At 60.1% G+C, this 115,343-nt stretch carries 97 protein-coding genes and 3 pseudogenes (1 of these 100 only partly in view); 58 read left to right on the forward strand and 42 right to left on the reverse strand.

All coding sequences use genetic code 11. The annotated features are described in order from the left end of the window. Positions 1-44 precede the first annotated feature (44 nt). The 4 genes from ntrC to glnA form a co-directional block, all read right to left on the reverse strand. Positions 45-1,481, reverse strand: coding sequence for a nitrogen regulation protein NR(I) (ntrC, locus tag NL64_RS13450; RefSeq protein ID WP_034148556.1), 1,437 nt, complete (start codon positions 1,479-1,481; stop codon positions 45-47). Further along, on the reverse strand, positions 1,478-2,563 hold the full coding sequence (gene glnL, locus NL64_RS13455; RefSeq protein ID WP_034148557.1) for a nitrogen regulation protein NR(II): 1,086 nt from the start codon (positions 2,561-2,563) through the stop codon (positions 1,478-1,480). The genes ntrC and glnL overlap by 4 nt, the downstream gene beginning before the upstream one ends. A 323-nt stretch (positions 2,564-2,886) precedes the next feature. Beyond that, the gene (locus tag NL64_RS13460) at positions 2,887-3,411 is read right to left on the reverse strand and encodes a DUF4124 domain-containing protein (protein WP_034148659.1); all 525 of its coding nucleotides are present in this window, start codon (positions 3,409-3,411) and stop codon (positions 2,887-2,889) included. Between the two features lie 230 nt (positions 3,412-3,641). Then, positions 3,642-5,048: a glutamate--ammonia ligase gene (gene glnA, locus NL64_RS13465; protein ID WP_034148558.1), complete on the reverse strand. Its 1,407-nt coding sequence runs from the start codon at positions 5,046-5,048 to the stop codon at positions 3,642-3,644. Between the two features lie 328 nt (positions 5,049-5,376). Between glnA and thiI the strand changes: the two genes are divergently transcribed. Together thiI and typA are read left to right on the forward strand one after the other, a co-directional pair. Beyond that, positions 5,377-6,831 (forward strand): tRNA uracil 4-sulfurtransferase ThiI, encoded by a 1,455-nt coding sequence (thiI, locus tag NL64_RS13470; RefSeq protein ID WP_034148559.1) that lies wholly within the window; start codon positions 5,377-5,379, stop codon positions 6,829-6,831. 139 nt (positions 6,832-6,970) lie between these two features. Then, on the forward strand, positions 6,971-8,791 hold the full coding sequence (gene typA / locus NL64_RS13475; protein ID WP_034148560.1) for a translational GTPase TypA: 1,821 nt from the start codon (positions 6,971-6,973) through the stop codon (positions 8,789-8,791). A gap of 186 nt (positions 8,792-8,977) precedes the next feature. Here typA and NL64_RS13480 read toward each other — a convergent pair whose 3' ends face one another. Next, on the reverse strand, positions 8,978-9,415 hold the full coding sequence (locus tag NL64_RS13480) for a YkgJ family cysteine cluster protein (RefSeq protein WP_034148561.1): 438 nt from the start codon (positions 9,413-9,415) through the stop codon (positions 8,978-8,980). A gap of 257 nt (positions 9,416-9,672) precedes the next feature. On the opposite strand from NL64_RS13480, the gene NL64_RS13485 reads away from it, so the two are divergent. The 5 genes from NL64_RS13485 to NL64_RS13505 all read left to right on the forward strand — a co-directional run bounded on the left by NL64_RS13485 (position 9,673) and on the right by NL64_RS13505 (position 18,742). Continuing rightward, on the forward strand, positions 9,673-12,123 hold the full coding sequence (locus NL64_RS13485) for a glycogen/starch/alpha-glucan phosphorylase (RefSeq protein WP_034148562.1): 2,451 nt from the start codon (positions 9,673-9,675) through the stop codon (positions 12,121-12,123). A 149-nt stretch (positions 12,124-12,272) separates the two neighbouring features. Beyond that, positions 12,273-15,482 (forward strand): DUF2339 domain-containing protein, encoded by a 3,210-nt coding sequence (locus tag NL64_RS13490; protein ID WP_034148563.1) that lies wholly within the window; start codon positions 12,273-12,275, stop codon positions 15,480-15,482. Further along, positions 15,479-16,849, forward strand: coding sequence for a DUF3999 domain-containing protein (locus tag NL64_RS13495; protein ID WP_034148564.1), 1,371 nt, complete (start codon positions 15,479-15,481; stop codon positions 16,847-16,849). The genes NL64_RS13490 and NL64_RS13495 overlap by 4 nt, the downstream gene beginning before the upstream one ends. Positions 16,850-17,125: 276 nt before the next feature. Continuing rightward, the gene (locus NL64_RS13500; protein WP_034148565.1) at positions 17,126-18,136 is read left to right on the forward strand and encodes a class 1 fructose-bisphosphatase; all 1,011 of its coding nucleotides are present in this window, start codon (positions 17,126-17,128) and stop codon (positions 18,134-18,136) included. Positions 18,137-18,139: 3 nt separating this feature from the next. Continuing rightward, positions 18,140-18,742, forward strand: a complete 603-nt coding sequence (locus NL64_RS13505; RefSeq protein WP_034148566.1) for a DUF924 family protein — start codon at positions 18,140-18,142, stop codon at positions 18,740-18,742. Positions 18,743-18,750: 8 nt separating this feature from the next. Here NL64_RS13505 and NL64_RS13510 read toward each other — a convergent pair whose 3' ends face one another. The 4 genes and pseudogenes from NL64_RS13510 to NL64_RS31090 all read right to left on the reverse strand — a co-directional run. Next, entirely contained in the window at positions 18,751-19,083 is a 333-nt protein-coding gene (locus tag NL64_RS13510) for a type II toxin-antitoxin system RelE/ParE family toxin (RefSeq protein ID WP_034148567.1), read from the reverse strand. Further along, on the reverse strand, positions 19,080-19,352 hold the full coding sequence (locus tag NL64_RS13515) for a type II toxin-antitoxin system Phd/YefM family antitoxin (RefSeq protein WP_034148568.1): 273 nt from the start codon (positions 19,350-19,352) through the stop codon (positions 19,080-19,082). Before NL64_RS13515 ends, NL64_RS13510 begins: the two co-directional genes overlap by 4 nt. Positions 19,353-19,547: 195 nt before the next feature. Further along, the gene (locus NL64_RS31085; RefSeq protein WP_411741311.1) at positions 19,548-20,312 is read right to left on the reverse strand and encodes a methyl-accepting chemotaxis protein; all 765 of its coding nucleotides are present in this window, start codon (positions 20,310-20,312) and stop codon (positions 19,548-19,550) included. A gap of 93 nt (positions 20,313-20,405) precedes the next feature. Beyond that, positions 20,406-21,473: pseudogene (locus NL64_RS31090) on the reverse strand (HAMP domain-containing protein); the annotation flags it as partial. 248 nt (positions 21,474-21,721) lie between these two features. Between NL64_RS31090 and NL64_RS13525 the strand changes: the two are divergent. Next, entirely contained in the window at positions 21,722-21,976 is a 255-nt protein-coding gene (locus tag NL64_RS13525) for a lipoprotein (RefSeq protein ID WP_034148570.1), read from the forward strand. A gap of 30 nt (positions 21,977-22,006) precedes the next feature. Beyond that, positions 22,007-22,576 carry a lipocalin family protein gene (locus NL64_RS13530; protein ID WP_034148571.1) on the forward strand — a complete coding sequence of 190 codons (570 nt, stop codon included), beginning with the start codon at positions 22,007-22,009 and terminating at the stop codon, positions 22,574-22,576. A 106-nt stretch (positions 22,577-22,682) separates the two neighbouring features. Here the strand turns inward: NL64_RS13530 and NL64_RS13535 are convergent, their stop codons facing one another. After that, on the reverse strand, positions 22,683-24,047 hold the full coding sequence (locus NL64_RS13535) for a formimidoylglutamate deiminase (protein WP_034148572.1): 1,365 nt from the start codon (positions 24,045-24,047) through the stop codon (positions 22,683-22,685). Positions 24,048-24,235: 188 nt separating this feature from the next. Here NL64_RS13535 and hutC point away from each other — a divergent pair, with 188 nt between their 5' ends. The 18 genes from hutC to NL64_RS13625 all read left to right on the forward strand — a co-directional run bounded on the left by hutC (position 24,236) and on the right by NL64_RS13625 (position 46,716). Then, positions 24,236-24,904: a histidine utilization repressor gene (gene hutC / locus NL64_RS13540; protein ID WP_253277088.1), complete on the forward strand. Its 669-nt coding sequence runs from the start codon at positions 24,236-24,238 to the stop codon at positions 24,902-24,904. After that, the gene (locus NL64_RS13545; protein WP_034148574.1) at positions 24,901-25,470 is read left to right on the forward strand and encodes a HutD/Ves family protein; all 570 of its coding nucleotides are present in this window, start codon (positions 24,901-24,903) and stop codon (positions 25,468-25,470) included. The genes hutC and NL64_RS13545 overlap by 4 nt, the downstream gene beginning before the upstream one ends. Positions 25,471-25,941: 471 nt before the next feature. Then, positions 25,942-27,624, forward strand: coding sequence for a urocanate hydratase (gene hutU, locus NL64_RS13550; RefSeq protein ID WP_034148575.1), 1,683 nt, complete (start codon positions 25,942-25,944; stop codon positions 27,622-27,624). A gap of 140 nt (positions 27,625-27,764) precedes the next feature. Then, positions 27,765-29,237: a purine-cytosine permease family protein gene (locus NL64_RS13555; protein ID WP_034148576.1), complete on the forward strand. Its 1,473-nt coding sequence runs from the start codon at positions 27,765-27,767 to the stop codon at positions 29,235-29,237. A gap of 69 nt (positions 29,238-29,306) precedes the next feature. Next, the gene (locus tag NL64_RS13560) at positions 29,307-30,275 is read left to right on the forward strand and encodes an ABC transporter substrate-binding protein (protein ID WP_034148577.1); all 969 of its coding nucleotides are present in this window, start codon (positions 29,307-29,309) and stop codon (positions 30,273-30,275) included. Positions 30,276-30,345: 70 nt separating this feature from the next. Then, the gene (locus NL64_RS13565) at positions 30,346-31,197 is read left to right on the forward strand and encodes an ABC transporter permease (protein WP_034148578.1); all 852 of its coding nucleotides are present in this window, start codon (positions 30,346-30,348) and stop codon (positions 31,195-31,197) included. Continuing rightward, positions 31,194-32,024 (forward strand): quaternary amine ABC transporter ATP-binding protein, encoded by an 831-nt coding sequence (locus NL64_RS13570; protein ID WP_052321246.1) that lies wholly within the window; start codon positions 31,194-31,196, stop codon positions 32,022-32,024. Before NL64_RS13565 ends, NL64_RS13570 begins: the two co-directional genes overlap by 4 nt. Before the next feature lie 153 nt (positions 32,025-32,177). Next, positions 32,178-33,701 carry a histidine ammonia-lyase gene (hutH, locus tag NL64_RS13575; protein WP_034148660.1) on the forward strand — a complete coding sequence of 508 codons (1,524 nt, stop codon included), beginning with the start codon at positions 32,178-32,180 and terminating at the stop codon, positions 33,699-33,701. 111 nt (positions 33,702-33,812) lie between these two features. Next, positions 33,813-35,351 (forward strand): histidine ammonia-lyase, encoded by a 1,539-nt coding sequence (hutH, locus tag NL64_RS13580; protein ID WP_155292755.1) that lies wholly within the window; start codon positions 33,813-33,815, stop codon positions 35,349-35,351. 126 nt (positions 35,352-35,477) lie between these two features. Then, the gene (gene hutI, locus NL64_RS13585; protein ID WP_034148579.1) at positions 35,478-36,683 is read left to right on the forward strand and encodes an imidazolonepropionase; all 1,206 of its coding nucleotides are present in this window, start codon (positions 35,478-35,480) and stop codon (positions 36,681-36,683) included. A gap of 10 nt (positions 36,684-36,693) precedes the next feature. Continuing rightward, a complete protein-coding gene (hutG, locus tag NL64_RS13590; RefSeq protein WP_034148580.1) occupies positions 36,694-37,497 on the forward strand; it encodes an N-formylglutamate deformylase in 804 nt (267 codons plus the stop codon). Between the two features lie 195 nt (positions 37,498-37,692). Continuing rightward, on the forward strand, positions 37,693-38,664 hold the full coding sequence (gene pip, locus NL64_RS13595; protein ID WP_034148581.1) for a prolyl aminopeptidase: 972 nt from the start codon (positions 37,693-37,695) through the stop codon (positions 38,662-38,664). Further along, positions 38,661-39,098 (forward strand): D-aminoacyl-tRNA deacylase, encoded by a 438-nt coding sequence (gene dtd, locus NL64_RS13600; RefSeq protein WP_034148582.1) that lies wholly within the window; start codon positions 38,661-38,663, stop codon positions 39,096-39,098. Before pip ends, dtd begins: the two co-directional genes overlap by 4 nt. A gap of 350 nt (positions 39,099-39,448) precedes the next feature. Further along, positions 39,449-41,233: a glucan biosynthesis protein G gene (locus NL64_RS13605; RefSeq protein ID WP_172668671.1), complete on the forward strand. Its 1,785-nt coding sequence runs from the start codon at positions 39,449-39,451 to the stop codon at positions 41,231-41,233. Next, positions 41,226-43,796, forward strand: a complete 2,571-nt coding sequence (gene mdoH / locus NL64_RS13610) for a glucans biosynthesis glucosyltransferase MdoH (RefSeq protein ID WP_034148584.1) — start codon at positions 41,226-41,228, stop codon at positions 43,794-43,796. Before NL64_RS13605 ends, mdoH begins: the two co-directional genes overlap by 8 nt. 279 nt (positions 43,797-44,075) lie before the next feature. After that, positions 44,076-44,873, forward strand: a complete 798-nt coding sequence (locus NL64_RS13615; protein ID WP_034148585.1) for a transporter substrate-binding domain-containing protein — start codon at positions 44,076-44,078, stop codon at positions 44,871-44,873. A 156-nt stretch (positions 44,874-45,029) separates the two neighbouring features. Beyond that, a complete protein-coding gene (locus tag NL64_RS13620) occupies positions 45,030-45,989 on the forward strand; it encodes an amino acid ABC transporter permease (protein ID WP_034148586.1) in 960 nt (319 codons plus the stop codon). After that, a complete protein-coding gene (locus tag NL64_RS13625; RefSeq protein WP_034148587.1) occupies positions 45,982-46,716 on the forward strand; it encodes an amino acid ABC transporter ATP-binding protein in 735 nt (244 codons plus the stop codon). The genes NL64_RS13620 and NL64_RS13625 overlap by 8 nt, the downstream gene beginning before the upstream one ends. A 155-nt stretch (positions 46,717-46,871) precedes the next feature. Here the strand turns inward: NL64_RS13625 and NL64_RS31095 are convergent, their stop codons facing one another. From NL64_RS31095 to ubiE, 11 genes and pseudogenes are all read right to left on the reverse strand, one after another. Next, positions 46,872-47,735 (reverse strand): methyl-accepting chemotaxis protein, encoded by an 864-nt coding sequence (locus NL64_RS31095; protein ID WP_437176916.1) that lies wholly within the window; start codon positions 47,733-47,735, stop codon positions 46,872-46,874. Beyond that, positions 47,727-48,788, reverse strand: a pseudogene (locus tag NL64_RS31100) (methyl-accepting chemotaxis protein); the annotation flags it as partial. The gene NL64_RS31095 and the pseudogene NL64_RS31100, both read right to left, overlap by 9 nt. Positions 48,789-49,039: 251 nt before the next feature. Further along, entirely contained in the window at positions 49,040-49,747 is a 708-nt protein-coding gene (locus NL64_RS13635) for a 16S rRNA (uracil(1498)-N(3))-methyltransferase (RefSeq protein WP_034148589.1), read from the reverse strand. Beyond that, positions 49,744-50,538, reverse strand: coding sequence for a twin-arginine translocase subunit TatC (gene tatC / locus NL64_RS13640; RefSeq protein ID WP_034148590.1), 795 nt, complete (start codon positions 50,536-50,538; stop codon positions 49,744-49,746). The genes NL64_RS13635 and tatC overlap by 4 nt, the downstream gene beginning before the upstream one ends. After that, positions 50,535-50,978 carry a Sec-independent protein translocase protein TatB gene (gene tatB, locus NL64_RS13645; RefSeq protein WP_034148591.1) on the reverse strand — a complete coding sequence of 148 codons (444 nt, stop codon included), beginning with the start codon at positions 50,976-50,978 and terminating at the stop codon, positions 50,535-50,537. Before tatB ends, tatC begins: the two co-directional genes overlap by 4 nt. Positions 50,979-50,988: 10 nt before the next feature. After that, a complete protein-coding gene (locus tag NL64_RS13650; RefSeq protein ID WP_034148592.1) occupies positions 50,989-51,267 on the reverse strand; it encodes a twin-arginine translocase TatA/TatE family subunit in 279 nt (92 codons plus the stop codon). 25 nt (positions 51,268-51,292) lie between these two features. Continuing rightward, positions 51,293-51,625, reverse strand: a complete 333-nt coding sequence (locus tag NL64_RS13655; protein ID WP_034148593.1) for a phosphoribosyl-ATP diphosphatase — start codon at positions 51,623-51,625, stop codon at positions 51,293-51,295. Next, the gene (gene hisI / locus NL64_RS13660) at positions 51,618-52,019 is read right to left on the reverse strand and encodes a phosphoribosyl-AMP cyclohydrolase (protein WP_007989281.1); all 402 of its coding nucleotides are present in this window, start codon (positions 52,017-52,019) and stop codon (positions 51,618-51,620) included. The genes NL64_RS13655 and hisI overlap by 8 nt, the downstream gene beginning before the upstream one ends. Before the next feature lie 168 nt (positions 52,020-52,187). Continuing rightward, a complete protein-coding gene (ubiB, locus tag NL64_RS13665; RefSeq protein ID WP_034148594.1) occupies positions 52,188-53,792 on the reverse strand; it encodes a ubiquinone biosynthesis regulatory protein kinase UbiB in 1,605 nt (534 codons plus the stop codon). Continuing rightward, positions 53,789-54,412 (reverse strand): ubiquinone biosynthesis accessory factor UbiJ, encoded by a 624-nt coding sequence (locus NL64_RS13670; RefSeq protein ID WP_034148595.1) that lies wholly within the window; start codon positions 54,410-54,412, stop codon positions 53,789-53,791. Before NL64_RS13670 ends, ubiB begins: the two co-directional genes overlap by 4 nt. After that, positions 54,412-55,182: a bifunctional demethylmenaquinone methyltransferase/2-methoxy-6-polyprenyl-1,4-benzoquinol methylase UbiE gene (gene ubiE, locus NL64_RS13675; RefSeq protein WP_033045331.1), complete on the reverse strand. Its 771-nt coding sequence runs from the start codon at positions 55,180-55,182 to the stop codon at positions 54,412-54,414. The genes NL64_RS13670 and ubiE overlap by 1 nt, the downstream gene beginning before the upstream one ends. Positions 55,183-55,335: 153 nt before the next feature. On the opposite strand from ubiE, the gene NL64_RS13680 reads away from it, so the two are divergent. From NL64_RS13680 to NL64_RS13690, 3 genes are all read left to right on the forward strand, one after another. Next, a complete protein-coding gene (locus NL64_RS13680; RefSeq protein ID WP_034148596.1) occupies positions 55,336-55,611 on the forward strand; it encodes a polyhydroxyalkanoic acid system family protein in 276 nt (91 codons plus the stop codon). A 229-nt stretch (positions 55,612-55,840) separates the two neighbouring features. Beyond that, a complete protein-coding gene (locus NL64_RS13685) occupies positions 55,841-56,263 on the forward strand; it encodes a phasin family protein (protein WP_034148597.1) in 423 nt (140 codons plus the stop codon). Positions 56,264-56,273: 10 nt separating this feature from the next. Then, a complete protein-coding gene (locus NL64_RS13690; RefSeq protein WP_034148598.1) occupies positions 56,274-57,149 on the forward strand; it encodes a phasin family protein in 876 nt (291 codons plus the stop codon). A gap of 171 nt (positions 57,150-57,320) precedes the next feature. Here NL64_RS13690 and NL64_RS13695 read toward each other — a convergent pair whose 3' ends face one another. The 10 genes from NL64_RS13695 to NL64_RS13740 form a co-directional block, all read right to left on the reverse strand. Next, on the reverse strand, positions 57,321-57,941 hold the full coding sequence (locus NL64_RS13695; protein ID WP_034148599.1) for a TetR/AcrR family transcriptional regulator: 621 nt from the start codon (positions 57,939-57,941) through the stop codon (positions 57,321-57,323). Positions 57,942-58,000: 59 nt separating this feature from the next. Next, positions 58,001-59,683, reverse strand: a complete 1,683-nt coding sequence (gene phaC / locus NL64_RS13700) for a class II poly(R)-hydroxyalkanoic acid synthase (protein WP_034148600.1) — start codon at positions 59,681-59,683, stop codon at positions 58,001-58,003. A 113-nt stretch (positions 59,684-59,796) separates the two neighbouring features. Next, complete coding sequence (gene phaZ, locus NL64_RS13705; RefSeq protein WP_034148601.1) at positions 59,797-60,651, reverse strand: poly(3-hydroxyalkanoate) depolymerase; 855 nt, start codon at positions 60,649-60,651, stop codon at positions 59,797-59,799. A gap of 140 nt (positions 60,652-60,791) precedes the next feature. Continuing rightward, complete coding sequence (gene phaC / locus NL64_RS13710) at positions 60,792-62,471, reverse strand: class II poly(R)-hydroxyalkanoic acid synthase (RefSeq protein WP_034148602.1); 1,680 nt, start codon at positions 62,469-62,471, stop codon at positions 60,792-60,794. A 260-nt stretch (positions 62,472-62,731) separates the two neighbouring features. Further along, entirely contained in the window at positions 62,732-63,112 is a 381-nt protein-coding gene (locus tag NL64_RS13715; RefSeq protein ID WP_034148603.1) for a gamma-butyrobetaine hydroxylase-like domain-containing protein, read from the reverse strand. A 205-nt stretch (positions 63,113-63,317) separates the two neighbouring features. Further along, complete coding sequence (gene hslU / locus NL64_RS13720) at positions 63,318-64,655, reverse strand: HslU--HslV peptidase ATPase subunit (protein ID WP_034148604.1); 1,338 nt, start codon at positions 64,653-64,655, stop codon at positions 63,318-63,320. A gap of 54 nt (positions 64,656-64,709) precedes the next feature. Beyond that, positions 64,710-65,240, reverse strand: a complete 531-nt coding sequence (gene hslV / locus NL64_RS13725; RefSeq protein WP_007975582.1) for an ATP-dependent protease subunit HslV — start codon at positions 65,238-65,240, stop codon at positions 64,710-64,712. 271 nt (positions 65,241-65,511) lie between these two features. Then, positions 65,512-66,222 carry an SPOR domain-containing protein gene (locus NL64_RS13730; RefSeq protein WP_034148605.1) on the reverse strand — a complete coding sequence of 237 codons (711 nt, stop codon included), beginning with the start codon at positions 66,220-66,222 and terminating at the stop codon, positions 65,512-65,514. Between the two features lies 1 nt (position 66,223). Continuing rightward, a complete protein-coding gene (argS, locus tag NL64_RS13735) occupies positions 66,224-67,960 on the reverse strand; it encodes an arginine--tRNA ligase (protein WP_034148606.1) in 1,737 nt (578 codons plus the stop codon). A gap of 235 nt (positions 67,961-68,195) precedes the next feature. Continuing rightward, positions 68,196-70,415: a primosomal protein N' gene (locus tag NL64_RS13740; protein ID WP_034148607.1), complete on the reverse strand. Its 2,220-nt coding sequence runs from the start codon at positions 70,413-70,415 to the stop codon at positions 68,196-68,198. Between the two features lie 302 nt (positions 70,416-70,717). Here NL64_RS13740 and rpmE point away from each other — a divergent pair, with 302 nt between their 5' ends. The 3 genes from rpmE (at position 70,718) to NL64_RS13755 (ending at position 73,211) form a co-directional block, all read left to right on the forward strand. Beyond that, positions 70,718-70,936, forward strand: a complete 219-nt coding sequence (rpmE, locus tag NL64_RS13745) for a 50S ribosomal protein L31 (protein WP_008047849.1) — start codon at positions 70,718-70,720, stop codon at positions 70,934-70,936. Between the two features lie 35 nt (positions 70,937-70,971). Continuing rightward, positions 70,972-71,760 (forward strand): thermonuclease family protein, encoded by a 789-nt coding sequence (locus NL64_RS13750; RefSeq protein ID WP_034148608.1) that lies wholly within the window; start codon positions 70,972-70,974, stop codon positions 71,758-71,760. Positions 71,761-71,942: 182 nt separating this feature from the next. Then, on the forward strand, positions 71,943-73,211 hold the full coding sequence (locus tag NL64_RS13755) for a malic enzyme-like NAD(P)-binding protein (protein WP_034148609.1): 1,269 nt from the start codon (positions 71,943-71,945) through the stop codon (positions 73,209-73,211). A gap of 203 nt (positions 73,212-73,414) precedes the next feature. Here the strand turns inward: NL64_RS13755 and NL64_RS13760 are convergent, their stop codons facing one another. After that, the gene (locus NL64_RS13760; protein ID WP_437176917.1) at positions 73,415-75,853 is read right to left on the reverse strand and encodes a penicillin-binding protein 1A; all 2,439 of its coding nucleotides are present in this window, start codon (positions 75,851-75,853) and stop codon (positions 73,415-73,417) included. 215 nt (positions 75,854-76,068) lie between these two features. Between NL64_RS13760 and NL64_RS13765 the strand changes: the two genes are divergently transcribed. The 24 genes and pseudogenes from NL64_RS13765 to gspM all read left to right on the forward strand — a co-directional run bounded on the left by NL64_RS13765 (position 76,069) and on the right by gspM (position 103,754). Continuing rightward, on the forward strand, positions 76,069-77,130 hold the full coding sequence (locus NL64_RS13765; protein WP_034148611.1) for a pilus assembly protein PilM: 1,062 nt from the start codon (positions 76,069-76,071) through the stop codon (positions 77,128-77,130). Next, the gene (locus tag NL64_RS13770) at positions 77,130-77,696 is read left to right on the forward strand and encodes a PilN domain-containing protein (RefSeq protein ID WP_034148612.1); all 567 of its coding nucleotides are present in this window, start codon (positions 77,130-77,132) and stop codon (positions 77,694-77,696) included. Before NL64_RS13765 ends, NL64_RS13770 begins: the two co-directional genes overlap by 1 nt. Beyond that, positions 77,693-78,316, forward strand: coding sequence for a type 4a pilus biogenesis protein PilO (pilO, locus tag NL64_RS13775; RefSeq protein WP_034148613.1), 624 nt, complete (start codon positions 77,693-77,695; stop codon positions 78,314-78,316). The genes NL64_RS13770 and pilO overlap by 4 nt, the downstream gene beginning before the upstream one ends. Beyond that, positions 78,313-78,837: a pilus assembly protein PilP gene (locus NL64_RS13780; protein WP_034148614.1), complete on the forward strand. Its 525-nt coding sequence runs from the start codon at positions 78,313-78,315 to the stop codon at positions 78,835-78,837. Before pilO ends, NL64_RS13780 begins: the two co-directional genes overlap by 4 nt. 13 nt (positions 78,838-78,850) lie before the next feature. Continuing rightward, positions 78,851-80,920, forward strand: coding sequence for a type IV pilus secretin PilQ (gene pilQ, locus NL64_RS13785; protein WP_034148615.1), 2,070 nt, complete (start codon positions 78,851-78,853; stop codon positions 80,918-80,920). Between the two features lie 4 nt (positions 80,921-80,924). Continuing rightward, positions 80,925-81,443 (forward strand): shikimate kinase AroK, encoded by a 519-nt coding sequence (aroK, locus tag NL64_RS13790; protein WP_034148616.1) that lies wholly within the window; start codon positions 80,925-80,927, stop codon positions 81,441-81,443. Positions 81,444-81,594: 151 nt separating this feature from the next. Continuing rightward, positions 81,595-82,695, forward strand: coding sequence for a 3-dehydroquinate synthase (aroB, locus tag NL64_RS13795; protein ID WP_034148617.1), 1,101 nt, complete (start codon positions 81,595-81,597; stop codon positions 82,693-82,695). A 10-nt stretch (positions 82,696-82,705) separates the two neighbouring features. Next, the gene (locus tag NL64_RS13800; protein ID WP_034148618.1) at positions 82,706-84,295 is read left to right on the forward strand and encodes an AAA family ATPase; all 1,590 of its coding nucleotides are present in this window, start codon (positions 82,706-82,708) and stop codon (positions 84,293-84,295) included. 350 nt (positions 84,296-84,645) lie between these two features. Continuing rightward, positions 84,646-89,091 carry a glutamate synthase large subunit gene (gltB, locus tag NL64_RS13805; RefSeq protein ID WP_034148619.1) on the forward strand — a complete coding sequence of 1,482 codons (4,446 nt, stop codon included), beginning with the start codon at positions 84,646-84,648 and terminating at the stop codon, positions 89,089-89,091. A gap of 33 nt (positions 89,092-89,124) precedes the next feature. Then, on the forward strand, positions 89,125-90,543 hold the full coding sequence (locus NL64_RS13810) for an FAD-dependent oxidoreductase (protein ID WP_034148620.1): 1,419 nt from the start codon (positions 89,125-89,127) through the stop codon (positions 90,541-90,543). Between the two features lie 248 nt (positions 90,544-90,791). Continuing rightward, positions 90,792-91,859, forward strand: a complete 1,068-nt coding sequence (gene hemE, locus NL64_RS13815; protein ID WP_034148621.1) for a uroporphyrinogen decarboxylase — start codon at positions 90,792-90,794, stop codon at positions 91,857-91,859. Between the two features lie 296 nt (positions 91,860-92,155). Beyond that, positions 92,156-93,622: an N-acetylglucosamine-binding protein GbpA gene (gbpA, locus tag NL64_RS13820; protein WP_034148622.1), complete on the forward strand. Its 1,467-nt coding sequence runs from the start codon at positions 92,156-92,158 to the stop codon at positions 93,620-93,622. 54 nt (positions 93,623-93,676) lie between these two features. Beyond that, a complete protein-coding gene (locus NL64_RS13825; protein ID WP_367379620.1) occupies positions 93,677-94,243 on the forward strand; it encodes a cytochrome b in 567 nt (188 codons plus the stop codon). A 7-nt stretch (positions 94,244-94,250) separates the two neighbouring features. Then, complete coding sequence (locus NL64_RS13830) at positions 94,251-94,790, forward strand: type II secretion system protein N (RefSeq protein ID WP_034148623.1); 540 nt, start codon at positions 94,251-94,253, stop codon at positions 94,788-94,790. 8 nt (positions 94,791-94,798) lie between these two features. Continuing rightward, positions 94,799-96,718 (forward strand): annotated as a pseudogene (gene gspD / locus NL64_RS13835) (type II secretion system secretin GspD). Then, positions 96,715-98,196, forward strand: a complete 1,482-nt coding sequence (gene gspE / locus NL64_RS13840) for a type II secretion system ATPase GspE (protein ID WP_034148624.1) — start codon at positions 96,715-96,717, stop codon at positions 98,194-98,196. Before gspD ends, gspE begins: the two are co-directional and overlap by 4 nt. Positions 98,197-98,199: 3 nt before the next feature. Beyond that, on the forward strand, positions 98,200-99,405 hold the full coding sequence (gene gspF / locus NL64_RS13845) for a type II secretion system inner membrane protein GspF (RefSeq protein ID WP_034148625.1): 1,206 nt from the start codon (positions 98,200-98,202) through the stop codon (positions 99,403-99,405). A 165-nt stretch (positions 99,406-99,570) separates the two neighbouring features. After that, positions 99,571-100,005, forward strand: coding sequence for a type II secretion system major pseudopilin GspG (gene gspG, locus NL64_RS13850; RefSeq protein WP_034148626.1), 435 nt, complete (start codon positions 99,571-99,573; stop codon positions 100,003-100,005). Positions 100,006-100,008: 3 nt separating this feature from the next. After that, a complete protein-coding gene (gene gspH, locus NL64_RS13855) occupies positions 100,009-100,476 on the forward strand; it encodes a type II secretion system minor pseudopilin GspH (RefSeq protein WP_034148627.1) in 468 nt (155 codons plus the stop codon). After that, a complete protein-coding gene (gene gspI, locus NL64_RS13860; protein ID WP_034148628.1) occupies positions 100,469-100,852 on the forward strand; it encodes a type II secretion system minor pseudopilin GspI in 384 nt (127 codons plus the stop codon). The genes gspH and gspI overlap by 8 nt, the downstream gene beginning before the upstream one ends. Further along, the gene (locus NL64_RS13865) at positions 100,845-101,375 is read left to right on the forward strand and encodes a type II secretion system protein GspJ (protein ID WP_034148629.1); all 531 of its coding nucleotides are present in this window, start codon (positions 100,845-100,847) and stop codon (positions 101,373-101,375) included. Before gspI ends, NL64_RS13865 begins: the two co-directional genes overlap by 8 nt. Beyond that, positions 101,372-102,202: a general secretion pathway protein GspK gene (locus NL64_RS13870; RefSeq protein WP_034148630.1), complete on the forward strand. Its 831-nt coding sequence runs from the start codon at positions 101,372-101,374 to the stop codon at positions 102,200-102,202. Before NL64_RS13865 ends, NL64_RS13870 begins: the two co-directional genes overlap by 4 nt. Further along, positions 102,199-103,299, forward strand: a complete 1,101-nt coding sequence (gene gspL, locus NL64_RS13875) for a type II secretion system protein GspL (protein ID WP_034148631.1) — start codon at positions 102,199-102,201, stop codon at positions 103,297-103,299. Before NL64_RS13870 ends, gspL begins: the two co-directional genes overlap by 4 nt. A gap of 23 nt (positions 103,300-103,322) precedes the next feature. Then, on the forward strand, positions 103,323-103,754 hold the full coding sequence (gene gspM / locus NL64_RS13880) for a type II secretion system protein GspM (RefSeq protein WP_034148663.1): 432 nt from the start codon (positions 103,323-103,325) through the stop codon (positions 103,752-103,754). Here the strand turns inward: gspM and NL64_RS13885 are convergent. Then, the gene (locus tag NL64_RS13885) at positions 103,747-105,027 is read right to left on the reverse strand and encodes an MFS transporter (protein ID WP_034148632.1); all 1,281 of its coding nucleotides are present in this window, start codon (positions 105,025-105,027) and stop codon (positions 103,747-103,749) included. The genes gspM and NL64_RS13885 overlap by 8 nt on opposite strands. A gap of 119 nt (positions 105,028-105,146) precedes the next feature. Between NL64_RS13885 and NL64_RS13890 the strand changes: the two genes are divergently transcribed. Continuing rightward, the gene (locus tag NL64_RS13890; RefSeq protein WP_034148633.1) at positions 105,147-106,049 is read left to right on the forward strand and encodes a LysR family transcriptional regulator; all 903 of its coding nucleotides are present in this window, start codon (positions 105,147-105,149) and stop codon (positions 106,047-106,049) included. 102 nt (positions 106,050-106,151) lie between these two features. On the opposite strand, the gene NL64_RS13895 is transcribed toward NL64_RS13890, so the two are convergent. The 9 genes in view from NL64_RS13895 to NL64_RS13935 are tightly spaced (each overlapping or abutting the next) and all read right to left on the reverse strand, a layout consistent with a single transcriptional unit that may run on beyond the window. Beyond that, positions 106,152-107,378 carry a beta-ketoacyl-ACP synthase gene (locus tag NL64_RS13895; protein ID WP_034148634.1) on the reverse strand — a complete coding sequence of 409 codons (1,227 nt, stop codon included), beginning with the start codon at positions 107,376-107,378 and terminating at the stop codon, positions 106,152-106,154. Next, positions 107,378-108,106 carry a 3-oxoacyl-ACP reductase FabG gene (gene fabG / locus NL64_RS13900; RefSeq protein ID WP_034148635.1) on the reverse strand — a complete coding sequence of 243 codons (729 nt, stop codon included), beginning with the start codon at positions 108,104-108,106 and terminating at the stop codon, positions 107,378-107,380. The genes NL64_RS13895 and fabG overlap by 1 nt, the downstream gene beginning before the upstream one ends. Next, positions 108,103-108,576, reverse strand: coding sequence for a hotdog family protein (locus NL64_RS13905; protein WP_034148636.1), 474 nt, complete (start codon positions 108,574-108,576; stop codon positions 108,103-108,105). Before NL64_RS13905 ends, fabG begins: the two co-directional genes overlap by 4 nt. Beyond that, on the reverse strand, positions 108,573-109,769 hold the full coding sequence (locus tag NL64_RS13910; RefSeq protein WP_034148637.1) for a beta-ketoacyl-[acyl-carrier-protein] synthase family protein: 1,197 nt from the start codon (positions 109,767-109,769) through the stop codon (positions 108,573-108,575). The genes NL64_RS13905 and NL64_RS13910 overlap by 4 nt, the downstream gene beginning before the upstream one ends. After that, complete coding sequence (locus tag NL64_RS13915) at positions 109,766-110,269, reverse strand: hypothetical protein (RefSeq protein WP_034148638.1); 504 nt, start codon at positions 110,267-110,269, stop codon at positions 109,766-109,768. Before NL64_RS13915 ends, NL64_RS13910 begins: the two co-directional genes overlap by 4 nt. After that, complete coding sequence (locus NL64_RS13920) at positions 110,266-111,513, reverse strand: NAD(P)/FAD-dependent oxidoreductase (RefSeq protein WP_034148639.1); 1,248 nt, start codon at positions 111,511-111,513, stop codon at positions 110,266-110,268. Before NL64_RS13920 ends, NL64_RS13915 begins: the two co-directional genes overlap by 4 nt. Continuing rightward, the gene (locus tag NL64_RS13925; RefSeq protein WP_034148640.1) at positions 111,500-112,657 is read right to left on the reverse strand and encodes a hypothetical protein; all 1,158 of its coding nucleotides are present in this window, start codon (positions 112,655-112,657) and stop codon (positions 111,500-111,502) included. The genes NL64_RS13920 and NL64_RS13925 overlap by 14 nt, the downstream gene beginning before the upstream one ends. Beyond that, entirely contained in the window at positions 112,657-114,996 is a 2,340-nt protein-coding gene (locus tag NL64_RS13930; protein WP_034148641.1) for an MMPL family transporter, read from the reverse strand. The genes NL64_RS13925 and NL64_RS13930 overlap by 1 nt, the downstream gene beginning before the upstream one ends. Beyond that, positions 114,980-115,343: the 3' portion of an outer membrane lipoprotein carrier protein LolA gene (locus NL64_RS13935; protein ID WP_223503347.1), read on the reverse strand. The gene runs 362 nt beyond the window's last position; only the last 364 of its 726 coding nucleotides appear in the window; its start codon lies off the right edge, out of view — the gene reads right to left on this strand; its stop codon occupies positions 114,980-114,982. The genes NL64_RS13930 and NL64_RS13935 overlap by 17 nt, the downstream gene beginning before the upstream one ends.

Here is a 115,343-nt window from a genome sequence, read left to right on the forward strand (position 1 = left end):
AAGGCTGCGATCTTTTTGCGGACTACTGGAATCTGAAGCCGGACTTAACCCTCATCCCCCTCATCATCATCCCCGCCATCAACCTTCATCCCCAGCTCCTTGATCTTGCGAGTCAGGGTATTACGCCCCCAGCCCAGCAAAACAGCAGCATCGCGGCGGCGACCGGCGGTGTGCTTCAGGGCGGTCTCGATCATGATCCGCTCAAATGCCGGCACAGCGCTGTCGAGCAGGCTCGATTGACCGCGTGCCAACGCCTGATCGGCCCACTGACGCAGCGCCTGCTCCCAGTTGGTCACCGGTGCCGAATCCTGCGGCAGGCTCAGCAGCTCTGGCGGCAAGTCGCCAATGTGCACTTCGCGCCCGGAAGCCATCACCGTGATCCAGCGGCAAGTGTTCTCCAACTGACGCACGTTGCCCGGCCATGGCAGGTTTTTCAGGTATTCCTCGGTTTCGCTTTTCAGCAACTTCGGCTCGACGGCCAGCTCTTGCGCAGCACGGCTGAGGAAGTGCTTGGCCAGTGTCGGAATGTCTTCGCGACGGTCCGACAGGCGCGGGATGTGGATACGGATCACGTTGAGGCGGTGGAACAAGTCCTCACGGAATTTCCCGGCGTGGACCAGGGTTTCCAGGTTCTGGTGCGTTGCGGCGATGATCCGCACGTCAACCTTGACCGGCACATGGCCGCCAACGCGGTAGAACTCGCCATCGGCCAGTACGCGCAGCAATCGGGTCTGCGTGTCTGCGGGCATATCGCCAATTTCATCGAGGAAAAGCGTACCGCCGTCAGCCTGTTCGAAGCGTCCGCGACGCAGGTTGGCCGCGCCGGTGAACGCGCCTTTTTCGTGGCCGAACAGTTCGGACTCCATCAAATCCTTCGGGATCGCCGCCATGTTCAGCGCGATGAACGGCGAAGCCGCGCGCGGGCTGTGACGGTGCAGGGCGTGGGCCACCAGTTCTTTACCGGTCCCGGATTCGCCGTTGATCAGCACGGTGATGTTGGAATGGCTCAAGCGCCCGATAGCGCGAAACACTTCCTGCATCGCCGGCGCTTCGCCGATGATTTCCGGGGTGCGAGTCAATGCTACGGGGACTTCCAGGCCTTGTTGTTCCTGTGCGTGCTGATTCGCACGCTTGACCAGGGAAACCGCTTCATCAACGTCAAACGGCTTGGGCAGGTATTCGAACGCGCCGCCCTGATAGGACGCGACAGCGCTGTCCAGATCGGAATGCGCGGTCATGATGATCACTGGCAGCCGTGGGTGTTGCTCGCGAATCCGCGCCAGAAGGTCCAGGCCGCTGGCGCCGGGCATGCGGATGTCGGAGATGATCACGTCCGGCTGCTGGCGCGCCAGGCGGCTCATCACGCCATCGGCGCTGTCGAAGCTTTGTGTGGTCATGCCTTCTTGCTGCAAGGCTTTTTCCAGGACCCAACGGATAGAACGGTCGTCATCGACGATCCACACGGTTTCACTACGGCTCATGTCGATGTGGCTCCTTGTTCCAGTGGCAGAAAGATCGAGAAAGTGGTGTGGCCTGGGTGGCTGTCACATTCGATCAGGCCCTGGTGCTGGCTGATGATGTTCTGGGTAATGGCCAGGCCGAGCCCGGTACCGTCCGGACGACCGCTGACCATGGGAAAGAAGATGGTTTCCTGGAGTTCCGCAGGAATGCCGGGACCGTTGTCGATGATTTCGATCTTGGTCACCAGGCGATGGCGCACGTGGCCGATGGTGAATTGGCGCATGGCGCGGGTGCGCAAACTGATGCGGCCCAGGCGCAACTCGTTCTGGCTGCTGATGGCCTGCATCGCATTGCGCACGATATTCAGGACTGCCTGAATCATTTGTTCGCGATCGATCAGGACGTCGGGAATGCTTGGGTCATAGTCACGCACCAATGTAATGCAGCCTTGGCTTTCGGCCTCGACCAGATGGCAGACGCGCTCCAACACCTCGTGGATGTTGCACATCGCCAGCGACGGCAGCTTGTTGGAGCCGAGCATGCGGTCCACCAGATTTCTCAGGCGGTCGGCTTCTTCGATGATGACGTTGGTGTAGTCGCGCAGGCTTTCTTCCGGCAGCTCACGGGCCAGCAATTGCGCCGCGCCGCGAATCCCGCCCAGGGGGTTTTTGATTTCATGGGCCAGGCCGCGCACCAGCATCTTGCTGGTTTCCTGCTTCGACAGTTGCGCTTCTTCCTTGGTGATACGCAGCAAGCGGTCACGGGGATGGACTTCGAGCAGCAGCATTGTCTTGCCATCGCTCAGGATAGGCGTCACGGCGTAATCGACGGTCAGGGTTTGGCCGGTGAGGGCGGTGAGCATCGCTTCACGTTTGGTGAACGGGTGCGCCTGCTGCACCGCCTGACGCAAGGAATTCAGCGCCTCGGTGGATTCGGTGAATAACTCGCTGATGAATTGCCCATGGCTGCGCTGGCCGCTGATGGCCAGAAGCATCTCCGCCGCCGGGTTCATGTACTCAAGGCGCAATTCGGCGTCGAGCAGGATGGTCGCGGTGGTGAGGTTGTCGAGTAGCAAGCGGTGCAGTGCGTCGCTAATGGTCATCGGGACCTCTTTTGGAGCAGGGCGGCGCGCAGGAAAAAAGCGCTGATGCGGGGAAAATGCAAAAACCAAACCAAGGCTCCGAAAAGAAGCGTTAAACGCCTGAAACGGGCGTTTGACGCTCGATTGCGTGGCGTACTGCCAGCTAACGCGGGTACTTTCGAACCAAAATGGGTTGAAGTGTGAGCGCAGTGCAACGAATCGCACCAATATAGTGCGCAAAGCTGAACGACGTTTGAAAGGTGCAAGAACGAACTTTTTTCTTCGGGTTCGTCGGTAAGTGGGGATTTCGGTCGTCGGCCGAAGATGCGTTTGAAGGCGCCCGATCAGCGCCCAGGCCCTCGATGCTTTCGCACCCGTTGCACGTAAAAAGTGACTGTCGAGCTCTGCTGAACCACGGTTTCGCCGTCAATCACTTGCACTGCCAGACTGTGTTCACCGCGGTCGATGTTCACCAATTGGAGGATTGGTACGTTGGTTGGCTGGCCGTAAGGTTGGCCATCCAGAAGCAGTCTCAATAGATGAGGGGCTTGCAGACGCGGTTTGATCAGTGCGTTGACGGTGAAGGTGCCATTGTTGGCGCGCAGGGCTTCGGTGGTGGGCAGGCCGGTGAGTTCCAGCACCTCGTAGGCGGCTTGGAGTTGTTCCTTTGGTTTGGGTTGAGTCGGGGGCGCAGGAGGCGACAAGGGTTCGACGCGATTGAGCGGCGGCAGCTCGACCGGCTGGGCGTTCACAACGTCAGGTGGTTGATTGCTGTAGGCCGTGTTGCCCTCGGCGTCAGTGTACTTGTAGATCTGCGCCGATACGGGCAGGGCGATCAGCAAAAGGATGAAGAGAAAACCACGACCCATAAAATCGACCGGAAACGAAAGCGATAGGTGCAGCATAGGGCAGGGTCGGTGGTAGACCCAAGCCGTTAACATTTGGGTACGGTAAAAGGATCAAAAGATCTCAGCCTTCGGCAGCTCCTACATGTGACCCGTAGGAGCTGCCGAAGGCTGCGATCTTTTGATTTTGCCCACAAAAAAAGCCTCCCGAAGGAGGCCTTTCTTGTCACGCCGCTTGCGCAGGCGCTACCGGATTAGCAGCTGTAGTACAGCTCGTATTCCAGTGGGTGTACGAAGGTACGTACCTTGATTTCTTCTTCGCTTTTCAGGGCGATGTAAGCGTCGATGAAGTCGTCGCTGAAAACGCCGCCTTTGGTCAGGAACGCACGACCTTTGTCCAGCTCTTCCAGGGCTTCTTTCAGGCTGCCGCAAACTTGTGGGATCTCTTTCGCCTCTTCAGGCGGCAGGTCGTACAGGTTTTTGTCAGCAGCATCGCCAGGGTGAATCTTGTTCTGGATACCGTCCAGGCCAGCCATCAACAGTGCGGCGAAGCACAGGTACGGGTTGGCAGCCGGATCCGGGAAGCGAGCTTCGATACGGCGGGCTTTAGGGCTCGACACGTAAGGAATACGGATCGAAGCGGAGCGGTTGCGAGCCGAGTAGGCCAGCATAACTGGAGCTTCGAAGCCTGGAACCAGACGCTTGTAGGAGTTGGTCGCCGGGTTGGTGAAGCCGTTCAGAGCCTTACCGTGCTTGATGATGCCGCCGATGAAGTACAGGGCGGTATCGGACAGGCCGGCATAGCCTTCGCCTGCGAAGGTGTTCTTGCCATCTTTCCAGATGGACATGTGTACGTGCATACCCGAACCGTTGTCGCCGTACAGCGGCTTAGGCATGAAGGTCGCGGTGCGGCCGTAAGCGTCAGCAACGTTGTGTACAACGTACTTCAGGGTTTGGGTTTCGTCGGCTTTCTTCACCAGGGTGTTGAACTTGACGCCGATTTCGTTCTGGCCGGCAGTTGCCACTTCGTGGTGGTGAACTTCGACGGTCAGGCCCATTTCTTCCAGTGCGTTGCACATGGAGGTACGGATTTCGTGGTCGTGGTCGAACGGTGGAACCGGGAAGTAGCCGCCTTTGACGCCTGGACGGTGGCCCTTGTTGCCGCCTTCGATGTCCTGGTCGGACATCCAGGAGCCTTGTTCGGAGTAGATCTTGAACATGGAGCCGGAGATGTCGGACTTGAACTTCACTTGGTCAAAGATGAAGAACTCTGGCTCTGGACCAGCGAATACGGTGTCACCGATACCGGTGGATTTCAGGTGTTCTTCAGCGCGCTTGGCGATCGCACGTGGGTCGCGGTCGTAGCCTTGCATGCTCGAAGGTTCGATGATGTCGCAGACCAGGATCAGGGTCGGCTCTTCGGTGAACGGGTCCAGGACAGCGGTGGAGTCGTCCGGCATCAGGATCATGTCGGAGGCTTCGATGCCTTTCCAGCCAGCGATGGAGGAACCGTCGAACATTTTGCCGACTTCAAAGAAGTCATCATCCAGCGCATCGCGAGCCGGCATGGTCACGTGGTGCTGAGTGCCCTTGGTGTCTGTGAAGCGCAGATCAATCCACTTGACGTCATGATCTTTGATGAGTTGAACCGACTTCGACATAGTGTCCTCCGGGTGGATTAGGGCTGGTAGTGGATGCCCTTAAATGTTTGTGATGCCGGCGCGAATACTCTGCCAAGGCAACCTGCCTCACAAGGGAGCAAATTGCATGCCAGTGCCCCACCATGGGTTTTTTGCCCCAAATTCACGCTTATAGACGTGCAAAGCTTCTTAAAGCAGAAAAATGCGCTCCTTAATGTGGCGCTGGAAAGTGAAAGTGACCCGTTTTGGTGCGCGCAAAACCTTCTGCACATTAACTGGTTAAACCTTGAGCAATTTCCGCTATAATCCGCGCCCCCCTTTTTCGGCAGGCCCTGCGCGCGCTGTTTCCATGAAATTAATCGTAAAAGTCTTCCCCGAGATCACCATCAAGAGCCGCCCGGTACGGATGCGTTTCATCCGTCAGTTGGCCAAGAACATCCGTGCCGTGCTCCGCGATCTGGACCCGGCTGTGGTGGTGAACGGCGTGTGGGACAACCTCGAGCTGGAAACCCGCGTCAGCGATCCCAAGGCCCTGAAAGAGATGGGCGAGCGCCTGAGCTGCATGCCGGGCGTCGCGCACTTCCTGCAAATCGACGAATACCCGCTGGGCGACTTCGACGACATCGTCGAGAAGTGCAAACAGCATTACGGCGATGCGCTGGCCGGGAAGATTTTTTCGGTGCGTTGCAAACGCGCCGGCAAGCACCCATTTAGCTCCATAGACATCGAGAAATACGTCGGTAGCCAGTTGCGCCGACAGTGCGGTGCCGCCGGGATCGATCTGAAAAAGCCTGAAATCGAAGTTCGCATCGAAGTTCGCGACCAACGGTTGTTCGTGATCCACAGCCAGCACACCGGCATCGGCGGTTATCCGCTGGGAGCACTGGAACAGACGCTTGTGTTGATGTCCGGCGGGTTCGATTCCACCGTCGCGGCCTACCAGATCATGCGCCGTGGCCTGATGGCCCATTTCTGCTTCTTTAACCTGGGTGGACGGGCCCACGAGCTGGGCGTGATGGAAGTCGCGCACTTCATCTGGAAGAAGTACGGCAGCTCGCAACGCGTGCTATTTGTCAGTGTGCCGTTCGAGGAAGTGCTCGGAGAAATTCTCGGCAAAGTCGATAACAGTCATATGGGCGTAGTATTGAAGCGTATGATGTTGCGCGCTGCGTCGAAAATTGCTGATCGGCTGCAGATCGAGGCGCTGGTCACCGGTGAAGCGATCTCCCAGGTTTCGAGCCAGACATTGCCGAACCTGAACGTGATCGACTGCGTGACCGAGAAGCTGGTGCTGCGCCCGCTGATCGCCAGTCACAAGCAGGACATCATCGATACGGCCAACGAAATCGGCACCGCCGACTTCGCCAAGCACATGCCGGAATACTGCGGGGTCATTTCGGTGAACCCCAAGACCGCTGCAAAACGCCATCGCGTGGAGCACGAAGAGAAAGAGTTCGACATGGCCGTCCTTGAGCGTGCGCTCGAGAACGCCAAACTGGTACCGATCGATCGCGTGATCGATGAATTGGGCCAGGACGTACAGATTGAAGAAGTCAGCGATGCGCTGGCCGGTCAGATCGTCATCGACATCCGTCACCCGGATGTCGCTGAAGATGACCCGCTGGAGCTTGCTGGTATCGAGGTACAGACGATGCCGTTTTATGCACTGAACGCTCGTTTCAAGGAACTGGACCCTACTCGCCAGTACCTGCTGTATTGCGACAAAGGCGTGATGAGTCGCCTGCATGCCCACCATTTGCTCAGTGAGGGGCATGCCAATGTGCGCGTTTATCGACCGAGCTAAGTGCCCGGGGCTGTTTGCCTGTGGCCTGCGTCACCGGCCCCCCGATGCCACCGTCAAGCTGTAACGGCTTTTACGGACGCTACTGTTAATCGCTGCCAAGACTTGTCAGCACACCGAATCCTCTGATCGAGATACACAAGTGATCGAAAATCTACGCAACATCGCCATCATTGCTCACGTTGACCATGGTAAAACCACCCTGGTAGACAAACTCCTGCGTCAATCCGGCACCCTGGAGCGCAACGAGCTCAACGACGAGCGCGTGATGGACTCCAACGACCAGGAAAAAGAGCGCGGTATTACCATTCTGGCGAAAAACACCGCCATCAACTGGAACGGCTACCACATCAACATCGTGGATACCCCGGGCCACGCCGACTTCGGCGGCGAAGTTGAACGCGTAATGTCGATGGTTGACTCCGTTCTGCTGCTGGTTGACGCTCAAGACGGCCCTATGCCGCAAACCCGTTTCGTGACCAAGAAGGCTTTCGAAGCCGGCCTGCGTCCGATCGTGTGCATCAACAAGGTTGACCGTCCAGGCGCGCGTCCGGACTGGGTTCTGGACCAGATCTTCGACCTGTTCGACAACCTGGGTGCCACCGAAGAACAGCTGGACTTCAAAGTCGTCTACGCCTCGGCCCTGAACGGTATTGCCGGTCTGGACCACAACGAAATGGCTGAAGACATGACCCCGCTGTACCAGTCGATCGTCGACAACGTACCAGCGCCGGCTGTTGACCGTGACGGTCCGTTCCAGATGCAGATCTCCGCACTGGACTACAACAGCTTCCTGGGTGTTATCGGTGTTGGCCGTATCGCTCGTGGTCGCATCAAGCCGAACTCCCCGGTTGTCGCTATCGGCGCCGACGGCAAGAAGCGTAACGGTCGTATCCTGAAGCTGATGGGTCACCACGGTCTGCACCGTGTAGACGTTGACGAAGCTGCTGCAGGCGACATCGTGTGCATCAGCGGTATGGACTCGCTGTTCATCTCCGACACCCTGTGCCACCCGGACACCGTTGAAGCGATGAAGCCGTTGACCGTCGACGAGCCAACCGTTTCCATGACCTTCCAGGTAAACGACTCGCCATTCTGCGGTAAAGAAGGCAAGTTCGTGACTTCCCGTAACATCAAGGAACGTCTGGACAAAGAGTTGCTGTACAACGTTGCACTGCGCGTTGAAGAAGGCGACTCGGCTGACAAGTTCAAGGTTTCCGGCCGTGGCGAACTGCACCTCTCGGTACTGATCGAAACCATGCGTCGCGAAGGCTTCGAAATGGCTGTAGGCCGTCCGGAAGTGATCATCCGTCTGGTTGACGGCGTGAAGCACGAACCGTTCGAAAACGTCACCATCGACCTGCCGGAAGAATCCCAAGGCAAGGTGATGGAAGAGATGGGCCTGCGTAAAGGCGACCTGACCAACATGGTGCCGGATGGCAAGGGCCGTGTACGTCTGGAATACAACATCCCTGCTCGTGGTCTGATCGGTTTCCGTAACCAGTTCCTGACCCTGACCAACGGTGCTGGCATCCTGACCTCGATCTTCGACCGTTACGACGTGATGAAGTCGGGCGACATGTCCGGCCGTCAGAACGGCGTTCTGGTTTCGGTTGAAACCGGCAAGGCGCTGACCTACTCCCTGGAAACCCTGCAGGCACGTGGCAAGCTGTTCGTAGAGCACGGTCAGGAAATCTACAACGGTCAGATCGTTGGTCTGAACAGCCGTGACAACGACCTGGGCGTTAACCCTACCAAGGGCAAGAAGCTCGACAACATGCGTGCTTCGGGTAAAGACGAAACCATCGCTCTGGTTCCACCTGTTCGCTTCACCCTGGAACAGGCTCTGGAATTCATCCAGGACGACGAGCTGTGTGAAGTCACTCCTAAGTCCATCCGTCTTCGCAAGAAGATCCTGGACGAAAGCGAGCGTACCCGCGCTGCCAAGAAAGCCAAGGCATAACATTTAGCCTGGCTTAACGAAAACGCCCCCGGTCGAGAGACCGGGGGCGTTTTTGTTTGTCTGCGATTTACGCCGAGCCTTTGTGGCGAGGGAGCTTGCTCCCGCTCGGCTGCGCAGCAGTCGTAAAATTTTGGGGTCGCTGCGCAACCCAGCGGGAGCGAGCTCCCTCGCCACGGATGTAACCGGTCAGAACCGCTCGATACTCCGCGAATACTGTTCGCGCACAACTTCTTTCGGCTTGTACGCGCAATACCCCGGCCGCGGGCCGATTTTCGGGTGGTTGCGGCAAGTATCCGGGCGCTTTTCATAAATAGTGCACAGACGGCTCTTACGATCCAGGTACAGGCAATCGTTGTTGCTCATGCGCTGGAGAGTGAAGATTCCCGACTTCTGGTTAAAGCGCTCGACCAGGCCTTCCTTTTGCAGGCGCTTGGCGATGTTCTTCGGCGGATCACCCATCTCGAACTCATCGACCACACCGATGCGGATCAGATCCTTGATCTTGACCTCGACCGGCAGCGTGCAGCAGCTGGACATGCAGGAGCCGCACATCGGGGCGGAGTACTTGGCCCAGGTATCGAGGCGGTCGATCTCCGCAGCGGCGATCAGGTTCGGCTTCATCATCGGTTGTTACCAGCGTGTGCATCAGGGCGCGCGATCATACCGGGACTGGTGGATTTTTGAACAACCTTTCGCCAGATTTTTTTCGTCACCGCTCAACTCCACCGCTAATCCGGCACGGCACCTGCATTGATTCAAGTACACGACAATGGATTGCCGACCCAATTCGCACTAACGGGAAAAACTGCCGAACCGGAGCCTCTACCGCCTGTCAGACCGTCTAGGCTCAGACAACTCAAAGCTCGCTCGAGGTCTTATCGATGACTCAAGAACCACTTGTTCGCGAAGCAGAGGTGGCCGCATTCCGCGACGCCGTCTTGACCAAACTCACCTACGCGGTGGGCAAAGACCCGGATCACGCCTTCGACCACGACTGGTTCGAAGCCATTGCGCTGGCAGCGCGCGATCACATGGTCGAGCACTGGATGGACCATACGCGGCAGATCTATCGCAAAGGCCAGAAGCGCGTTTATTACCTCTCGCTGGAATTCCTCATCGGCCGCTTGCTCTACGACAGCTTGAGCAACCTAGGCTTGCTTGATGTGGCACGCGAGGCCCTGACCGAACTCGGCGTCGACCTGGAACGTATCCGTTTGCTGGAGCCCGATGCGGCGTTGGGCAACGGTGGCCTCGGTCGTCTTGCGGCGTGCTTCATGGAAAGCATGTCGACTCTCGGCATCGCCGGACACGGTTACGGCATTCGTTACGAACACGGTTTGTTCCGCCAGGCCATCGTCGACGGCTGGCAGCAGGAACAGACCGAGCACTGGCTGGATTTCGGCAACCCCTGGGAATTCGAGCGGCCGGAAGTGGTTTACCCGATCGGCTTCGGCGGCAGCGTCGAAACCGTGACCGATGAAAGCGGCAAGTCCAAGCAAGTCTGGCACCCGGCGGAAACCGTGCGGGCCATTGCCTATGACACGCCGGTGGTCGGTTGGCGCGGCGCGAGTGTGAACACGCTGCGTTTGTGGCGTGCGCGGGCGATGGAAGATTTGCACCTCGAGCGCTTCAACGCCGGCGACCACTTGGGCGCGGTTGCCGAAGTAGCGCGGGCCGAAAGTATCTCCCGCGTGCTGTACCCGGCAGACAGCACCGAGGCCGGTCAGGAATTGCGCCTGCGCCAGGAATACTTCTTCGTCGCCGCGTCCCTGCAGGATTTGCTGCGTCGCCATCGCAACATGCACACCTCGGTGCTGACCCTGGGCGATCACGCGGCGATCCAGCTCAACGACACTCACCCGTCGATTGCCGTGGCCGAGCTGATGCGGCAATTGGTCGACGTCTATGACGTGGCGTGGGACGCCGCGTGGCAGGTCACGGTCGACACGCTGTCCTACACCAACCACACGCTACTGCCGGAAGCGCTGGAAACCTGGCCGGTCGGTTTGATGGAGCGCATGTTGCCGCGGCACATGCAGATCATTTATCTGATCAACGCCCAGCACATCGACTCGCTGCGCGCCAAAGGCATCCATGACTTCGACGTGCTGCGCGCCGTATCGCTGATCGAAGAAGACAACGGCCGCCGTGTGCGCATGGGCAACCTGGCGTTCCTCGGCTCCCACAGCGTCAATGGCGTGTCCGGGTTACACACGCAGCTGATGCGCAAAACCGTGTTCTCTGAACTGCACAAACTCTATCCAGAGCGGATCAACAACAAGACCAACGGAATCACCTTCCGCCGCTGGTTGTATCAGGCCAACTCGGAACTGACCTCGATGCTGGTCGACTCCCTCGGCCCGGACCTGCTGGATAACCCGGAAGCGCGTCTGCTGGATCTTGAGCCGTTCGCCGAGAAGACCGCATTCCGCAAAGCCTTCGCCGAGCAGCGCCTGCACAGCAAAAAAGCCCTGGCGTACATCATTCACGAACGACTCGGGGTGGCGGTCAACCCGGCGGCGATGTTCGACGTGCAGGTCAAGCGGATCCACGAGTACAAACGACAACTGCTCAACCTCATGCACACCGTGGCGCTGTACCAGGCAATTCGCGCCGAGCCGGAAATCGACTGGGTGCCGCGAGTGAAAATCTTCGCTGGCAAGGCTGCCGCGAGCTATCACCAGGCCAAGCTGATCATCAAATTGACCAACGACATCGCCCGGGTGGTGAACAACGACCCGACCGTGCGCGGATTGTTGAAAGTGGTGTTCCTGCCCAACTACAACGTCAGCCTGGCGGAAAGTATTATTCCGGCGGCGGACTTGTCCGAGCAGATTTCCACCGCAGGGTTCGAAGCTTCGGGCACCAGCAACATGAAGTTCGGACTCAACGGCGCGTTGACAATCGGCACGCTGGACGGCGCGAACGTGGAAATGTGCGAGCGCATCGGCGCCGAGCACATGTTCATTTTCGGCCTCAGCGCGCAGCAGGTTGAAGCGCGTAAGCAGAACCATGAGTTCAGTGCGGTGCCGGACATTGCTGCGTCCCATCGGCTCAACGACGTACTGCAAGCGATTCGCGGCGGGGTGTTCTCGCCGGATGATCCGTCCCGTTATGCCGGGCTCATCGATTCGCTGGTGGACTACGATCGCTTCCTGGTGTGCGCCGATTTCGATTCCTACTGGAACGCGCAAATGCGCGTCGAAGCCCACTGGCACGACTCTAACGAATGGTGGCGTTCAGCGGTGTTGAACACGGCACGCATGGGCTGGTTCTCATCGGACCGGACGATTCGCGAGTACGCTACGGATATCTGGAAGGCGTTGGGGTAACTTTTCAGTCGGGTCGATATACTGGCGGCCGTAAAAGATCGCAGCCTTCGGCAGCTCCTACAGGATCAATGTAGGCGCTGCCGGAGGCTGCGATCTTTTTTGGAGCTGGCTACGCTAATCTTTCCGGATTGCGCTTAGGGATATCGACCATGCAATGGATGTTGATGCTGATTGGCCTCGTTGTGGGCTGGATACTCGACGAGTCGTTCGGCGATGCGCTGCTGGGCGCGCTACTGGGTTTGGGAATCGGCCAGGCCATTCGCATCGGTCGTCTGGATTCCCAAACTGTCGAGCAGCGCCGTTTGCTGGAACAGGCGCGGGTTGCGCTGCATGCAGTCGAGCAACGGCTGGCCGTGCTGGACGTGTCGGGTGCCACCTCACCGCAAGCAGTCGGCGAACCTGTTGTCACCAAGTCCGTTTCAATCCCAGACATTGTCGAAGCGCCGCAACTGATCTGGGAACTGCCGCCCGAACTTGATCCCGTCACCACGACCGAAGCCAGCCGCCCGCTCCCCGTGGATGCCTGGAAACCAGTCGCCCGCGAACCGCAACAACCCGCCACCCCTCGCGCACCTAACCTCATCGACCGCGCCATCAGCGGTGCCCGCGCATGGCTGTTTGGCGGCAACACGGTGCTCCGGGTCGGCGTGGTGCTGTTGTTTCTCGGTCTGGCCTTCCTGTTGCGCTACGCCACCGAGGGCGTGGTGATACCGATCGAATTACGCTACGCCGGCGTCGCGGCAGCAGCGCTGGGGTTGCTCGGTTTAGGCTGGTGGCTGAGGGCCCGCAACAGCCAGTACGCCTTGATCCTGCAAGGCACCGGCATCGCCGTGTTGTACCTGACCGTGTTTGCCGCGATGCGCCTGCATCCGTTGCTCGACCCCACGGCGGCGTTTGGCCTGTTGGTGGCGGTGACGGTGTTCTCGGCGATTCTCGCCATCACCCAGGATTCCCTGGGACTGGCTGCCGCCGCTGCGCTCGGGGGTTTCGCCGCTCCCCTCCTGGTGTCCACCGGGGCCGGTAGCCACGTCGCGCTGTTCAGCTACTTCGCATTGCTCAATGCCGGGATCTTTGCCATTGCGTGGTTCAAGGCTTGGCGTTTGCTGAACGTGATCGGCTTCAACGGCACCTTCGGTATTGGTTTTGTCTGGGGTATACGTTCCTACACGCCGGACTTGCTCTGGAGCACAGAGCCGTTCCTGATCCTGTTCTTCCTGATGTACCTGGCCATCGGTTTGTTATTCGCGCGGCGCAAGCTGCTGGAATTGTCAGATACGCCTGAAGACGACAGCCGTGAGGCGCTGCTTCGCTGGTCAGCACGCAAAGGTGATTACGTCGACGGCACACTGCTATTCGGTCCGCCGCTGGTGGGCTTCGGCTTGCAGTTCGCGCTGGTCCAGCATCTTGAGTTCGCTGCCGCGTTCAGCGCCTTGGCGTTGGGCATTATCTACATGGGTTTGGCTCGGCTACTCATGGGTGGAAAGGCGCTGCTGCTGACGGAAACCTGCCTGGCGTTGGGCGTGATCTTCACCAGCCTGGCAATCCCGTTGGGGCTCGATGCGCGCTGGACGACAGCGGCGTGGGCGGTGGAAGGCGCGGGGATTTTCTGGCTCGGTCTGCGTCAACAGCGGCCGTTGGCGCGGGCCTTTGCCTTGTTGCTGCAACTGGGTTCGGCGTTGGCGTTCCTCAGCGAACTGCGCAGTGGAGACAGCAGCCTGATCAGCGGCGCGCCCTTGGGCGCATTGTTGCTGGGCTGCGCCTTGTTGTTCAGTTTCTACCAATTGCACAAAGCGTTGCCCGAGCACACGAAATCCTGGGAGCGTAAAGGATTGCCGGTGCTGGCCTGTCTCGGTCTGACGTTCCTCTATCTGCTGGCGCCGCTGTTCTTCTTCACCCATGGCACGGTCATCAGTTGGGCGTTGGCCGGGTTGGCGACGTTGTTTGTCGGCCTGCGATTGCCATCGCGCACGTTCCTGTTCAGCGCGTTTGCCGTGCAATTGCTCGGTGGCGTTTTATTCCTGATGGCAGGCTCGGATCTGTTTGCTTTGCAGGCCGGCGACGCGTTGCAGCCATTGGCCCATGGTGGGTTCTGGACGCCGCTGGTGTTGGGGCTGGCGGCGTTGCTCGGGGCGTGGCGCTTGCACTTGGACAATCCGCCCAAGGCGTTCGATGGATTGGCTTTGCAGCGTTTCTCTCAAGCGTTGCTGGTGTGGGGTGCAGGCTGGTGGGCGCTGGCTTGGGTTACCGAGGTATTGCGCTTTGCCCCGCTGAATCTGCAAGCGACGTTCTTGCTCGCCGTCGCAGCCTTGAGTGTTGCGTTGTGGACGGTGTTGGCCCTGCGCTTGAAATGGCCATCGCTGGGACTGCTCTGCACCTTGCTGATTCCGGCGGCCGGCCTGGTATTGCTCGGCGCTTGGCATTCGCGTTATCACCCGGCGGCTGACTTCGGTTGGCTGGTGTGGACGTCGGTCTTCGTTGTGCATTTCATCTCGCTGCGCCGCTTGGCGCCGATGCTGCCGGCGTGGGCGCTGAGTGCCGCGCACGTGCTTGGTTGCTGGCTGTTGATTGGGGTGCTGGCGCTGGAGCTGCGATATGGACTGCTGCTGATGTCCGAGCAGTACAACGCCTGGCGCTGGCTGGGTTGGGCGATTCTGCCGAGCCTGTATCTGGTGCTGATGGCTTCCCCGCGTGCCTGGCCCTGGCCGGTGTCGGCTTATGCCCGGGAATATCGGGTTTACGCCGCCGCGCCTTTGGCTTTGCTGATGTTGGGCTGGTTCTGGCTCGCCAATATCGTCAGCGACGGCGCCGCCGAGCCGCTGCCCTATGTGCCGCTGATCAATCCGCTGGAGTTGGGTTTGTTGTTTGCGTTGTTCGGCATCTACGTCTGGTCGCGCAGTGCCGTGCCGCAACTGGCGATCCGCAAGGACTACGCCTCTTATGCCACGCAAATGGTCGCCGGCGTTTCGCTGTTCACGTTCTTCACGGTAGTGGTCATGCGCACGGCGCATCACTGGAGCGGTGTGCCGTTCGAGTGGGATGCGTTGCTCGACTCGATGTTGGTGCAGGCCGGTCTGTCGATTGTCTGGACCTTGATGGCCCTGAGCCTGATGATTGGCGGCCATTTGCGGCATCGCCGTGAAGTCTGGCTGGTCGGCGCGGCGTTGATCGGCGTGGTGGTGGCCAAACTGTTCTTTGTCGAATTAAGTAACCGCGGCGGGTTGGCGCGGATCGTCTCGTTTATCGGCGTTGGCGTGTTGCTGCTGGTGGTCGGCTATTTCGCGCCATTGCCACCCAAACGCGTCGAAACTGCGCCGGATGCGGAAAAACCGGCGCCGGAAACCGAAGGAGTGTCGTCTTGAGTCAGAAGCTGAACCTTGGCTGGTTGGGCATTGTTGCAATGGGTGTGGCGCTGGCAGCGGCCGCTCAGGAGAAACCGGCGGACTTTGCCACGCAAGTGCCGCTGTCGGTCAGCGGTGACGGCCCGTGGTATCGCCTCGAGCTGCCCCTGACCGTGCAACTGAATGCGCGCCAGACCGACCTGAGCGATGTGCGGGTGTTCAACGCCGCCGGTGAACCACAGGCCTATGCATTGGCTCGGGAAACCGCGCAGGTCGACGACAACCGCACGCTGACCGACGTCAAATGGTTCCCGCTGTACAACGCGGCGGATGCCACCGAACGCGCACCGAGCGTGCGTGTGCAATCGAACGCCAACGGCTCGCTGGTCGAAGTGCAGCCTTCCAGCCAACTGGAAGCCGGTGAAGAAGCGTTGCGCGGCTGGTTGCTCGACGCCAGCGCGATCAAGGCGCCGTTGCAGCAACTGATCCTCGATTGGACCAGCGAACATGACGGTTTCCAGCGGTTCAGCATTGAGGCCAGCGACGATTTGCAGCAGTGGCAATCCTGGGGCGAGGGGCAAGTGGCGCGGCTGACGTTTGCCGACGAACGGGTCGAGCAGCACGAAGTCGGCCTGCCGGGGCAGTCGGCGCGCTATTTGCGATTGCTGTGGAAAACGCCGCAATCGGCGCCGATCCTGACTTCGGCGCAACTGCAAAGCGCCAGCCCCCGCAGCTTGCCGCTGCCGTTGGTCTGGTCGCAAGCGCTGGCCGGCAGTAGCGTGAAGGCCGGTGAATACACCTGGCAATTGCCGACGGGGCTTAACGTCGAGCGGGTGCAGATCGAGTTGAGCCAGCCCAACAGCCTGGCGCCCGTGATCTTGGCCGGTCGCCGGGACAGCAGCCTGCCGTGGCAGCCGCTGAACAGCGGTTTGCTTTATCGCCTGACCGAGAATGGCCAGGACGTGGTGCAAAACGAATTGCAGTTGTCGGGACAAACCGTGCAGCAGTTGAAGCTGACAGTGGATGAGCGCGGCGGTGGCCTTGGGGCGCAAGCACCCACGATCAAATTTGCCGTGCGCGCGACGCAATTGGTGTTTCTGGCGCGGGGGCCGGGGCCTTACACGCTGGCGCTGGGCAGTTCGACGGTGAAGGCGGCGAACCTGCCGTTGGCGACGCTGATTCCGGATTACAGCGCGGCGAAGATGGCGACGTTGGGTTGGGCTTCGATTGAAGGTGGGGCGGTAGTGACCCCGCCGGCTTCGACAGTACCGGTGGAGATTGGTACTGACTGGAAGAAATTTGGCCTGTGGGCGGTGTTGTTGCTCAGTGTTTTGTTTCTGGCGGCGATGGCGTTCAGTCTGCTGCGCAAACCACCAACCAACACTTGAGAAAGGCTGGCACTGCGCGCCAGATCGCGGGCAAGCCCGCTCCCACAAGGAAAGCGCAGTACCTGTGGGAGCTGGCTTGCCAGCGATTACGGCCGTTCAGTCGATAGAAATGCTGATATGACCGCGACATTTACGCTCACTTCCAGACCAATTCGATCTACGCTAAACCCCGCGCATGAACTCTCTTCAGCCGATCACGTCTGATAGGAGGAAATACGCCCCGACTCGCGTTAAACTGCGCGGGTTTTTAGCCCCCCCCATTCTCCGGAGCCTTCCATGTCCCGCGTTACCTTGAGTCGCTATTTGATTGAGCAGACCCGCAGCAACAACACTCCTGCCGATCTGCGCTTCCTGATCGAAGTGGTGGCGCGTGCTTGCAAGGAGATCAACCACGCCGTGTCCAAAGGCGCCCTCGGCGGCGTTCTGGGCAGCATGGGCACTGAAAACGTCCAGGGCGAAGTGCAGAAGAAGCTCGATGTGATCTCCAACGAGATCCTGCTCGAAGCCAACGAATGGGGCGGTCACCTGGCCGGCATGGCGTCCGAAGAAATGGACAACGCCTACCAGATCCCGGGCAAATACCCGAAAGGCGCGTACCTGCTGGTATTCGACCCGCTGGACGGTTCGTCGAACATCGACATCAACGCCCCGGTCGGCACCATTTTCTCGGTGCTGCGTTGCCCGAACGAATACCTGAGCCAGAACGAACCTTTGAATGAAAAGGCCTTCCTGCAGCCAGGCACCCAGCAAGTGGCCGCCGGTTACGCCATCTACGGTCCACAGACCATGCTGATCCTGACCCTGGGCGACGGCGTGAAAGGCTTCACCCTGGACCGTGAAATGGGCAGTTTCGTACTCACCCACGAAAACATCACCATTCCTGAGTCCACCCAGGAATTTGCGATCAACGCGTCCAATCAGCGTCACTGGGAAGCGCCGGTACAACGCTACGTCAGCGAGCTGCTGGCAGGCGATGAAGGCCCGCTGAAAAAGAACTACAACATGCGTTGGGTTGCCGCGATGGTCGCCGACGTACACCGCATCCTGACCCGTGGCGGTCTGTTCATGTACCCACGTGACAGCCGTGAGCCATCGAAGCCGGGCAAACTGCGCCTGATGTACGAAGCCAACCCGATGTCGTTCCTGGTGGAACAAGCGGGCGGCGCGTCCACCGATGGTCACCAACGCATTCTCGACATCCAGCCTGAAGGGCTGCACCAGCGCGTAGCGGTGTTCCTCGGTTCGAAAGAAGAAGTTGCACGCGTGACGGCTTACCACAAGGAATAAACCATGACCGCGCCCTGGCAGCCGTTGCTCGAATGGTGGTTCGGAAATTCCGAATCAGCCAAAGAAGTGGCGGCGCAGAAGGGCAAGTTGTGGTTCGGCAAGCGTGACAGCCAGGACCTCGAAGCGCGCGAGCGTTTCGGGGACCAGGTCGAACAGGCACTGGCCGGCGGATTGACCGAGTGGGCGCAATGCCCCGAAGGTTGGCTGGCGCTGGTGCTGTTGCTCGATCAACTCCCGCGAATGATCTTTCGCGACACTCCCAAGACTTATTCCGGTGATACAAGGGCCCAGGCGCTGGTCGCCCAAGGCATCGCTGCGGATTTCGATCGGCAGCTACGGCCCATCCAGCAGGTGTTCATTTTGCTGGTGTTCGAGCATTGCGAAAATCTGGCGGTGCAGAATGAAGGCGTCTCGCGTTACATCGAATTGGTGGCGCAGCAACCGGCGGCTGATCGGGCGTTATTTGCCGATTACCTGGATTTCGCCGAGCGGCATCAGAAAGTGATCGCGCAGTTTGGACGGTTTCCGCACAGGAATGCGGTGTTGGGACGCGAGAGTACGGCTGAGGAATTGGCGTTTCTTTCGAGGCCGGGGTCGCGGTTCTAACGACGTCCTTAAGGATTGCCTTGAAGCAGCCGTTTCATTAGCAGGTTTGGCAGACTTTTTCGCGTGTCGGCAATGATATGGACGAAGACTGTCTGTTCACGAATCTCATAGATGACCCTGTTCATGCCAGAGACGACTTGTCGATACTGGCTGAGATTCAGCTTTTCGATTTCTTCCGGTATCGACCCTGAATAGGGCTGCGCGCCCAAATGGCGGATGGCGGCCTTAAGGCTGGAATAGGTGCTTTGCCAGGTTTGGCTTGAGAAATGTTTGATGAGGTAGGTACGAAGGTCTTTCAAGTCTGTTTCGGCGGACTGAAGAATGACGACCTTTAAACTCATTGATGGTCAACCTTGTCCAGGTCAGCGAAAACATCCTCGGCATCGCGAAACTTGCCTTCCTCGATCTCACGATTTCCCATTGCCAGAAGCTTTAAAAGAGCCATCGTGTCTTCTTGCTCCTCAAAACTTTTCACGTCCATGACGACCAGTTTTGCTTCACCGTTTTGGGTAATCACCAAAGGCTCGCGACTTTCTGTGAGTGTCTTGACGATTTCGGCGGTATGACTCTTCAAATAGCTGATTGGCTTTATTTGAGATGAAAGCTTCATGGCGTGGATCTCGGCAGAATGAGTGAGACCGAGTTTAGTCTTAATTCAGTCTAGTGTCAGATTGGGGCGATCAGTGATACCGCCATCGCGAGCAGGCACGCTCCCACATCGGGTTTTTGCCAATCACAGTCTATCTGTACGGCAGAGAATCCCTGTGGGAGCTGGCTTGCCAGCGATGAGACCAGTGAGAGCGCCTTAGATCCTGAAACTACCCACCAACTGCTTCAATCGTGCCGCCTGTTGTTCAAGATCCGCACACGCACGCAAGGTCGACTGCAAGTTCTCCACGCCTTCCTGGTTCAGCGTGTTGATCTCGGTGATGTCGACGTTGATCGATTCCACCACGGCCGTCTGCTCTTCTGTCGCGGTCGCCACGGACTGGTTCATGCCGTCGATCTCGCCGATGCGCTGGGTCACGCTGCCCAGGCGTTCACCGGCCTGGTTGGCGATGCCGACGCTGCTTTCGCTCTGGCGCTGGCTGTCGGTCATGGTGCTCACGGCTTCGCGGGCGCCGACTTGCAGTTCTTCGATCATCTTCTGCACTTGCTGCGCCGAATCCTGGGTGCGATGGGCGAGGTTGCGCACTTCATCGGCAACCACGGCAAAACCGCGTCCGGCTTCACCGGCACGGGCGGCTTCGATGGCGGCGTTAAGGGCTAGCAGGTTGGTCTGCTGGGAGATGCTGGTGATCACTTCCAGAATCTGCCCGATGTTGACGGTGTTGCTGTTGAGCGTCTCGATGTTGCCGCACGAATCGCTGATCTTCGCCGAGAGCTGATGCATCGCCGAAATGGTCTTGTCGACGACCTGCTGACCGTCTTCGGCCAAGGCGCGCGCATCACTCGAATGCTGGGAGGCGAGGGCGGCGTTCTGGGCGATTTCCTGGGCGGCGGCGCCGAGCTGGTTGATTGCCGCCGCGACGCTGCTGGTGCGCGAGGCTTGCTGGTCGGAGTTGAACATCGACGAATTGGACGCCGCGACCACGCGCAGGGCAACTTCGTTGACCTGGCCGGTGGCCGAGGACACTTCGATGATCGAAGTATGAATCCGCTCGACGAAGCGGTTGAACGACAGCCCCAATGCGCCGAACTCGTCGTGGCCGTGAATGGTCAGGCGCTTGGTCAGGTCACCTTCGCCTTCGGCGATGTCGTGCATGGCGCGACCCATGGTCAGCAATGGCTGCATCAGGAAGCTGATGAGCATGCCCAGCAACGCAATGATGATCACCACCGCAATGAACATGGCGATGACCGCGGAGGTGCGGAATTCGCTGAGCATCGAGAAGGCGGTGTCCTGGTCGAGCACCAGCGCCACATACCAATCCGCCGAAGGCACGCCGTTGACGTGGGTGAAGGAGATGAACTGGCGCTTGCCGTCGAGCTCGACTTCTTTCATGCCCGGGCTGACTTTTGGTGCGCCATTGGGGTAGGCGTCTGCCAGGTTTTTCAGCACCAGTTTGCTGTCCGGGTGAATCAGGATTTTGCCGTCGGCGCTGACGATGAAGGCGTGACCGTGGCCGCCGAAGTTCAGCGAGTTGATGATCGCACTGACGCTGGACAGGTCGATGTCGGCCCCGGCGACGCCGATCATTTGGCCCTGGCGCTGCACCGGAGTGGCCACGGTGATGACCAGTTTGCCGGATGAGGCGGCGATGTACGGTTCCGTAACGATGGTTTGTTGCGCGCTGTTTGCCGCTTTGTACCAGCCACGGGCACGTGGGTCGTAGTCCGCCGCGCGGTTGCCCGCCGGGACCGAGAACATCACACCATCGGCGCCACCAAAGTAGCTCAACTGGAAATTGCCGGTGTAGGCGGGCAGGTCGATGATCCGCTTCAGGCTGGCGAGAGCATTGCCATCGGCGCTGACCTGTTGGGCCATCGATTGCAGTAACTGCATACGGCTTTCCAGCCAGGTCTGGATGTTGCTGGTGGTCAGGCTGCCGAGTTCCTGCATCGAGGCTTCGGTGCTGGTGCGCAACGTCTGACGCTGGCGATAGTCGTTGAACAGGATGAAACAAGCGAATGCAACGGCCACCACGAGGGCAGCAGCCAACAAGATCTTGTGGCTGAACTTCATGTTTCTGGTCATTAAATGAGCTACCGCGGAAAGACTGGACGACATAGGGTGGCAATCGCCACGGACGTGGGCATTGCGCTGCCATTTATGTCGACTGGGCGGCGCCAAAGATTAGGCGCTTTTGGCGAAAACCGACGAAATGCCCGGTAGCCGAACAAAGTGGCTGATTTTCCATCAGAAGGCAGACGAGTGGCCTGATAAATAGCCGGTCGGCCAGGGAACCAGATAGGGGTTTTCTCTTCTAAGGTTCAGCTTGGCAGCCATGCCAATCCCTTCGCCCTCGGAGTTACACCATGTCGCTGCGTTCCATCGCCCTGCTTTCGTTCTGCGTGTTGTTGGCTGCGTGCAGCAAGGTCAATCAGGAAAATTACTCGAAACTCTCGTCCGGTATGGCCAAGGCCGAGGTTGAAACCTTGCTCGGCAAACCGACCGATTGTTCGGGCGCGCTCGGCATGTCCAGTTGCACCTGGGGCGACAAGAACAGCTTTATCAGCGTGCAGTTTGCCGGTGACAAAGTGCTGATGTTTTCCGGCCAAGGCCTGAAGTAAACCGGGGCGATGCGCCCACGGAGAAAAACAATGAAGCGGTTATTGATGATGCTTTTTGCCGGCCTGCTATTGGCCGGCTGTGCCACTTCTGGCCAGGATACGTTGGCACCCAAGACGGCCAGCAGCGTCAACCTCAAGCGTTACCAGGGCACCTGGTATGAGTTGGCCCGACTGCCGATGTACTTCCAGCGCGACTGCGCGCAATCCGAAGCCCATTACACGCTCAAGCCTGACGGCAACGTAGCGGTATTGAACCGCTGCCTGACGGCGCAATGGCAGTGGGAAGAGGTCAAGGGTACGGCTTATCCGCAGGTGCCGGGCAAGTTCGACAAATTGTGGGTCGAGTTCGATACCTGGTTTTCGAGGCTGATTCCAGGCGTTGCTAAGGGCGAGTACTGGGTTCTTTACGTCAGCGATGACTACAAGACGGCTATCGTCGGTGACTCGAGTCGCAAATATTTGTGGCTGTTGTCACGCACTCCGAAGGTCAATGGGGTGGTGCGTGAGGAGTTGCTGAGCAAGGCGCGTCAGCAGGGTTACGACACTACGCGGTTGATTTGGCGAGCGTCGGATACGCAGATGGCCAAGACTTCAAACTGATCCAATAAACCCTGTAGGAGCCGGCTTGCTGGCGATGGTGTGTCAGCTACATCAAAGTTGACTGACACTCCATCGCCAGCAAGCCGGCTCCTACGAAGGGCGGGCCTTAGCCCAAGAGGTCGCGCAACACCTGGGTGAAGGCGCGATTGCTTTCCTCTTCCCCGGCATGCCGCCCATCACGCACGACCCACTGGCCGTTCACTAGCACATCCCGCACCTGCCGATCGCCACCGGCAAACAACCAGCGATTCAAAATCCCGTCACCGCTCGCTGTCGCCAGGTACGGATCGTTGCCATCCAGCACCAACCAATCCGCACGCTTGCCGACTTCCAATGCGCCAATCGGCTGACCCAACGCTTGGGCGCCACCCTCCAGCGCGGCATCAAACAACGTGCGGCCAACCATCGGCTGATCCGCGCCATACAAACGGTTGCGGCGCTGATCGCGCAGACGCTGGCCATATTCCAGCCAACGCAACTCTTCCACCACGCTCAACGACACATGGCTGTCGGAACCAATGCCCATGCGCCCGCCCTGGGCGAGGAAGTCCACCGCCGGGAAAATCCCGTCGCCGAGGTTGGCTTCGGTGGTCAGGCACAGCCCGGCGATGGCGCGACTCTTGGCCATCAGCGTAACTTCTTCCGGGTTGGCGTGGGTCGCGTGGACCAGGCACCAGCGTTGGTCGACCTCGGTATTCTCATACAGCCATTGCAGCGGACGACGGCCGCTCCAGCTCAGGCAGTCGTCAACTTCTTTCTGCTGTTCGGCGATGTGAATGTGCACCGGGCACTGCTTGTCGCTGGCGGCCAGGACTTCGCTGATCTGCTGCGGCGTGACCGCGCGCAACGAGTGGAAACACAAACCAAGGGACTGCGCCGGTTGCTGTGCCAGGATCGGTTGCAGGCGCGATTGCAGTTTGAGGTAATTTTCGGTGCTGTTGATAAAGCGGCGCTGGCCTTCGTTCGGCGTTTGGCCACCGAACCCGGAGTGGCTGTAGAGTACCGGCAGCAAGGTCAAGCCGATACCGGCAGAACGGGCGGCCTGGCTGATGCGCAGCGCCAATTCCGCCGGATCAGCGTAAGGCTGGCCGTTGTTGTCGTGATGCACGTAATGAAATTCCGCCACCGAGGTGTAACCGGCCTTGAGCATTTCGATGTACAGCTGACGGGCGATAACGCCGAGTTGCTCCGGGCTGATTTTTCCGACGAGGCGGTACATCAGATCGCGCCAGGTCCAGAAACTGTCGTTCGGATTGCCGGCCACTTCCGCAAGACCCGCCATGGCGCGCTGGAACGCATGGGAGTGCAGATTCGGCATGCCCGGCAGCAGCGGACCGCTCAGCTTTTCGGCGCCATCTGCGTGGGAATCGGCCTGGATATGGGTCAATACGCCGTCGGCGCTGACCTCAAGACGTACATTGTTGGCCCATCCACTAGGCAGCAGCGCGCGTTCGGCAAAGAAGGCGGACATGGTTCAGCACCCCATCGTGTGTTATTTGTATATACATATACAGACGTTTGCCTGCTCGGTAAACTCCGGCAATCTAGTAACCCTCGACAAATGAACAAGGATTAACCGTGCCGACTCCGCCTGCCACATCGCCGCTGAGTGCCAATTTGGGCGACAGTCCGGCGCCCTTGTACGCTCGCGTCAAACAAATGATCACCCAGCAAATTGACAGTGGAGCCTGGCCGCCGCACTACCGCGTGCCGTCCGAAAGCGAGCTGGTCAGTCAGCTAGGCTTCAGCCGCATGACCATCAACCGAGCCCTGCGCGAGATGACCGCCGACGGTCTGTTGGTGCGCATGCAAGGCGTCGGCACGTTCGTCGCCGAGCCAAAAAGCCAGTCCGCATTGTTTGAAGTGCACAACATCGCCGACGAAATCGCCTCCCGTGGCCATCGCCACACCTGCAAGGTCATCACCCTTGAAGAAGAGGCTGCCGGCTCCGAGCGCGCGCTGGCCCTGGACATGCGCGAAGGCCAGAAAGTTTTCCACTCGCTGATCGTGCATTTCGAAAACGATATTCCGGTGCAAATCGAAGACCGTTTCGTCAACGCACTGGTGGCGCCGGACTACCTCAAGCAGGACTTCACCCTGCAAACGCCTTACGCCTACCTGAACCAGGTCGCGCCGCTGACCGAAGGCGAGCACGTGGTCGAGGCGATTCTGGCCGAGTCGTCCGAATGCAAGTTGCTGCAGATTGAAAAAGGCGAGCCGTGCCTGCTGATTCGACGCCGCACCTGGTCCGGTCGTCAGCCTGTGACCGCCGCTCGCTTGATACACCCCGGTTCCCGTCATCGTCTGGAAGGACGCTTCCATAAATGAGCAGTTTGAAAGTATTACGTGCCAAAGATTACCCGCGCATGCCGTGGAAAAACGGCGGCGGCAGCACCGAGGAAATCACCCGCGATGCCGGGACTGGCCTGGATGGTTTCGGCTGGCGCCTGTCGATTGCCGACATTGGCGAGTCAGGCGGGTTTTCGACCTTCGCCGGTTACGAGCGGATCATCACCGTATTGCAGGGTGACGGCATGACCTTGTCGGTGGACGGTCGAGTCACGCGGTCGTTGTTACCGATCGATCCGTTTGCCTTCAGTGGCGAAAGCAAAGTCTCCTGCACTTTGCTCGGTGGACCGATCCGCGATTTCAACCTGATCTATGCGCCGCAGCGTTACAGCGCAAGGTTCCAGTGGCTGGATGGTGAGCAGCGGTTTTTCAGCGAGGCCGGCACAGTGCTGGTTTTCAGTGTCAGTGACACGCTGGGAGTGAGCGTTGGTAACAGCGTCCAGCAACTGGGTCGCCATGATTGCCTGCAATTCGACGGTAACAACGGCTTGCTGGAAGTCTCCAGTAATGGTCCGTGCTGCGTGATCGAGCTGATCGCACGCTGATTCAAAACCCTTAAAAGATCGCAGCCTTCGGCAGCTCCTACAGGATCGATGTTGTCCACAAATTGTGTGGTGCACATGATCCCTGTAGGAGCTGCCGAAGGCTGCGATCTTTTGCTATTTAAACGTTCCTAAAAGCGCACCACTTTGTTACCGAACGCCCCAGCGTGGCGCAAAACCACGCTCAAGTAACAATTAACACCTCCTCAAAAAAATCCCCGCAAAAAATTTCATCTTCGCCAGAACCCTTGATCCAGGCGCTCTCCAGCCGCTCCAGAATTATTCTTGAACACCCATCCAACAAGTTGGCCGCTTGATTGCATATGCTTGTATGTACAAGTAAAGACGTATGCGTATGAGTCGATTCGAGACTCCCCGCAACGTCCACTGATTCGCTTGCTGCGCTTTGACGCGCACAGGCTGGCTTACCCACCGCCAGGGTTGGTTTGGATTGATCGCTGAGGAGTCTTTTTCGTGACTGACAATAAACCTACGAAGTTTCGTGACGTTGAAATCCGCGCTGCCCGCGGTAACAAGCTGACCGCCAAGAGCTGGCTGACCGAAGCGCCGCTGCGCATGCTGATGAACAACCTCGACCCGGAAGTCGCCGAGAACCCTAAAGAACTGGTGGTTTACGGCGGTATCGGTCGTGCGGCACGTAACTGGGAATGCTACGACAAGATCGTCGAGAGCCTGACCAACCTGAACGACGACGAGACCCTGCTGGTGCAATCCGGCAAGCCGGTCGGCGTGTTCAAGACTCACACCAATGCTCCACGCGTGCTGATCGCCAACTCCAACCTGGTTCCGCACTGGGCGAGCTGGGAGCACTTCAACGAACTGGACGCCAAAGGCCTGGCCATGTACGGCCAGATGACCGCCGGCAGCTGGATCTACATCGGCAGCCAGGGCATCGTCCAGGGTACCTACGAAACCTTCGTCGAAGCCGGCCGCCAACATTACAACGATGACCTGAAAGGCAAGTGGGTACTGACCGCTGGCCTGGGCGGCATGGGTGGGGCTCAGCCACTGGCCGCAACCTTGGCCGGCGCTTGCTCGCTGAACATCGAATGCCAACAGGTGAGCATCGATTTCCGTCTGAAAAGCCGCTATGTCGACGAGCAAGCCAATGACCTCGACGACGCGCTGGCTCGCATCGAAAAATACACCAAGGAAGGCAAGGCGATCTCCATCGCTCTGCTGGGCAACGCGGCAGAAATCCTGCCTGAACTGGTCAAGCGCGGCGTACGCCCGGACATGGTCACCGACCAGACCAGCGCCCACGACCCGCTCAACGGTTACCTGCCTGCCGGCTGGACCTGGGACCAGTACCGCGCTCGCGCCAAGACCGAGCCGGCCGCTGTAATCAAAGCCGCCAAGCAATCGATGGCCGTGCACGTTAAAGCGATGCTGGACTTCCAGAAAATGGGCGTGCCGACCTTCGACTACGGCAACAACATCCGTCAGATGGCGCAAGAAGAAGGCGTGGAAAACGCATTCGACTTCCCGGGTTTCGTACCGGCTTACATCCGTCCGCTGTTCTGCCGTGGTATCGGCCCGTTCCGTTGGGCTGCACTGTCGGGCAACGCTGAAGACATCTACAAGACCGACGCCAAGGTCAAAGAACTGATCCCGGACGACGCGCACCTGCACAACTGGCTGGACATGGCCCGCGAGCGCATCAGCTTCCAGGGTCTGCCGGCGCGTATCTGCTGGGTTGGCCTGGGCCTGCGCGCCAAGCTGGGTCTGGCATTCAACGAAATGGTTCGCAGCGGCGAGCTGTCCGCGCCAATCGTCATCGGTCGCGACCACCTGGACTCCGGTTCGGTATCGAGCCCGAACCGCGAAACCGAATCGATGCAGGACGGTTCCGACGCTGTGTCCGATTGGCCATTGCTCAACGCTCTGCTGAACACCGCGAGCGGCGCGACTTGGGTTTCCCTGCACCACGGCGGCGGCGTCGGCATGGGCTTCTCCCAGCACTCGGGCATGGTGATCGTCTGCGACGGTACTGACGAAGCGGCCGAGCGTATCGCTCGCGTGCTGCACAACGACCCGGCCACTGGCGTTATGCGTCACGCCGATGCCGGTTACCAGATCGCCATCGACTGCGCCAAGGAACAAGGGCTGAACCTGCCGATGATTACTGGCAAGTAATGCTTGCCCTGTAGGAGCCGGCTTGCTGGCGATAGCATCTGTGCGGTGCACCAGTTACACCGCGCCGCATGGATCGCCAGCAAGCCGGCTCCTACAGGGGATCACACCAACACCGAATAACAATCCACAGAGGTTGAACCATGGCTGTTAACAGCGAGCGTGCAGGCAGCAAACCGTTGATCGAGAAACGCTCGATCGACTACATCCCGGAAGCGGAAAGACACGGTCGTCTGTTCAGCCAGTTCACCTTGTGGATGGGTGCCAACCTGCAGATCACCGCGATTGTCACCGGGGCTTTGGCCGTGGTGCTGGGCGGTGATGTGTTCTGGTCGTTGATCGGTCTGTTGATCGGCCAACTGCTCGGCGGCGGCGTGATGGCGCTGCATGCCGCGCAAGGGCCCAAGCTTGGCTTGCCGCAGATGATCTCCAGCCGGGTGCAGTTCGGCGTCTACGGTGCGGCCATCCCGATTGTGCTGGTGTGCCTGATGTACCTGGGCTTTACCGCAACGGGCACGGTCCTTTCCGGCCAGGCGCTGGGTCAGTTGTTTGGTGTCAGCGACAGCGTCGGTATCCTCATTTTTGCCAGTGTCATCGTGCTGGTCACGGTGCTGGGCTATCGGGTGATCCATTGGATCGGCCGTGTCGCCAGTGTCATTGGCGTGATTGCCTTTGTGTATCTGTTCAGCCGCCTGATGACCCAGGTGGACGTTGGCGCACTCCTGCAAATCCGTCACTTCAGCTGGAGCAGCTTCCTGCTGGCGGTGTCGCTCGCGGCGTCCTGGCAGATCGCTTTCGGCCCCTACGTGGCTGACTACTCACGCTACCTGCCGAGCACCGTTTCCTCGGTGAAAACCTTTTTCGCTGCGGGTGCGGGTTCGGTCATTGGCGCGCAAGTGGCGATGATCCTCGGCGTGTTTGCCGCCGCTTCGGCCAACGGCCAATTCGCCGGTCACGAAGTAGCCTACATCGTCGGTCTGGGCGGTACCGGTGCCACCGCTGCGCTGCTGTACTTCAGCATCGCGTTCGGCAAGGTCACCATCTCCACGCTGAACTCCTACGGCAGCTTCATGTGCATTGCGACCATCATCAGCGGCTTCCGTGGTGAGCTGAAAGTCACGCGCTTGCAGCGTCTGGCCTTCGTTCTGGTGATTGTCGGTGCAGCGACCCTGATGGCATTGCTCGGCCAGCACTCGTTCCTCGGTGCGTTCAAGTCTTTCATCCTGTTCTTGCTGGCGTTCTTCACGCCATGGAGCGCAATCAACCTGGTGGACTACTACTGCATCACCCGCGAGCGCTATGACGTGCCGGCGCTAGCCGATCCGAACGGTCGCTACGGACGTTGGAACGCCCTCGGTATCAGCGTCTATGTTTTCGGTGTGCTGGTGCAGTTGCCGTTCATCTCCACCAAGTTCTACACCGGCCCGCTGGTGGCCGCGCTGGGTGACGTGGATATTTCCTGGATCATCGGTCTGGTGATTCCCGCAGCCCTGTATTACGTGTGTGCAAAAAAATGGCACGGCAGCGTGCCCGATCAAATGATTCTGCCGGTCGAGCAGGACAGCGTTGTACAACCTAAAACAAGCGGGGCCGGTCGCGCTGCGGCGCAGGCCTGATTTGGACGTGGACAGGGCTGGATGCCTCTTGACTGCCGTAAGCCAATTCATGATTAGGAGCGTCACACAATGAAATCGAACAAGACCCTGCTGACCACTTTGCTTTCCATGGGCCTGCTGGCCAGCGCTGGCGCCACTCAGGCGGCGGGTTGGTGCGAGTCGGGCAAACCGGTGAAATTCGCCGGCCTGAACTGGGAAAGCGCCATGCTCCTGACCGACGTGATGCAAGTCGTGCTGGAGAAAGGCTACGACTGCAAGACCGACAGCCTGCCGGGCAACTCCATCACCATGGAAAACGCCTTGAGCAGCAACGACATCCAGGTGTTTGCTGAAGAATGGGTCGGCCGCAGTGAAGTCTGGAACAAGGCCGAGAAGGCCGGCAAAGTCGTCGGTGTCGGCGCGCCGGTGGTCGGTGCCATCGAAGGCTGGTACGTGCCGCGTTACGTGATCGAAGGCGACGCCAAGCGTAAGCTGGAGGCCAAGGCGCCGGACCTGAAAAACATCGCCGACCTGGCCAAATACTCCGCCGTGTTCAAGGACGCTGAAGAGCCTGCCAAGGGCCGTTTCTACAACTGCCCGGCCGGTTGGACCTGTGAGCTCGACAACAGCGAAATGCTGAAAAGCTACGGCCTGGAAAGCACCTACACCAACTTCCGCCCAGGCACCGGCCCGGCGCTGGATGCCGCGGTGCTGTCGAGCTACAAGCGTGGCGAGCCGATCCTGTTCTACTACTGGTCGCCAACCCCGCTGATGGGCCAGATCGACGTGGTGAAACTCGAAGAGAAACCCGGTGTGAACAAGACCGTGGATATCAAGGTCGGCCTGTCCAAGACTTTCCACGAAGAAGCACCGGAACTGGTGAGCGTGCTGGAAAAGGTCAACATTCCAATCGACCTGCTGAACCAGAACCTGGGTCGCATGACCAAAGAGCGCATCGAGTCGCCAAAACTGGCCAAGATCTTCCTGAAGGAACATCCTGAAGTCTGGCACGCATGGGTGAGCGAAGACGCAGCCAAGAAAATCGACGCGGCCTTGTAGGTCGGGCTTCTCCGGCTGTCGGCAGCGACAGTCGGACGCTTGATCGCAACCCCTTGATTGAGAGTCTCTTATGTTTCCCGAAAGCTTTACCTTTTCCATCGCCGACTGGGTCAACGGTTGGGTCGATTCGCTGGTCACCAACTACGGCGACGTGTTCCGCCACATCTCCGACACCCTGTTGTGGGCCATCGTCAATCTCGAAGGGCTGCTGCGTGCGGCGCCCTGGTGGCTGATGCTGGCGATCGTCGCCGGCGTGGCCTGGCATGCGACCCGTAAAGTCGTGACCACGGCGGTTATCGTCGGTCTGCTGTTCCTGGTGGGTGCGGTCGGCCTCTGGGACAAGCTGATGCAAACCCTCGCGCTGATGATGGTGGCGACGATCATTTCGGTGCTGATCGGCATTCCGCTGGGCATTCTCTCGGCACGCAGCAATCGTCTGCGTTCGGTGCTGATGCCGCTGCTGGACATCATGCAGACCATGCCGAGTTTCGTGTACCTGATCCCGGTGCTGATGCTGTTCGGCCTGGGCAAGGTCCCGGCGATTTTCGCCACCGTGATCTATGCCGCACCGCCGCTGATCCGTCTGACCGATCTGGGTATTCGCCAGGTCGACGGCGAAGTGATGGAAGCGATCAACGCCTTCGGTGCCAACCGCTGGCAGCAACTGTTCGGTGTGCAACTGCCGCTGGCCCTGCCGAGCATCATGGCGGGTATCAACCAGACCACCATGATGGCCCTGTCGATGGTGGTGATCGCCTCGATGATCGGTGCCCGTGGCCTGGGTGAAGACGTGCTGGTGGGGATTCAGACCCTCAACGTCGGACGCGGCCTGGAAGCCGGCCTGGCGATCGTGATTCTGGCCGTAGTGATCGACCGCATTACACAGGCGTACGGTCGTGCACGGCATGAGGTGAGCAAATGAACAACGCAACCGTGAGCAAGATCGAAGTCAAAAACGTCTTCAAGATTTTCGGCAACCGTTCCAAGGAGGCGCTGGCCATGATCGGCCAAGGCAAGACCAAAGATCAGGTGCTGTCCGAAACCGGCTGTGTGGTCGGCGTGAACGATTTGTCCCTGAGCATCGGCAGCGGCGAGATCTTCGTGATCATGGGCCTGTCCGGCTCCGGCAAATCCACCCTGGTGCGTCACTTCAACCGCCTGATCGACCCGACCAGCGGCGCGATCCTGGTGGACGGCGTGGACATCCTGCAATACGACATGGAAGCCCTGCGCGAATTTCGCCGGCGCAAGATCAGCATGGTGTTCCAGAGTTTCGGCCTGCTGCCGCACAAGAGCGTGCTGGACAACGTCGCCTACGGCCTGAAAATCCGTGGCGAGAGCAAGCAAATGTGCGGCGAGCGCGCCCTGCACTGGATCAACACCGTGGGCCTCAAGGGCTACGAAAACAAATACCCGCACCAGCTCTCCGGCGGCATGCGTCAGCGTGTTGGCCTGGCCCGCGCACTGGCGGCGGACACCGACATCATCCTGATGGACGAAGCCTTCAGTGCCCTCGACCCGCTGATCCGCGCCGAGATGCAGGACCAGTTGCTGGAACTGCAAAAGACCCTGCACAAGACCATCGTCTTCATTACCCACGACCTCGACGAGGCCGTGCGCATCGGCAACCGCATCGCGATCCTCAAGGACGGCCGCCTGATCCAGGTCGGCACGCCACGAGAGATCCTGCATTCGCCGGCGGATGAGTATGTCGACCGGTTCGTGCAGCGTCGGGCGGCGGTGGTTTAAAAGTGGGTGGCGGGACCGCTTTTGTGGCGAGGGAGCTTGCTCCCGCTCGAGCGCGAAGCGGTCGCAAAATTTTGGGGCCGCTACGCAGCCCAGCGGGAGCAAGCTCCCTCGCCACAGGTGTCACATGTCCATGAATTTTGTATGAGGCTCCAGATGTCCCAGGCTGAAAAAATCGTTATCACCGAAGCGCAGGTCACTTGGCAGGACGTGGTCGCCGTCGCCCGTCATGGCGCACAGCTTGAGCTGTCCCCCCAGATCTGGGCACGCATCGAAAACGCGCAGGCGATCGTCCAGCGCATCGTCACCAGCGGCGAACGTGCCTACGGCATCAACACCGGCCTGGGTGCGCTGTGCAACGTCTCGCTGCAGGACGAACAACTCAGTCAGTTGTCGCGCAACACCTTGCTCAGCCACGCCTGTGGCGTAGGTGCACCGCTGACCAACGAGCAAACCCGCTCGATAATGTGCGCTGCCGTCGTCAACTACAGCCATGGCAAGTCCGGCCTGCATCGCCAAGTGGTCGAAGCACTGCTGGCGCTGCTCAATCGCGGCATCACCCCGCAAGTGCCGTCCCAGGGTTCCGTGGGTTACCTGACCCACATGGCGCACATCGGCATCGCTTTGCTGGGCGTGGGTAATGTCAGCTATCGCGGGCAGATCGTTTCCGCGCAGCAGGCGTTGGCGGAAGAAGGCCTGCAACCGGTCAAGCTGGGTGCCAAAGATGGACTGTGCCTGGTCAACGGCACGCCATGCATGACGGGCCTGAGCTGCCTGGCCATTGCTGACGCCGCGCATCTGCTGGAATGGGCCGACGTGATCGGTGCCATGAGTTTTGAAGCGCAGCGCGGGCAGATCGACGCCTTCGATGCCGAAATCATCGCGCTCAAGCCGCACCCGGGCATGCAGCAGGTCGGCATCAACTTACGCGCATTGCTTGATGGCAGTGAAGTGATCGCCAGCAGCAAAGGCATTCGCACCCAGGACGCCTTGAGCATTCGCTCGATCCCGCAGGTACACGGCGCCGCTCGCGACCAACTGCTGCATGCGACCAAGCAAATTGAAACCGAACTCAACAGCGCCACCGACAACCCGCTGGTGTTGGGCACCGCGGACAACTACCGCGTGGTTTCCCAAGCCAACCCGCACGGCCAGTCCGTCGCAATGGCCGCGGATCTGCTGGCGATTGCCATGGCGGAAATCGGCTCCATCGCCGAGCGTCGCCTCGATCGTTTGATCAACCCGCACGTCAGCGGCCTGCCAGCGTTCCTGGTGGCCAATCCGGGTGTGAATTCCGGGATGATGATCGTGCAATACGTCGCCGCGTCGCTGTGCGCGGAAAACCGCCAATTGGCGCAACCGGCAGTGCTCGACAACTACGTGACTTCGGGCCTGCAGGAAGATCACCTGAGCCTGGGTACCAATGCCGCGCTGAAGCTGCACCGTGCCCTGGAAAACTGCACGCAGATCCTCGCCATCGAGTACTTGCTGGCGGCCCAGGCGTTCGAATTCCTCAAGGAGCAACGTTTCGGTGCCGGCACCGGTGCGGCGTGGCGACTGCTGCGTGAACGCGTCCCGGCCTATGATCAGGACCGTTGGTTAGCGCCGGACATAGCCGCCGCTGCCGGTGTGTTGAAAGAAGCGAATTTGCTGCACAAGAAATTTCCGAACCTGAACTGATTTCTACATAAGCCAGCGTGCCAAGGCGCCAGCCCCCCAAAAGGTGGGAAGCGACGGACAACGGACATCTCCGGAGCGTCTGGTTAGTTAATAAAAACTCTCAAAAGGAGAATGAACGTGACTGCGCTTAATTTGATCCCTGGCCAACTGACCCTCGCTCAACTGCGTGAGGTGTATCAGCAACCGGTGAAACTGACCCTCGACAACAGCGCCTCGGCGCAGATCGAAGCCAGTGTCGCCTGCGTGGAACAGATCCTCGCCGAAAATCGCACCGCCTACGGCATCAACACCGGTTTCGGTCTGCTGGCCTCTACCCGTATCGCCAGCGAAGACCTGGAAAACCTGCAACGCTCGCTGGTGCTGTCCCACGCCGCCGGTGTCGGCCAGCCGATCAGCGACGATCTGGTGCGCTTGATCATGGTGCTCAAGGTCAACAGCCTGAGCCGTGGTTTTTCCGGCATCCGCCGCGTTGTGATCGACGCGCTGATCGCCCTGATCAACGCCGAGGTTTACCCACACATTCCGCTGAAAGGCTCGGTTGGTGCATCCGGCGACCTGGCGCCTCTGGCTCACATGTCGCTGGTGCTGTTGGGTGAAGGCAAGGCGCGCTACAAAGGCGAGTGGATGGAAGCCACCGAAGCGCTGAAAGTCGCCGGACTGACGCCGCTGACCCTGGCCGCAAAAGAAGGCCTGGCGCTGCTCAACGGTACTCAGGTGTCCACCGCATTCGCCCTGCGTGGCCTGTTCGAAGGTGAAGACCTGTTCGCCGGAGCCCTGGCGCTCGGTGGCCTGACCGTTGAAGCCGTACTCGGCTCGCGCTCGCCGTTCGACGCCCGCATCCACGCGGCCCGTGGCCAGAAAGGCCAGATCGACGCCGCTGCCGCGTATCGCGATCTGCTGGGTGAGCGCAGTGAAGTCTCTGACTCCCACGAAAACTGCGAAAAAGTGCAGGACCCGTACTCCCTGCGTTGCCAGCCGCAAGTCATGGGCGCCTGCCTGACCCAATTCCGTCAGGCCGCGGAAGTGCTGGCTGTCGAAGCCAACGCCGTGTCTGACAACCCGCTGGTATTCGCCGCGGAAGGCGATGTGATCTCCGGCGGCAACTTCCACGCCGAGCCAGTGGCGATGGCCGCTGACAACATGGCCCTGGCCATCGCTGAAATCGGCTCCCTGAGCGAGCGCCGCATCTCGTTGATGATGGACAAGCACATGTCGCAACTGCCGCCGTTCCTGGTGGCCAACGGCGGCGTGAACTCCGGCTTCATGATCGCCCAAGTGACCGCTGCCGCACTGGCCAGCGAGAACAAGGCGCTGTCCCATCCGCATTCGGTGGACAGCCTGCCAACCTCCGCCAACCAGGAAGACCACGTGTCCATGGCTCCGGCGGCGGGCAAGCGTCTGTGGGAAATGGCGGAAAACACTCGCGGGATTCTCGCGGTGGAATGGTTGGCGGCGGTTCAGGGTCTGGACTTGCGCAACGGCCTGAAGACTTCGCCGAAGCTGGAAAAGGCGCGGGCGATTCTGCGCAACGAAGTGCCGTTTTATGAGAAGGACCGGTTCTTTGCGCCGGACATCAATGCGGCGACTGAGTTGCTGGCTTCGCGGTGCTTGAACGAGCTGGTCACGGCCAAGTTGCTTCCTAGCCTGTAAGGGCCCCATCGCGGGCAAGCCCGCTCCCACAGGGATCTGGTGTGAACACAAAAATTACAGACACCCGGGTCACTGTGGGAGCTGGCTTGCCAGCGATTCGATTTTGAACAAGACGAGGAACCCGGGATGAACACCCTCTGGCAACACTGCCACGTCGCAACCATGGCGCAAGGCGTCTACTCGATCATCGAGGACGCGGCCATCGTGACGTCCGGTGCGCTCATTGAATGGGTTGGCCCGCGCGCTGAACTGCCGGCGGGCGAGTACCCGGCCGTCAACGACTTGAAAGGGGCCTGGGTCACGCCGGGCCTGATCGATTGCCACACCCACACGGTGTTCGGCGGTAACCGCAGCGGCGAATTCGAGCAGCGTCTGCAAGGCGTCAGCTACGCGGAAATCGCCGCAAGCGGCGGCGGCATCGCCAGCACCGTGCGCGCCACGCGCGCGGCCAGCGAAGACGAGCTGTTCGCCAGCGCCGCCAAGCGCTTGAAAAGCCTGATGCGCGACGGCGTGACCAGCATCGAGATCAAATCCGGTTACGGCCTCGACCTGGCCAACGAGCGCAAGATGCTGCGTGTAGCCCGTCGCCTCGGCGCCGAACTGCCGGTCAGCGTGCGCGCCACTTGCCTGGCCGCTCACGCCTTGCCCCCGGAATACAAGGATCGCGCTGACGATTATATCGATCACATTTGCGCTGAAATGCTCCCGGCCCTGGCCACCGAAGGGTTGGTGGATGCGGTCGATGCGTTCTGCGAATACCTGGCGTTTTCGCCAGCGCAGGTCGAACGCGTGTTCATCACCGCGCAAGAACTGGGCCTGCCGGTAAAGCTGCACGCTGAACAGTTGTCGTCCCTGCACGGCTCGACACTGGCGGCGCGTTACCACGCACTGTCCGCCGATCATCTGGAATTCATGACCGAAGACGACGCCATCGCCATGGCCCAGTCCGGCACCGTCGCGGTTTTGCTGCCCGGCGCGTTCTATTTTCTGCGCGAAACCCAGCTGCCGCCGATGGAAGCCCTGCGCAAGCACGGCGTGAAAATCGCCATCGCCAGCGACCTCAACCCGGGCACCTCGCCGGGACTGTCGCTGCGCCTGATGCTGAACATGGCCTGCACCTGTTTCCGCATGACCCCGGAAGAAGCCTTGGCCGGCGCGACGATCCATGCTGCCACCGCGTTGGGCATGGCCGACACTCACGGTTCCCTTGAGGCCGGCAAGGTCGCGGATTTTGTTGCCTGGCAAATCGATCGTCCGGCCGACCTGTCGTACTGGCTGGGCGGCGATCTGGAAAAACGCGTCGTGCGTCACGGCGTCGAAACGAGCGTTTAGGAGAACAGTTGTGGATAAGGTTCTGAACTTCAAACAAGGCCGCGTACCGCTGCTGATCAGCATGCCCCACGCCGGTGTGCGTCTGACGCCTGCGGTCGAAGCCGGGCTGATCCCCGACGCGAAAAGCCTGCCGGACACCGATTGGCACATCCCGCAGCTTTACGATTTCGCCGCCGAACTGGGCGCCAGCACCCTGGCTGCCGAGTACTCACGGTTCGTCATCGACCTGAACCGTCCGTCCGATGACAAACCTTTATATGTCGGCGCCACCACCGGCCTGTATCCGGCGACGCTGTTCGACGGCATTCCATTGTTCCGTGAAGGATTGGAGCCTTCGAAAGAAGAACGCGCGACCTACCTGGAACAGATCTGGACGCCGTATCACAGCACCTTGCAGAACGAGCTGGCGCGACTGAAAGCCGAGTTCGGCTACGCGTTGCTATTCGATGCGCACTCGATCCGCTCGATCATTCCGCACCTGTTCGACGGCAAGCTGCCGGACTTCAACCTCGGCACCTTCAACGGCGCCAGTTGCGATCCACAGCTGGCGACGCAACTGGAAGCGATCTGCGCCGGGCATCCGGACTACAGCCATGTGCTCAACGGGCGCTTCAAGGGTGGCCACATCACCCGGCATTACGGCAACCCGGCGGAAAACATCCATGCCGTGCAACTGGAGTTGGGGCAGTGCACGTATATGGAAGAGTTCGAGCCGTTCCGTTATCGGCCGGATCTGGCTGAGCCGACTCGGGTGGTATTGAAAGAGTTGTTACAAGGTTTGCTCACGTGGGGTAAGGAACGCTACAAACGCTGAATCTCAACGCGATTCCCTTGTAGGAGCTGCCGCAGGCTGCGATCTTTTGATTCTGATTTTCAAGATCAAAAGATCGCAGCCTGCGGCAGCTCCTACAGGGGACATGCTCATTGGCGTAATTCGGGTTTATGATGCCCAACGGCAGAATAATAGAAGTCCCCCCAGGGATGACCTCGACCCCTTACGGAGCGCGCAATGCAGACTTTGTACCCGCAGATCAAACCCCACGCCCGGCACGATCTGGCCGTCAACGAAACCCACACCCTGTATGTTGACGAAAGCGGATCGCCGGAAGGTTTGCCGGTGGTGTTCATTCACGGTGGCCCGGGTGCCGGGTGTGATGCCCAGAGTCGTTGCTACTTCGATCCCAATCTGTATCGCATTGTTACCTTCGACCAGCGTGGTTGCGGTCGCTCCACGCCCCACGCCAGCCTGGAAAACAACACCACCTGGGATCTGGTTGCCGACCTTGAGCGCATCCGCAAACACCTGGGTATCGACAAGTGGGTGCTGTTCGGCGGTTCCTGGGGTTCGACCCTGGCGCTGGCTTACGCGCAAACCCATCCGGAGCGTGTGCACGGTCTGATCCTGCGCGGGATTTTTCTCTGCCGTCCGCAGGAAATCGAGTGGTTCTATCAGGCGGGCGCCAGCCGTCTGTTCCCCGATTACTGGCAGGACTACATCGCGCCGATCCCGCTGGATGAGCGCGGCGACTTGCTCACGGCTTTCCACAAGCGCCTGACCGGCAACGATCAGATCGCCCAGATGCACGCGGCCAAAGCCTGGTCCACCTGGGAAGGCCGGACCGCGACCCTGCGCCCGAACCCGCTGGTGGTCGACCGTTTCTCCGAGCCGCAGCGCGCGTTGTCCATCGCCCGCATCGAATGCCACTACTTCACCAACAACGCCTTCCTTGAACCGAACCAGTTGATCCGCGACATGGGCAAGATCGCCCATTTGCCCGGCGTGATCATCCATGGCCGCTACGACGTGATCTGTCCGCTGGATAACGCCTGGGAATTGCATCAAGCCTGGCCGAACAGCGAGCTGCAAATTATCCGTGACGCCGGCCATGCGGCCGCCGAACCGGGGATTACCGATGCCTTGGTGCGCGCTGCCGATCGGATGGCCCGCCGCCTGCTCGACCTGGCCCCCGACGAAGCATGAAGGGCCTGTTGCAGCGCGTGCGTGGCGCGCGAGTCGAGGTAGCGGGCGAGGTGGTGGGCGCAGTCGATCAGGGGTTGCTGGTGCTGGTGGCGGTCGAGCCCGAGGACACTCGGGCCAGCGCCGACAAACTTCTCAATAAGCTGCTTAACTATCGAGTGTTCAGCGACGCCGAGGGCAAGATGAATCTGTCCCTGGCGGATGTGGGCGGCGGGTTGCTGCTGGTCTCGCAGTTCACCCTGGCCGCCGACACAAAGAGCGGGTTGCGCCCGAGTTTCTCTACTGCGGCGCCTCCGGCCCTGGGCGAGGAGCTTTTCGACTATCTATTAGGCAAAGCGAAACAGGTGCATGGCACTGTGGCATCAGGTAGATTCGGCGCGGATATGCAGGTGCACCTGGTCAATGATGGCCCTGTTACCTTTCTGTTACAGACCTGAAAGCGCTTGAAACATCTTTTTAAGCGCTTTTCGACTGAAAACAGGCGTTTTTACCGATAAATACTTTGTTACCCCTGATGCGTTGTAACGCGGCCTACTAGATAATCGCGCGCTACGGGGATCAGCGTTCGTTGGTCCATTTTGACTTAGGTAGAGACTTGTCCGGATCCGATTGGGGAATCATTTTGACCCAGCGGAGTCGGAACAATGCTCGCCAACTTGGCAAGAGTGGTCTGCAAGGCCGGTTTTTTCTACCGGACACCGTGCGGATCCTTTAACTGGCCGTTGGTTTTTTGATCTGTTTTCGGCGAGGGTTGCTCGTGATTGTTAGTCCCTGTAACGCACCAAAAATGTCTGCCAAACGGTTACGTAGCGCTCTGGTAGCGGGCTCTGCACTGCTCTGCCTGCTCAGCGCCGGTCAGCTTTGGGCATTCAATCTGGATGATGTGTCGGTCAAGGCAAAAGAGCTGGCCGGGCAGAAGTACGAAGCTCCGCGCAGTAACCTGCCGACCGAATTCCGTGAAATGAAATTCGCGGACTATCAGAAAATTCGTTTCCTGACTGAAAAGGCTGAGTGGGCGGACCAGAAGACCCCGTTCAAGCTGTCGTTCTATCACCAGGGCATGCACTTCGATACGCCGGTGAAAATCAACGAAATCACGGCTAACACCGTCGAAGAGATCAAATACGACCCAAGTCGTTTCGATTTTGGCGATGTGAAATTCGATCCAAAAGCCACCGAACAACTGGGCTACGCCGGTTTCCGTGTGCTGTACCCGATCAACAAGGCCGACAAACAAGACGAAATCATGACCATGCTCGGCGCGAGTTACTTCCGCGTTGTCGGCAAGGGTCACGTCTATGGCTTGTCTGCTCGCGGCATGGCGATCGACACCGCATTGCCGTCTGGCGAAGAATTCCCGCGTTTCCGCGAGTTCTGGATTCAACAACCGAAGCCGGGCGACAAGCATCTGGTGATCTTCGCGTTGCTGGATTCGCCTCGCGCGACCGGTGCCTATCGCCTGACCCTGCGTCCGGGCAGCGACACCATTGTCGACGTCAAGGCACAGATGTTCCTGCGTGACAAAGTCACCAAGCTCGGCGTTGCGCCGCTGACCAGCATGTACCTGTTCGGCGCCAACCAGCCTTCGAAAGTGCTGAACTATCGTCGCGAACTGCACGACTCCAGCGGTCTGTCGATCCATGCCGGCAACGGCGAGTGGATCTGGCGTCCGTTGAACAATCCGAAACACCTGGCCGTCAGCAACTTCTCGGTCGAGAACCCGCGCGGTTTCGGCTTGCTGCAACGTGGCCGCGACTTCAGCCACTACGAAGACCTCGACGACCGTTATGACAAGCGCCCAAGCGCCTGGATCGAACCGAAAGGCGATTGGGGCAAAGGCTCCGTCGATCTGGTAGAGATTCCGACCGCCGACGAGACCAACGACAATATCGTGGCCTTCTGGAGCCCGGAAAAGTTGCCTGAACCTGGCCAGCCGCTCGATGTCGCATATCGTATGCACTGGACCATGGACGAAGCAGCGATCCATGCCCCGGACAGCGCCTGGGTCAAGCAGACCCTGCGTTCTACCGGCGACGTTAAACAGTCCAACCTGATTCGTCAGCCGGACGGTAGCGTTGCGTATCTGGTGGACTTCGAAGGTCCGTCCCTGGCGGCACTGCCTCCGGAAACGGATGTTCGCAGCCAGGTCAGCGTCGGCGATAACGCCGAGCTGGTAGAGAACAGCGTGCGTTATAACCCTGAAACCAAGGGCTGGCGCCTGACCCTGCGCATGAAGATCAAGGACCCGAGCAAGGCCACCGAGATGCGTGCGGCACTGGTCCAGAACATCGTGCCTGCCGATCTCGCGAAGTCTTCGGTTCCGGCGTCCACTTCGTCCGTTGCCAAGGCTGACAAGGTTGCCGCCAAGCAGGCGGAAAAAGCCGACAAGGAAGCCAAGGCCGCCGAGGCCAAGCAGGCCGACGCCAAGCCAGTTGCAGATGCCAAGGAAAAGGCCAACACCGACGCCAAGCAGCCTGCTGCTGCCGACGCGGTCCCAGCCACACCGGAATCGGCACCGACTGAAGAAGTCCTGACCGAGACCTGGAGCTATCAGTTGCCTGCCGATGAGTAATTCCCAAGTACAGCCAGAGTCGCTTTCCGAGTACCTGGCTCACCTGCCGATGACCGACCAGCAGCGCGCGGAACTCGCGGGCTGCAAGTCATTCAGCGAGTTGCATGAGCGTCTGTCATCTTCGACATTCGATGCCCCGACCGAGGCCGCCCAGGCATCGGTCGGCAAGCGCCTTACCCTGAGCACCGCCGAAGAATTGCAGGACGCCGAAATGCTGGCGCTCGACGCCAGTGGTCGGGTCGTCCTCAAGGCGACCCCGCCGATTCGTCGGACCAAGGTCGTGCCGGAGCCCTGGCGTACCAATATCCTGGTGCGTGGCTGGCGGCGTCTGACCGGTCGCACCAACCCGCCGAAGCCGCCGAAGGATGAGAACGTTCTGCCGGCGGCGCGCTGGCGCACTGTCGGCTCAATCCGCCGCTACATTCTGTTGGTACTGATGATCGGTCAGACCATCGTCGCCGGCTGGTTCATGAAAGGCCTCATGCCGTATCAGGGCTGGTCGTTTGTCGACCTCGAAGAAGTCCTGCACCAACCGTTGCTGCAGACCGCCACACAAGTACTGCCCTATGCGTTGCAGACCAGCATCCTGATCCTTTTCGGGATTCTGTTTTGCTGGGTCTCCGCCGGTTTCTGGACCGCGTTGATGGGCTTCCTTGAGTTGCTCACCGGTCACGATAAATACCGCATTTCCGGCAAAAGCGCCGGCAACGAGCCGATCCCGAAGGACGCACGCACCGCTCTGGTGATGCCGATCTGCAACGAAGACGTGCCACGGGTATTCGCTGGTCTGCGCGCGACGTTCGAGTCGGTCGCGGCCACGGGTGACCTGGATCGTTTCGACTTCTTCGTCCTCAGCGACAGTAACGACGCCGACATCTGTGTCGCCGAACAGCAGGCCTGGCTGGACGTCTGCCGCGAGGCGGGTGGCTTCGGCAAGATCTTCTACCGCCGCCGTCGCCGTCGCGTAAAACGTAAAAGCGGCAACCTCGATGACTTCTGCCGTCGCTGGGGCGGTGACTACAAATACATGGTCGTACTCGACGCCGACTCGGTAATGAGCGGCGAGTGCCTGACCAGTCTGGTGCGCTTGATGGAAGCCACACCCGACGCCGGGATCATCCAGACCGCGCCGCGTGCGTCGGGCATGGACACCCTTTATGCGCGCATGCAGCAATTTGCGACCCGCGTGTACGGTCCGCTGTTCACCGCCGGCCTGCACTTCTGGCAGTTGGGCGAATCGCACTACTGGGGCCACAACGCGATCATCCGCATGAAGCCGTTCATCGAGCACTGCGCCCTGGCGCCGTTGCCTGGTAAAGGCGCGTTCGCCGGTGCGATCCTGTCCCACGACTTCGTTGAAGCCGCGCTGATGCGCCGTGCCGGTTGGGGCGTGTGGATTGCCTACGACTTGCCGGGCAGCTACGAAGAACTGCCGCCGAACCTGTTGGATGAACTCAAGCGTGACCGTCGCTGGTGCCACGGTAACCTGATGAACTTCCGCCTGTTCCTGGTAAAAGGCATGCACCCGGTACACCGTGCGGTGTTCCTCACCGGCGTGATGTCTTACCTGTCGGCACCGTTGTGGTTCTTCTTCCTCGTGCTGTCGACGGCGCTGCTGGCGGTCAACACGCTGATGGAGCCGCAGTACTTCCTCGAACCGCGCCAGCTCTATCCGCTGTGGCCACAATGGCACCCGGACAAGGCAATTGCGCTGTTCTCGACCACTATCGTGCTGCTGTTCCTGCCGAAGCTGTTGAGTATCATCCTGATCTGGGCCAAGGGCGCGAAAGAGTTCGGTGGCAAGTTCAAGGTGACCCTGTCGATGCTGCTGGAGATGCTGTTCTCCATGCTGCTGGCGCCGGTTCGGATGATTTTCCACACCCGTTTCGTACTGGCCGCATTCCTCGGCTGGGCCGCGACCTGGAACTCGCCGCAGCGTGACGACGACTCCACGCCGTGGAGCGAAGCGGTAAAACGCCACGGTCCGCAAACCTTGCTCGGCTTCTTATGGGCCTTGCTGGTGATCTGGCTGAACCCGAGCTTCCTCTGGTGGCTGGTGCCGATCGTCGGTTCGTTGATGCTGTCGATCCCGGTTTCCGTGATCTCCAGCCGTGTTGGCCTGGGCCTCAAATCCCGTGACGAGAGCCTGTTCCTGATCCCTGAGGAATACAATCCGCCACAAGCGTTGCTCGCCACCGACCAATACACACACGAAAACCGCTGGCATGCGCTGAACGACGGCTTCGTCCGTTCGGTGGTCGACCCGCAGCAGAACGCCCTGGCGTGCTCGCTGGCGACCTCCCGGCACAATCAGGCCGAGCCGATCGAATGGCTGCGGGTCGAGCGGGTTCGCCACGCGATGAAGGTTGGACCTGAAGGGCTGACCAACAACGAGAAGGTGCAACTGCTGAGCGACCCGGTGGCTCTGGCTCGCCTGCATGAGCAGGTGTGGAACGAAGGTCACCCCGAGTGGCTGGGCGCATGGCGCAAGTCGGTCAAGGCCGATCCCCATGCACCGTTGCTGCCGCTCAAGCCGCTGAGCGTTCAGCCTCAGTTGGCGTAAAAAGATCGCAGCCTTCGGCAGCGCCTACGGTGATCCGGTTGACCACAAAAATGTGGTTCAACCCGGCCCCTGTAGGCGTTGCCGGAGGCTGCGATCTTTTGCTTTCAAGATCCCCCGCCTACCATCAATTCCCGCCTAAACCCTTGTGCAATCGAGCGAGTGCGATAGCATCCGTCCCCGAATTGGTGCGCCCGGACCGTTTTGTGTCCGTATCTGCCTGTTTTCACTGGAAAACTGTCGATTTCGCGCCGCAAATGCAATGGTTTTGGGGACTTGAAGATGAAGAAGTATCTGTCGATGCTGCTGGTCGGCGTCACGGCATTGGTTGCAGTCAGCGCGGCGCAGGCCGGTGCGATTGATGACGCGGTCAAGCGCGGCACCTTGAAAGTCGGCATGGACCCGACCTACATGCCGTTCGAAATGACCAACAAACGCGGCGAGATCATCGGTTTCGAAGTCGACATCCTCAAGGCCATGTCGAAGGCCATGGGCGTCAAACTGGAGCTGGTTTCGACCGGTTACGACGGCATCATCCCGGCCTTGCTCACTGACAAGTTCGACATGATCGGCAGCGGCATGACGCTGACCCAGGAACGCAACCTGCGCCTGAACTTCAGCGAACCGTTCATCGTGGTCGGCCAGACCCTGCTGATCCGCAAGGAGCTGGAAGGCACCATCAAGTCCTACAAAGACCTGAACACCGCCGACTACCGCATCACCTCCAAGCTCGGCACTACCGGTGAGATGGTGGCCAAGAAGCTGATCTCCAAAGCCAAGTACCACGGCTACGACAACGAGCAGGAAGCCGTGCTCGACGTGGTCAACGGCAAGGCCGACGCCTTCATCTACGATGCGCCTTACAACGTCGTGGCGGTGAACAAGGTCGGCAACGGCAAACTGGTGTTCCTCGACAAGCCGTTCACCTACGAGCCCCTGGCCTTCGGCCTGAAGAAGGGTGATTACGACAGCATCAACTTCATCAACAACTTCCTGCACCAGATCCACGAAGACGGCACCTACGATCGCATCCATGACAAGTGGTTCAAGAGCACCGAGTGGCTCAAGGACATGGAATAACGCCGGTCAGTCAGACCGCGTCGCTCCGATCGCGGGCAAGCCCGCTCCCACAGGGTTGGTGCTCACAAAATATGTGCTCACCCAATCACTGTGGGAGCTGGCTTGCCAGCGATGGCGGCCTCACTTGCGACAAAGAATTCGGAACCTTCAGACCCAATGAAACAGAAAAAAGCCCAATGGCCCTGGCACGTGCTGACCGTGCTGGTGCTGATCGGCCTGGCCGGTGCCTTGTATTACGCCACCTCGCTGATGTCCTACGAATGGCGCTGGAACCGCGTGCCGCAATACTTCGCCTACCACGCGGAAGAGTCCCAGCGCGCCGCCGACATCTCGACCGTCAGTGAACTGGTGCGCAAGGGCGACAAGGCTGAAGTCATCCTGCGCAATGACGCTGGCGATGAGCAGCACCTGACCGTCGATGAAAACAGCCTTCAAGTTGCCCAGGGCGATGATGTGGCTGAAGGCGACGTGATCGGCGTCACCCGTCATTGGGCCGCAGGGCCGCTGATGTGGGGCCTCTGGACCACCTTATGGCTGTCCGTTGTTTCCGGCGTGCTTGGCCTGTTGATCGGTCTCGCCACTGGTCTGTGTCGGCTATCGAACAACCCGACCCTGCGCGACCTTTCGACGATTTATGTCGAGCTGGTGCGCGGCACACCGCTGCTGGTGCAGATCTTCATTTTCTACTTCTTCATCGGCACGGTGATGAACCTGTCTCGGGAATTCGCCGGGATTGCCGCGCTGTCGCTGTTCACCGGCGCCTACGTGGCGGAGATCATCCGCTCCGGTGTGCAGTCGATCGCCCGTGGCCAGAACGAAGCCGCACGCTCCCTGGGTTTGAGCGCTGGCCAGTCGATGCGTCACGTGGTGCTGCCGCAAGCGTTCAAGCGCGTACTGCCACCGTTGGCCGGGCAGTTCATCAGCCTGGTGAAAGACACTTCGTTGGTGTCGGTGATCGCGATTACCGAGCTGCTGAAAAGTGGTCGTGAAGTCATCACCACTTCGTTCTCACCGTTCGAAATCCTGTTCTGCGTCGCCGGTCTGTACCTGTTGATCAACCTGCCGCTGTCGAAAATCGCCAGTCGGCTTGAGCGGAGGCTCGCGCAAAGTGATTGAAGTCCGCGATCTGGTAAAAGTCTTCGACACCCGTGGCCAGGTGGTACGCGCGGTGGATAACGTTTCCACCAACGTCGCCAAGGGCGAAGTGCTGGTGGTCATCGGTCCATCCGGCTCCGGCAAGTCGACCTTCCTGCGCTGCCTTAATGGCCTGGAAGAATTCGACTCCGGCTCGGTGAGCATCGACGGTCTGCAACTGGCCGACCCGAAAACCGATGTAAACGCCTACCGCCGCGAAGTCGGCATGGTGTTCCAGCACTTCAACCTGTTCCCGCACATGACCGTGCTGGAAAACCTCTGCCTGGCGCAAAAAGTCGTGCGCAAGCGCGGCAAGAAAGAGCGCGAGGCCAAGGCCATGGCGCTGCTGGAAAAGGTCGGTATTGCGCAGAAGGCCAACGAGTTTCCGTCACGCCTGTCCGGCGGCCAGCAACAACGCGTGGCGATCGCCCGCGCGCTGGCGATGGAACCGAAGGTCATGCTGTTCGATGAGCCAACCTCGGCGCTGGACCCGGAAATGGTCGGCGAAGTGCTGGACGTAATGAAAAACCTGGCCGTCGAAGGGATGACCATGGTCTGCGTCACCCACGAAATGGGTTTCGCTCGGGAAGTGGCAGATCGGGTGTTGTTCTTCGATCACGGCAAGTTGCTGGAAGACGCCTCGCCGGCGGAGTTCTTCGATGCGCCGAAGGATCCGCGGGCACAGGCGTTTTTGCGACAAGTCCTGTAACTGCGGCGTCCTCTCGGACGCCATCGCTGGCAAGCCAGCTCTTACAGTGAATGGGGTTGAACACAAACTTTGTGATCGCCTGCAAACCTGTGGGAGCTGGCTTGCCAGCGATAGCATCACCCCGGTATAGAGCGAACCGAGGCCAATAAATCACCTCAGACCTTGAACCGCCCCACCAGCATCTGCAAATGCGTCCCCAACCGCGCCAGCTCAACGCTGGACGCCGCAGTCTCTTCACTCGCCGCCGACGTCTGATCCGACACATCACGCACGTTCAGCACGCTACGGTTGATCTCTTCGGCTACGGCGCTTTGCTGCTCGGCGGCGGCAGCGATCTGCTGGTTCATCGCCTGAATCGCCGACACCGTACGAGTGATGCTTTCCAGCGAACCACCCGCACGACGGGTCAGTTCAACGCTGCTGTCAGTCAGGGCGCGGCTGTTGTCCATGATGGTCGCCACTTGCTGTGTGCCGTTTTGCAGGCCGACGATCAGCTCTTCGATCTCTTCGGTGGACTTCTGGGTGCGTTGCGCCAGGCTGCGCACTTCGTCGGCGACCACGGCAAAGCCGCGTCCGGCTTCACCGGCGCGGGCGGCTTCGATGGCGGCGTTGAGGGCGAGCAAGTTGGTTTGTTGGGCCACGGACTTGATCACGTCGAGCACGCTGCCGATCTTGTCGCTTTCGCGCTTGAGGTCACCCATGGCGACTGTCGAGTTGCCGACTTCAAGAGCCAGGCGTTCGATCTGGGCGATGGCTTCGCCAACCACCTTGTCACCCTCGCGGGCCTGCTGGTCAGCGGCGACGGCGGCTTCGGAAGCTTCCTCGGCGTTGCGCGCGACTTCCTGCACGGTGGCGGTCATTTCGTTCATGGCGGTGGCAACCTGGTCGGTCTCGACCTTCTGGCTATTGACCCCGGCGCTGGTCTGCTCGGTGACCGCTGACAGCTCTTCGGCGGCGCTGGCGATTTGCGTGACGCCGTCGCTGATACCGCCGATCAGTTCGCGCAGGCCTTGGGTCATGCTTTGAATCGCGCGTTGCAGCTGACCGAGTTCATCGCGGCGCTGGGAGACCAGGTTCTGCGTCAGATCGCCGGCAGCGATGCGCTCGGCCACCTTCAGGGTTTGATTCAACGGAATCACGATCTGGCGAGTGATGGCCCAGGCGGCAAAAATACCGAAGACCAGCGCCAGCGCGGTGGCCAGCAGCAACATGTTCTTGGCGTGCGCCACATCGGTATCACGCACCACGGTTTGCGAAATTGTCAGCTTGGTGCTGACGTCGAGCAGGATCTCGCCCTGGGCGGCCATGTGCTTGAGTGCGTCGGCGCTGGCCACTTGGGAATCGCGGAACTGACTGACCGCAGCCCGGTAGGCTTTGAGCGAATCGGTGGCTTGTTGCAGGTTGGCGATGTGTTCTTCGGGGAGTTTGGACGGCAGGCTTTCCAGGTACTTCAGGGCATTGTCGATGGCGTCCAGCGCCGGTTGTTCCGCCTCGGTTTTGCCGCTGTAGGTGTAGCCGCGCACCTGGAAGCGTGCTTGCTGAAGCAGCTTGCTCAGGTCGATCACGCTGTTGAATTGAACAACGCTGTCGCCTTGAAGCATGGATTTTTCGACTTCTGCGACTTTGGCCACGGCGTTGTCGGCGGTAGCACCGAGCTTGCTGCGGGCGTCTTCGCGGTTGGCGCCAGCCTGGGTCATGGCGGCGAAGGCTTGCTTGTACTGGCTGACGGCAGCCAGTTGCTGGTCGATCATGGCGATGTCGGCGGGCTGCTCGATCATCTGGCGAGCCGCTTGCAGGCTGCTATCCAGCTTGCCCAGCAGGTCATTGACGGCGCCAGGACCTTGTTCGCCGCGACGCATCTCGTAGTCCAGGCGGGCGATTCGCAGGTCTTTGGTCATGCCGTTGATATCAGAGATGAACCCCAGCGTGTCGCCACGGCTCATGACGCCGCTCAGGCCGTTCCAGCCTGTGACGGTAATCAGCAGCGTCAGCAGCAGCACCAGACCGAAGCCGACGCCCAGTTTGCGATTAACGCCTACGTTTCCCAGCTTATCGGCCGCCCATTGGTACATGCTGCTACTCCCTCGAACCAAACATTGGTTTTATGGAAGCTTTATCGGCAGGACTGCCTAAAGCTGTAGGAGCTGCCGAAGGCTCGGGCCGCGTTCGGACGATCTTTTGATTTTGTTTTTTTTTAAGATCAAAAGATCGCAGCCTGCGGCAGCTCCTGCATGGGGCGTAAAACCGGGCGATGCGGTCTAAGCGATGGTCGCTTCGCGCCCAAGCGGGAGCAAGCTCCCTCGCCACAGAAGACTACGCAGTGTTAGAAGAGACGTGCCAGCAGGGCAGTAACGGCGGTTTCGACGCGCAGGATGCGCTCGCCCAGTTGAACCGGCTGCAGGCCGGACTTGCTGAGCAAATCGATTTCGTAAGGAATCCAGCCGCCTTCCGGGCCGATCGCCAGGGTCACCGGTTCGCTCAGTGCGCGAGGGCAGGGCGGGTAGTTGCCGGGATGACCGACCAGGCCGAGGGTGCCCTCGGTGATTGCCGGGAGGCGGTCTTCGACAAACGGCTTGAAGCGCTTCTCGATGACGATCTCTGGCAACACAGTGTCTCGGGCCTGTTCGAGGCCGAGGATCAACTGCTCGCGAATCGCTTCAGGCTCCAGGAACGGCGTCTGCCAGAAGCTCTTCTCGACGCGATAACTGTTCACCAGCACGATGCGCGGCACACCCATGGCCGCCACGGTCTGGAACACCCTGCGCAGCATTTTGGGGCGTGGCAGGGCCAGCACCAGGGTCAGCGGCAGCTTGGCCGGTGGTGGTTGATCGAGAGTAATGCGCAACTCGGCTTCATCGGCGTCCAGGCGCAGCACTTCGGCAGAGCCCATCAACCCGCCGATGCGCCCGACGCGCATGCTGTCGCCCACCTCGCAGCGGTGAACTTCCTGCATGTGGGTCAGCCGGCGATCACGCAGGATCGCCCGGTCGGCCGCAATGAAATCGGCCTCTTCGAGGAGCAGCAGGTTCACGGCTGGGTCGCTGGCGGCTGGTCGTTGTGATCGTCGACCGGTTGATCGTCCGGATGCTCGCCACGTTTGCTGATCAGGCCGCTAAACAGGATGCCGACCTCGAACAGCATCCACATCGGCACGGCCAGCAGCGTCTGCGAGAAGATGTCCGGCGGCGTCAGGATCATGCCGACCACGAAGCAGCCGATGATCACGTAGGGGCGGATTTTCTTCAGGTATTTGACGTCGACCACACCGATCCACACCAGCAGCACCACGGCCACCGGGATTTCGAACGCCACGCCAAAGGCGAAGAACAGCGTCATGACGAAATCGAGGTAACTGGTGATGTCGGTCATCATTTCCACGCCGGCCGGAGTGGCCGCGGCGAAGAATTTGAAGATCAGTGGGAACACCAGGAAATAGGCGAAGGCCATGCCAGCGTAGAACAGGATGATGCTCGATACCAGCAAGGGCACGGCGATGCGTTTTTCATGCTTATACAGGCCCGGTGCGATGAAACCCCAGATCTGATGCAGGATCACCGGGATCGCCAGGAACAGCGAGACCATCATCGTCAGTTTCAGCGGCGTGAGGAACGGCGACGACACGTCGGTGGCGATCATCGTCGCGCCCGCCGGCAGGTAGGCGCGCAGCGGCGTGGAGACGAAGGTGTAGATCTGCTGGGTGAAGGCGAACAACCCGGCGAAGATGATGAAGATCGCCGCTACGCAGCGCAGCAGGCGGGTACGCAGTTCGGTGAGGTGCGAAACCAGCGGCATGTGCTGGTCGTTTTCAGGGAGATCGCTCATGGGGCTCGCGGCGGCAGTGTTGGGTCATGAGGAGCCGGCGCGACTGGCGCGGCGACTGGAGCAACGGGTTCGACCACAGGCGCTGCAACAACGGGCGCGGTATCGGCAGTCGCTACGGCGGGTGCAGGCGTTGCAGCGGCGGGCGCGTGAATCGTCTGCTCTCCCACATGCTCAACCGGAGCTGGCTCCTGCTGAGTCGGCGTGAAAATCTTCCGCGCCTCCTGCTCAAGCGACAGGATATGTTCGTTGTGCAGTTGCCGACGAATCTCGTCGGCACCGATTTCACGCTCAACTTCCTGTTTGATCGCGTTGAAGCTGCGCTTCAGGCGCCCGACCCACAGGCCGGCGGTGCGCGCAGCGCCCGGCAGACGCTCGGGGCCCAGCACCAGCAAGGCGACGAGGCCGACGAGCAGCAGTTCAGAGAAGCTGATACCAAACATTAGTCAGTGCTCACACGTCTTTGCGGATCGGCTCTTCGACTTTCTGCGCCTGCACGTCAATGGTGTGCGGCTGGTTCACGGACTGGGTGGTCTGTGGCTGAGCAGGTGGCACCGGTTGGGCCGGGGTCACTGTCGGATCGGCCGGTTTCTCGTCGTCGTTCATCGCTTTGCGGAAGCCTTTGATCGACTCGCCGACGTCGGTGCCGAGGTTTTTCAGTTTCTTGGTGCCGAACACCAGCACGACAACAACCAGGATGACGATCCAGTGTTTCCAGTCAAAAATGCCCATGTTGCTGCTCCTCTCTAATCGTTATTCAGGCGGACGGGCGCGAGGCTTTCTCGGCGTGTCCGGACAGACCGAAGCGACGGTCCAGTTCATCGAGTACAGACTGTGGATGCTGCCCCAGTTGGGCAAGCATGACCATGCTGTGGAACCACAGATCGGCGGTTTCGTAGATCACATCGCTGCAGTCACCGCTGATGGCGGCGTCCTTGGCGGCGATGATGGTTTCGACCGACTCTTCGCCGACTTTTTCCAGAATCTTGTTCAAACCCTTGTGGTACAGGCTGGCGACATACGAGCTGTCGGCAGCGGCGCCTTTGCGCTCTTCCAGTACCTCGGCGAGGCGGGTGAGAGTGTCACTCATGTTTGTGTCCTGCGGAATAGATGGCGTGCGGATCTTTCAGGACCGGGTCGACAGTTGTCCAGTCGCCGTTCTCGTAGACGCGGTAGAAGCAGCTCTGGCGACCGGTGTGGCAGGCGATGTCGCCGATCTGCTCGACCATCAGGATGATCACGTCGGCGTCACAGTCCAGGCGCATCTCATGCAGGGTCTGCACGTGACCGGACTCTTCACCCTTGCGCCACAGCTTGCCACGGGAGCGCGACCAGTAAATGGCGCGGTTCTCGGCAGCGGTCAGTTCCAGCGCTTCGCGGTTCATCCAGGCCATCATCAGGACGCGCCCGGTCTTGTGATCCTGGGCAATCGCCGGCACTAGGCCATCTGCGTCCCACTTGATCTCGTCCAGCCAGTTTTTCATCTTCGGTTCCTGAAAAGCAGCTACAAGCTTCGAGCTTCAAGCCGCAAGTAAAAGCCAGTGCGTTTCGGTCTTTCGTATTGTGCAACGCCTGGCTACCGGCGTGAATTAAACATGAGTGCTAATAACATCGCTTGAAGCTTGCAGCTTATAACTTGCAGCCGATTCGTGCTATCGACGCACGACCAGATACAAACCGACGGCCATCATGATTCCTGCTGGCCAGTAAGCCAACTGATTCAACGGCCCGCCGGCGGCGAGTATCGCGCCGCCAGCCAGATGCGCGGTGCCGAGCAGGCGCAGGAACCAGTCGTCACGGCGTCGGTGCCACGGTGGCGGCGGGTCGTAGGCGTGGGGCTGGGACATGCGTTCGAGCAGGTCGCGGGCCATGTTGGCCAGGTGCGGCAGTTGTTCGAACTGGCTCTGCACGTTGCCGAGCAGGGCCTTGGGACTGACCCGCTCGCGCATCCAGCGCTCCAGGAATGGCTGCGCGGTGTTCCACAGGTCGAGATCCGGGTACAACTGGCGGCCCAGACCTTCGATGTTCAGCAGGGTTTTCTGTAACAACACCAGCTGCGGCTGCACTTCCATGTTGAAGCGACGCGCGGTCTGGAACAGGCGCATCAGCACCTGACCGAAGGAAATATCTTTTAACGGTTTTTCGAAGATCGGCTCGCAAACCGTACGGATCGCCGCTTCGAATTCGTTGAGTTTGGTCTCCGCCGGCACCCAGCCCGAATCTATGTGCAACTGCGCCACACGCCGGTAATCACGCTTGAAAAACGCGAACAGGTTGCGCGCCAGGTAATCCTGGTCTTCCGGGGTCAGGCTGCCGACGATGCCGCAGTCGATCGCGATGTATTGCGGGCTCCATGGGCTCACGGTGCTGACGAAAATGTTGCCGGGGTGCATGTCGGCGTGGAAGAAGCTGTCGCGGAACACCTGCGTGAAGAAGATCTCCACACCGCGTTCGGCGAGCATTTTCATGTCGGTGCGCTGATCGGCCAGGGTCGCCAGATCGGTGACCTGAATGCCGTAGATGCGCTCCATTACCAGCACTTTCGGGCGGCACCAGTCCCAATAGACTTGTGGCACGTAGAGCAGCGGCGAACCTTCGAAATTGCGCTTCAACTGGCTGGCGTTGGCCGCCTCGCGCAGCAGGTCGAGTTCGTCGTAGATGGTTTTTTCGTAGTCCTGAACCACGTCCACCGGGTGCAACAGGCGGGCATCGGCCGAGAGTTTTTCGGCGGCGCGGGCAAGGATGAACAACCACGCCAGGTCCTGGGCAATCACCGGCTTGAGGCCCGGACGGATCACTTTGACCACGACTTCTTCGCCGGTTTTCAGTTGCGCGGCGTGCACCTGCGCCACCGAAGCCGAGGCGAGCGGTTCGACATCGAAACGGCTGAACACTTCGCTGATTTTCTTGCCGAGCTGCTCTTCGATCAGCTTGACCGACACTTGCGAGTCGAACGGCGGCACGCGGTCCTGCAACATCATCAATTCATCGGCGATGTCTTCCGGTAGCAGGTCGCGGCGGGTGGACAGGATTTGCCCGAACTTGATGAAAATCGGCCCGAGGTCCTGCAACGCCAGGCGCAAACGCGCGCCACGGCTCAGGTCCAGGGTCTTGCGCGGGAACCAGCGCCACGGCAAGGCATAGCGCAGCGCCCGCAGGAACCAGGGCAGCGGCAGGGCGAACAGCAGGTCATCGAGGCGGTAGCGGATCACGACGCGCTGGATGCGCAACAAACGGCGGACGGCAAGCAGCTTCATGCGTTATCGCTTGGGTCGAGGGATCGGGAAAGGCGCTCGAAACGCGCCTCGAGACGTTCCAGATCGAGTTTGATCTGGTCCAGTTCACTGAATCGGGCTTCGGCTTCGCGCTGACCGACGAGGGTGCGCGATTCTTCGGCCAGGTATTCGCCCAGGTTCTGGCCGAGGCTGGCAAAGCCTTGCTGATACCAGCGGGCGCGGCTGCGCAGGTGACCGCCGACCAGTTGCGTGGCGACCGGGCCGAGCCAGCGCGAGAGTTCGTACTCCCAGTCCAGCTCCAGGTCCTGAAGGATCGCGGCCAGTTCCAGCAGTACGCCGCTGTCGCCTTCGAGTTCCACTTCAGGGGCGTGCAGGACAGCGGTCTTGTCCTTGCTCATCGCCAGTTTCAACAGGCTTGAGGCCGGTGCACGCAAGGTGCAATCGGCGCCGGTTTCCCACTGGGAAGCGAGCATCAGGCCTTCATCGCTGGGCAGGATGAACACTTGCAGCGCCGGGCTGCGGCAATCGACGGCAATCACTTTGCCGGTCAAATGCGCGAGCCGCGGCAGCGCCGTGCTGTCGAGACGCAGCACCCGGTTCAGGCCGAGTTCAACGCTGGCGAGCAGCCCGGCGAGCAACATCAGGGCTTGATGCCGCGGTGCAGGGCGACAATGCCTGCAGTCATGTTGTGATAGGTCACGCGGTCAAAGCCGGCCTCGACCATCATCGACTTCAGGGTTTCCTGATTCGGGTGCATGCGGATCGATTCGGCCAGGTAGCGATAGCTTTCCGAGTCGTTGGTGATCAGCTTGCCCATCAACGGCATGAAGGCGAACGAGTAGGCGTCGTAAGCCTTGGACATCAGCGCGTTGGTCGGTTTGGAGAACTCCAGCACCAGCAAGCGGCCGCCAGGCTTGAGCACGCGCAGCATCGAGCGCAGGGCATCTTCCTTGTGCGTGACGTTGCGCAGGCCGAAGGCGATGGTCACGCAGTCGAAATGGTTGTCCGGGAACGGCAGTTTTTCAGCGTCGGCCTGGACGAACTCGACGTTGCCGGCCACACCCAGATCCAGCAGGCGGTCACGACCGACCTTGAGCATGGACTCATTGATGTCGGCCAGAACCACCTGGCCAGTCGGGCCAACGAGGTGCGAGAACTTGCGGGTCAGGTCGCCAGTGCCGCCAGCGATGTCCAGCACGCGGTTGCCGGTGCGCACGCCGGACAGTTCGATCGCGAAACGCTTCCACAGCCGGTGCATGCCGCCCGACAGGAGGTCGTTCATCAGGTCGTACTTGGCGGCTACCGAGTGGAAAACCTCAGCGACTTTTTCCGCTTTCTGGCTTTCCGGAACGTTTTTGAAGCCGAAGTGAGTGGTGGGTTCGGCATCGTTGCCTTTGCGCTGATCAGTCATATCGCTCACCAAAAGAGAATGCGCGACATTCTAATCCCCAAGGCATGCTTTGTCTTGGCAAGGCTGAAGGTAAGATGGGCAACCATCGGGACGTTTTGACGCAGCAGAGGTCAAGATGCCTTATGAAAGCATCCACAAAGCAGGAGTCATTTGATGGCCCATATTAGTGTTGAACGTGCCCACGGCCTGGGTAAGGAAGCGGCGCGCGAGAAGGCCGACAAGCTGGCGCAGAAACTTTCCGATCAATATGGCCTGGAGCCGCAGTGGTCGGGCGATACCTTGAATCTCAAGCGCTCGGGCGTGAAGGGCGCGGTGCATGTCAGTGACGATTCGATCAGGGTCGACGTGGAGTTGGGCCTGATGATGTCGGCCATGAGCGGCATGATCAAAGCGGAAATCGAAAAGGCACTGGATAAAGCGTTGGCATAAGACACGCGATCTTGTAGGAGCAAGCTTGCTCGCGATTGCATCTACTCGGTTTAACCGGAATACCGAGGTGCCTGCATCGCGAGCAAGCTTGCTCCTACAGTGGGTGGCGACGCGAGCACCTGTTTATGTCAGTTGTTAGGGTGCCGTTTCTAATTTTTCTCCCTACTTTGTGCCTGAGCCCGACGCTATCGCGGGCAGTTCCTCAAACCTTCTGCGCGTGAGGTGCACCATGGCCAAAGTTATTTTGAAGAAAACAATCGACGCATCGACTACTGCTCTGGGCGACGTCAAATCCTATGCCCGCAAGATCTGGCTGGCAGGCCTGGGTGCCTACACCAAGGTCGGCCAAGAGGGCAGCGACTACTTTCAAGAGTTGATCAAGGCTGGTCAAACTGTTGAAACCAAAGGCAAAAAAGTAGTTGCCGAGAAACTCGAAGCAGCGAATGCCGAGATTGTTGAAGCCAAGACTGAAGTGAGCTCTTTCAAAGGCAAGGTCGAAGTTCAACTCGACAAAGTCGAGAAGGCTTTTGACTCGCGTGTCGCAAGTGCCTTGAATCGTATCGGCATTCCGTCTAAACATGACGTTGAGACACTCTCTGCTAAGCTCGATGAGCTGACGGCATTGCTCGAACGCGTCGCGCGTAAATCTTAAGGAGAACGGGATGGCTGGTAAAAAGAACACCGAAAAAGAAGGCAGCTCGTGGATCGGGAAGGTAGAAGATTACTCCCGTAAAATCTGGCTGGCTGGTTTAGGCGTGTACTCGAAGATCGACACTGACGGCAGCAAACTCTTCGATACATTGGTTAAAGACGGCGAGAAAGCCGAGAAGCTGACCAAGAGCGCTGTTGGCAAAACTGTCGATGCCGCCAAGGACTCCGCTACTTCTGCCAAGTCGCGCATCAGCGGTGTGAAAGACCGTGCACTGGGCAAGTGGGATGAACTGGAAGGCGCTTTCGACAAGCGTCTGAACAGCGCCATTTCGCGTCTGGGTGTACCGAGCCGCAACGAAGTCAAAGCGCTGCACAGCAAGGTCGATACTTTGACCAAGCAAATCGAAAAACTCACCGGTGCCAAGGTTGCGCCTGTTGCGGCAAAAACCGCGGCAGCCAAACCGGCCGCGGCTAAACCAGCAGCCAAAACCGCTGCCAAGCCACTGGCTAAAGCGGCGGCTAAACCTGCTGCCAAGCCAGCTGCCAAAACTGCCGCAGCTAAACCTGCTGCGGCCAAGCCAGCCGCTAAACCGGTTGCCGCGAAAGCCGCTGCCAAGCCAGTTGCCAAACCGGCAGCCAAGCCTGCCGCTAAAACCGCAGCAGCAAAACCTGCAGCCAAACCAGCGGCAAAACCTGTCGCCGCGAAGAAGCCAGCAGTGAAAAAGCCGGCAGCTCCAAAAGCCGCCGCGCCGAAGCCAGCAGTGGCTGCTGCCAAACCGGCAACTCCGGCAGCCCCGGTCAGCGCATCGAACTCCGCTACCGCGCCGACCCCTGCTGTAACCCCGACTGTCGCGCCAGCTCCATCGACGCCAACCAGTCAGTCCTGATTTTTCAGGGCTCAAAAAAACGCCCGGCCTGCCAAGGTCGGGCGTTTTTGTTTGTGCACGGTCTTGTGACGGCTTTCCCTTGTAGGAGCAAGCTTGCTCGCGATGGCATCAGCACGGTGTGATTGAAATACCGAGGTGCCTGTATCGCGAGCAAGCTTGCTCCTACAGCTGTTACTCGTGTACTTCCAAGTATTGAAGGGCCAGTTGCTCCGTCGCCACTTTGATTGGCGGCAACAGATGCGGTGCCACCAGCATCATGATCTGGTAAACCACCAATCGCACTTCACCTTCACGATCGAGTATCCGCTGGTAGTCCAGCGAGAACAGCAACGTCATGGTGATCTGTTCCACCAGTTGCCCCAACGCCTGGGTATCGCTGACCAACTGTCCTTGCGCCTTCAATCGCGCCAGCAGCGAAGCCAGCGTGCGTTTGAGTGCATTGAGCAGATTGCGGATGCCCTTGGCCAGTTTCGGCAAGCGCCCGGCCAGGTTCGACAGGTCCTGAAAGAGGAAGCGGTAGTGGGCCAGGCGCTCGACGATCAGGTGCAAAAACAGCCAGTAGTCATCCGGGGACAATTCGACATCGGACGGCGGGTCGAGCAGCGGCGCGAGTTCGCTCTGGAAGCGTTCGAACAGCCCGAGAATCAATGGCTCCTTGCCGTGGAAGTGGTAGTAGAGGTTGCCCGGGCTGATGCCCATTTCATTGGCAACTTCCATGGTGGAGACGTTCGGTTCGCCCTTCTGATTGAACAACTGCAGGGCACATTCGAGGATGCGGTCGCGGGTTTTCATCCAGTCTTCTTAGTGATCGGGTCATGCCACGGCCGGCTTCGGCCGTGGGTCGTTGAACGTCAGCGCACGCGCACGTAAGTGCCGGGTGCCGCCTCCATCGGTGGATAGTTCTGGTTGCCGAGGGCCATGTGGGTTTCTTTTTGCGCGCCCGAGCGTTCCTGAATCCAGCTCAGCCACTGGGTCCACCAGCTGCCGTCCACGTGCTTGCCATCGTAATACCAAGCCCGTGGGTCACTGCTCAGTTTGCCGTTCTCGATGTAGTTGGCTTTCGGATTGTTCGGCGGGTTGAGAATGCTCTGTATGTGGCCGCTGTTGGACAATACGAAGCGACGCTCGCCGCCCAGCAGCAGGGTCGAGCGATACACCGCGTCCCACGGCGTGATGTGGTCGTTGATGCCGGCGACGCTGAAGCTGTCGACCGTGACCTTTTGCAAATCGATCGGCGTGCCGCACACTTCGAGGCCACCGGGATGGCTCAGCGGGTTGTGCTTGAAGAAGTCCAGCAAGTCGCCATGCAGGGCTGCGGGCAGGCGCGTGTTGTCGTTGTTCCAGTAGAGGATGTCGAACGCCGGCGGCTCCTTGCCCAGCAGATAGTTGTTAACGAAATAGCTCCAGATCAAATCGTTGGGGCGCATCCAGGCGAAGACCTTGGCCATGTCCCGGCCGTCGAGCACGCCTTTCTGATAGGAGCGGCGCTTGGCGGCTTCCAGGGTTTGTTCGTCGGCAAACAGGGTGGCTGGCGAGTCCAGGGAGCTGTCGAGCAGGCTCACCAGGTACGTCGCGCTGGAGACCCGCCGCAGTTGTCGCTTGGCTTGCAGGTGACCTTGCAGCGCGGCAATGGTCAGCCCGCCGGCGCAGGCGCCCATCAGATTGACTTCACGCGCGCCAGTAATCGCCCGGCACACATTCATGGCTTCCTCGACCGCCTCGACGTAAGTCGACAGGCCCCATTCACGATGACGCACATCCGGATTGCGCCAACTGATCATGAAGGTTTGCAGGCCGTTCTTGAGCGCGTACTGAACGAAGCTATTTTGCGGGCTGAGGTCGAAAATGTAGAACTTGTTGATCTGCGGCGGCACCACCAGCAGCGGTTTGGAATACTGTTTTTCGCTCATCGGCTTGTACTGGATCAACTCCAGCAGCTCGTTGCGAAACACCACGGAGCCGGTGGTGGTGGCGACGGTCTTGCCGACTTCGAAGGCGTGTTTGGTGACTTGCCGGGGCAGGCCGTCATTGTGCAGGAAGTCATCGAACAGGTGACCGATCCCGCGCACCAGGCTATTGCCGCCGGAGTTGAAAATCTCTTTGATCGCCAGGGGGTTGAGCAGGCTGTTGGACGGCGATACGGCATCGTTGAGCAAGGAAAAAGCGAAGTGCGCGCGGGCGCGGTCGTCCGGGCTCATGTTGCTTTCGTCGATCCAGCTTTTGACCTGTTTCTGCCAGCTCAGGTAGGCCTGCAAGCTGCGCCGATAAAAAGGGTTGAGGCTCCATGACGGGTCGGCAAAACGACTGTCCTGGGGATTGGTCGGGTGCAGGGTTTCACCCAGCAAAATGCGGCCGAGTTGCCCGCCCAGTTTCAGCGCATGTCGGGCGCTGTGCACCGGGTTGCGCAAGCCATGGGCAGCAACGCTGCGCAGGGTCGAAATCAGATCGCGGCCGCGCAGGCCGGTAATCGCACTCTGTGCGTTGATGAACGCGGCGGGAGTGGGCACAGATTCCCTCGCTGGTTTGTCACGCATGAGTCAACACTCCTTCGTCTTCAGGCCAAAAACAAACAACCGAACCAGAACACCATAGACGCTGTAACGGGTTGTTGCGCGGCGCGGCATCCTGCCGACCGACAATGAGTCGGTTAACCGCCCAGTGGTGCCGGATGCGGATGCATCACGGCGCGTTGTCGCTCCTCTTCGAGGAATTTCATGATGATCGGTGCCACCGCTTCGGCACGGGTAATCAGGAACAGATGACCGTCATCGATGATGTGCAGTTGAGCGTTGGGAATTCGCCAGGCCAGCAAACGCATGTTGATCAACGGGATCAGCGGATCGTCGTCGCCGGCCAGTACCAGGGTTGGCTGACTGATCTTGTGCAGCCAGTGGATGCTGGTCCAGCCAAAACCGGCGAACAGCTGCCAGTAGTAACCGAGCTTGCCCGCCGAACGCACTTTCGCCGCGTGGTTTGCAGCCAGGGTCGGGTCGCGACGGAATGAGCCGCCGTAGATCATCGGTGCAATGCGAATCACGTGGGACGGCTGGATGTAGCGCCGCGGGCTGGCCATCATCCACAGCACCTTTGGTTTGCCCGGGACCATCACCGCGCCCGCTGCCGTCGCCGCGAGCACCAGTTTCTTGCAGCGCTCCGGATAGTCAAAAGCGAACTGCTGGGCGAGGGCGCCACCCCAAGACACGCCGATCACGTTGACCTTCCCGTAGTCGAGATAATCGAGCATCCGCGCCGTCAGTTTGGCCAGGCCGGGAAAGCGATACGGCCGGCTCGGCGTCGACGAACCGCCGACACCGGGGACGTCGAAAGCGATGACTTCCAGGTCCGGGTCCAGCGCCGCGACGAACGGAAACACCAGCTCCAGGTTGGCGCCGATGCCGTTGAAAATCAGCAAGGGCGTCAAGTGAGGCTTGCCGGGGCGTACTGCCGTGCGGAGGGTCTGGCCATCCAGGTCGACGGTACGGAATATGAACGGTTGCGGCATGCTTCTGGCCCTGTGGGTGGATCGTGGTTCCTGACACACATCCTGTAGGAGCCGGCTTGCTGGCGATGCGTGCAACACCGTTTTCCAGTTTCAAGTGGTGATGCAATCGCCAGCAAGCCGGCTCCTACAGGTCTGTGGGTCTAGCGCTCGTGTACGTAAGTGCCTGGCGCCGCCTCGCCTGCCGGGTAGGCCTTGTTGCCCAGTTTCGCCGGGGCCTTTTTCAGTTCGCCTGAACGTTGAGCCTGCCAGGCCTGCCAGTGCAGCCACCAGGAGTCGGTGTGCTTGGTGGCGTTTTCTTGCCACTCATCGGCATTCGACGCCTTTTCGGTGCTGGTCATGTAACGGGACTTCGGATTGCCCGGCGGGTTCAGAATGCTTTGGATATGGCCGCTGCTGGACAGCACGAATTCAACGTTGCCGCCGAACAGTTGCGACGACTTGTAGCAAGACCTCCACGGGGTGATGTGGTCGTTGGTGCCAGCCAGGGAAAAGATGTCGGCTGTCACTTGCTTGAGGTCGATGGCGGTGCCGCACACTTCCAGTGCATTCGGGCGAATCAGTGGGTTGTTTTTGAACAGTTCGATCAGGTCGCCGTGGAACGCTGCGGGCAACCGTGTGGTGTCGTTGTTCCAGAACAGGATGTCGAAAACCGGTGGCTCGTTGCCCAACAGGTAATTGTTGACCCAGTAGTTCCAGATCAGATCGTTGGGACGCATCCAGGCGAAGACTTTCGCCATGTCGCGACCTTCCAGCACGCCAGCCTGGTACGAGTGACGCTTGGCGGCTTCCAGCGTTTGTTCGTTGACGAACAGGGCGACGTCGCTGTCCAGGGTGGTATCGAGCACGCTCACCAGCAGGGTCAGGGCGTTGACCTTGTTCTCGCCGATCGCGGCGTAGTGGCCCAGCAGGGCGGTGCAAGTGATGCCGCCTGAGCAGGCGCCGAGCATGTTCACGTCTTTGCTGCCGGTGATCGCAGTGACCACGTCGACCGCTTCCTTGAGCGCCTCGATGTAAGTCGACAGGCCCCACTCGCGCTGCTCCTTGGTCGGGTTGCGCCAGCTGACGATGAAGGTCTGCACGTTATTGCGCAGGCAGAACCGTGCCAGGCTCTTGTCCGGGCTGAGGTCGAAAACATAGAACTTGTTGATCTGCGGCGGTACCACCAGCAGTGGACGCTCGTGGACCTGCTCGGTGATGGGCTTGTACTGGATCAGCTCCAGCACATCGTTGCGGAACACCACCGCGCCTTCGGTCACGCCCAGGCTCTTGCCGACTTCGAAGGCGCCCATGTTGACCTGGCTCGGCATGCCGCCGTTGTGCACCATGTCCTTGGCCAGATGCGAGAGGCCGTCGAGCAGGCTCTTGCCGCCGGTTTCGAAAAAGCGTTTGACTGCCGCCGGGTTGGCCGCGCTGTTGGTCGGGGCCATGGCTTCGGTCATGAGGTTGATCACGAAGTGGCCGCGAGCCGCGTCATTGGGTGTGAGGTTGCTGTGGTCGATCCAGTCGTGGAGTTCCTTGCGCCACGCCAGGTAAGTTTGCAGATAACGTTTGTAGAGCGGGTTCTGGCTCCAGGCCGGATCGGCAAAACGTCGATCATCACTGGTCGGTTGCAGGGCTGATTTGCCGAACAAAACGTTCTTGAGCTCAAGGCCGAAATGCGCGACATGCTTGGCGCTGTGCACCGGTTGTTTGATGGCCTGCCTGAGAACCATGCGAGCAGAAGCCAGTAGATCCTTTCCACGCAGCCCAACGACAGGATTCAGTCCCAAGGTGTTTTCCGAGGCCTGATACTTCAAGTCATCGTTATTCTTGTTACTCATCTACGACGCTCCATTGTCCTGAGACGAGTACCGGGGTCCTGCTGTGCAGTCACACAGCCAATGCCAGGTACTACTGCTCGGGTGACCGTTAATTCTGCATCGCTGCTTTTTCGTTCGCAGAGGGCACTGCAGGGAACTTGCCAGCTCCATTGGTTACCCGAGTTTAATTTTTTTCGCAAGCAGGCCAATGACTGACCTCGCGGCCAAGCATTCAAACAGATGAAATTAGAAAATGCCTTCTAAAGAGCAAGAGGCTCAGGCTAGAGCATTAGCTTGACGACGGATTCGTTCGGGTCGCGGGTTTTTCCGGCCGCTTTGAGCTCGGCAAGATAATCCTCCCAGAGTGCGTCATAACGTCGCCCCAGCTCGTAGAGGTATTCCCAGGTGAACAGGCCGCTGTCGTGGCCGTCGTCGAAGGTCAGTTTCAGTGCGTACTGACCGGCCGGTTCTATCTTGGTCAGTCCTACGTTGATCTTGCCAAATTGCAGGATAGGTTTGCCGTGGCCCTGGACCTCGGCGGAAGGAGAATGCACGCGCAGGAATTCGGCGGGCAGGGTGTATTCCTCACCGGACGCGTATTTCAGCGACAGGGTTTTCGAGGCTTTGTGCAGCTTGATGTCGGTGGGGATTTGGGTCGTCATGGGGCCGATCTTCCGTCGTATGGAGGCCCTGTGTCGGCGGGTGATCCTGTGGCGAGGGAGCTTGCTCCCGCTCGGCTGCGCAGCAGTCGTAAAGCCGGAGAATGCGGTCTGTTTGATGAACCGCATTCGCCGGTTTCGGGGCCGCTTCGCGACCCAGCGGGAGCAAGCTCCCTCGCCACGGAAGCCCGCTCACACAGAATGTGACCTACAGGATATAACGGGACAGGTCTTCGTTCTGCGCCAATTCGCCGAGGTGGCTGTTGACGTAGTCGGCGTCGATCTGGATGACCTTGCCGTCATGGCTGCTGGCCAGGTCGCCGGCACTGAACGACACCTCTTCCAGCAGGCGCTCAAGCAGGGTGTGCAGACGACGGGCGCCGATGTTCTCGGTTTTTTCGTTGACCTGCCAGGCGATCTCGGCGATGCGCTTGATGCCGCTCGGCTGGAACTCGATGCCCAGGCCTTCGGTTTTCAGCAGTGCGCAATATTGCTCGGTGAGCGATGCATGCGGCTCGCTGAGGATGCGTTCGAAGTCTTCCGGCGACAGCGCTTTGAGCTCAACACGAATCGGCAGGCGACCTTGCAGCTCCGGCACCAGGTCGCTCGGCTTGCTCAAGTGGAACGCACCGGAAGCAATGAACAGAATGTGGTCGGTCTTGACCATGCCCAGTTTGGTGTTGACGGTGCAGCCTTCGATCAGTGGCAGCAAGTCGCGCTGCACGCCTTCGCGGGATACATCGACGCCACCGGAATTACCGCGCTTGGCGACCTTGTCGATTTCGTCGATGAACACGATGCCGTGTTGCTCGACGGCTTCCAGGGCCTTGGCCTTCAACTCTTCATCGTTGACCAGGCGGCCGGCTTCTTCATCGCGCACCAGTTTCAGCGCTTCCTTGACCTTGAGCTTGCGAGCTTTCTTTTTGCCCTTGCCCATGTTGGCGAAAAGGCTTTGCAGCTGGTTAGTCATTTCTTCCATGCCCGGTGGCGCGGAGATATCGACGCCGGCCATTTCGGCGACTTCGATTTCAATCTCCTTGTCATCCAGCTGACCTTCGCGCAGGCGCTTGCGGAACAGCTGACGGGTGTTGGAGTCCGCCGTCGGGGTGTCGTCGTTGCTGAAACCCATGCGCGGCGGTGGCAGCAGCGCGTCGAGGATACGTTCTTCGGCAGCGTCTTCGGCGCGGTGGCGAACCTTGACGATTTCCTGTTCGCGCAGCAGCTTGATCGCGGCATCGGCCAGGTCACGAATGATCGATTCAACATCGCGACCAACGTAGCCGACTTCAGTGAACTTGGTCGCTTCGACCTTGATGAACGGCGCATTGGCCAGTTTGGCCAGGCGACGGGCGATCTCGGTTTTACCGACACCGGTCGGGCCGATCATCAGGATGTTCTTTGGCGTTACTTCAACGCGCAGCTCTTCAGGTAGCTGCATGCGGCGCCAGCGATTGCGCAGGGCGATGGCGACGGCGCGCTTGGCATCGTCCTGGCCGATGATATGGCGATTGAGTTCGTGGACGATTTCACGGGGAGTCATGGACATAGTATTTAAAGGACCTCAAGCAAGAATGAGCCGTGGCACGGGGCCGAATCAGGCTTACTCGGCGCAGTCCTGCTCCTCAATGGTCTGGGTGTGGTTGGTGAATACACAGATGTCGCCGGCGATACCAAGGGCGGTTTCGACGATTTCGCGGGCCGACAGGTCGGTTTTCTTCAGCAGGGCGCTGGCGGCAGCCTGGGCATAGGCGCCACCGGAGCCCATGGCGATCAAGCCGTCTTCCGGCTCAACCACGTCACCGTTGCCGGTGATGATCAGGGAAGCGTCTTTGTTGGCGACGGCGAGCATGGCTTCGAGGCGGCTCAGGGAGCGATCAGTACGCCATTCTTTGGCGAGTTCGACGGCGGCGCGAACCAGATGGCCCTGATGCTTTTCAAGCTGGCCTTCGAAGCGTTCGAAGAGGGTAAAGGCGTCAGCGGTGGCGCCGGCAAAACCGGCAATGACCTGACCGTGGTACAGGCGGCGAACTTTTTTCGCGTTGCCTTTCATCACGGTATTGCCAAGGGAAACCTGGCCGTCGCCGCCCATGACGACTTTGCCGTGGCGGCGAACTGAAACGATGGTGGTCAAGGGAAGAGTCTCCACGCAGCGGGGCGAAAATGCCTTATGCCCATTCATATGGGGGTGGTGGAGTGGATTTCAACTGTGGGATGCGGCGGGGGACGAGCGGTGCGAGGCAATGGTGATCGACGCTGAAACAATTGTGGCGAGGGAGCTTGCTCCCGCTTGGCTACGAAGCAGCCACAAACCCGGTCTGATCGGTCTGTCTGATGGACCGCAGTTACAGGTTTTGGGAGTGCTGCGCACTCCAGCGGGAGCAAGCTCCCTCGCCACAAGGCGGTCAGCGGCTTTGGCGTTGTTGTAACAACAGGTTGCTGAATCCGGCGCCAGCCAGTTGTTTCTGCGCGGTGGTCAGTTGTTCGCGGTTGCTGAACGGTCCGACGAGAACGCGATACCAGGTTTCGTCCTTCACCGTGCCGGATTCAACCGCCACGGCCTGGCCGAGCAGGATGATCTGCGCCCGCACCTTGTCCGCATCAGCCTCCTTGCGGAACGAACCGGCCTGCAGGAAGAACTTGGTCACCGGCGCGGCCTTGGTCACGGGCGGCGCTGGCGGCGGCGTAATTCCGGCCAGAGCTGCCTGAGCGCGAGCGGTGTCGATCTTCGCCGCTTCGGCCGGGGTCACCGGCGTGGTCGGAATGGCCGGCACTTGCGGCGTCGGCAGGGTTTTTTCCGGCACGGCATCCGGCGGCACGATGACTTCCGATTCCGGCAGCAACGTGTAGAAGTCGTACTTCGGCTTCACCGGTTGAGTCGGGCTCGGCGGGGTTTTGTTGGCCTCGGCGATCTTGGTAGCTTTCTGCTGTTGCTCGATCTTCTCGCGCTTGACCGTGTCGCTGCCCTTGCCCGGTTCCAGTTTCATCAGGAACACGATGAACGCGCCGACCGTCAGGCCGATGGCCATCCACAGCCAACCCGGGATCGGCTGCTTCGCTGGAGCTTGGTAACGGCTGGCGCCACGCTTGGGTGCAGGTTTTTTCTTGGCAGCCAACTTACATGCGCTCCAGTGTTTCCAGGCCCAAGAGTTCCAGGCCTTGCTTGAGAGTACGTCCGGTCAGCGCGGCGAGGCGCAGGCGGCTCTGCATTTGTGCCGGGGTCTCGGCGGCGAGGATCGGGCAGTTCTCGTAGAAGCTGGAGAACAGGCCGGCGACGTCGTACAGGTAGGTGCAGAGAATGTGCGGCGTGCCTTTCTCGGACACGTTGTTCAGGATCTCGCCGAACTGTGCGAGTTTCGCCGCCAGCTCGTGTTCATGCGCGGCTTCCAACACGATCTGGCCTTCGACTTCGCTGAAGTCCTTGCCGAGTTTGCGGAACACACCGGCCACACGGGTGTAGGCGTACAGCAGGTACGGCGCGGTGTTGCCTTCGAAGTTCAGCATCAGGTCGAAGTTGAAGCTGTAGTCGCTGGTGCGGTGTTTGGACAGGTCGGCGTATTTTACTGCGCCGATGCCAACGACCTTGGCGATGTTGCGCAACTCGTCCTCGGCCAGCTCCGGGTTTTTCTCTTTGACCAGGTTATAGGCACGTTCCTGGGCTTCGGTCAGCAGGTCGATCAGCTTCACGGTGCCGCCATCACGAGTCTTGAACGGACGGCCGTCAGCGCCGTTCATGGTGCCGAAGCCCATGTGTTCCATTTCCATCGGATGGGTCACGAAACCGGCCTTGCGCGCCACGGCGAACACTTGCTGGAAGTGCAGGGCCTGACGCTGGTCGACGAAGTACAGCGCGCGGTCAGCCTTGAGCTTGCCGCTGCGGTAACGCACGGCCGCCAGGTCGGTGGTGGCGTAGAGGTAGCCACCGTCAGCCTTGACGATGATCACCGGCAGCGGGTCGCCATCGGCATTCTTGAATTCGTCGAGGAACACGCACTGGGCGCCGTTGCTCTCGACCAGCATGCCTGCCGCCTTCAGATCGTTGACCACGTTGATCAAGTCGTCGTTGTAAGCGCTTTCGCCCATCACGTCGGCCATGGTCAGTTTGACGTTGAGCAGTTCGTAGATTTTCTGGCAGTGCGACAGCGAGATGTCCTTGAACTTGGTCCACAGCGCCAGGCAGTCCGGGTCGCCGGCTTGCAGCTTGACCACCAGCCCGCGAGCGCGGTCGGCGAACTCTTCGGATTCGTCGAAGCGCCCTTTGGCGGCACGGTAGAAGTTTTCCAGGTCCGACAGCTCGTCGCTGGTGATCGGGTTTTCCTGCAAGTAGGCCATCAGCATGCCGAACTGGGTACCCCAGTCGCCGACATGGTTCTGACGGATCACTTCGTCGCCGAGGAACTCCAGCACGCGGGCCACGCCGTCGCCGATGATGGTCGAGCGCAAGTGGCCGACGTGCATCTCTTTGGCCAGGTTCGGGGCCGAGAGGTCGACCACGGTGCGCTGCGCCGGACCGGCCTTGCGTACGCCGATATGCTCGTCAGCCAACGCAGCGTCCAGGCGCGTAGCCAGGGCTTGGGTGTTCTGGAAGAAGTTGAGGAAGCCAGGGCCGGCGATTTCGGCCTTGCTGACATTTTCGTCAGCCGGCAGCGCGGCGATGATTTTTTCCGCTAGATCGCGCGGCTTCATGCCCGCAGGCTTGGCCAGCATCATGGCAATGTTGCTGGCGAAGTCGCCGTTCTTCTTGTCGCGGGAGTTTTCCACCTGGATCGCCGGCGACAGGCCTTCAGGCAACACACCTTCGTTGACGAGTTGGGTGATGGCTTGTTGGATCAGCTGGCGAATGGTGTCTTTCATGGTCTTCTCTTTCGACCGCAGGCGCGGCGGCGCATCATGCGCTGGTGGAAAAACTGGGCATTATCCGTTCCCAGAGCGGGCTTGCCAACCTTAGCAGGCAGGTTGTGGATGTGTGGTGACAAATCAACCGCTATCGCGGGCAAGCCCGCTCCCACAGGGATCCTGGGTGTTCACAATTATGTGCCCTTCAAAAAACCCTGTGGGAGCTGGCTTGCCAGCGATGGCGGCCCCACTATCAATACAAATCGACCGGGTCCACATCCAAAGACCATCGCACCGCCCGCCCGCTCGGCATCTGCTCCAGCACCAGCAACCAGCTGGCAAGCAACCGATGCAGCGGCGCCCGGGCGGTCGCCTGCAATAACAACTGCGCCCGATAACGTCCGGCCCTGCGCTCCATCGGCGCTGGCACCGGACCCAGCAGTTCAATGCCGGTCAGATTTTGTTCAATCAGCAAACGCTCAGCCTCGCTGCACGCTTCATCAAGAAATCCTTCTGCCTGCCCCGGTTTGTGCGCTTCGGCCCGCAGCAACGCCAGATGCGCGAACGGCGGCAGGCCCGCTGCGCGACGCTCACTCAAGGCCTGTTCGGCAAACGCGAAGTAGCCCTGTTCGGTCAATTGCACCAGCAGCGGATGGTCGGCCAGGTGCGTCTGGATGATCACTTTGCCCGGTTCTTCCGCACGCCCCGCGCGCCCGGCGACCTGGACGATCAACTGCGCCATGCGCTCGCTGGCGCGGAAGTCGCCGGAGAACAGCCCGCCGTCGGCATCGAGAATCGATACCAGTGTCACCCGTGGAAAGTGATGTCCTTTGGCAAGCATTTGCGTGCCGATCAGAATGCACGGCTGACCCTTTTGAATGGTCGCGAATAATTGAGTCATTGCGTCCTTGCGTGACGTGCTGTCGCGGTCGACCCGCAACACCGGGAAATCCGGGAACAGAATCTGCAGGCGCTCTTCGGCCCGTTCAGTGCCGGCCCCCACCGGGCGCAGATCGACCTTGTTGCACTTCGGGCACTGGCGCGGCACGCGTTCGACGTAGCCGCAATGGTGGCAACGCAGTTCGCCATAGCGCTGGTGCACGGTCATCCGAGCATCGCAGCGCTGGCATTCGGACATCCAGCCGCAGTCGTGACAAAGCAGGGTCGGCGCGAAACCACGGCGATTGAGAAATACCAACACTTGTTGCCCGGCCGCGAGCGTCTGCCCGATGGCTTGCTGCATCGGCCCGGAAATACCGCTGTCCAGCGGACGACTTTTTACATCCAGGCGCAGGAAGCGGGGTTGCTTGGCGCCACCGGCACGCTCGTTCAAGCGTAGGAGGCCATAACGTCCGGTGTAGGCGTTGTGCAGGCTTTCCAGTGAAGGCGTGGCGGAGCCGAGCACAATCGGAATGTTTTCCTGCCGGGCGCGCACCAGGGCCAGGTCGCGGGCGTGATAGCGCAGGCCTTCCTGCTGTTTATAGGAGCCGTCGTGCTCTTCGTCGATGATGATCAGGCCAGGGTTCTTCATCGGAGTGAACAGCGCCGAGCGGGTGCCGATAATAATGTCGGCCTCGCCATCGCGGGCGGCGAGCCAGGCTTCGAGGCGTTCGCGATCATTGACCGCGGAGTGGATCAGCGCGATGCGCGCATTGAAACGCTGCTCGAAGCGCGCCAGGGTCTGCGGACCGAGGTTGATTTCCGGGATCAGCACCAGGGCTTGTTTGCCGGCCTCAAGGGTTTCGCGGATCAGTTGCAAATAGACTTCGGTCTTGCCGCTGCCGGTGACGCCGGCCAGCAGGAATGCGTGATAACTATCGAACCCGGCGCGAATTGCTTCGTAAGCCGCCCGCTGCTCCGGGTTGAGTGGCAGCTCCGGTTGCGCCAGCCAGTGTTCGTGGCGCGCGCCGGGGGCGTGCTTGCGGATCTCGACCTGCACCAGATCCTTGGCCAGCAACAGATCGAGGCTGTCCTTGCTCAGCATCAATTTACTCAGCAACTGATGGGCGACACCATGGGGATGCTGGGCCAATGTCGCCAACGCTTCACGCTGACGCGGTGCGCGGGCGATGCGCGGGTCATCGAGGCTGGCGCCGGCGGCGGCGGACCAGAAGCGTTCCTGGCGCGCTTCCGCCAGTTCGCCTTGGCGCAGCAGTACCGGCAACGCCCAGCTCAAGGTGTCGCCGAGGCTGTGCTGGTAATACTGGGAAGTCCACAGGCACAGCTTGAACAGTGCGGGTGGCAATGGCGGCGTGGCATCGAGCAGGGCCAGGGCGGGTTTGAGTTTTTCCGCCGGGACTTCGCTGGTGTCGGCGATTTCCACCAGAATCCCGATCATCTCGCGTCGGCCGAACGGTACCCGCAGGCGCATGCCGGGGTGCAACTGGGCGCGCAATACACCGGCCGGCGCGCGATAGTCGAACAGGCGGCGCAGCGGTGAAGGCAAGGCGAGGCGCAGAATGGCGTCGGGCACGCGGGGGGATCTCTTTAAGCGGGCAGAAAGAAAGGCTGAGCGCGACCCCTGTGGGAGCGGGCTTGCCCGCGAAGAGGCCTTTTCAGGCGGCATCTTCATCGGCTGACAGGACGCTTTCGCGGGCAAGCCCGCTCCCACAGGTTTGTTTGCAGATGATCAGCGTTTGGGTCGGGAGCCTAGCAGACGACCGGTTTGAGCGACAGCTTGCGTGATTGGCATTGTCTGGTAGAATCCGCGGCCTAATTACGTGCGGTATTCAACAATAGTGTTGGGTGGCGGCACGCTAGCCTGAGGAAGACACCATGAAAGCTGATATCCATCCAGAATACCCAGCAGTTGCTGTTACCTGCAGCTGCGGCAACAAGTTCGAAACCCGTTCGACCTTCGGCAAAGCCTTGGCGATCGACGTTTGCAACGAATGCCACCCGTTCTACACCGGTAAGCAAAAGACTCTGGACACTGGCGGCCGCGTTCAGCGCTTCGCAGACCGTTTCGGTGCTTTCGGCGCGAAAAAGGCCTAAGGCCACTCAACTTGGGAAGCCGTTCCGGTTTTTCCATGCTGATGAAAAAGGCGTCCCTTGCGGGCGCCTTTTTTGTGTCCGCGATTTGGCTCTCCGGCGCCCAGGCCTTCTGCCCGGCGCCGTCCGGGCTGACTTCCGTCGCGGTGCAGCGGGTGGTGGATGGCGACACACTGCGCCTGAGTGATGGCCGCAGTGTGCGCATGATCGGCCTGAATACGCCGGAGCTGGGCAAGAAAGGTCGCTCCGACGAGCCTTTCGCCGTGGCGGCGCGTAAGCACCTCGAAGCCCTGGTTGCCGCGAGTGATGGGCGTGTCGGTTTGCTGCCCGGCAAAGAAAGCAAAGATCACTATGGCCGTTCCCTGGCTCATGTCTACGGTGCCGATGGCGCCAACCTCGAAGCGCAAATGCTCGCAGAAGGCCTTGGTTTTCAGGTGGCGGTCGCACCCAATGTCGATCTGGTCGCGTGTCAGCAGGCTGCCGAACAGAGTGCGCGCCAAGCCGGGCTCGGCGTATGGCGCCAGTCACCTGTACTGAAAGCGGAGCAGATCAGTGCGTCCGGTTTTGCTGTGCTCAGCGGTCGTGTGAGCAAGGTTCAACGCAATCGGGGCGGGGTTTGGATTGAATTGCAGGATTCAGTTGTATTGCGCGTTGCGCCCAATTTATTGGGCCACTTTGACGTCGGTTCCCTTGAAAGCCTCAAAGGCAGAGAAGTAGAGGCTCGCGGTTGGGTGCTGGATCGATCCCGCCGTGGCGGACTCAAGGAAGGGCAACCGCGCTGGATGTTGCCATTGACCGACCCGGCCATGGTTCAGGTGGCTAAGTAAGAAAAAATTGTAGACATTTTTTCTGTCGATTGTGAACAGTCTATCCCTTATGTTCCGCGGCTCTTGGGCCAAAGTCGTAGGGCAGGGCGCTTGACAGGGGTGACCGGTCAGTCTTGTGGGGATTTTGTGAGGCGCGTATCCTCGCTGACCAGTCTGTCCAACAGTAAAAGCGGAATGCCCCCATGTCTGATTTGAAAACTGCCGCTCTCGAATATCACGCCCATCCTCGTCCAGGTAAGCTGAGTGTCGAGCTCACCAAGGCCACCGCTACCGCCCGCGACCTGTCGCTGGCCTACAGCCCCGGCGTAGCCGAACCAGTACGCGAAATCGCCCGCGATCCTGAGCTGGCGTACAAATACACCGGCAAAGGCAACCTGGTTGCAGTCATTTCTGATGGCACCGCGATTCTCGGCCTGGGTAACCTCGGCCCATTGGCTTCCAAGCCAGTGATGGAAGGTAAAGGCGTGCTGTTCAAGCGCTTCGCCGGCATCGACGTTTTCGACATCGAAGTCGATTCCGAAAGCCCGCAAGCCTTCATCGACACCGTCAAGCGCATCTCCATCACCTTCGGTGGCATCAACCTGGAAGACATCAAGGCACCTGAGTGCTTTGAGATCGAGCGCGCTCTGATCGAGCAGTGCGACATCCCGGTATTCCACGATGACCAGCACGGCACCGCCATCGTTACCGCCGCCGGCATGATCAACGCCCTGGAAATCGCTGGCAAAACCCTGCCAGAAGCCAAGATCGTCTGCCTGGGTGCCGGTGCTGCCGCCATCTCCTGCATGAAATTGCTGGTGAGCATGGGCGCCAACATCGAAAACATCTACATGATCGACCGTACCGGCGTGATCCACTCCGGCCGTGACGACCTGAACCAGTACAAGGCTGTTTTCGCTCACGCGACCGAAAAACGTACCCTGGCAGACGCTCTGCAAGGTGCTGACGTGTTCGTCGGCCTGTCCGGTCCGAACCTGCTGAGCGCTGAAGGCCTGCTGTCCATGGCGCCTAACCCGATCGTGTTCGCGTGCTCGAACCCTGATCCGGAAATCTCCCCGGAGCTGGCGCACGCCACCCGTAACGACGTGATCATGGCCACCGGCCGTTCGGACTACCCGAACCAGGTCAACAACGTACTGGGTTTCCCGTTCATCTTCCGTGGCGCCCTGGACGTTCGCGCCAAGCGCATCAACGAGGAAATGAAAGTGGCCGCAGCCAACGCCCTGCGCGAACTGGCCAAACTGCCAGTGCCTCAGGAAGTGTGCGACGCCTACGGCGGCATCAAGCTGGAATTTGGTCGTGAGTACATCATTCCGAAGCCAATGGACGCCCGCCTGATCACCCTGATCTCCGATGCCGTGGCTAAAGCCGCCATCGAGACCGGTGTTGCGACCCTGCCGTATCCGAAGAACTACCCGCTGAAAAGCGTGGATGACGTGTTCAACGGCTAAGTAGCTACGTTATAAAAAACCCGGCCATTGGCCGGGTTTTTTTATGGGCGGACGATCAAGAGATCGCAACCTTCGGCAGCTCCTAGAGGGGGAACGCATTCTCCCTCTAGGAGCTGCCGAAGGCTGCGATCTCTTGATCTTGCCTTGCAATAAAAAGCCCCGCTCTTCTCTCGAAGGCGGGGCTTTTGGGTTGCGTTTCACAATCAGAACAAATCGATCGGCGCCGCTTCATCCGCCGGCAACGGGCTGCCCGGCGCATTGCCGTTGCCCAGTTCATTCACCGATGGCGGCGTGTCTTCGGCCTTGAACAGCTCGAAGTAGGCCCCAGGCGTGCCCGGCGTGGCCGCACGGCCGCTGATCGGGTCCACGCGAAGGCTAAGAATGCCTTCCGGCTCAGGCTGCGTATGAGGTGGCAGGCCTTTGAGCGCGGCGCCCATGTAGTTCATCCATATCGGCAGCGCGACGGTGCCGCCGAACTCCTTGCGACCCAGGCTTTCAGGCTGGTCGAAGCCGGTCCAGACGGTGGTGACATAATCGGCGTTGTAGCCGGAGAACCAGGCGTCCTTGGACTCGTTGGTAGTACCGGTTTTGCCGGCGATGTCGCTGCGGCCCAAGGCCAGTGCGCGACGGCCGGTGCCAAGCTTGATCACGTCCTGGAGCATGCTGTTGAGGATGTAAGTGGTACGGCCATCGACGATGCGCTCTGCCACGGCCGGCGCTTGTGTCGCCGGTTGGGCACTCAGTGCTGCTTCTGGCGAAGCGTTGACTGTGAAGGCCTCGGCGGCGGGCGCGGCGATGCCGTCGGTAGCAGCGCCACCCTTCGGAACGCTCGGCGGGTTGGCGACGAATAGCGTATCGCCATTGCGACTTTCGATCTTGTCGATGATGTAAGGGGTGATCTTGTAGCCGCCGTTGGCGAAGGTGCTCCAGCCGGTGGCGATTTCCATCGGCGTCAGGGTCGCGGTGCCCAGCGCCAGGGATAGGTTCGGCGGCAGATCCTGCTTGTTGAAGCCAAAGCGGGTGATGTAGTCGATGGTTTTGCCAACGCCCATCGCTTGCAGCAGGCGGATCGACACCAGGTTGCGCGACTTGTAGAGCGCCTCACGCAGGCGGATCGGGCCGAGGAAGGTGTTGGTATCGTTTTTCGGGCGCCAGACCTTGTCCAGGTACTCGTCGACGAACACGATCGGCGCATCGTTCACCAGGCTGGAGGCGGTGTAGCCGCTATCCAGCGCGGCGCTGTAGACGAACGGCTTGAAGCTCGAACCCGGCTGGCGCTTGGCCTGAAGGGCGCGGTTGTAATTGCTCTGCTCAAAGGCGAAACCGCCGACCAGCGAACGAATGGCGCCATTCTGCGGATCAAGGGAAACCAGCGCGCCCTGAGCCTGCGGGATCTGGCTGAATTTCAGCGAGTTGTCCGGCTGACGCTGCACGCGAATCAGGTCACCGACCTGAGCCACATCCGACGGCTGCTTGGGGTTGGCGCCCATGCTGTTGGTGTTCAGGAACGGGCGAGCCCATTTCATGCTGTCCCAGCTCACTTGCTCGCTACCGGTGCGGGTCAGCACTTGCAAACCACCCTTGTCGACCTGGGTGACGATGGCTGGTTCAAGGCTGCTGATGGTGCGTTGCTTGGTCAGTTCAGTCGCCCAGGCTTCGCGCGTCTTGCCTGGCAGGCGCGACTCGGGGCCACGATAGCCGTGACGCTGGTCGTAGGTCATCAAGCCTTCGTGGAGGGCCGTGTTGGCCATTTCCTGGAGATTGCTCGGTACTGTGGTGGTGACGCGAAAACCTTCGGTGTACGCGTCGCTGCCATAACGGCCGACCATTTCCGCGCGGGCCATCTCGGCGATGTACGGCGCGTTCACTTCCGGTGTCGGTACGTGATAGCTGGCGTTCAGCGGTTCGTTGATGGCGGCGGTGTAGTCGGCTTCGGTAATTTTGCCCAGCTTGTACATGCGCCCCAGGATCCAGTCGCGACGCTCCTTGCTGCGGGCCGGGTTGGCCAGCGGGTTGAAGCGCGACGGAGCTTTCGGCAGGCCGGCAATCATCGCCATCTGCGCCAGGCTGACGTCACGAATCGATTTGCCGTAATAGACCTGCGCCGCCGCCTCGATGCCGTAGGCGCGGTTACCCAGATAGATCTTGTTGACGTACAGCTCAAGGATCTCGTCCTTGGTCAGTTGCCGTTCGATTTGCAGGGCCAGCAGGATTTCCGTGGTTTTGCGCGAGAAGCTGCGTTCGCTGGTCAGGAAGAAGTTCTTCGCCACCTGCATGGTGATGGTGCTGCCGCCGGACTGGATGTGTCCGCTTTTTACCAATTGGGTGGCGGCACGCATCAGGCTGCTAGGGTCGACGCCGTAGTGATTGGCGAAGTTGTCGTCTTCAGCACTTAGTAACGCATTAATGAAATTGGGCGGAATGTCGGCGAAACGGATCGGAGTACGGCGCATTTCGCCAAATTCTGCGATCAACTTGTTGTCGCTGCTGTAGACCCGCAAAGGAATCTGCAACTGGATGCTTCGTAGCGCCTCCACGGACGGCAATCCGGGACTAAGGTAAAGAAACGCCCCGCTCAGACCCAAAAGCAGTCCGCAGAAAATCGCGACGATGGACCAACCGAAAAACTTCAGCAGACGAATCAAGGCTTTTGGATATCCAGGGCAAAAAATGAATTAGGCATCAGGGTTCAGGCTAAAGGAGAACGACCCGCGCTTGCGAAAAAGCGGAAAAAAACGAGGGGCATTATAAGCATTTTTCCGTCGAGGGCGTCATTGCGCTGCTGTCAAGACGGGTGGATTGAACGCAATGGACATTGCAGAGTCCGTAACTCACGGATAGTCATAGGGAATTGGTAGTGCTAGGACTCTTCAACAAAAAGGCCAATACGCTTTTAGGCATCGACATCAGCTCCACGTCGGTGAAGCTTCTGGAGCTGAGCCGCCAGGGCAACGGTTATCGGGTCGAGGCCTACGCAGTTGAGCCGCTGCCCGCCAACGCTGTAATCGAAAAGAATATCGCCGAGCCCGAAGGTGTGGGCCAGGCTCTTTCGCGTGTGCTGATCAAAGCCAGGACCAGTCTGAAAAACGCGGCCGTTGCGGTGGCCGGTTCAGCGGTCATCACCAAGACCATCGAAATGGATGCCGGTCTTTCCGACGACGAGATGGAAAACCAGCTGAAGATCGAGGCTGATCAGTACATCCCCTATCCATTGGACGAAGTCGCGATCGACTTTGAAGTCCAGGGCGCTTCCACGCGCAACCCTGAGCGAGTCAACGTGCTGCTCGCGGCGTGTCGCAAGGAAAACGTCGAAGTTCGCGAAGCCGCGCTGACTCTGGCGGGCCTCACCGCCCGCGTGGTCGATGTCGAGGCCTACGCGCTGGAGCGATCCTTTGGCTTGCTGACCAATCAGTTGGCGACCTCCAGGAAGCATCTGGTCGCCGTGGTCGATATCGGCGCAACCATGACCACCCTGAGCGTGCTGCACAACGGGCGGATCATCTACACCCGCGAACAATTGTTCGGCGGGCGTCAGCTGACGGAAGAAATCCAGCGTCGATATGGCCTGACAATCGAGCAGGCAGGCTTGGCGAAGAAGCAGGGCGGTTTGCCGGACGATTACGTCAGTGAAGTGTTGCAGCCGTTTCGCGAGGCACTGGTGCAGCAGGTGTCGCGTTCGTTGCAGTTTTTCTTTGCCTCGGGCCAGTACCACTCGGTCGATCACATTTTGCTGGCTGGCGGGACTGCGTCGATCTCCGGGCTGGATCGGTTGATTGAACTGAAGCTCGGCACTCCGACCCAGGTGGCCAACCCGTTTGCCGACATGACCCTCAGTAACAAGGTCAACGCCGCCGTGCTGGCCAGCGATGCGCCGGCGATGATGATCGCCTGCGGGCTGGCCCTCAGGAGTTTCGACTGATGGCGCGGATCAATCTTTTACCCTGGCGCGAAGAACGGCGCGAAGAGCGTCGCAAGCGATTCTTGTTGATTCTGGTCGGCGTGCTGGTGGGTTCGACAGGCGCGGTGCTGATCGCGAATCAGGTCATCAACGCTGCTATCGAGCGGCAGGTTGCGCGCAACGACTACATCGGCAAACAGATCGTGGTCGTCGACGAGCGGATCAAACAGATCAGCGATCTCAAGGCCCGGCGCCAGCAACTGGTGGAGCGCATGCGCATCATCCAGGACCTGCAAGGCAACCGGCCGATCAGCGGGCGAATTTTCGATCAGCTAGCGCGGACGCTGCCTGACGGGGTGTATTTCACCGAGGTCAAAATGGACGGCAAGACCTTGTCCATTTCCGGTGCAGCAGAATCCAACAATCGCGTTTCCGACCTGATGCGCAATCTTGATGCATCAGACTGGTTCGATGCGCCGAGCCTGACAGAAGTCAAAGCCACCACCGCCGGCCAGGTGGACCAGGCGAATATCTTTCAGTTGACCGTTCGTCAGACCCAGCCAGTTGCCGTGGAGGACGGGAAATGACTCCGTCCGAATGGTTTGAAAACCTGCGCAAGATCGACATCAACGATCTGGATACCAACAACATTGGTTCCTGGCCGCCCGCTATCAAGGTTTTGGTGGGTGTGCTGGTCATGATCCTGGTTCTTTCGCTGGGCTACAGCTTTTCCACAAGCGAGCTTGAAAGCCAGCTCGAACTCAAGCGAGAGGAAGAGTCGACCCTCAAGGAGCAATTCGCGACCAAGTCCCACATGGCGGCGAATCTGGAGCTCTACACCCAGCAAATGAAGGAAATGGAGAACTCCTTTGGCGTGCTGTTGCGGCAACTACCGAGTGATACCGAGGTGCCGGGCCTGCTCGAAGACATTACCCGCACAGGATTGGGCAGCGGCCTGGAGTTTGAAGAGATCAAGCTGCTACCCGAAGTCACCCAACCCTTCTACATCGAACTGCCGATCCAGATCACCGTAACCGGTGCTTATCACGACCTCGCCACCTTCGTCAGTGGTGTGGCAGGCCTGCCGCGCATCGTCACCCTGCATGATTTCGACCTGGCGCCCGCCGACCCCGAAGGTGGCGCGAAGCTGCGCATGAGCATCCTCGCCAAGACCTATCGGTACAACGACAAGGGGCTGCATCAATGAGCCCGCTACGTTGTTTTTCGATGGTCGTGATAGTGGCCGCGCTGTCCGGTTGTGGCGCCGATGACTTCAGTGACCTGGACGCCTACATGAACGAAATGCGCCTGCGGGCACCGGGCAAAATTGAACCAACGCCGACATTCCGGTCTTACCCGACATTCACCTACAGCGCCGCCAACCTTCGAAGCCCGTTTTCCCCGCAGGTCAGGATCGACCTGACGGGGCAGAAACACGGCTCACGCAACGTCAAGCCCGACCCCAATCGGGTCAAGCAATACCTCGAGGGTTTCAACATCGAGCAGTTTGAAATGGTTGGCACGATCTCCAATGCAGCGGGCTCCTTTGCGCTGTTGCGGGGAGCTGGCGGGGTGCATCGGCTGAAGGTCGGTGATTACCTGGGGCGTAACGACGGGCGAATCGTCGCCATCAGCGGCTCGCAAGTCGATGTGGTCGAAATCGTCCCCGATGGTCAGGGCGCCTGGCTGGAACGGCCAAGGACCATTCCTTTGAAAGAGCACTCATAGTGGAACTCGAAAAATGAACAGGATTTTCTCCACCCTCGGAGTGTCGCTATGGATAGCGCTGCTGTCGCCGATGGTACAAGCGGCCAACCTCAAGGCGCTGGATGTCGCAGCGTTGCCGGGAGATCGCGTCGAGTTGAAGTTGGCGTTCGATGAACCACCGCCGTCGCCCAACGGTTACACCACGGAATCGCCTGCACGTATCGCGCTGGATTTGCCCGGCGTGGTCAGTCAACTGGCGAGCAAGAGTCGCGATCTCGGGAGCGGTAACGCCCGCAGTGCCACGGTGGTTGAGGCCAAGGACCGTACGCGGCTGATCATCAATCTGACCCAGTTGAGTCCCTATGACACGCGGGTCGAAGGCAACAACCTGTTTGTTGTGGTCGGGCAGGCAGCCGAAAGCCCGGCATCCAGCCCGGCCGCTGTCGCAAAACCAGCCCCGGCGCGTGCGCGTGCAGCATCGACCAAGGCCATTCGCGGCGTGGATTTCCAGCGTGGTACCCAGGGCGAAGGCAATGTGGTGATCGATCTGTCGGATCCGTCCATTGCGCCGGACATTCAGGAGCGCGATGGCAAGATCATTGTCGCTTTTGCCAGGACCCAGCTGCCGGAACCGTTGCGCGTACGCCTGGACGTCAAGGATTTCGCCACGCCAGTGCAGTTCGTCAATGCCAGCGCCACCGGCGATCGAGCCACGATCAGCATCGAGCCTAGCGGCACTTTCGATTATTCGACCTACCAGACCGACAACAAGCTGACCGTCAGCGTGCGCCCGATGACCGTCGACGACTTGCAGAAACGCAATGCGGATCGCTACGCCTACAGTGGTGAAAAGCTGTCGCTGAACTTCCAGGACATCGATGTGCGCTCGGTGCTGCAATTGATCGCCGATTTCACCAATCTCAACCTGGTGGCCAGCGACACGGTGCAGGGCGGAATCACCCTGCGCTTGCAGAATGTTCCGTGGGATCAGGCGTTGGACCTGGTGTTGAAAACCAAAGGGCTGGACAAGCGCAAGATCGGTAACGTCCTGCTGGTGGCGCCGGCCGATGAAATTGCCGCCCGAGAGCGTCAGGAGTTGGAATCGCAGAAGCAGATCGCCGATTTGGCACCGCTGCGGCGCGAACTGTTGCAGGTCAACTACGCCAAAGCTGCCGATATTGCCAAGCTGTTCCAGTCGGTTACCAGTGCCGAGGCAAAAGTCGACGAACGAGGCTCGATCACCGTCGATGAGCGCACCAACAACATCATTGCCTACCAGACTCAGGATCGACTCGACGAGTTGCGGCGAATCGTGGCGCAGCTGGATATACCGGTGCGGCAGGTGATGATCGAGGCACGAATCGTCGAAGCCAATGTGGATTATGACAAGAGTCTCGGGGTGCGCTGGGGCGGCTCGATCCAGAACAAGGGCAACTGGAATACTTCCGGGGTCAGCAATGGCGCCAATGCGTCATCGACCATCGGCACGCCGGGAAGCACCAGTACCAACGCGCCGTTCGTCGACTTAGGGGCTGTCAACAACACCTCCGGAATCGGCATCGCGTTCATCACCGATAACGTTTTGCTCGACCTGGAACTGACTGCCATGGAGAAGACCGGCAACGGCGAAATCGTCTCTCAGCCCAAGGTCGTTACGTCCGACAAGGAGACCGCAAAAATCCTCAAGGGCACCGAGATTCCCTATCAGGAAGCCAGCTCCAGCGGCGCTACGTCGGTGTCTTTCAAGGAGGCCTCGCTTTCGCTGGAAGTGACGCCGCAGATCACCCCTGACAACCGGATCATCATGGAGGTGAAGGTCACCAAGGATGAGCCGGACTACCTGAACAAGGTTCAGGATGTGCCGCCCATCAAGAAAAACGAGGTCAATGCCAAGGTCCTGGTCAACGATGGCGAGACCATCGTCATTGGCGGTGTTTTCTCAAATACTCAAAGCAAGGTTGTAGATAAGGTGCCATTTCTTGGCGATGTGCCGTATCTTGGCCGCCTTTTCCGGCGTGACGTGGTTTCGGAGAAAAAATCCGAGCTGTTGGTGTTTCTCACTCCGCGTATCATGAATAACCAGGCGATTGCTGTGAGTCGTTGATTCTGTGCGAAATTTGATTCTTGTAGGACCGATGGGGGCTGGAAAAAGCACCATCGGCCGGTTGCTGGCCAAAGAGCTGCGCTTGCCATTCAAAGATTCCGATAAGGAAATTGAATTACGCACGGGCGCCAATATCCCATGGATCTTCGATAAAGAAGGCGAACCAGGCTTTCGTGATCGCGAGCAAGCAATTATTGCCGAGCTGTGCGATTACGACGGCGTGGTGCTGGCGACCGGTGGCGGCGCGGTCATGCGCGAAGCCAACCGTCGGGCATTGCATGCCGGCGGGCGCGTGGTTTATCTGCATGCTTCCGTCGAGCAGCAGGTCGGCCGTACGTCCCGCGACCGCAATCGTCCCTTGTTGCGTACCGCCGATCCGGCCAAGACCCTTCGGGATCTGCTGACGATTCGCGATCCGCTTTATCGGGAAATCGCCGATCTGGTGGTCGAAACCGATGAGCGGCCGCCGCGAATGGTCGTGCTCGATATTCTCGAACGCTTGCAGCAACTGCCTCCCCGTTAATGCGCAGCGCGAAATGCGCTATCCTCGGCGTCCTGCCACGACCGCCCAAGGTTGTGGCGAGCGACTACCGAACGGCGTCACACCAGCAAACGCCGTGGACATTCGTTAACTCAAGGCAGGACGCCTGATTCCATCTTCACTGTGGGGACACATGCAGACACTCAAGGTCGATCTAGGCGAGCGCAGCTACTCGATTCATATTGGCGAAGGTTTGTTGGATCAGCCTGAGCTGCTGGCCCCGCATATTCGCGGACGACAAGTGGCGATTATCTCCAACGAGACCGTTGCGCCGCTCTATCTCGAACGTCTGACCCGCAGCCTCGAGCAGTTCTCGGTGATTTCCGTGGTGCTGCCTGACGGCGAAGCCTTCAAGACCTGGGAAACCTTGCAACTGATTTTCGACGGTCTGCTGACTGCGCGGCACGACCGCCGCACGACCGTAATCGCTCTCGGCGGCGGTGTGATTGGTGACATGGCCGGTTTTGCTGCCGCCTGCTACCAGCGCGGCGTGGATTTCATCCAGGTGCCGACCACGCTGCTGTCGCAAGTCGACTCGTCTGTGGGCGGCAAGACCGGGATCAATCACCCGCTGGGCAAGAATATGGTCGGCGCCTTCTATCAGCCGAACGTCGTGCTGATCGACACTGCCTCCCTCAATACCCTGCCGGCCCGCGAGTTGTCCGCCGGACTGGCTGAAGTCATCAAGTACGGGCTGATCTGCGACGAGCCGTTCCTGACCTGGCTCGAAGACAACGTTGATCGCCTGCGCAATCTGGATCAGCAAGCGCTGACCTACGCCATCGAACGCTCCTGCGCGGCCAAGGCTGCGGTGGTCGGTGCCGACGAAAAAGAGACCGGTGTACGTGCCACGCTCAACCTGGGGCATACCTTCGGTCACGCCATCGAAACCCACATGGGGTATGGTGTCTGGCTTCATGGCGAGGCGGTCGCTGCTGGCACCGTAATGGCTCTGGAAATGTCCGCGCGCCTGGGCTGGATCAGCGAACAGGAACGTGATCGCGGCATTCGTCTGTTCCAGCGCGCTGGCCTGCCGGTCATCCCTCCTGAAGAGATGACCGAAGCCGATTTCCTTGAACACATGGCAATAGATAAAAAAGTGATCGACGGTCGTTTGCGCCTGGTGCTGCTGCGCCACATGGGCGAAGCAGTGGTGACCGACGATTATCCGAAAGAGGTTTTACAGGCCACGCTGGGAGCGGATTACCGCGCTCTGGCTCAGCTTAAAGGTTAATAAGATCGCGATGACTAGTTTGCATGCCGACGAGGCTTTCCTCGGCCATTACCAGTTGAGTCATGACCCTTTTGCTCCACGGGTACCTGGCTTCAAGTTTTTCCCGGCCCAGCGCAAACCCGTGCTGGGGCAGCTGCATCACCTGGCGCGCTATAGCCAATTGCTGTTGGTGGTCACAGGCCCCCATGGCAGTGGCAAGACTCTGTTGCGTCAGGCACTTGTGGCCAGCACCAACAAGCAGTCGGTGCAGAGCGTGGTGGTTTCCGCCCGTGGCGCCGGCGATTCGGCTGGCATCTTGCGTCAAGTCGCTCAGGCGCTGGACGTTGCTCAGGCCGAGATCGGTGCAATTCTGGCTCAGGTTGTGCAACTGGCGCTCACCGGTCAGGAAGTCTATTTGCTGGTGGATGACGCCGAGCAACTCGACGAATCCGCGCTTGAAGCCTTGATGGGGCTGGCAGCCGGTGCACCGGAAGGTCGCCCGCATGTATTCCTGTTCGGCGAGTCGTCGCTGATTGCTCAGCTTGAGGCTTTGCACCTCGAGGAAGAGCGCTTCCACGTCATCGAATTGCAGCCTTACACCGAAGAGGAAACCCGCGAATATCTCGAACAGCGCCTCGAAGGGGCCGGCCGGGGTATCGAACTTTTCACCGCGGATCAGATCTCTGATATTCACGAAAGCTCCGACGGCTGGCCTGGCACCATCAACCAGGTCGCCCGCGATGCAATGATCGAAGCCATGATTGCCAGCCGCTCAGCGGTCAAGCGTCCAAGTATGGGGTTCAATATGCCGAAGAAACACGTATTGGCGATTTCCGCCGTCGTTGTGGTCGCGGTAGCCGCCGCCTGGTTGATGCCGGGTCGCAGCAAAGCACCGACTACAGGTGCACCGGCCAACGAGCAGGCGCAACTTCCGCTCGGTCAGGGACAGCCACAATCTGGCGGGGCTCCGTCCGTCGAATTCGCTGGCAATACGCAGCCGATGCCGTTGCCGTTGGTCGGTAATTCTCAGCCGGTCATGCGTGGCCCGCTGGCCGAAGCCGCCGGTGGTATCACCGAGGGCGACGATGGCGTGCCAGTCGAAGGTTCCAGCGCTACGCCACCGACCGTGACCACGATCGCACCACCTACGGGCGTTGAAGCCGGTCCGGCGCCGACTACGGCGGCCAAACCAACTCCAGCGCCAACTCAAGTTGCTACCGCCAAGCCAGCCCCTGCTCCGGCCGCCAAACCGGCGCCAGCACCTGCTTCGGTGGCTAAAGCAGCCCCAGCAGCCAAGCCGGCCGAGAAGCCAGCTACCGTGGCCAAGGCTGCTGGCGGCACCTGGTACGCCGGTCAGGCACCGGGTAACTACGTGGTGCAAATTCTCGGCACCAGCTCCGAAGCGACCGCCCAAAACTTCGTCAAGGAGCAGGGTGGCGAGTACCGTTATTTCAAGAAAGTACTGAACGGCAAGCCGCTTTACGTCATCACCTACGGCAGTTTCAGCAACCGCGATGCAGCCGTTTCCGCCATCAAGGCCTTGCCAGCGAAGGTTCAGGCTGGTAAACCTTGGCCACGCTCTGTCGCCAGCGTCCAACAGGAACTGGCAACAGCTCGCTGAAGATTCGGCGGCCTTACCCAGGCCGCCTCTCCAAGCACCTCAAAATTTCTGCAAGTGCGCGCCGTCTCTACAGACCGCGTGCCTTGTGGTGTCTGCGTCACAGTAGTCTTTGAGTCGTTGCGGTCAGAATTAAAAAAGTTTTGACTAGCACAGCATATCGCTTTAAACCTTTCACAAATGCGACATAGATTTGCGACATCTCGTCGTCAAATTTGTGAGCCTCTGTGTCGGTGTGTACAATGACCTCCCTTTTGCCCCCGCAAAGCTGGCGTACGTTCGGCGCGGTTGGTAAGTGGTTGAATTGAAAAGAAATTTGCCTCGACAAGAGGCAGCCTGGTGAGAAAGTGTCTATGAAAGCAGGTCTGTACCAACCAGATGAATTCAAGGATAACTGCGGTTTCGGCCTGATAGCCCATATGCAGGGCGAGCCCAGTCATACCCTTTTGCAAACGGCCATCGAGGCCCTGACCTGCATGACCCACCGCGGTGGGATTAATGCCGACGGCAAGACCGGTGACGGTTGCGGTCTGCTGATTCAAAAGCCGGACGTGTTCCTGCGAGCCATCGCCCAGGAAACGTTCGGCGTCGAACTGCCCAAGCAATATGCCGTGGGCATGGTCTTCTTCAACCAGGACCCGGTCAAAGCCGAAGCCGCTCGCGAGAACATGAACCGCGAGATCCTGGCCGCCGGCCTGCAGCTCGTCGGCTGGCGCAAAGTGCCGATCGATACCAGCGTCCTCGGCCGTCTGGCCCTTGAGCGCCTGCCACAGATCGAGCAGGTGTTCATCGGCGGTGAAGGCCTGAGCGATCAGGACATGGCCGTCAAGCTGTTCACCTCCCGTCGTCGCTCGTCCGTGGCCAACGCCGCCGACACCGACCACTACGTCTGCAGCTTTTCGCACAAGACCATCATTTATAAAGGCCTGATGATGCCGGCGGATTTGACCGCCTTCTATCCAGACCTGAGCGATGAGCGCCTGCAAACCTCGATTTGCGTGTTCCACCAGCGCTTCTCCACCAACACCCTGCCGAAATGGCCGCTGGCTCAACCGTTCCGCTTCCTGGCGCACAACGGCGAGATCAACACCATCACCGGCAACCGCAACTGGGCTGTGGCCCGTCGCACCAAGTTCACCAACGATCTGATGGACCTGGAAGAGCTCGGCCCGCTGGTCAACCGCGTGGGTTCCGACTCCTCAAGCATGGACAACATGCTGGAGCTGATGGTCACCGGTGGCATCGACCTGTTCCGTGGCGTGCGGATGATCATTCCGCCTGCGTGGCAGAACGTCGAAACCATGGACCCGGACCTGCGTGCGTTCTACGAATACAATTCGATGCACATGGAACCGTGGGACGGCCCGGCCGGCGTGGTAATGACCGACGGTCGCTACGCGGTGTGCCTGCTCGACCGTAACGGTCTGCGTCCGGCGCGTTGGGTCACCACCAAGAACGGCTTCATCACCCTGGCGTCCGAAATCGGTGTCTGGAACTACCAGCCTGAAGACGTGCTCGCCAAGGGTCGCGTTGGCCCGGGCCAGATTTTTGCCGTGGACACCGAAACCGGTCAGATCCTCGACACCGACGCCATCGACAACCGTCTGAAGTCCCGTCATCCGTACAAGCAATGGCTGCGCAAGAATGCCCTGCGCATCCAGGCGACCATGGAAGATAACGACCATGGCTCGGCGTTCTACGACGTCGATCAACTCAAGCAATACATGAAGATGTACCAGGTCACGTTCGAAGAGCGCGACCAGGTGCTGCGTCCGCTCGGCGAACAGGGCTACGAAGCCGTGGGCTCGATGGGCGACGATACGCCGATGGCCGTGCTGTCCCAGCGCGTGCGCACGCCGTACGACTATTTCCGCCAGCAGTTCGCGCAGGTCACCAACCCGCCGATCGACCCGCTGCGTGAAGCCATCGTCATGTCGCTGGAGATCTGCCTCGGTGCCGAGCGCAACATCTTCCAGGAGTCGCCGGAACACGCTTCGCGCGTGATCCTCAGCTCGCCGGTCATTTCCCCGGCCAAGTGGCGCTCGCTGATGAACCTCGATCGTCCGGGCTTCGAGCGCGCGATCATCGACCTGAACTACGACGAAAGCGTCGGCCTCGAAGCGGCGATCCGCAACGTCGCTGATCAGGCTGAAGAAGCCGTGCGCGCCGGTCGTACCCAGGTCGTGCTGAGTGACCGTCATATCGCTCCGGGCAAGCTGCCGATCCACGCTTCCCTGGCTACCGGCGCGGTGCATCACCGCCTGACCGAAAAAGGCCTGCGTTGCGACTCCAACATCCTGGTGGAAACCGCGACCGCTCGCGATCCGCACCACTTCGCCGTGTTGATCGGTTTCGGCGCCTCTGCCGTTTATCCGTTCCTGGCTTACGAAGTGCTGGGCGACCTGATCCGTACCGGTGAAGTGCTGGGCGACCTCTATGAGGTGTTCAAGAACTACCGTAAAGGCATCACCAAAGGCCTGCTGAAGATCCTGTCGAAGATGGGTATCTCGACCATTACTTCGTACCGTGGTGCGCAGTTGTTCGAAGCCATCGGCCTGTCCGAGGAAGTCTGCAACCTGAGCTTCCGTGGCGTTCCAAGCCGTATCAAAGGTGCGCGTTTCGTCGACATCGAAGCCGAACAGAAAGCACTCGCTACCGAAGCCTGGAGCCCGCGCAAGCCGATCCAGCAAGGCGGCCTGTTGAAGTTTGTCCACGGTGGCGAATATCACGCGTACAACCCGGACGTGGTCAACACCCTGCAAGCCGCCGTGCAGCAGGGCGACTACAGCAAGTTCAAGGAATACACGTCGCTGGTGGACAACCGCCCGGTGTCGATGATCCGCGACCTGCTGAAAGTCAAAACCCTCGACACGCCGCTGGACATCAGCGAGATCGAACCACTGGAATCGGTGCTCAAGCGCTTCGACTCCGCCGGCATCTCCCTGGGCGCCTTGTCGCCGGAAGCTCACGAAGCCCTGGCCGAAGCCATGAACCGCCTCGGTGCGCGTTCCAACTCCGGTGAAGGCGGCGAAGACCCGGCACGTTACGGCACGATCAAGAGCTCGAAAATCAAGCAAGTGGCGACTGGCCGTTTCGGTGTGACCCCGGAATACCTGGTCAACGCCGAAGTGCTGCAGATCAAGGTCGCCCAGGGCGCCAAGCCGGGCGAAGGCGGTCAGCTGCCAGGGGGCAAGGTCAACGGTCTGATCGCCAAGCTGCGTTACGCGGTGCCGGGTGTGACCCTGATTTCGCCACCGCCGCACCACGACATCTACTCGATCGAAGACTTGTCGCAGCTGATTTTCGACCTGAAACAAGTCAACCCGAAAGCGCTGGTCTCGGTGAAGCTGGTAGCAGAAGCAGGCGTCGGCACCATCGCCGCCGGTGTGGCCAAGGCCTATGCGGACTTGATCACCATCTCCGGCTACGACGGCGGTACCGGCGCATCGCCGCTGACCTCGATCAAATACGCGGGCGCTCCGTGGGAACTCGGCCTGGCCGAAACCCACCAGACCCTGCGCGGCAACGACCTGCGCGGCAAAGTCCGGGTACAGACCGACGGCGGTCTGAAAACCGGCCTCGACGTGATCAAGGCGGCCATACTCGGCGCTGAAAGCTTCGGCTTCGGCACCGCGCCAATGATCGCCCTGGGTTGCAAATACCTGCGTATCTGCCACCTGAACAACTGCGCCACCGGCGTGGCGACTCAGAACGAGAAGCTGCGCAAGGATCACTACATCGGTACCGTCGACATGGTGGTGAATTTCTTCACCTACGTCGCCGAAGAAACCCGTGAGTGGCTGGCCAAGCTGGGCGTACGCTCCCTCGAAGAGCTGATCGGCCGTACCGATCTGCTGGAAGTTCTCGAAGGCCAGACCGCCAAGCAGCATCACCTGGACCTGACCCCGCTGCTGGGCAGCGACCACGTGCCGGCGGACAAGCCACAGTTCTGCGGTGTGGAACGCAACCCGCCGTTCGACAAGGGCCTGCTGGCCGAGAAAATGGTCGACATGGCCACCTCGGCGATCAACGACAAGAGCGGGGCCGATTTCGCCCTGGATATCTGCAACTGCGACCGTTCGATCGGCGCGCGGATCTCCGGTGAAATCGCCCGTAAGCATGGCAACCAGGGCATGGCCAACGCGCCAATCACCTTCCGCTTCAAGGGCACGGCTGGTCAGAGCTTCGGCGTGTGGAACGCCGGCGGCCTGAACATGTACCTGGAAGGCGACGCCAACGACTACGTCGGCAAAGGCATGACTGGCGGCAAACTGGTCATCGTTCCGCCGAAGGGCAGCGTCTACAAGACTCGGGACAGTGCCATCATCGGCAACACCTGCCTGTACGGCGCCACTGGCGGCAAGTTGTTCGCCGCCGGCACTGCAGGCGAGCGTTTCGCCGTGCGTAACTCCGGTGCCCACACCGTCGTGGAAGGCACTGGCGATCACTGCTGCGAGTACATGACCGGTGGTTTCGTCTGCGTACTGGGCAAGACCGGTTACAACTTCGGCTCTGGCATGACCGGCGGTTTCGCCTACGTGCTCGACCAGGACAACACCTTCGTTGACCGGGTCAATCACGAACTGGTGGAAATCCAGCGGATCAGCGGCGAGGCGATGGAAGCCTACCGTAGCCATTTGCAACGCGTGCTGAATGAGTACGTCGAGGAAACCGACAGCGAGTGGGGTCGTGAACTCGCCGAAAACCTCGATGATTACGTGCGTCGTTTCTGGCTGGTCAAGCCCAAGGCTGCCAACCTGAAGTCGTTGCTTTCCAGCACCCGTGCCAACCCGCAGTGATATGCGCCTGAAGAGTTTGATGAGGTTTTAACAATGGCTGAACGTCTGAATAATGACTTCCAGTTCATCGAGGTCGGGCGCAAGGATCCGAAGAAGAAACTGTTGCGTCAACGCAAGAAAGAGTTCGTGGAAATCTACGAACCGTTCAAACCCCAGCAGTCGGCCGACCAGGCCCACCGCTGCCTGGGTTGCGGTAACCCGTATTGCGAATGGAAGTGCCCGGTGCACAACTTCATTCCAAACTGGCTGAAGCTGGTGGCGGAGGGCAACATCCTCCAGGCCGCCGAGCTGTCGCACCAGACCAACACCCTGCCGGAAGTCTGCGGCCGGGTGTGCCCGCAGGATCGTCTGTGCGAGGGTGCCTGCACCCTCAACGACGGCTTCGGCGCGGTGACCATCGGTTCGGTGGAGAAGTACATCACCGACACCGCGTTCGCCATGGGTTGGCGCCCGGACATGTCCAAGGTCAAGCCGACCGGCAAGCGTGTTGCGATCATCGGCGCGGGCCCGGCGGGCCTGGGCTGTGCCGACGTGCTGGTGCGCGGTGGCGTGACCCCGGTGGTGTTCGACAAGAACCCGGAAATCGGCGGTCTGCTGACCTTCGGTATCCCTGAGTTCAAGCTGGAAAAGACCGTGCTGAGCAATCGTCGCGAAGTCTTCAGCGGCATGGGCATCCAGTTCCGCCTCAACACCGAGGTGGGCAAGGACGTGACCATGGAGCAACTGCTCGAAGAATACGATGCAGTATTCATGGGCATGGGCACCTACACCTACATGAAGGGCGGCTTTGCCGGTGAGGACCTGCCAGGCGTGTATGACGCGCTGGACTTCCTGATTGCCAACGTCAACCGCAACCTGGGCTTTGAAAAGTCGCCGGAAGATTTCGTCGACATGAAAGGCAAGAAGGTCGTGGTGCTCGGTGGTGGTGACACGGCGATGGACTGCAACCGTACGTCGATCCGCCAGGGTGCCAAGTCGGTGACCTGTGCTTATCGTCGTGACGAAGCGAACATGCCGGGCTCGCGCAAAGAGGTGAAGAACGCCAAGGAAGAAGGCGTGAAATTCCTCTACAACCGCCAGCCGATTGCCATTGTCGGTGAAGACAAGGTCGAAGGCGTGAAAGTGGTCGAGACCCGTCTCGGCGAGCCGGACGCCCGTGGCCGTCGCAGCCCCGAGCCGATTCCGGGCTCCGAAGAGATCATCCCGGCCGACGCCGTGGTCATCGCCTTCGGTTTCCGCCCAAGCCCGGCGCCGTGGTTCGAACAGTTCGAGATCCAGACCGACAGCCAGGGCCGCGTCGTTGCGCCTGAGCAAGGTCAGTACAAGCACCAGACCAGCAATCCGAAAATCTTTGCCGGTGGCGACATGGTGCGCGGTTCCGACCTGGTGGTGACGGCGATCTTCGAAGGCCGCAATGCGGCTGAAGGGATTCTGGATTACCTGGGCGTCTGATCACTTTTCAACAGATTGAAATGCAATACCTGTGGGAGCTGGCTTGCCAGCGATAGCAATCACCTCGGTCTATCTGACGAACCGAGGTGCCTGCATCGCTGGCAAGCCAGCTCCCACAGTGTTTTGTGGTGTTAGCAAACCTGTATTCATTGCGACAAATTGACCCGATAGACAAAAGGTGCGGCGCTTGCCGTGCCTTTTGCGTCGCGCTCTGAGAAAATGCTCGCACTTTTTTTCCGGATGCCGACATGACTGCCCTGAAGAACGACCGTTTCCTCCGCGCCCTGCTCAAGCAACCCGTAGACGTCACGCCCGTATGGATGATGCGTCAGGCCGGTCGCTACCTGCCGGAATACCGCGCCAGCCGTGCCAAGGCCGGCGATTTCATGAGCCTGTGCATGAATCCGGAATTCGCTTGCGAAGTCACGATGCAGCCGCTCGACCGCTATCCACAACTGGACGCGGCGATCCTCTTTTCCGACATCCTGACCATCCCCGATGCCATGGGCCAAGGCCTTTACTTCGAAACCGGTGAAGGTCCGCGCTTCAAGAAAGTCGTCAGCACCCTGGCCGATATCGAAGCCCTGCCGATTCCTGATCCGCAGAAAGACCTGGGCTACGTGATGGACGCGGTCAGCACCATCCGCCGTGAACTGAACGGCCGCGTGCCGCTGATCGGTTTCTCCGGCAGCCCATGGACCCTCGCAACTTACATGGTCGAAGGCGGCTCGTCGAAAGACTTCCGCAAGACCAAAGCCATGCTCTACGACAATCCGCAAGCCATGCACCTGCTGCTGGACAAGCTCGCGCAGTCGGTCACCAGCTACCTCAATGGCCAGATCATGGCCGGTGCTCAAGCGGTGCAGATCTTCGACACCTGGGGTGGCAACCTGTCGGCGGCGGCGTATCAGGAATTCTCCCTGGCCTACATGAAGAAAATCGTTAGCGGCCTGATCCGCGAGCACGAAGGTCGCAAGGTGCCGGTGATCCTGTTCACCAAGAACGGCGGCCTTTGGCTGGAAAGCATCGCCGACGCTGGCGCCGACGCGCTGGGTCTGGACTGGACCTGCGACATCGGCAACGCCCGTGAGCGTGTCGGCAGCAAAGTCGCGCTGCAAGGCAACATGGACCCGACCGTGCTGTATGCAAAACCGGAAGCGATCCGCACCGAAGTCGGCCGTATTCTCGCCAGTTACGGCAAGGGCAGTGGTCACGTGTTCAACCTGGGTCACGGCATCACGCCGGAAGTCGACCCGGAACATGCCGGCGCCTTCCTGCGCGCGGTGCATGAGTTGTCGGCGCAGTATCACGAATAACTCATTTGGAAGTTGTTAAAAAGCCTGTCCGGCCTGGCGCCAGACAGGTTTTTTTATGTCTTTAAACTTCATGTTTTGGTTGGGGTGTTACTACATGTAAGAAATTTTTCGTCCTTTGTCAGAAAAGTGATTAGAGAGACTGATCCTGCTTTGATCAGAGACTTTCCCTACATAGAAAACGGTTTTGTCCAAGTAAGGTTTCGGACCCTTGCTCAGCCCAACGCTGAGCAATATCGCAAACAACGGCGCGCGTCCTGCGCGCGTTAATCTTCGATAAGTAGTCTGGAATTCATTAGATGAAAAATACTTCTTACAAAGGAAGTGCGTTAGCCGCCTGCACTTCCTCAATGATCCTGTTATCGGCAATGCTGGCGTCTCAAAGTGCTTCCGCTCACGGCTATCTGGAAGTGCCACCTTCGCGAGCACTGGCTTGCAAGCAAGGGCTGAACACCAACTGTGGTGGCGCGCAATACGAGCCACAAAGTGTCGGTGAAACCTTCAAAGGCTTTCCGGCCGGCGTCGGTGGTGCACCGATGCAGGGTCCGGTGGACGGCAAGATCGCGAGTGGCGGTCACGCGTTGTTCTCCGCCATGGATGCCCAGTCGGCTACCCGTTGGCACCTGACGGAAATCAAGGATCGCAACATCGATTTCCAATGGACCTACACGGCCGTGCACCCGGCCACCAAGCATGAGTATTTCATTACCCGCAACGGCTGGAATCCGAACGAATCGCTGAAACGCGCGACCTTCGAAAGCACGCCGTTCTGCACGGTTGATGGCGGCAATCAGAGACCGTCCAACAGCGACAAACACAACTGCACCATCCCGACGGACAAAACCGGTCAGCACGTGGTCCTGGCCATCTGGACGGTAGGTGATACGGATGCGGCGTTTTACAACGCGGCAGACGTGAACATCCTTGCGGAGCCAGAGTTGCCAGGCGGTTGGTCCTCCGTGGGCAGCATCGCCCCTTCAGCCCAGTTGCTGATCGGCGACAAGGTCAAGGCTCGAGCATTTTCCGCCAATGGCGAGAGCCCGAATTACAGCGTCGAAATTTCCATCGATACTGCAGAGGAAGGTTCGCCGCAGAATTGGTCGTTCAAGCTCGCAGAAGCCATCAACAAGGCTCATACATTGATCCGTGCGGGCCTTCGCGATGAAAACGGCGCGATTGAGCCGGTCAAGGGCAGCAACAGCCTGTATGCGCAAAAAGAAAGCGGCGTCACCCGTTACGAAGTCCAGCTGAACATGCAGGAAGATGCGGCAGCACGTCTCTCGGTCGCTGCGAAGCAAGAGCAATACGTGCTGGAAAAGGGCCAGGCCAAGGTCGATTTCAGCATCATTTCCAATCGCAAAATGAACGTTGAAGCCACCTTGTTCGACGAGAGCAACAAGCCGGTCGGTTCTACCTCGGCACAGGTGGACAGTGGTTCCGCGTGGCTGGCCATTGATATCCGCAGCAATCCAGGGGCACATACCCTGACACTGGTCGGCACCACCCTGGATGGCCGGACCACTCGTCAGGACACCCAATCGGTCAACGTGACCGGTGAGGGCGCCGGTGCCGACTATGAGTTCGTATTCCCCGAAGGCATCAGCGAGTACAAGGCCGGTACCAAAGTGCTGCAGCCAAAGACCAACGAAGTCTTTGAATGCAAGCCGTTCCCCGAGTCGGGCTATTGCAAGCAATACAGCCCGACCGCCAACGGCTTTGAGCCTGGCGTCGGTGGGCACTGGCACATGGCCTGGAACAAGCTCTAAGTCCCCGTAGTTCTTCAGGCGACCTGTAAAGGGTCGCCTGAAGGCAGCCTTTTGTTGAAAGTTGAGCTGGAAATGACGGTTTCGGGTTACTGCAAAAAACGCGTGCTACTGCACTGGATCTCAGCGGCAGTCATCGTGTGGACTTTGATATCCGGGTTTTATGTCGCCGGTAATGATGTGTCCGAAAAAACGAAACACTGGGTCGCATTTTTCAATGTGTCGCTGACCACGGTGTTCATTCCCTTTTTTTTCTGGCGGTTCTGTTTTTTTATGGCTCACGCCCGTTGCATGCGCGTGAGCCTGTTATCGATTGAGGAAAAGTTGGTGTGGCTCGCTCACGCGCTGATCTACCTCATGGTGAGTGTCGTGCTGGTGACCGGCGTGTTGATGATGGATCGGCCCATCGATGTATTCGGGGTAATCAAAATTGCGCAACCGCTCAGTGATCCGGTGCTTGTCGCACTGTTCGTCAAGATTCACGTATGGGCGTGCGTGGTTCTCTCGGGGTTGATTGCTCTGCATGTTGGCGCAGTGCTGGTGCACGAGTTGTGCGGCCATCGGATCTTGCGGCGAATGTCTTTGCGCCTGTGCGAAAAGCGTTCGAATGAGCAGCTCGAGTGAGCCGCTCATGAAGCTTTCACTGAAGTTTGTGGCGCGCTTCGGTTTGCGTGCGGGCACTGTTTGCCTGCTCGCCTCGCCGGTGGGTTACGGCGTTTTTGCGGTATGGCAGGAGTGGCAATTTCGCGAGCAACTGGCTCGCCCGTCATCGACGGTGGCCACGCCAATCCCGACGCCTGCGCTTGTGCCGCTGAATGCCTCGGCAGTGGCAACGGTGCTTGGCTTGGCCACGCCATCCACGCTGCTTGCCAGTGCCGAACCGCTGACGCTACAGGCGAGCTTCGTCGTCAGCAACGGCGTGTCCAAAGCGCTGCTGGCCGATGCGCAAGGCCCGCGCATGTATCAAGTCGGCGAGCGTTTGCCGGGTGGCAGTGTTCTGCGACGCGTCGAGGCTAATCAAGTGGTGCTGTGGAACAAGGGTCGCGAAGAGCGCTTAACGCTGCAGCCCTCTACCGAGCGCTTCCTGCTTCGACTTGAGTCGCCAGCCGACACACAAACCTTCGCTGTTCCCACGCGTTTTCTACGCCCGCTTTCCGGGCCGTCAGAGTGAACAAACCCATGAACAGTTTCACCGGCGCGCATGCCCTGCGCTCCCTGCTTTTTCTTGTCGCTTTGGCGGCGACGACCTTGCCGCACGCGCTGCAAGCCGCAGAAGAAAAATGGCAGTTGGCGATGAACAACGCCGAGTTGCGCGACATCGTCGAAGAAATCTCGTCCATCCTCGGGACCACCGTGGTGCTGGATCCCAGAGTCACCGGGCGCATCACGGTGATGTCCCATCAGGCCCTTGATCGTGAGGGCGTGCGCCGGTTGTTTTACTCGGTGCTGGATGCCCATAACTTCACGGTGATCGACGAGGGCGACCGGATTCTGATTACCCCCGTGACCGAGGCGAAAACCCGCGCTGGCAGCGGAGCCGCAAAAAACGCCACGGCCTCGCAGTTTGTCACCCGGGTCATCGAGCTCAACACCAGCAGCGCCGCCGACATTGCCGGGCTGGTCCGGCCCTTGGTGTCGGTCAATGGATACGTCGGGCCATCGGTGTCGGCCAATGCGTTGGTGGTGACCGACACAGCAGCCAATGCCCAACGAATTGCCCAGGTGGTCCGGCAACTCGACTCGGGGCAGGGCACCCTGCACGCGGTGGTTCAGCTGCGTCACGCCCAGGCCAGCGACGTGGCGCCGATGATGGAAGCCGCTTTGGGCAAGCGCAATGCCGATACTACGATCCAGGTGCTGGCCGATCCCCGTACCAATCGCCTGATCCTCATTGGCCCGCCCGCCGTTCGCCAACGCTTGGCCGATCTGGCGCGCAGCTTGGATATCCCCGCCACGGCACTGCCTGATAACGCGCGGGTGATCCGCTTGCGCCACAGCGATGCCAAACAACTGGCCGAGATACTGGAAACCATGGGGCAGGGCCGAAAAGCGCTGCCGATCGTGGGTGGTGGCAAGGAAACTGCGACCGGCTCGACGTTCATGATCAAGGCCGACGAAAGCCAGAATGCGCTGGTGCTGATCGCCGAGCCGGCGCAGGTCAGGACCATCGAAAGTATCGTGCGCCAGCTGGATCAGCCGCGGGCGCAAGTGCTGATCCATGCCGCCATCGTCGAGATTTCCGGAGACATCGCCGAAGCGGTAGGCGTGCAGTGGGGCATCAATACAGGTGATGCGAAAGGCTTCATCAACTTCCCCGGCACCGACATCCCGATCGTTGGTGGCCTGACGTTCGACGAAAAAAAATCGGCGCCCGAAGGCGCGATTCTGCGTCTCGGCAGCGACCGCTTCGGTGCATTGATTTCGGCGTTGGCCAGCAATACGCGGAGCAACTTGTTGTCCACGCCGAGCCTGCTGACGCTGGACAATCAGGAAGCGGAAATCATCGTCGGCCAGAACGTGCCGTTCAAAACCGGTTCCTACGCCACCAACAGCAGCGGCGCGGACAATCCGTTCACCACGGTCGAACGCAAAGACGTCGGCATCAGCCTGAAGATCAAGCCTTACATCAACGAAGGCTCGACTCTGCGCCTGGAAGTCGCGTAGGAAGTCTCGGACATCGCGCCCTCAGTGTCGGGCATCGACTCTTCGGATCTGATCACCAACAAACGCGCGCTCAAAAGCACCATTCTGGCCGACGACGGCGAAATCATTGTGATCGGTGGGCTGATCCGCGACAGCGTGCGCACGCAGAAAAGCGGTGTGCCGCTGCTGCGTGACATTCCTTACCTCGGCGCACTGTTTCGCTGGAACCGAGACACCCAGACCAAGAGCAATCTGATGGTGTTTCTGCGGCCCACCATCGTGCGCAGCAAGGAAGATCTGGTCGAGGTCAGCCGCCAGCGCTACAACGCGCTCCACGATTTGAGCCAGCGGGGCGCGGGGCAGAACAACTCGTTGCTGCTACCGGCGGATGCGCGGCAATTGTTCGAGCCCGATTCCGAGGCGCCGGTGTTCGATCTGCGCAAGTCCGCTCCATGAGCCGCGCTTCCGGTTTTTGCGAGGCGTTGCCCTTCGGTTTCGCCCGGCGTTTCGGTGTGTTGCTGGAACGTGAAGGCGCTGAATGCAGCCTGGCCATACGTGCTGATACGCCACTTACCGCTTTGGCGGAAGCGCGCCGTGTTTGTGGTCGTGAGCTGCCGCTGCGATTGCTGCCACCGGAGGTGTTTGCAACACGCCTGGCCGCTGCTTACCGCGAAGGGCAAAGCGCTGCAGAGCAGGTCGCCCAAGGTCTGGATGAAGAACTGGACCTGCTCAGCCTGGTGGATCAGGTGCCGCAAACTGCCGACTTGCTGGAACAGCAGGGCGATGCGCCGATCATCCGTTTGATCAACGCGCTGCTCAGCGAAGCGGTGCGCGAGCAGGCTTCGGATGTGCATCTGGAAACCTTCGAGCAGTACCTGTCGGTGCGTATGCGCGTCGACGGGCAATTGCGCGAAATGCTCCGGCCCAAGCGTGAACTGGCGACGCTGCTGGTCTCGCGGATCAAGGTTATGGCGCGACTCGATATCGCGGAAAAACGTGTGCCCCAGGATGGTCGCATGGCCCTGCGGCTGGCCGGGCATGAAGTCGATGTGCGCGTCTCGACCTTGCCCTCGGCCCACGGCGAGCGAGTGGTGTTGCGCCTGCTCGACAAACAGGCCGGACGCCTTGAGTTGCAGCGCTTGGGCATGCCCGGCGACACCCTCGCAGCCCTGCGCCAGTTGCTCGGCAAACCCCACGGCATCCTGCTGGTAACGGGGCCGACGGGCTCCGGAAAAACCACCAGCCTGTATGCCGCACTGAGCAGTCTGAACGACCAGACCCGCAACATCCTCACCGTCGAAGACCCCATCGAATATCACCTGCCGGGTGTCGGGCAAATGCCGGTCAATCCGAAAGTCGACATGACCTTTGCCCGAGGTTTGCGGGCAATCCTGCGCCAGGACCCGGACGTGGTGATGGTCGGCGAAATCCGCGACCGCGAGACGGCTGAAATCGCCGTCCAGGCTTCGTTGACCGGGCATCTGGTGTTGTCGACATTGCACACCAACAGCGCGGTCGGCGCGGTGACACGGCTGGTGGACATGGGCGTCGATGCTTACCTGCTGGCGTCGTCGCTGGTGGGCGTTCTGGCCCAGCGCTTGTTGCGCACGCTGTGCCCGCATTGCAAGGCGCCGTATAGCGCTGATGCGACGGCCTGCCAACGCTTGGGGCTTGACGGTGCGGCCCCATTGCAGCTGTTCAGAGCCGTCGGCTGTGCGCAGTGTCAACACGGTTATCGCGGGCGCATCGGCATCTACGAACTGATCAGTGTGACGCCTGCCCTGTCGACCCTTATCCACCAAGGCGCCAGCGAGCAGGCCTTGTCCGACGAGACGCGCAAGGCTTCGCACAGCCTGTTTCAGGATGGCCGACAACGGGTCATCGACGGCTTGACCAGCCTTGACGAACTATTGCGCGTGACGCGGGAGGACTGAGGCATGCCGACTTTCGATTACCGCGCCGACGACACCAAGGGCCAGCGCTGCAAGGGACGGCTGGAGGCGGACAACCCGCGTCATGCGCGGCAACTGTTGCGTGAGCGCGGCATGTGGCCGCACGCCGTGAGCGAGATCCAGGTAGCGGGTTCGCATACGCCGCGTGGTGCAGGGAGGTTGAGTGCTGCGGATCTGGCGTTGTTGACGTTGCAATTGTCCACGCTGGTGCAGGCCGGTCTGCCGTTGGAAGAAGCCCTCGACGCCGTTGCAAAGCAGAGTGCCAAACGCCGGGTCGCCGGTCTGTTGTCGGCGGTCAGAAGCCGGGTGATGGAAGGCCATGCGCTGGCCACGGCGTTGGGTCAGTTCCCCAAGGCCTTCCCTGAATTGTTCCGCGCCACCGTGGCCGCCGGTGAACGCTCCGGGCATCTGGGCCATGTGCTGGAGCAACTGGCGGCGTACACCCAAGCCCGCCAGGCCTCGCGGCAGAAAATCCAGATGGCGTTGGTGTATCCGTTGATCCTGATGCTGGTCAGCGTGGTGATCGTCGGTTTTTTGCTCGGTTTCGTGGTGCCGGATGTGGTGAAAATTTTCGTCGACAGCGGTCAGGCGCTGCCCTTACTGACCCGCGCGTTGATCAGCACCAGTGACGGGCTGCGCAACCATGGCCTGCTGTTGATTGGCGGTTTAGCAACGCTGATCGCTCTTTGGCGCTGGAGCCTGCGCCAGCCGATATGGCGACTGCGTTGGCATCGCCTGGCGTTGAATCTGCCGGTCATTGGCGAAGTGCTGCGGGCGATGGAAGCGGCGCGCTTCGCCAGCACCCTGGCGATCCTCGGCAAAAGTGCGGTGCCCTTGGTGGATGCACTGGAAATCGCCGCCGCCGTGATCGGCAACCTGACCATTCGAACCCGCATGGCCGATGTCGCCCGCTCAGTGCGCGAAGGCGGCACCTTGACCCGTGGCCTGGAACTGAGCGGCGACATCCCGCCGATGATGCTGCACATGATCGCCAGCGGCGAACGCGCCGGTGAACTCGACCGCATGCTGGCCCGCGCCGCCGAGCAGCAGGAAAGCAGCCTGGCCGCGCGCATTGCCCTGGTGGTGAGCCTGTTCGAACCGGCCATGCTCGTGCTGATGGGCGGCGTCGTGCTGCTGATCGTCCTGGCCATCCTGCTCCCTATTCTGAGCCTCAACCAATTGGTGAATTGATCCATGCAATCCCTACGCAGCGATGACGTTAAGCACTCTCAAGATGAACAAAGTCCTGTGGCGAGGGAGCTTGCTCCCGCTGGGCCGCGAAGCGGACCCTCATCACCCGATAGAGGGGGACTGCTGCGCAGTCCAGCGGGAGCAAGCTCCCTCGCCACGGGTTCAGTGTCGCGTTTCCAGCGCGGCTTTACCCTGATCGAAATCATGGTGGTGGTGGTCATCATCGGCATTCTCGGAGCCATTGTGGTGCCGCAGTTCATGAGCCGACCCGATCAAGCCAAAGTCACGGCCAGCAAAACCGATATCCAGGCCATCTCTACCGCCCTGGAAATGTATCGCCTCGACAACCTCCAGTACCCCTCGACGCAACAGGGTCTGGAAGCCTTGAACAAACGTCCTTCCGGGCTGCCGGCGGCGCGCAACTGGAACCCTCAGGGTTATCTGAAGTCGCTGCCCGTTGACCCGTGGGGCACGCCTTATCAATACCTCAATCCTGGCGTGAAATCGGTCGATGGCACCTATGACCTGTACTCCCTTGGTTCCAATGGGGCGGTGGGTGGCGAAGGTCATGCGGCCGACATTGGCAACTGGGGTGGTTGATTCATGCTGCGTCGCTCTCGGGGGTTTACCTTGTTGGAACTGATGATCGTGATCGTGTTGATCGGTGTGTTGGTGGGCGTGGTGAGTTTTGCCACCGTCGTCGATCCGGCGCGCCTGGCCAGGCAAGAGGCTGATGGGCTGGCAGGCGTAATTCGCCATTTGCGCGAACGTGCGGTGCTCGAAAGTCGGGAGTACGGTGTGCGGTTGAGTGTCGGCGGCTACCGTGCGATGCGGCTAGGTCTTCGAGGCTGGGAACCGGTATCGGCGCTTTTTTTCTGGCCCGACAATTTGCGCCTGCGCCTGACGCACTATGGTTACTCCGTGAACCTGGGCGCAGACGAAGGTCCGCCGCAATTGCTGATGCTCAGCAGCGACGAAACCAGCCCGTTCACGCTGACATTCGAGACCAAAAACCGGAGCTGGTTTAGCCTGTCCAGCGATGGCGTCGGCGAGGTGGTGATTGATGGCTAGACCGTCGATCATATCGCGCGCGGACGGGTTCACCCTGCTGGAAATCATGGTTGCCCTGGCGATTTTCGCGACGCTGGCGACGGCCGTGTTGTCCGCCAGTCAATATGTGCTCAAGCAAGCGGCTGCCGTCGAACAACGTCTGCTGGCAGCGTGGGTGGCTGATAACCGATTGAACGAACTGCGCCTGCAACCTGGCCTCGCTATCGGGCAGTCGCAAGGGTTGGTGCGCATGGACCGCCGCGACTGGGTCGTGCGTCAGCGCATTCAAACCGCGAGCGACTCACGGCTGTTCACGGTCGACATCGAGGTCGGCCTTGTCGGTCGCGACCAGATTTTGCACCGCGTCAGCAGCTCGATTGCCAATCGCCATGAATAAGCAGGCCGGGTTCACCTTGCTTGAGCTGGTGATCGCCCTGGCGATCTTCGCGCTGCTGGGGCTGGCCAGTTGGACGCTGTTCGACGGTGTCGTACGCGTTCAGCAGGCCACCACGGCCCACGAGCGTGAATTCAGAAGTTTGCAACGCGCTGTGGCCGTGATCGAACGCGATCTCTTGCACATCACTGAGCAACCCATCGTGCTTGAGCAAGCCCGGCTGCAGTTGCAGCGCAGCAACTGGCGCAATCCGCTGGACCAACCGCGCAGCGAACGCCAGGCGCTGACCTACCGTCTCGACAACGGGGCGCTGTGGCGCGACAGCCAAGGCGAAGGCACGTTGATTGTGCAACAACAGAAACTACTCGATGACGTTCGGCACCTGAGCTGGCGACTGTTTGATGGCCAGACAGGCTGGCGCAATGATCAGAGCAGCAAGGCGCCGCTGGCGCTTGAGATGCAGGTGTCGGCGGGGCGTTTCGAGGCGATACGTCGCGTGCTGTCATTACCGGCTGCATTGCCATGAAGGCACATCAACGTGGCGTGGCGTTGATTAGCGTTTTGCTGGTGATGAGCCTGGCGTTGTTGATCATCGGTAGCGTGCTGCGCAGTCATCGTTTGTTGTTGCAAAGCAGCGCTCAGCAGTTGCAGCAGATGCACTTGCGCCAGCTCGGTTTGGCCGGGGAAACCTGGGCGGTGGCGCAGCTCCAGGCTCAGCAAAAGAACAGTGATGTTCTCCCTGACCCGGCAACCGTTTTTGATATTGAAGACGCTCAGATCCGCGTAGACATCGAAGACCTGGCCGGGCGCTTCAATCTCAATGCCCTGTTGATTCAGGGGCAGATTGATCAGGTCACGCTCAATCGTTGGGCGCGATTGCTGGAGTTGCTGCAACTGCCTGCTTTGCAACTGGAGCAAGTAGGCGCGTTACGAGAATTGAGTCAGCTACGCCTGTTACCGGGTGTCGACGGGGAGCTCTTGCGTCAACTTGAACCTTGGGTTGCCCTGTTGCCCACGGACGCTGCATTGAACATCAACACCGCCCCGGAGCTGGTGCTACGCACACTCAATGGCATCGACGCCACGCAGGCGGATGCGCTGTTGAGCCAGCGCTCCACGGCGCCATGGCCGAGCGTTCAGGCGTTCACGCAGGATCCGCTGCTCGACGGGTTGGGCTTGAGCAGTCACGGCCTGGGCATCGAAAGCCGCTGGTACCGGATCACGGTTGAGGTGAATCAAGGGCAGAGCCGTTTGCGCCTGGCCACCGATGTCGAACGCGAGCCCAAGACGCGACAACTGAAAATCCTGCAACGGCGAATTCTGCCGTCCAATACCCATGAGATAACCCAATGAAATCCTGGCTTTACCTGACAGCGGAAGGGTTGGCCTCGCCGTCGGTCGACTGGCCGTGCTGCGTGTGGTCGTCGGCCGGTCAACGACAGCTCATGCCTTTGAATCAGGCGGCGCAGATTCTCAAAGGGCAGGCAGTCGATCTGATATTGCCGATGGAATTGTGCAGTTGGTTGCGCAGTGATCCGTGGCCCTCCAGGCGCCGGCCCGACGCACAAGCCATTGCCTTCGCCGTTGAAGAACAGCTGAGTGAGTCGCTGGAGAAACTGCACCTGAGCGTCGGCACTCGCGATTCGCAAGGGCGTTATCCGGTGATGGTGATCGATCGGGAACGCTTTGCCGCCGTGCTCGCGTTGTTGGCTGAAATGGGCGTTGAAGTACGCTCGGTTTTCGTCGATGCCGATCTGTTGCCACAAGATCAGCCGCTGGGTGTGTGGTGGTTCGGGCGCTGGATACTGGGCGGCGGGCTGCCGGCTCGCATGACGTTGGCGGATGAAGGTTTGGCGCTGCTCAGGCCGGTCTTGCCCTCGGATATTCAATGGCGCGACGAGCGCCGGGAGAATGTTGATCAGTGGTTGAGCGGCGGTCATGGGCAGGCGATCAACCTGCTGCACGGTGATTTCGCGTTGGGTGAAAAGCGTCTGCCTTGGCGTCTCGGCGGTTTGGCAATATTGATGTTGTTGCTACTGAATTGGGGCGCTAGTGAGGCGCGAATCCACCATCTCGAAAACGAAAGCCGCGAGCTCTACAGCCGCAGCGAGCAACAGTTCAAAACGCTGTATCCGGAGCAGACTCGCATCGTCGACCTCGCGGCGCAGCTCAAAGCCCTGCAAAACCAGGGTGCCCAACCAAAAGCCAGTCGAACCACCGGCCTTGTCGAAATGGTCGAGCAAGTGATCGGCGCGAGCAATGTCGAAGTGCAGCGCATCGAGTTTCGCGAGGGCGATGGCTGGAAAATCCAGCTGACCGCCAACAGCTTTGCCGAGCTGGAGTTGCTGCGCGAACGTGGGCGACAACTAGGCTTGCCGGTGCGGATCGACAGTGCGAGCAAGGACCGCGACCGGGTGCAAGCGACGTTGACCGTGGAGCAAGAGGCATGAATCCAAAACAGTTTAGAACGCTGATGTTGCAGCGCTGGCAGCGTCTGTCCCTGCGCGAACAACGCCTGATATTCGGGCTGAGCGTGTTTGTCCTGAGTGTCGCGGCATTCAGTCTGGTGTGGCAACCGACGCAACAGCGGCTTGCAGCAGCGGAGCGTCAGTATCAGCAACAACTGGCGCTGGCGGCGCAGCTGCAACAGGCGCGCCCCCGCAGTCATGTTCCCCAATCCGTCGATCAACCCCTGTCCTTGCGTATCAGCGAAAGCGCCTCCGCGGCCGGGCTTGAGCTGCATCAGATGGACAGCGACAACGAACTGTTGCGCCTGACCCTCAGCGGCGACGCCATGGCATTGCTGCCCTGGCTGGATCGCATCGAGCGCGACGGTGTTGCGTTGCAATCGCTGACGCTGGAAAAACGTGATGCCGTGCTGGAGGCGCGGATGGTGCTCAGATAGTTGCGCCGCTGCCCGGCAACGGCGGCAACTTCGCCAGCTTCAACGCGATCAGCAGCGCGATCACCAGCAGCGCACCGATGAACAAACCGATGCCGTTCCAGCCACCCACGTGCCAGAACACACCGCCCGCGGTGCCGGCGATGCTCGAGCCGGCGTAGTAACTGAACAGGTACAGCGACGATGCCTGGCCCTTGGCCTTGGTGGCGCGGCGACCGATCCAGCTGCTGGCTACCGAGTGGGCACCAAAGAAGCCGAAGGTGAAGATCAGCATGCCGATGATCACCAGCGGCAGCGGGGTAAACATCGTCAGGGCCAGACCGCCGAGCATCAACACGATGGTGCTCCAAAGCACTTTGCGCCGACCGAGTTTGTCGGCCAGCGAGCCGATTTTTGCCGAGCTGTAGATGCCCGACAGGTACACCACCGACAGCAAGCCGACGAAGGCCTGCTCCATGTGGTACGGCTCGGCCAGCAAGCGATAGCCGATGTAGTTGAACAGGGTGACGAACGCGCCCATCAGCACAAAGGCTTCGAGGAACAACAACGGTAGACCGGCATCGCGAAAGTGCATGGTGAAACCGTCGATCAGGCTGCGCGGGTGCAGCGAGCGGGCGCGGAAGTTGCGCGATTCGGGGAGGATTTTCCAGAACACCGCCGCTGCAATCAGGGCCAGGCCGCCGATCACCAGCATTGCCGTGTGCCAGCTGACGAAGTCGATCAACACCCCGGTAATCAACCGCCCGCTCATCCCGCCGATGGCGTTGCCGCCGATGTACAGGCCCATCGCCAGGCCGATGTGTTGCGGATGAATTTCTTCGCTCAAATAAGTCATGGCGACCGCGGCCAGACCACTCAGCGACAAGCCGATCAGCGCGCGCATCACCAGCACCCCGTGCCAGCTCGGCATCATCGCGCTGGCCATGGTGCACAGTGCGGCGGCAAACAGCGCCGCGACCATTACCGGTTTGCGCCCGACGCGATCTGAGATCGGGCCGGTGATCAGCAGGCCGATGGCGAGCATCCCGGTAGCCACCGAGAGGATAAGGCTGCTCTGTGCCGCGTTGATCGAATATTCGTGGGACAACAGCGGCATCATCGGCTGCACGCAATAGAGCAGGGCGAAGGTCGCGAAGCCGCCGCAGAACAGCGCCAGCACCGTACGCATGAACGCCGGCGTGCCTTTTTCGATGTAGATCTCCTTGAGTTCAGCGACGACATCGTCCTGCACGGCAGGTGGAACTTCATGGGCAAGTGGAGCGACAGCAGTTTTCACGTTGAACCTCAAAAGGGTGCAGCCGGTCAGGCAATGAAAAAAGCATATAGCTGGCTAATGATTCAATCCAATATATTGTTCGACCTGTTTGATAGCTTTTACGACCTAATGGAAATCACATGGAATTGCGTCATCTGCGCTACTTCATCGCCGTCGCCGAAGAACTGCACTTCGGCCGCGCCGCACAGGTGCTGGGCATCTCGCAGCCGCCGCTGAGCCAGCAGATTCAGGCGCTGGAGCAGGAGGTCGGCGCGCGGTTGTTCGAACGTACCAATCGTCGGGTGGAGCTAAGCGAGGCCGGTCGGCTGTTCCTCGAAGAGGCGCGACTGGTGTTGGCGCAGGTCGACAAAGCGGCGGATGTGGCCCGGCGGGCGCAATTGGGTGAATTGGGTGAGCTGAAGATCGGCTTCACCTCATCAGCACCGTTCAACTCGACCATCCCCCAAGCGATATTCTCGTTTCGCCAGCGCTTCCCGGCGGTGCACCTGAATTTGCGGGAAATGAGCAGCACTCAAGTGGCCGATGCGTTGGTGGACGAGTCGATCGAGGTCGGGATCATGCGTCCGCTCGGGCTACCCGACTCGCTCAGCGTGGTCGAGTTGATGCGCGAGCCACTGGTCGCTGTGCTCAGTTCCAAGCACCCGTTGGTCAAGGACAGTGAAGAGGGCTTGTTCCTGTCGGCATTGGCCCTCGAACCCTTTGTCTTTTTTCCACGCAGCTACGGCAGTGGTCTGTACGCGCAATTGCTCAGCCTGGCTCGGGATGCCGGCTTCAGTCCGCACTTTGCCCAGGAGGCGGGTGAGGCGATGACGATCATCGGATTGGTCGCTGCGGGGTTGGGGGTTTCGGTGTTGCCCGCGTCTTATCAGCGGATGCGCATTGATGGCGTGGTCTATCGGCCATTGCTCGATCCAGCGGCCATATCCGCCGTGTGGCTGGTGCAGCGCAAAGATCAGAAATCGCCGATGGCGAGGGCGTTCGTGGAGTTGTTGACGCGCAAGGTCGAGCCCCTGCAATCGTGACACTGTAGGAGTCGGCTTGCTGGAGATGGCGGTCTGTCAGGCAACATTGATGTCGACACACCCGCCGCTATCGCCAGCAAGCCGGCTCCTACAGGATTTTGCTTACGACCAACGCTTGAAAATCAACGAAGTATTCACCCCGCCAAACGCAAAATTGTTGTTCATCACGTACCGGTTGCTCATCTGCCGAAACTCGCCGCGCAGGTAATCCAGCTTGCCGCAATGCGGGTCAACGTCGTCGAGGTTGAAGGTGTGGGCGTAGAGGTCGCGGTTCATCATTTCGATGCTGAACCAGGACTCCAGTGCACCGCAGGCGCCGAGGGTGTGGCCGAGGAAGCTCTTTTGCGAGCTGATGGGCATGTGTTCGCCGAACAAGCTGCTGGTGGCCATGGTTTCGGCGATGTCGCCCTGTTCGGTCGCGGTGCCGTGGCCGTTGACGTAGCCGATGTCCGACGGTTTGAGCCCGGCATCTTCCAGCGCCAGTTCCATGGCTCGACGCATGGTGACTTGCTCAGGGCGAGTGGTGTGCTGGCCGTCGGCGTTGCTGCCGAAACCGACGATCTCGGCGTGGATGTGCGCACCGCGAGCGAGCGCATGTTCCAACTCTTCCAGCACCAGCATGCCGCCGCCTTCACCGATCACCAGACCGTCGCGGCCCTTGTCGTACGGGCGTGGGGTGGATTGCGGGGCGTTGTTTTTCAGGCTGGTGGCGTACAGCGCATCGAAGACCATGGCTTCGGTCGGGCACAGTTCTTCGGCGCCGCCGGCGAGCATCAGCGGCAGGCGACCGAACTTGATGGCCTCGTAGGCGTAGCCGATGCCCTGGCTGCCGCTGGTGCAGGCGCTGGAGGTCGGGATCAGGCGGCCAGTGAGGCCGAAGAAGATGCTGATGTTCGCCGCCGTGGTGTGCGGCATCATGCGCACGTAGGAATTGGCGTTCAGGCCCTCGGCCACCGAGTTGAGCAGCATGTTGCCGAACGCCTTGATCTCGTCGGTGCTACCGGTGGACGAGCCGCAGGCGACGCCCATGCGTCCGTCCTTGATCGATTCATCGCCCAGCAACCCGGCGTCGGCCAACGCCATCTCCGCCGCACCCACGGCAAGCCGCGAAACCCGGCCCATGCTGCGCAGTTGCTTGCGGGTCCAGTGGCTCGGCACCTTGAAGTCATCAATCGGTCCGGCCAGGCGAGTGTTGAGTTCGGTGAAGCGATCCCACTCGTCCATCCGCCGGATGCCGCTGCGGTTGGCCGCGAAGTGGCCGGCGATGGTGTCCCAATCGTTGCCCAGGGAAGTAATGCCGGCCATGCCGGTGACAACCACGCGTTTCATCAGCACAGGCCTCCATTGACGGCCAGAACCTGCCGGGTGATGTACGACGCTTCCGCCGACATCAGGAAATTCACCGCGCCGGCCACATCTTCCGGGGTGCCCATGCGTTGTGCGGGGATCATTTTCATCAGTTCTTCCACGGGCACATTCTCGTCGAGCATGGCGGTGTCGATCAGGCCGGGTGCGACACAGTTGACGGTGATTTTGCGCTTGCCCAGCTCGATCGCCAACGCCTTCGCCGCGCCGATCAACCCAGCCTTCGAGGCACTGTAGTTGACCTGGCCACGGTTACCGATCAACCCGGACACCGAGGTGATGCAGACAATCCGCCCAGCGGCGCGACGACGAATCATCGGCATCATCACCGGGTGCAGCACGTTGTAGAAGCCGTCGAGGTTGGTGCGCATCACTACATCCCAATCATCCTCGCTCAGCGCCGGAAAAGCACCGTCACGCGTCAGGCCGGCGTTGAGCACCACGCCGTAATAGGCACCATGGGTTTCCACGTCGGCTTCGAGAATGGCTTTGCAACTGGCGCGGTCAGATACGTCGAATTGCAGGATGCGCGCGTTGCGCCCCAAGGCTTCGATTTCGGCCAGCACTGCCTGCGCATCGGCCAGGCCGCTGCGGCAATGCAACACGATGTCATGCCCGGCCTGAGCCAGGCGCAGGGCGATGGCGCGGCCGATACCACGGCTGGAACCGGTGACCAGTACGGATTCAGTCATGGCTGCGTTCCTTGTGAAGAACCTTGCGGTTCATGAAGGTATTGAGTGGGCTGGGGCGGGCGATACACGTTCAACCGCGCGGTGGCGTGAATGCCGGGCGCATTGATGTGGCATTCGAATACGCCCATGCCGTTATCGTCTTCCAGCGAGCGGAGGCCGTGGATGGTCAACTCGGTGCCGGCCGGAAAGCTTTCGACATTGCATTCGAACTTACGGCTGCCGAGCAGGAAGCCGAGTGCCACCGCATCGCCGCGCTGGCGCGCATGGCAACCGGCGTAGGCCGCCACGCTCTGCGCCATCAACTCGATACCGACCCAGGCCGGCAAGCTGCCGTCAGGAAGGTTGAACAGGCCATCGGGCTTGACGGTGAGGCGGGTGTGAATCTGTTCTTCATCGAACGCGAGGATCTGGTCGATAAGGATCATGTCGCCAGCGTGGGGCAGCAATTCGGCGAGCGGCCAGTCAATCATGGTGCATCTCCGATAATCAGGCTGACGTTGTTGCCACCGAAGGCAAAGGAATTGCTCATCAAGTAGCGGGGACCAGTGGACGCCAGGCGATCGGTCGGGGTCACCCATTTCAGGGCAGGCAGATCGGGATCCGGTTGGCCATCCCAGACATGCGGCGGCAGGGCATGCTCGCGATTGTCCGTGTTCAGGCTCAGCCAGCAGAACGCCGCCTCCAGCGCGCCAGCCGCGCCGAGGGTGTGGCCGGTCATGGGTTTGGTCGACGAGCAGGGCACGCCGGCCGGGAACAACGCCGCCACGGCCTGGCTTTCCATGGCGTCGTTGTGTTGAGTGGCGGTGCCGTGCAGGTTGAGGTAGGCGATTTGTTGCGGTTGCAGGCTCGCCCGGCTCAGGGCCTTGCGCATGGCTTGCAGGGCGCCACGGCCGCTGGGTTCCGGGGCTGAAATGTGGTGCGCATCGGAGCTGGCGCCGCTGCCGAGCAGGGCAATTGATGGTTTTTCTCCTGCACGTTTAGTCATCAGGAACAGTGCCGCGGCTTCGCCGATGTTGATGCCGTTACGGTTGACCGAAAACGGATTGCAGCGCTGTTCGGATACCGCTTCAAGCGCCGAAAAACCGTTGAGGGTCAGCTTGCACAGACTGTCGACGCCGCCGCACAGCACCGCGTCGCAAACACCCAGATCCAGCAGACGCTGGGCGCTCATCAGCGCGCGGGCGCTGGACGTGCAAGCCGTTGAAATCACATAGGCCGGCCCGCTCAATTGCAGCCAGTCGGCGAGAAAAGTCGCCGGCGCACCGAGTTCCTGTTGCTGATAGTCGTATTGCGGCGGGAACTGCTGCTCGCGAATGTAATGGGCCAGGCCCCGGCTGGCTTCTTCGATGCCCGAAGTGCTGGTGCCCAGCACGATACCGATGCGGTCGCGACCGTAGGTCTGGATCGCTTGATCGATGTCCTGGCGAATTTGCAGCGCGGCTTCCAGCAGCAGTTGATTGTTGCGTGTGTGTTGACGGGCCAGCTCAGCGGGAATCGCCACCAGTTCGCCACGGACCGCGCCCACCGGCAACGAGCGCTCCGGCACCCAGCCAGCTTCGCTGCGCATGCCAGAACAATCGCCGGCAAACAGATGGCGGGCAACTTCGTCCTTGTTGCGGCCCAGGGAGCAGATCACGCCAAGGGCGTTCAGATAGGCCGTCATGGCGCATCACCACTCAAGGGCGTGACTAGATATTTCGGGCCTTTGGGCAGGTTCAATTCAAAGCTCATCGGTTGTGAATAACGGACATCCCAGCGCTCCGGCAAGGAGCGTTGTGCGCCATGTTGCCAAGCGCCGGGATAGTTGCCCTGCAACTCATCTTTCGGGGTCAGCGCAAACAGCAGCGCCGCGAATAACTCCCGGGCTTCCGGGTTGGGCGGCAGCAAGCCATCGGCGTGCCACGATCCGTCAGCCAGTTTCTGGCGTGCCTGCGGAATGCCCAGCAGGTCCATCATCGACCAGCGTATGGCCGGGCCCTCACGCTGGATCACCAGCACCCAGTCCTGACGTTGTTCCGCTTGCAGACGCTGGATGTGCAGTTGCATCGGCAACGGCAGGTCCGGGGTTTTCTCGGGCAGCGGTGCCTGGCTGGCGCAAGCACTCAGCAGCAGGATGCAACCAAGCAGCAGGAAACGAGCGCAGGTGTTGCTCAGGTGGCTCATGTTCCATCCTTTGCGCAGAGTTCCGAAATCATTTTCAGACGGCGCTTGGCTTCGCTGACGAACGGGTTGCGTTCGTCCCAGGCATAGCCGGCAAGAATCGAGCTGATCATGCGGCGGATCTCCGGTGAGCCGCCTTCATGGTAAATCACGTCCTGGAAGGTCCCGTTGTACCAACCTTCGACGTAGCATCGGAACGTGTCGACCCCGCGTTTGAGCGGTGCGGCAAACTCGCTCTGCCAGTCGACCGGTTCGCCTTGCAACTGGCGGTGCAGCACGGCGGAGGCCATGCTCGCCGAGCGCATGGCGATGGTCACGCCGGAGGAAAATACCGGGTCGAGGAATTCCGCGGCATTGCCGAGCAAGGCGAAGCCCGGCCCGTGCAGGGTTTTGACGTTAGCCGAGTAACCGCCGATGGTACGCGCCGGGGTGTCCCACACGGCGTTGCCCAGCACACCGGCCAGGCTCGGGGTTTCATCGATGAACCCACGCAGGCAATCGTCCAGATTGTCGGTGCGACCGTCGAAATGTTCCTGAGCGGCAACCACGCCGATCGAGCAGCGCCCGTTGCTGAACGGGATGGTCCAGAACCACACATCACGCTTCGTCGGATGAGTGGTGATGAGGATCTTGGTACGGTCGAAATCCGGGTGATCGATGTGATCTTCGACGTGGGTGAACACGGCTTGGCGCACCGGGAAATTCGACGGTGCCTCAAGGTCGAGCAAGCGCGGCAGGACACGGCCGTAACCGCTGGCGTCGAGCATGAACCCTGCCTCGATGCGGTACTCGCTGCCATCCTCACGGCGTACGCCAAGCTGCGGTTTGGACTGATTGATATCAACGCTGACGATGGTTTCGCCGTAGCGAATTTCCACGCCTTGCAACGCGGCCTGATCGGCCAGCAGCTTGTCGAAATCGGCCCGTTGTACCTGGAAGGTTGTCGGCTTGCCGTGGGTGAACGTGTCACCGAAATCAAAAGCGCTATAGCGCTCACCCCATGCGAACGCGGCACCGGTTTTCAACTGGAAACCGGCGGCGTTGACGGCATCGAGCATGCCCGCTTCTTCGACGAAATCCAGGCAGTGCGACAGCAGGCTTTCGCCGATGGAGAACCGTGGGAAATGCTGTCGCTCGATCACCAATACGTCGTGACCCTTGCGCTTGAGTAGTGCAGCGGCGATGGCGCCTGACGGGCCTGCACCAATAACCACGATCTGACGACGTTCGATTTCAACGGTTGGCATGGGGGCTCCTTGCCGGGGCGGCAGCTTTCAGGGGAATCCGGTGCATACCGGCCAGTGCCGGCAGCAGTGTGGCGATCAAGCCCATCAGCATCAGCGCAAAGTACAGCGGCGGGCTGATGAGTTGTTGTTGCAGCAGCAGGTTGAGAAAGACGATCTCGCTCAAGCCACGAATGTTCAACAGCACACTTTCCCGCCAGCGGCTGGCGCCGTGGAACGAGGCGCCGGCCCAGCCGAGGCCGAGCCAGTTGCCCAGCAGTTTGCTGATTATCGGTAACAGTAGCAGCGCCGCAAGTTGCACCCAGCCGAGGCTGTCCATCGCGCTGTGCACGTTGATCTGCACGATGCCGAACGTGAGGATCAGCGGGATAGCGATGTACGTTTGCAAGCGAATCATCCAGCGCACCGGGAACGGCAATATCAGCGGCGCTTTCAACGCGGCCATGAGCAACAGATAACCGATGCCGAAAATCAGCGCGTTCAGTTTGTAATGTTCGGCGACCACCAGTAGCGCGAAAAAACAGCCGCTGTACAGCCACGCCTGACGCAGACCCAGCAAACGCAACAGCACCGGCAGGCAGGCGCCGGCCAGCGGTAGTAGCAGACTGCTCAGGTGCAGCGTGCCTTGGGCGATGGCGAACAGGGTCCAGCACGTCAGGTCGATGAGGATGGCGGTTTGCACCAGTCGCCGGGTAGCGGCGGGCGGGTAGTCGATGTGTCGCAGGTACAGGTACAACACCGGAATCGCGGTAATGGCGAACAACAGCCCGATTGCCAGCGAACTGATCCACGGTTGCGGCGGCAACAGCCAGATCGCCGTGGCAATGCCACAGGTGAACGGAACGCAGAAGCTCGGCAGGGCAATTTTCAGGCTCTGGCGATCCAGTTGCAGGTCGATCACATCGCTGAGGATGTAACCGAGCAGCAGCGCGAAACTCAGGCTGTAGAGGTTTTTCAGCCAGATCGGCGACACCAGCGCGGCGCCGCTCAATTGCCAATGGGGTTCGATCCAGAAGTACATCAACAGCGGAAGGCCGACCGTTGCGAACAGTAACTGACTGACGATCGGGATCAAGCCAAGGTGGCGCCCGGCGCGAGTCGCCACGGCAAACAGCGCCAGGGCCATCGCCCAAAACAGCACGACCATCACGCTGCTGGCTCCGCGACGTGGGCCGCCTGCACATGTCGCCCCGCCCAAGGTGCGAGCAAGAAACTGAAGATCAGGCCCAGGCTGACTGACAGCCCGAAGTTGCTCACCGCCGGTGTGCTCGACACCGCCAGCAGACCGAACGATAGCCAGGTGGTCAACGCCGCCAGCAAGGTGCCCAACAGGCTGACGGCGGCGCCGCCGACCTGTTCGCGCATGAGGATCGCGTAGTCGACGCTGATCGCCGTCACCAGCAGCAGGCCGAACAGGCTGAACAGAGTCAACGGCTGGCCCAGCCAACCGAGGCTTGCGAGGCTGCACAGCGCCGCGAGCAGTGGCAGGGACACGATGCGCAGCGCACCACCGAAACCGAACGGCAGGATCAATACCAAAACGATCAGCACGCATGAGGCAAGTTTCAGTTCGGCGGCGCTGATCTGCGTGGCGGCGAAGACCTCGTTCAACTCACCCAGGCGATCCACCAGCACTACGCCCTGCAAATCCTCGGCCTGGACCCGCAGCAGGGACGGATTGTTCAAACCTTGCAGACTGACCATCGCCGCTACGCCATTCTCGGTCGGCCCGAGCCACAGTGTCCGATAAGGCTCGGACAAAGGGCCGGTCAACGCCGCGTCGATGTCTTCGGCGGGCAACGCTTGCAACTTCGCCAACTCGGTTTGCAGCGCCTCGACCGGCACACCGACATCGAGCAACGGTTGCCAGAACTGCGGCAGTTTGCTCAACGCTTCACGCGCTTGCTGCTGTGCGCTTGGCGGGCTGATCAGTTGATTGAGCGAAAGGTAGCCCTGGAGTTTTTCCAGGTTGACCAGTTGATCCAAGCGGTCGCTCAAGGCGCCCAGGCGTTCGAGCAATTGTTGTTGATCGGCCGCCTGCACCAGGAAGAACTGGCTGGTGGGTTGATAGCCGGTAATCCGCGCGATGGTCTGCGCTTCAGCGGTCAATTGCTGCGGTGCGCCGACCCACTGGCGGATGTCATTTTTAGCCTGGAGCTGCAACAGGCCACCGGCGCAAAACGCAATCAGCAGCGCCAGCAACACCGGCGTGCTCAGGTGTTTGAGCAGCGCTTCGCGACATCTCAGCAAAAACTCGGAAACCCGCAACGGCCACTGCGCAGGTCGCAAATCCACACCCTTGAGCAACGCCGGCAGCAGGCACACGGCAGACAGATAAGCACCGAGCAAACCGGCGGCGGAGAACACTGCGATTTGGGTCAGCGCCGGGAATGGCGTCCAGGCCAAGGCGAGGTAGCCGATGGCGCTGGTGATCAGGCTCAGGGTCAGGCCCGGCAACGTCAGACGCAAGGCCGGCCAGCTGTGCCAGGGTTTCAGGCTCCAGCTCTTGGACAGGTAATGCAGCGGGTAATCGACTGCGACACCGATCAGGCTCGAACCGAGCACCAGCGTCATCACGTGCATGTGGCCGAACAGTGCCACGCAAGCCACCGCGCCGAACAGCATGCCCACCAGCACCGGAACGAACGCCAGCAGCACACGCCAGCGGCGGAAGGCCAGCAGCAAGAGCAGCAAAATCCCCACCGTGGCGCCGCCGCCAACCCAAGTCATTTCGCGGGTGGCTTGCCGTTGACCGTTGGCCGCGTACAGCAAGCCGCTGGCGGCGAGCAATTGCACATCGGACTGGGCGGCCTGTTCGCGGCTGTGCTGGAGCAGGTCGGCCACTTGCAGCGGCAGGTTCATGTCGAAGGCATTGCCCGTGGTTCGTGCGCGCAGCAGCACCCAGCTTTTGCCGTCGGCGTCGGCGATCAAGGCGCCGCTGCCGAGGTCCAGTTGCACCGATCCGTGTTGCGGCTGGCTGTTCTGGATACGCCCGGTCAGGCCCAGCCAGTCGTCCTGGCTCGGCACCAGGCTGAAACCGGTGAAGGGATCGAACAACGCCTGCACCCGTTGCTGGATAAAGGCGTCGGGGTGTTCGATCAACAGTTGGCGATCATCCGCCGAGAGCATCGCCAATCGGCCTTGCAGCAGTTGCGTGCGCAGGGCGGGCAAGTCGGCTTGCAGGTTCCACTGGACCTTTTCAAACAGACCGCTGGCTTGCCACTGATCGTCGAGTTTTTGTGCCATGGCGATGGCTTGCTGGCGATCAGCATGACCGACCAGCACCAGCATTTCGCGGTTCAGCGGTTCTTGCATGCGTTGTTCGGCGCGCAGTTCCAGGGCATCCGGCGCGGTGCCGGGCACCAGTTCCATCAGGTTGGCCGACAGCGGGGCGCCGTCACGCCATTGCCAGCCGGCGAGCGCGAGCACCACCAGCAGCAGGATCAGGAACAGCCGTGGAAGCATGCGTTCACTCGGCAAAGTCATGTTGCTCCGCGTCGCTCAACGGTTGGGTGCTGGTGCTGTCTTGCATGCGCAGCAAAGTGCTGTCGCCCTGGGTTTCCAGCAGTTCGATGCTGTGCACCAGCTCGCCGCCGGTGATGTTGATCTGGTTGAACACTTGCTTGAGCAGCATCGAACGCGGCAGCAGTGTCAGCTTCCAGTTCTGCGCATCGCCATTCAGCGATAGCTCGAAATCCCGTTGCAGACCGCTGCTGTCGCCTTGCAACACGGCGAGGAACAAGCGGTTCTGCTCGGCCCCGGCGCTCTTGCCCGGCAACATCTGCCAACCATTGGCGTCGCGCCGGGCAATGCCTTTGGCGGTGATGCGGTAA

This window comes from Pseudomonas fluorescens (genome assembly GCF_000802965.1).
Taxonomy (GTDB): domain Bacteria; phylum Pseudomonadota; class Gammaproteobacteria; order Pseudomonadales; family Pseudomonadaceae; genus Aquipseudomonas; species Aquipseudomonas fluorescens_A.

Coding starts and splice junctions, on each gene's coding strand:
- NL64_RS13555 (WP_034148576.1), top strand. CDS start 27,765: ATGGCTGTTAACAGCGAGCGTGCAGGCAGCAAACCGTTGATCGAGAAA.
- NL64_RS13670 (WP_034148595.1), bottom strand. CDS start 54,412: ATGTTGCTCGCCGGGCTGCTCGCCAGCGTTGAACTCGGCCTGAACCGG.
- phaC (WP_034148600.1), bottom strand. CDS start 59,683: ATGCGTGACAAACCAGCGAGGGAATCTGTGCCCACTCCCGCCGCGTTC.
- gspI (WP_034148628.1), top strand. CDS start 100,469: ATGGCTAGACCGTCGATCATATCGCGCGCGGACGGGTTCACCCTGCTG.
- NL64_RS13690 (WP_034148598.1), top strand. CDS start 56,274: ATGGCTGGTAAAAAGAACACCGAAAAAGAAGGCAGCTCGTGGATCGGG.
- NL64_RS13490 (WP_034148563.1), top strand. CDS start 12,273: ATGCAATGGATGTTGATGCTGATTGGCCTCGTTGTGGGCTGGATACTC.
- thiI (WP_034148559.1), top strand. CDS start 5,377: ATGAAATTAATCGTAAAAGTCTTCCCCGAGATCACCATCAAGAGCCGC.
- hemE (WP_034148621.1), top strand. CDS start 90,792: ATGACTGCCCTGAAGAACGACCGTTTCCTCCGCGCCCTGCTCAAGCAA.
- NL64_RS13480 (WP_034148561.1), bottom strand. CDS start 9,415: ATGATGAAGCCGAACCTGATCGCCGCTGCGGAGATCGACCGCCTCGAT.
- hutH (WP_155292755.1), top strand. CDS start 33,813: ATGAACGTGACTGCGCTTAATTTGATCCCTGGCCAACTGACCCTCGCT.
- NL64_RS13525 (WP_034148570.1), top strand. CDS start 21,722: ATGTCGCTGCGTTCCATCGCCCTGCTTTCGTTCTGCGTGTTGTTGGCT.
- gspH (WP_034148627.1), top strand. CDS start 100,009: ATGCTGCGTCGCTCTCGGGGGTTTACCTTGTTGGAACTGATGATCGTG.
- NL64_RS13535 (WP_034148572.1), bottom strand. CDS start 24,047: ATGTCCGCCTTCTTTGCCGAACGCGCGCTGCTGCCTAGTGGATGGGCC.
- argS (WP_034148606.1), bottom strand. CDS start 67,960: ATGAAAGACACCATTCGCCAGCTGATCCAACAAGCCATCACCCAACTC.
- NL64_RS13650 (WP_034148592.1), bottom strand. CDS start 51,267: ATGGGCATTTTTGACTGGAAACACTGGATCGTCATCCTGGTTGTTGTC.
- gspM (WP_034148663.1), top strand. CDS start 103,323: ATGTTGCAGCGCTGGCAGCGTCTGTCCCTGCGCGAACAACGCCTGATA.
- hutH (WP_034148660.1), top strand. CDS start 32,178: ATGTCCCAGGCTGAAAAAATCGTTATCACCGAAGCGCAGGTCACTTGG.
- NL64_RS13920 (WP_034148639.1), bottom strand. CDS start 111,513: ATGCCAACCGTTGAAATCGAACGTCGTCAGATCGTGGTTATTGGTGCA.
- NL64_RS13930 (WP_034148641.1), bottom strand. CDS start 114,996: ATGACTTTGCCGAGTGAACGCATGCTTCCACGGCTGTTCCTGATCCTG.
- NL64_RS13695 (WP_034148599.1), bottom strand. CDS start 57,941: ATGAAAACCCGCGACCGCATCCTCGAATGTGCCCTGCAGTTGTTCAAT.
- ntrC (WP_034148556.1), bottom strand. CDS start 1,481: ATGAGCCGTAGTGAAACCGTGTGGATCGTCGATGACGACCGTTCTATC.
- NL64_RS13750 (WP_034148608.1), top strand. CDS start 70,972: ATGCTGATGAAAAAGGCGTCCCTTGCGGGCGCCTTTTTTGTGTCCGCG.
- NL64_RS13715 (WP_034148603.1), bottom strand. CDS start 63,112: ATGACGACCCAAATCCCCACCGACATCAAGCTGCACAAAGCCTCGAAA.
- gspE (WP_034148624.1), top strand. CDS start 96,715: ATGAGCCGCGCTTCCGGTTTTTGCGAGGCGTTGCCCTTCGGTTTCGCC.
- NL64_RS13565 (WP_034148578.1), top strand. CDS start 30,346: ATGTTTCCCGAAAGCTTTACCTTTTCCATCGCCGACTGGGTCAACGGT.
- NL64_RS13755 (WP_034148609.1), top strand. CDS start 71,943: ATGTCTGATTTGAAAACTGCCGCTCTCGAATATCACGCCCATCCTCGT.
- hutI (WP_034148579.1), top strand. CDS start 35,478: ATGAACACCCTCTGGCAACACTGCCACGTCGCAACCATGGCGCAAGGC.
- NL64_RS13770 (WP_034148612.1), top strand. CDS start 77,130: ATGGCGCGGATCAATCTTTTACCCTGGCGCGAAGAACGGCGCGAAGAG.
- NL64_RS13570 (WP_052321246.1), top strand. CDS start 31,194: ATGAACAACGCAACCGTGAGCAAGATCGAAGTCAAAAACGTCTTCAAG.
- dtd (WP_034148582.1), top strand. CDS start 38,661: ATGAAGGGCCTGTTGCAGCGCGTGCGTGGCGCGCGAGTCGAGGTAGCG.
- NL64_RS13870 (WP_034148630.1), top strand. CDS start 101,372: ATGAAGGCACATCAACGTGGCGTGGCGTTGATTAGCGTTTTGCTGGTG.
- NL64_RS13545 (WP_034148574.1), top strand. CDS start 24,901: ATGAGCAGTTTGAAAGTATTACGTGCCAAAGATTACCCGCGCATGCCG.
- rpmE (WP_008047849.1), top strand. CDS start 70,718: ATGAAAGCTGATATCCATCCAGAATACCCAGCAGTTGCTGTTACCTGC.
- NL64_RS13905 (WP_034148636.1), bottom strand. CDS start 108,576: ATGATTGACTGGCCGCTCGCCGAATTGCTGCCCCACGCTGGCGACATG.
- pip (WP_034148581.1), top strand. CDS start 37,693: ATGCAGACTTTGTACCCGCAGATCAAACCCCACGCCCGGCACGATCTG.
- hutC (WP_253277088.1), top strand. CDS start 24,236: ATGATCACCCAGCAAATTGACAGTGGAGCCTGGCCGCCGCACTACCGC.
- NL64_RS13800 (WP_034148618.1), top strand. CDS start 82,706: ATGACTAGTTTGCATGCCGACGAGGCTTTCCTCGGCCATTACCAGTTG.
- glnA (WP_034148558.1), bottom strand. CDS start 5,048: ATGTCGAAGTCGGTTCAACTCATCAAAGATCATGACGTCAAGTGGATT.
- NL64_RS13485 (WP_034148562.1), top strand. CDS start 9,673: ATGACTCAAGAACCACTTGTTCGCGAAGCAGAGGTGGCCGCATTCCGC.
- NL64_RS13460 (WP_034148659.1), bottom strand. CDS start 3,411: ATGGGTCGTGGTTTTCTCTTCATCCTTTTGCTGATCGCCCTGCCCGTA.
- pilO (WP_034148613.1), top strand. CDS start 77,693: ATGACTCCGTCCGAATGGTTTGAAAACCTGCGCAAGATCGACATCAAC.
- NL64_RS13890 (WP_034148633.1), top strand. CDS start 105,147: ATGGAATTGCGTCATCTGCGCTACTTCATCGCCGTCGCCGAAGAACTG.
- glnL (WP_034148557.1), bottom strand. CDS start 2,563: ATGACCATTAGCGACGCACTGCACCGCTTGCTACTCGACAACCTCACC.
- fabG (WP_034148635.1), bottom strand. CDS start 108,106: ATGACTGAATCCGTACTGGTCACCGGTTCCAGCCGTGGTATCGGCCGC.
- NL64_RS13620 (WP_034148586.1), top strand. CDS start 45,030: ATGAAACAGAAAAAAGCCCAATGGCCCTGGCACGTGCTGACCGTGCTG.
- NL64_RS13530 (WP_034148571.1), top strand. CDS start 22,007: ATGAAGCGGTTATTGATGATGCTTTTTGCCGGCCTGCTATTGGCCGGC.
- aroB (WP_034148617.1), top strand. CDS start 81,595: ATGCAGACACTCAAGGTCGATCTAGGCGAGCGCAGCTACTCGATTCAT.
- NL64_RS13910 (WP_034148637.1), bottom strand. CDS start 109,769: ATGACGGCCTATCTGAACGCCCTTGGCGTGATCTGCTCCCTGGGCCGC.
- NL64_RS31085 (WP_411741311.1), bottom strand. CDS start 20,312: ATGTTCAACTCCGACCAGCAAGCCTCGCGCACCAGCAGCGTCGCGGCG.
- gltB (WP_034148619.1), top strand. CDS start 84,646: ATGAAAGCAGGTCTGTACCAACCAGATGAATTCAAGGATAACTGCGGT.
- NL64_RS31095 (WP_437176916.1), bottom strand. CDS start 47,735: ATGACCCAAGGCCTGCGCGAACTGATCGGCGGTATCAGCGACGGCGTC.
- tatC (WP_034148590.1), bottom strand. CDS start 50,538: ATGAGCGATCTCCCTGAAAACGACCAGCACATGCCGCTGGTTTCGCAC.
- hslU (WP_034148604.1), bottom strand. CDS start 64,655: ATGTCCATGACTCCCCGTGAAATCGTCCACGAACTCAATCGCCATATC.
- NL64_RS13615 (WP_034148585.1), top strand. CDS start 44,076: ATGAAGAAGTATCTGTCGATGCTGCTGGTCGGCGTCACGGCATTGGTT.
- NL64_RS13680 (WP_034148596.1), top strand. CDS start 55,336: ATGGCCCATATTAGTGTTGAACGTGCCCACGGCCTGGGTAAGGAAGCG.
- mdoH (WP_034148584.1), top strand. CDS start 41,226: ATGAGTAATTCCCAAGTACAGCCAGAGTCGCTTTCCGAGTACCTGGCT.
- NL64_RS13925 (WP_034148640.1), bottom strand. CDS start 112,657: ATGGTCGTGCTGTTTTGGGCGATGGCCCTGGCGCTGTTTGCCGTGGCG.
- tatB (WP_034148591.1), bottom strand. CDS start 50,978: ATGTTTGGTATCAGCTTCTCTGAACTGCTGCTCGTCGGCCTCGTCGCC.
- pilQ (WP_034148615.1), top strand. CDS start 78,851: ATGAACAGGATTTTCTCCACCCTCGGAGTGTCGCTATGGATAGCGCTG.
- NL64_RS13655 (WP_034148593.1), bottom strand. CDS start 51,625: ATGAGTGACACTCTCACCCGCCTCGCCGAGGTACTGGAAGAGCGCAAA.
- phaC (WP_034148602.1), bottom strand. CDS start 62,471: ATGAGTAACAAGAATAACGATGACTTGAAGTATCAGGCCTCGGAAAAC.
- ubiB (WP_034148594.1), bottom strand. CDS start 53,792: ATGAAGCTGCTTGCCGTCCGCCGTTTGTTGCGCATCCAGCGCGTCGTG.
- NL64_RS13685 (WP_034148597.1), top strand. CDS start 55,841: ATGGCCAAAGTTATTTTGAAGAAAACAATCGACGCATCGACTACTGCT.
- NL64_RS13510 (WP_034148567.1), bottom strand. CDS start 19,083: ATGAGTTTAAAGGTCGTCATTCTTCAGTCCGCCGAAACAGACTTGAAA.
- ubiE (WP_033045331.1), bottom strand. CDS start 55,182: ATGACTGATCAGCGCAAAGGCAACGATGCCGAACCCACCACTCACTTC.
- NL64_RS13500 (WP_034148565.1), top strand. CDS start 17,126: ATGTCCCGCGTTACCTTGAGTCGCTATTTGATTGAGCAGACCCGCAGC.
- NL64_RS13865 (WP_034148629.1), top strand. CDS start 100,845: ATGAATAAGCAGGCCGGGTTCACCTTGCTTGAGCTGGTGATCGCCCTG.
- NL64_RS13780 (WP_034148614.1), top strand. CDS start 78,313: ATGAGCCCGCTACGTTGTTTTTCGATGGTCGTGATAGTGGCCGCGCTG.
- gspL (WP_034148631.1), top strand. CDS start 102,199: ATGAAATCCTGGCTTTACCTGACAGCGGAAGGGTTGGCCTCGCCGTCG.
- NL64_RS13895 (WP_034148634.1), bottom strand. CDS start 107,378: ATGAAACGCGTGGTTGTCACCGGCATGGCCGGCATTACTTCCCTGGGC.
- gspF (WP_034148625.1), top strand. CDS start 98,200: ATGCCGACTTTCGATTACCGCGCCGACGACACCAAGGGCCAGCGCTGC.
- NL64_RS13515 (WP_034148568.1), bottom strand. CDS start 19,352: ATGAAGCTTTCATCTCAAATAAAGCCAATCAGCTATTTGAAGAGTCAT.
- NL64_RS13605 (WP_172668671.1), top strand. CDS start 39,449: ATGTCTGCCAAACGGTTACGTAGCGCTCTGGTAGCGGGCTCTGCACTG.
- NL64_RS13560 (WP_034148577.1), top strand. CDS start 29,307: ATGAAATCGAACAAGACCCTGCTGACCACTTTGCTTTCCATGGGCCTG.
- NL64_RS13505 (WP_034148566.1), top strand. CDS start 18,140: ATGACCGCGCCCTGGCAGCCGTTGCTCGAATGGTGGTTCGGAAATTCC.
- phaZ (WP_034148601.1), bottom strand. CDS start 60,651: ATGCCGCAACCGTTCATATTCCGTACCGTCGACCTGGATGGCCAGACC.
- NL64_RS13915 (WP_034148638.1), bottom strand. CDS start 110,269: ATGAGCCACCTGAGCAACACCTGCGCTCGTTTCCTGCTGCTTGGTTGC.
- hisI (WP_007989281.1), bottom strand. CDS start 52,019: ATGAAAAACTGGCTGGACGAGATCAAGTGGGACGCAGATGGCCTAGTG.
- NL64_RS13810 (WP_034148620.1), top strand. CDS start 89,125: ATGGCTGAACGTCTGAATAATGACTTCCAGTTCATCGAGGTCGGGCGC.
- NL64_RS13830 (WP_034148623.1), top strand. CDS start 94,251: ATGAAGCTTTCACTGAAGTTTGTGGCGCGCTTCGGTTTGCGTGCGGGC.
- gbpA (WP_034148622.1), top strand. CDS start 92,156: ATGAAAAATACTTCTTACAAAGGAAGTGCGTTAGCCGCCTGCACTTCC.